The sequence below is a fragment of the Flavobacterium sp. P1_E4 genome (assembly GCF_056405915.1).
The window spans coordinates 230,686-346,028 of sequence record NZ_JBFUBE010000001.1; the positions used below are offsets into that span (position 1 = coordinate 230,686).

Annotated in this window: 86 protein-coding genes (2 of these 86 only partly in view); 41 read left to right on the forward strand and 45 right to left on the reverse strand. The window is 33.4% G+C overall.

Features of this window, described 5'->3' with window-relative positions; all coding sequences use genetic code 11:
* From gltB to lysA, 3 genes are all read left to right on the forward strand, one after another.
* Nucleotides 1–306 carry the 3' portion of a glutamate synthase large subunit gene (gene gltB / locus AC1DY0_RS01015; RefSeq protein ID WP_477186826.1) on the forward strand. 4,212 nt of this gene lie to the left of the window's left edge, so 306 of the gene's 4,518 nt are visible here — the last part of the coding sequence; its start codon lies off the left edge, out of view; it ends in the stop codon at nt 304–306.
* 2 nt (nt 307–308) lie between these two features.
* Nucleotides 309–1,763: a glutamate synthase subunit beta gene (locus AC1DY0_RS01020; protein WP_477186827.1), complete on the forward strand. Its 1,455-nt coding sequence runs from the start codon at nt 309–311 to the stop codon at nt 1,761–1,763.
* Nucleotides 1,764–2,084: 321 nt separating this feature from the next.
* Nucleotides 2,085–3,308 (forward strand): diaminopimelate decarboxylase, encoded by a 1,224-nt coding sequence (lysA, locus tag AC1DY0_RS01025; protein ID WP_477186828.1) that lies wholly within the window; start codon nt 2,085–2,087, stop codon nt 3,306–3,308.
* Between the two features lie 54 nt (nt 3,309–3,362).
* Here the strand turns inward: lysA and AC1DY0_RS01030 are convergent, their stop codons facing one another.
* Nucleotides 3,363–4,331, reverse strand: coding sequence for a c-type cytochrome (locus tag AC1DY0_RS01030; protein WP_477186829.1), 969 nt, complete (start codon nt 4,329–4,331; stop codon nt 3,363–3,365).
* Nucleotides 4,332–4,464: 133 nt separating this feature from the next.
* Complete coding sequence (pafA, locus tag AC1DY0_RS01035; RefSeq protein WP_477186830.1) at nt 4,465–6,081, reverse strand: alkaline phosphatase PafA; 1,617 nt, start codon at nt 6,079–6,081, stop codon at nt 4,465–4,467.
* A gap of 334 nt (nt 6,082–6,415) precedes the next feature.
* Between pafA and AC1DY0_RS01040 the strand changes: the two genes are divergently transcribed.
* Nucleotides 6,416–7,195 (forward strand): methyltransferase domain-containing protein, encoded by a 780-nt coding sequence (locus tag AC1DY0_RS01040; protein ID WP_477186831.1) that lies wholly within the window; start codon nt 6,416–6,418, stop codon nt 7,193–7,195.
* Nucleotides 7,196–7,243: 48 nt separating this feature from the next.
* On the opposite strand, the gene AC1DY0_RS01045 is transcribed toward AC1DY0_RS01040, so the two are convergent.
* The 5 genes from AC1DY0_RS01045 to AC1DY0_RS01065 form a co-directional block, all read right to left on the reverse strand.
* On the reverse strand, nt 7,244–7,666 hold the full coding sequence (locus AC1DY0_RS01045; RefSeq protein ID WP_477186832.1) for a hypothetical protein: 423 nt from the start codon (nt 7,664–7,666) through the stop codon (nt 7,244–7,246).
* A 36-nt stretch (nt 7,667–7,702) separates the two neighbouring features.
* Nucleotides 7,703–8,647, reverse strand: a complete 945-nt coding sequence (locus AC1DY0_RS01050; RefSeq protein WP_477186833.1) for an NAD(P)H-dependent flavin oxidoreductase — start codon at nt 8,645–8,647, stop codon at nt 7,703–7,705.
* 13 nt (nt 8,648–8,660) lie between these two features.
* Nucleotides 8,661–10,274: a S8 family serine peptidase gene (locus AC1DY0_RS01055; protein WP_477186834.1), complete on the reverse strand. Its 1,614-nt coding sequence runs from the start codon at nt 10,272–10,274 to the stop codon at nt 8,661–8,663.
* Between the two features lie 26 nt (nt 10,275–10,300).
* Nucleotides 10,301–11,488 (reverse strand): tRNA 2-thiouridine(34) synthase MnmA, encoded by a 1,188-nt coding sequence (gene mnmA, locus AC1DY0_RS01060; protein WP_477186835.1) that lies wholly within the window; start codon nt 11,486–11,488, stop codon nt 10,301–10,303.
* Between the two features lie 324 nt (nt 11,489–11,812).
* Nucleotides 11,813–12,529 carry a toxin-antitoxin system YwqK family antitoxin gene (locus AC1DY0_RS01065; protein ID WP_477186836.1) on the reverse strand — a complete coding sequence of 239 codons (717 nt, stop codon included), beginning with the start codon at nt 12,527–12,529 and terminating at the stop codon, nt 11,813–11,815.
* Between the two features lie 459 nt (nt 12,530–12,988).
* Here AC1DY0_RS01065 and AC1DY0_RS01070 point away from each other — a divergent pair, with 459 nt between their 5' ends.
* Nucleotides 12,989–13,954 carry a fasciclin domain-containing protein gene (locus tag AC1DY0_RS01070; protein WP_477186837.1) on the forward strand — a complete coding sequence of 322 codons (966 nt, stop codon included), beginning with the start codon at nt 12,989–12,991 and terminating at the stop codon, nt 13,952–13,954.
* Between the two features lie 95 nt (nt 13,955–14,049).
* Here the strand turns inward: AC1DY0_RS01070 and yidC are convergent, their stop codons facing one another.
* From yidC to guaA, 7 genes are all read right to left on the reverse strand, one after another.
* The gene (yidC, locus tag AC1DY0_RS01075; protein WP_477186838.1) at nt 14,050–15,942 is read right to left on the reverse strand and encodes a membrane protein insertase YidC; all 1,893 of its coding nucleotides are present in this window, start codon (nt 15,940–15,942) and stop codon (nt 14,050–14,052) included.
* Nucleotides 15,943–16,068: 126 nt separating this feature from the next.
* The gene (locus tag AC1DY0_RS01080; RefSeq protein WP_477186839.1) at nt 16,069–17,682 is read right to left on the reverse strand and encodes a CTP synthase; all 1,614 of its coding nucleotides are present in this window, start codon (nt 17,680–17,682) and stop codon (nt 16,069–16,071) included.
* A 167-nt stretch (nt 17,683–17,849) separates the two neighbouring features.
* Nucleotides 17,850–18,080 carry a DUF3820 family protein gene (locus AC1DY0_RS01085; RefSeq protein ID WP_116795759.1) on the reverse strand — a complete coding sequence of 77 codons (231 nt, stop codon included), beginning with the start codon at nt 18,078–18,080 and terminating at the stop codon, nt 17,850–17,852.
* A gap of 55 nt (nt 18,081–18,135) precedes the next feature.
* Nucleotides 18,136–18,537 (reverse strand): OsmC family protein, encoded by a 402-nt coding sequence (locus AC1DY0_RS01090; RefSeq protein ID WP_477186840.1) that lies wholly within the window; start codon nt 18,535–18,537, stop codon nt 18,136–18,138.
* A 42-nt stretch (nt 18,538–18,579) separates the two neighbouring features.
* Complete coding sequence (locus tag AC1DY0_RS01095) at nt 18,580–20,523, reverse strand: LysM peptidoglycan-binding domain-containing protein (RefSeq protein ID WP_477186841.1); 1,944 nt, start codon at nt 20,521–20,523, stop codon at nt 18,580–18,582.
* A 79-nt stretch (nt 20,524–20,602) separates the two neighbouring features.
* Entirely contained in the window at nt 20,603–22,504 is a 1,902-nt protein-coding gene (locus AC1DY0_RS01100; RefSeq protein ID WP_477186842.1) for a LysM peptidoglycan-binding domain-containing protein, read from the reverse strand.
* A 61-nt stretch (nt 22,505–22,565) separates the two neighbouring features.
* Complete coding sequence (guaA, locus tag AC1DY0_RS01105) at nt 22,566–24,095, reverse strand: glutamine-hydrolyzing GMP synthase (protein WP_477186843.1); 1,530 nt, start codon at nt 24,093–24,095, stop codon at nt 22,566–22,568.
* A 204-nt stretch (nt 24,096–24,299) separates the two neighbouring features.
* Between guaA and AC1DY0_RS01110 the strand changes: the two genes are divergently transcribed.
* Together AC1DY0_RS01110 and AC1DY0_RS01115 are read left to right on the forward strand one after the other, a co-directional pair.
* The gene (locus AC1DY0_RS01110; protein WP_477186844.1) at nt 24,300–25,442 is read left to right on the forward strand and encodes a DUF3179 domain-containing (seleno)protein; all 1,143 of its coding nucleotides are present in this window, start codon (nt 24,300–24,302) and stop codon (nt 25,440–25,442) included.
* A 119-nt stretch (nt 25,443–25,561) separates the two neighbouring features.
* The gene (locus AC1DY0_RS01115) at nt 25,562–26,092 is read left to right on the forward strand and encodes a hypothetical protein (RefSeq protein ID WP_477186845.1); all 531 of its coding nucleotides are present in this window, start codon (nt 25,562–25,564) and stop codon (nt 26,090–26,092) included.
* Nucleotides 26,093–26,119: 27 nt separating this feature from the next.
* Here the strand turns inward: AC1DY0_RS01115 and AC1DY0_RS01120 are convergent, their stop codons facing one another.
* Entirely contained in the window at nt 26,120–26,788 is a 669-nt protein-coding gene (locus AC1DY0_RS01120) for a hypothetical protein (RefSeq protein WP_477186846.1), read from the reverse strand.
* A gap of 250 nt (nt 26,789–27,038) precedes the next feature.
* On the opposite strand from AC1DY0_RS01120, the gene AC1DY0_RS01125 reads away from it, so the two are divergent.
* The 7 genes from AC1DY0_RS01125 to AC1DY0_RS01155 all read left to right on the forward strand — a co-directional run bounded on the left by AC1DY0_RS01125 (nt 27,039) and on the right by AC1DY0_RS01155 (nt 33,474).
* On the forward strand, nt 27,039–27,614 hold the full coding sequence (locus tag AC1DY0_RS01125; RefSeq protein ID WP_477186847.1) for a hypothetical protein: 576 nt from the start codon (nt 27,039–27,041) through the stop codon (nt 27,612–27,614).
* Between the two features lie 180 nt (nt 27,615–27,794).
* Nucleotides 27,795–28,181, forward strand: a complete 387-nt coding sequence (locus AC1DY0_RS01130; protein ID WP_326400956.1) for a RidA family protein — start codon at nt 27,795–27,797, stop codon at nt 28,179–28,181.
* Nucleotides 28,182–28,247: 66 nt separating this feature from the next.
* The gene (locus AC1DY0_RS01135) at nt 28,248–29,504 is read left to right on the forward strand and encodes a voltage-gated chloride channel family protein (RefSeq protein WP_477186848.1); all 1,257 of its coding nucleotides are present in this window, start codon (nt 28,248–28,250) and stop codon (nt 29,502–29,504) included.
* Nucleotides 29,505–29,571: 67 nt separating this feature from the next.
* Nucleotides 29,572–30,576 carry a DHH family phosphoesterase gene (locus AC1DY0_RS01140; RefSeq protein ID WP_477186849.1) on the forward strand — a complete coding sequence of 335 codons (1,005 nt, stop codon included), beginning with the start codon at nt 29,572–29,574 and terminating at the stop codon, nt 30,574–30,576.
* Nucleotides 30,577–30,582: 6 nt separating this feature from the next.
* Entirely contained in the window at nt 30,583–31,230 is a 648-nt protein-coding gene (gene gldI, locus AC1DY0_RS01145) for a gliding motility-associated peptidyl-prolyl isomerase GldI (RefSeq protein ID WP_477186850.1), read from the forward strand.
* 10 nt (nt 31,231–31,240) lie between these two features.
* Nucleotides 31,241–32,365, forward strand: a complete 1,125-nt coding sequence (locus tag AC1DY0_RS01150; protein WP_477186851.1) for a peptidylprolyl isomerase — start codon at nt 31,241–31,243, stop codon at nt 32,363–32,365.
* Nucleotides 32,366–32,397: 32 nt separating this feature from the next.
* Nucleotides 32,398–33,474, forward strand: a complete 1,077-nt coding sequence (locus AC1DY0_RS01155; RefSeq protein ID WP_477186852.1) for a peptidylprolyl isomerase — start codon at nt 32,398–32,400, stop codon at nt 33,472–33,474.
* 79 nt (nt 33,475–33,553) lie between these two features.
* Here the strand turns inward: AC1DY0_RS01155 and AC1DY0_RS01160 are convergent, their stop codons facing one another.
* Nucleotides 33,554–33,991: a hypothetical protein gene (locus AC1DY0_RS01160; protein WP_477186853.1), complete on the reverse strand. Its 438-nt coding sequence runs from the start codon at nt 33,989–33,991 to the stop codon at nt 33,554–33,556.
* A 467-nt stretch (nt 33,992–34,458) separates the two neighbouring features.
* On the opposite strand from AC1DY0_RS01160, the gene AC1DY0_RS01165 reads away from it, so the two are divergent.
* Genes AC1DY0_RS01165 through AC1DY0_RS01180 form a run of 4 tightly spaced genes read left to right on the forward strand, consistent with a single transcriptional unit; the run spans nt 34,459 to nt 41,477 of the window.
* Nucleotides 34,459–37,167 carry a tetratricopeptide repeat protein gene (locus tag AC1DY0_RS01165; protein WP_477186854.1) on the forward strand — a complete coding sequence of 903 codons (2,709 nt, stop codon included), beginning with the start codon at nt 34,459–34,461 and terminating at the stop codon, nt 37,165–37,167.
* Between the two features lie 20 nt (nt 37,168–37,187).
* Entirely contained in the window at nt 37,188–39,095 is a 1,908-nt protein-coding gene (locus AC1DY0_RS01170) for a tetratricopeptide repeat-containing sensor histidine kinase (protein WP_477186855.1), read from the forward strand.
* A gap of 34 nt (nt 39,096–39,129) precedes the next feature.
* Entirely contained in the window at nt 39,130–41,052 is a 1,923-nt protein-coding gene (locus AC1DY0_RS01175) for a tetratricopeptide repeat-containing sensor histidine kinase (RefSeq protein WP_477186856.1), read from the forward strand.
* Between the two features lie 29 nt (nt 41,053–41,081).
* Nucleotides 41,082–41,477, forward strand: a complete 396-nt coding sequence (locus AC1DY0_RS01180; RefSeq protein ID WP_477186857.1) for a hypothetical protein — start codon at nt 41,082–41,084, stop codon at nt 41,475–41,477.
* Here AC1DY0_RS01180 and AC1DY0_RS01185 read toward each other — a convergent pair.
* The 5 genes from AC1DY0_RS01185 to AC1DY0_RS01205 form a co-directional block, all read right to left on the reverse strand.
* The gene (locus tag AC1DY0_RS01185) at nt 41,469–42,071 is read right to left on the reverse strand and encodes a GNAT family N-acetyltransferase (RefSeq protein WP_477186858.1); all 603 of its coding nucleotides are present in this window, start codon (nt 42,069–42,071) and stop codon (nt 41,469–41,471) included. The two genes, AC1DY0_RS01180 and AC1DY0_RS01185, sit on opposite strands and share 9 nt — an antisense overlap.
* A gap of 246 nt (nt 42,072–42,317) precedes the next feature.
* Nucleotides 42,318–42,674: a hypothetical protein gene (locus AC1DY0_RS01190; protein WP_477186859.1), complete on the reverse strand. Its 357-nt coding sequence runs from the start codon at nt 42,672–42,674 to the stop codon at nt 42,318–42,320.
* A 23-nt stretch (nt 42,675–42,697) separates the two neighbouring features.
* On the reverse strand, nt 42,698–43,876 hold the full coding sequence (locus AC1DY0_RS01195) for an AIR synthase related protein (protein ID WP_477186860.1): 1,179 nt from the start codon (nt 43,874–43,876) through the stop codon (nt 42,698–42,700).
* Between the two features lie 148 nt (nt 43,877–44,024).
* Nucleotides 44,025–44,909 (reverse strand): OmpA family protein, encoded by an 885-nt coding sequence (locus tag AC1DY0_RS01200; protein WP_477186861.1) that lies wholly within the window; start codon nt 44,907–44,909, stop codon nt 44,025–44,027.
* Between the two features lie 78 nt (nt 44,910–44,987).
* Nucleotides 44,988–46,112 carry an SDR family oxidoreductase gene (locus tag AC1DY0_RS01205; protein ID WP_477186862.1) on the reverse strand — a complete coding sequence of 375 codons (1,125 nt, stop codon included), beginning with the start codon at nt 46,110–46,112 and terminating at the stop codon, nt 44,988–44,990.
* A gap of 1,130 nt (nt 46,113–47,242) precedes the next feature.
* Here AC1DY0_RS01205 and AC1DY0_RS01210 point away from each other — a divergent pair.
* A complete protein-coding gene (locus tag AC1DY0_RS01210) occupies nt 47,243–53,212 on the forward strand; it encodes a hypothetical protein (protein ID WP_477186863.1) in 5,970 nt (1,989 codons plus the stop codon).
* Between the two features lie 571 nt (nt 53,213–53,783).
* Here the strand turns inward: AC1DY0_RS01210 and AC1DY0_RS01215 are convergent.
* Nucleotides 53,784–55,973 (reverse strand): glutamine synthetase III family protein, encoded by a 2,190-nt coding sequence (locus tag AC1DY0_RS01215; protein WP_477186864.1) that lies wholly within the window; start codon nt 55,971–55,973, stop codon nt 53,784–53,786.
* Nucleotides 55,974–56,351: 378 nt separating this feature from the next.
* Here AC1DY0_RS01215 and AC1DY0_RS01220 point away from each other — a divergent pair, with 378 nt between their 5' ends.
* Both AC1DY0_RS01220 and AC1DY0_RS01225 read left to right on the forward strand, forming a co-directional pair.
* A complete protein-coding gene (locus tag AC1DY0_RS01220; protein ID WP_477186865.1) occupies nt 56,352–57,365 on the forward strand; it encodes a glutamine synthetase beta-grasp domain-containing protein in 1,014 nt (337 codons plus the stop codon).
* A gap of 148 nt (nt 57,366–57,513) precedes the next feature.
* Nucleotides 57,514–58,488, forward strand: a complete 975-nt coding sequence (locus AC1DY0_RS01225; RefSeq protein ID WP_477186866.1) for a TerC family protein — start codon at nt 57,514–57,516, stop codon at nt 58,486–58,488.
* Nucleotides 58,489–58,590: 102 nt separating this feature from the next.
* Here AC1DY0_RS01225 and AC1DY0_RS01230 read toward each other — a convergent pair whose 3' ends face one another.
* The 3 genes from AC1DY0_RS01230 to AC1DY0_RS01240 all read right to left on the reverse strand — a co-directional run bounded on the left by AC1DY0_RS01230 (nt 58,591) and on the right by AC1DY0_RS01240 (nt 61,293).
* Entirely contained in the window at nt 58,591–59,133 is a 543-nt protein-coding gene (locus AC1DY0_RS01230) for a hypothetical protein (protein WP_477186867.1), read from the reverse strand.
* 250 nt (nt 59,134–59,383) lie between these two features.
* Entirely contained in the window at nt 59,384–60,250 is an 867-nt protein-coding gene (locus AC1DY0_RS01235) for an alpha/beta hydrolase (protein WP_477186868.1), read from the reverse strand.
* A 170-nt stretch (nt 60,251–60,420) separates the two neighbouring features.
* Complete coding sequence (locus AC1DY0_RS01240; protein ID WP_477186869.1) at nt 60,421–61,293, reverse strand: AraC family transcriptional regulator; 873 nt, start codon at nt 61,291–61,293, stop codon at nt 60,421–60,423.
* 183 nt (nt 61,294–61,476) lie between these two features.
* On the opposite strand from AC1DY0_RS01240, the gene AC1DY0_RS01245 reads away from it, so the two are divergent.
* Nucleotides 61,477–61,881 (forward strand): secretion protein, encoded by a 405-nt coding sequence (locus AC1DY0_RS01245; RefSeq protein ID WP_477186870.1) that lies wholly within the window; start codon nt 61,477–61,479, stop codon nt 61,879–61,881.
* Nucleotides 61,882–61,974: 93 nt separating this feature from the next.
* Here the strand turns inward: AC1DY0_RS01245 and AC1DY0_RS01250 are convergent, their stop codons facing one another.
* Together AC1DY0_RS01250 and AC1DY0_RS01255 are read right to left on the reverse strand one after the other, a co-directional pair.
* The gene (locus tag AC1DY0_RS01250; RefSeq protein WP_477186871.1) at nt 61,975–63,180 is read right to left on the reverse strand and encodes an alpha/beta hydrolase; all 1,206 of its coding nucleotides are present in this window, start codon (nt 63,178–63,180) and stop codon (nt 61,975–61,977) included.
* Between the two features lie 112 nt (nt 63,181–63,292).
* The gene (locus tag AC1DY0_RS01255) at nt 63,293–66,745 is read right to left on the reverse strand and encodes a methylmalonyl-CoA mutase family protein (protein ID WP_477186872.1); all 3,453 of its coding nucleotides are present in this window, start codon (nt 66,743–66,745) and stop codon (nt 63,293–63,295) included.
* 317 nt (nt 66,746–67,062) lie between these two features.
* Here AC1DY0_RS01255 and purU point away from each other — a divergent pair, with 317 nt between their 5' ends.
* Nucleotides 67,063–67,917 (forward strand): formyltetrahydrofolate deformylase, encoded by an 855-nt coding sequence (gene purU / locus AC1DY0_RS01260; protein WP_477186873.1) that lies wholly within the window; start codon nt 67,063–67,065, stop codon nt 67,915–67,917.
* Between the two features lie 32 nt (nt 67,918–67,949).
* Here the strand turns inward: purU and AC1DY0_RS01265 are convergent, their stop codons facing one another.
* A complete protein-coding gene (locus AC1DY0_RS01265; protein WP_477186874.1) occupies nt 67,950–68,993 on the reverse strand; it encodes a methyltransferase in 1,044 nt (347 codons plus the stop codon).
* 42 nt (nt 68,994–69,035) lie between these two features.
* Nucleotides 69,036–69,692, reverse strand: coding sequence for a VOC family protein (locus AC1DY0_RS01270; RefSeq protein WP_477186875.1), 657 nt, complete (start codon nt 69,690–69,692; stop codon nt 69,036–69,038).
* Nucleotides 69,693–69,881: 189 nt separating this feature from the next.
* Between AC1DY0_RS01270 and AC1DY0_RS01275 the strand changes: the two genes are divergently transcribed.
* The gene (locus AC1DY0_RS01275) at nt 69,882–70,604 is read left to right on the forward strand and encodes a DUF4197 domain-containing protein (protein WP_477186876.1); all 723 of its coding nucleotides are present in this window, start codon (nt 69,882–69,884) and stop codon (nt 70,602–70,604) included.
* 460 nt (nt 70,605–71,064) lie between these two features.
* On the opposite strand, the gene AC1DY0_RS01280 is transcribed toward AC1DY0_RS01275, so the two are convergent.
* The 14 genes from AC1DY0_RS01280 to AC1DY0_RS01345 form a co-directional block, all read right to left on the reverse strand.
* Nucleotides 71,065–71,856 carry a TerC family protein gene (locus AC1DY0_RS01280; protein ID WP_477186877.1) on the reverse strand — a complete coding sequence of 264 codons (792 nt, stop codon included), beginning with the start codon at nt 71,854–71,856 and terminating at the stop codon, nt 71,065–71,067.
* 226 nt (nt 71,857–72,082) lie between these two features.
* Nucleotides 72,083–73,162 (reverse strand): cyanophycinase, encoded by a 1,080-nt coding sequence (locus AC1DY0_RS01285; protein ID WP_477186878.1) that lies wholly within the window; start codon nt 73,160–73,162, stop codon nt 72,083–72,085.
* An 11-nt stretch (nt 73,163–73,173) separates the two neighbouring features.
* Nucleotides 73,174–74,562, reverse strand: a complete 1,389-nt coding sequence (locus tag AC1DY0_RS01290) for a YfcC family protein (protein ID WP_477186879.1) — start codon at nt 74,560–74,562, stop codon at nt 73,174–73,176.
* A gap of 3 nt (nt 74,563–74,565) precedes the next feature.
* Nucleotides 74,566–75,459: a cyanophycinase gene (locus AC1DY0_RS01295; RefSeq protein WP_477186880.1), complete on the reverse strand. Its 894-nt coding sequence runs from the start codon at nt 75,457–75,459 to the stop codon at nt 74,566–74,568.
* 90 nt (nt 75,460–75,549) lie between these two features.
* Nucleotides 75,550–76,500: an isoaspartyl peptidase/L-asparaginase family protein gene (locus AC1DY0_RS01300; RefSeq protein WP_477186881.1), complete on the reverse strand. Its 951-nt coding sequence runs from the start codon at nt 76,498–76,500 to the stop codon at nt 75,550–75,552.
* Between the two features lie 83 nt (nt 76,501–76,583).
* Nucleotides 76,584–77,933: a RagB/SusD family nutrient uptake outer membrane protein gene (locus tag AC1DY0_RS01305; protein ID WP_477186882.1), complete on the reverse strand. Its 1,350-nt coding sequence runs from the start codon at nt 77,931–77,933 to the stop codon at nt 76,584–76,586.
* A 12-nt stretch (nt 77,934–77,945) separates the two neighbouring features.
* A complete protein-coding gene (locus AC1DY0_RS01310) occupies nt 77,946–80,942 on the reverse strand; it encodes a SusC/RagA family TonB-linked outer membrane protein (RefSeq protein ID WP_477186883.1) in 2,997 nt (998 codons plus the stop codon).
* Between the two features lie 390 nt (nt 80,943–81,332).
* The gene (locus AC1DY0_RS01315; RefSeq protein ID WP_477186884.1) at nt 81,333–83,099 is read right to left on the reverse strand and encodes a GEVED domain-containing protein; all 1,767 of its coding nucleotides are present in this window, start codon (nt 83,097–83,099) and stop codon (nt 81,333–81,335) included.
* 658 nt (nt 83,100–83,757) lie between these two features.
* A complete protein-coding gene (locus AC1DY0_RS01320) occupies nt 83,758–84,543 on the reverse strand; it encodes an alpha/beta fold hydrolase (protein ID WP_477186885.1) in 786 nt (261 codons plus the stop codon).
* Between the two features lie 86 nt (nt 84,544–84,629).
* Nucleotides 84,630–85,424 (reverse strand): ABC transporter substrate-binding protein, encoded by a 795-nt coding sequence (locus tag AC1DY0_RS01325; RefSeq protein WP_477186886.1) that lies wholly within the window; start codon nt 85,422–85,424, stop codon nt 84,630–84,632.
* Between the two features lie 109 nt (nt 85,425–85,533).
* Nucleotides 85,534–86,352 (reverse strand): orotidine-5'-phosphate decarboxylase, encoded by an 819-nt coding sequence (gene pyrF / locus AC1DY0_RS01330; RefSeq protein WP_477186887.1) that lies wholly within the window; start codon nt 86,350–86,352, stop codon nt 85,534–85,536.
* 111 nt (nt 86,353–86,463) lie between these two features.
* A complete protein-coding gene (locus AC1DY0_RS01335; RefSeq protein WP_477186888.1) occupies nt 86,464–88,665 on the reverse strand; it encodes a DUF5723 family protein in 2,202 nt (733 codons plus the stop codon).
* A gap of 136 nt (nt 88,666–88,801) precedes the next feature.
* Nucleotides 88,802–89,878 (reverse strand): peptide chain release factor 1, encoded by a 1,077-nt coding sequence (prfA, locus tag AC1DY0_RS01340; protein WP_116795805.1) that lies wholly within the window; start codon nt 89,876–89,878, stop codon nt 88,802–88,804.
* 957 nt (nt 89,879–90,835) lie between these two features.
* The gene (locus AC1DY0_RS01345) at nt 90,836–92,617 is read right to left on the reverse strand and encodes an ELWxxDGT repeat protein (protein WP_477186889.1); all 1,782 of its coding nucleotides are present in this window, start codon (nt 92,615–92,617) and stop codon (nt 90,836–90,838) included.
* Nucleotides 92,618–93,079: 462 nt separating this feature from the next.
* Between AC1DY0_RS01345 and AC1DY0_RS01350 the strand changes: the two genes are divergently transcribed.
* The 10 genes from AC1DY0_RS01350 to AC1DY0_RS01395 all read left to right on the forward strand — a co-directional run bounded on the left by AC1DY0_RS01350 (nt 93,080) and on the right by AC1DY0_RS01395 (nt 105,973).
* Complete coding sequence (locus tag AC1DY0_RS01350; protein ID WP_477186890.1) at nt 93,080–93,403, forward strand: ArsR/SmtB family transcription factor; 324 nt, start codon at nt 93,080–93,082, stop codon at nt 93,401–93,403.
* A gap of 6 nt (nt 93,404–93,409) precedes the next feature.
* Entirely contained in the window at nt 93,410–93,874 is a 465-nt protein-coding gene (locus tag AC1DY0_RS01355) for an SRPBCC family protein (RefSeq protein ID WP_477186891.1), read from the forward strand.
* Between the two features lie 7 nt (nt 93,875–93,881).
* Nucleotides 93,882–94,262: a DoxX family protein gene (locus AC1DY0_RS01360; protein ID WP_477186892.1), complete on the forward strand. Its 381-nt coding sequence runs from the start codon at nt 93,882–93,884 to the stop codon at nt 94,260–94,262.
* A gap of 233 nt (nt 94,263–94,495) precedes the next feature.
* Nucleotides 94,496–96,796: a DNA topoisomerase 3 gene (locus AC1DY0_RS01365; protein ID WP_477186893.1), complete on the forward strand. Its 2,301-nt coding sequence runs from the start codon at nt 94,496–94,498 to the stop codon at nt 96,794–96,796.
* Between the two features lie 313 nt (nt 96,797–97,109).
* Nucleotides 97,110–97,598: a DUF6265 family protein gene (locus AC1DY0_RS01370; protein WP_477186894.1), complete on the forward strand. Its 489-nt coding sequence runs from the start codon at nt 97,110–97,112 to the stop codon at nt 97,596–97,598.
* A 206-nt stretch (nt 97,599–97,804) separates the two neighbouring features.
* Nucleotides 97,805–100,237 carry a TonB-dependent receptor domain-containing protein gene (locus AC1DY0_RS01375; RefSeq protein WP_477186895.1) on the forward strand — a complete coding sequence of 811 codons (2,433 nt, stop codon included), beginning with the start codon at nt 97,805–97,807 and terminating at the stop codon, nt 100,235–100,237.
* Nucleotides 100,238–100,297: 60 nt separating this feature from the next.
* Nucleotides 100,298–101,434, forward strand: a complete 1,137-nt coding sequence (locus tag AC1DY0_RS01380) for a PepSY-associated TM helix domain-containing protein (protein WP_477186896.1) — start codon at nt 100,298–100,300, stop codon at nt 101,432–101,434.
* A gap of 197 nt (nt 101,435–101,631) precedes the next feature.
* On the forward strand, nt 101,632–103,866 hold the full coding sequence (locus AC1DY0_RS01385) for a TonB-dependent siderophore receptor (protein WP_477186897.1): 2,235 nt from the start codon (nt 101,632–101,634) through the stop codon (nt 103,864–103,866).
* 90 nt (nt 103,867–103,956) lie between these two features.
* On the forward strand, nt 103,957–104,505 hold the full coding sequence (locus AC1DY0_RS01390) for a PepSY-associated TM helix domain-containing protein (RefSeq protein WP_477186898.1): 549 nt from the start codon (nt 103,957–103,959) through the stop codon (nt 104,503–104,505).
* Between the two features lie 142 nt (nt 104,506–104,647).
* Nucleotides 104,648–105,973, forward strand: coding sequence for an APC family permease (locus AC1DY0_RS01395; protein WP_477186899.1), 1,326 nt, complete (start codon nt 104,648–104,650; stop codon nt 105,971–105,973).
* A 74-nt stretch (nt 105,974–106,047) separates the two neighbouring features.
* Here AC1DY0_RS01395 and AC1DY0_RS01400 read toward each other — a convergent pair whose 3' ends face one another.
* Entirely contained in the window at nt 106,048–108,681 is a 2,634-nt protein-coding gene (locus AC1DY0_RS01400; RefSeq protein WP_477186900.1) for a valine--tRNA ligase, read from the reverse strand.
* A gap of 251 nt (nt 108,682–108,932) precedes the next feature.
* On the opposite strand from AC1DY0_RS01400, the gene AC1DY0_RS01405 reads away from it, so the two are divergent.
* Complete coding sequence (locus AC1DY0_RS01405; RefSeq protein WP_477186901.1) at nt 108,933–109,322, forward strand: DUF1573 domain-containing protein; 390 nt, start codon at nt 108,933–108,935, stop codon at nt 109,320–109,322.
* Nucleotides 109,323–109,367: 45 nt separating this feature from the next.
* Here AC1DY0_RS01405 and AC1DY0_RS01410 read toward each other — a convergent pair whose 3' ends face one another.
* A complete protein-coding gene (locus AC1DY0_RS01410; protein ID WP_477186902.1) occupies nt 109,368–110,699 on the reverse strand; it encodes a PDZ domain-containing protein in 1,332 nt (443 codons plus the stop codon).
* A gap of 126 nt (nt 110,700–110,825) precedes the next feature.
* On the opposite strand from AC1DY0_RS01410, the gene AC1DY0_RS01415 reads away from it, so the two are divergent.
* The 6 genes from AC1DY0_RS01415 to lgt form a co-directional block, all read left to right on the forward strand.
* On the forward strand, nt 110,826–112,022 hold the full coding sequence (locus tag AC1DY0_RS01415; protein WP_477186903.1) for a pyridoxal phosphate-dependent aminotransferase: 1,197 nt from the start codon (nt 110,826–110,828) through the stop codon (nt 112,020–112,022).
* 188 nt (nt 112,023–112,210) lie between these two features.
* A complete protein-coding gene (gene folE / locus AC1DY0_RS01420) occupies nt 112,211–112,882 on the forward strand; it encodes a GTP cyclohydrolase I FolE (protein WP_477186904.1) in 672 nt (223 codons plus the stop codon).
* A 47-nt stretch (nt 112,883–112,929) separates the two neighbouring features.
* Nucleotides 112,930–113,325 carry a four helix bundle protein gene (locus tag AC1DY0_RS01425; RefSeq protein WP_477186905.1) on the forward strand — a complete coding sequence of 132 codons (396 nt, stop codon included), beginning with the start codon at nt 112,930–112,932 and terminating at the stop codon, nt 113,323–113,325.
* A 48-nt stretch (nt 113,326–113,373) separates the two neighbouring features.
* Nucleotides 113,374–114,852, forward strand: a complete 1,479-nt coding sequence (gene cysS, locus AC1DY0_RS01430) for a cysteine--tRNA ligase (protein ID WP_477186906.1) — start codon at nt 113,374–113,376, stop codon at nt 114,850–114,852.
* A 49-nt stretch (nt 114,853–114,901) separates the two neighbouring features.
* On the forward strand, nt 114,902–115,150 hold the full coding sequence (gene yidD / locus AC1DY0_RS01435) for a membrane protein insertion efficiency factor YidD (protein WP_477186907.1): 249 nt from the start codon (nt 114,902–114,904) through the stop codon (nt 115,148–115,150).
* A 76-nt stretch (nt 115,151–115,226) separates the two neighbouring features.
* A protein-coding gene (gene lgt / locus AC1DY0_RS01440; RefSeq protein WP_477186908.1) for a prolipoprotein diacylglyceryl transferase crosses the window boundary here: on the forward strand, nt 115,227–115,343 show its 5' end (the start). Its footprint extends 813 nt past the window's final position; 117 of the gene's 930 nt are visible here — the first part of the coding sequence; its start codon is at nt 115,227–115,229; its stop codon lies beyond the right edge, outside the window.

Sequence of the window (115,343 nt, forward strand, 5' to 3'; positions counted from 1 at the left end):
AGAAACTTCGCAGCTGGTATGAGCGGTGGTGTTGCTTATGTTTATGATGCCAAAAAGAAATTTGAAGATGGATTGTGCAATATGGAAATGGTTGCCTTAGAAACATTAGAAGAAGAAGATTTAGCTAAATTGAAACGCTTAATCAAAAATCATTCGATGTATACCAATAGCCCTTTAGCAAAACGCCTTTTAGCAGATTGGGAAAACGAAAGCAAACATTTCATTAAAGTAATGCCAACAGATTACAAAAAAGCATTACAAAGATTGGCAGAAGAAAAGCAAATTGAAGAATTAATAGCACAATAGTCATGGGGAAAATAGGTGGATTTAAAGAATATAATAGAGCCGACGAAAGTAACGTTGCTGTTCTAGAAAGAGTTACAAATTATAATGAGTTTACAATTCCATTATCAAAAGAAAAAATTAAAGAGCAAGGTTCCAGATGTATGGATTGCGGAATTCCTTTTTGTCACAGCTCCTGTCCATTAGGAAATTTAATTCCTGATTTTAATGATATGGTGCACCAAGAAGAATGGGAAAGTGCATTGCAGATTTTACAATCTACAAATAACTTCCCTGAATTCACAGGTCGTTTATGTCCTGCTCCATGTGAGAAATCATGTGTACTGGGAATAATCAAAGAACCGGTTGCAATCGAAAATATTGAAAAAAACATAATCGAAAGAGGTTTTGCCGAAGGTTGGATCAAACCTCAAACACCAGAAGTAAGAACAGGAAAAACTGTTGCTGTGATTGGATCTGGTCCTGCTGGATTGGCTGCTGCACAACAATTGAATCGTGCAGGTCATACTGTTACCGTTTTCGAAAGAGACAATGCAATTGGTGGTTTATTACGTTACGGAATACCAAATTTTAAATTAGAAAAAGGTATTATCGATAGACGTGTAAAAGTATTGGAAGCCGAAGGAATTGTTTTCAAAACAAATGTAAACGTAGGAGTTAACTTTAGCGTAGAAGAATTAGAAGCTTTTGATTCTATCGTATTATGCGGTGGAGCAACCGAAAGAAGAGGATTGCCTACTAAAGGTGCTGATAGCAAAGGTGTTGTTCAAGCTATGGATTTCTTGACTCAACAAACCAAAGTATTGTACGGAGAAAAAATTGAAGATCAAGTATTGGCAACTGGAAAAGATGTAATCGTTATTGGTGGTGGAGACACAGGATCAGATTGTGTTGGAACATCAAACAGACACGGTGCAAAATCAGTGACTAATTTTGAAATCATGCCAAAACCTCCAGTAGGAAGAAGCGAAACTACACCATGGCCATTTTGGCCGTTGCAATTAAAAACATCTTCCTCACATGAAGAAGGTTGTAACAGAAACTGGTTGATTAATACTAAAGAATTCCTTGCTAATGAAAAAGGAGAACTAGTGGGATTAAAAACCGTTGAAGTACAATGGAAAATAACACCAGGTCAAAGACCTGAACTAATAGAAAAAGAAGGTTCAGAAAAAATTTGGCCTTGTGATTTAGCTTTGTTAGCTCTTGGATTTACAGGTCCAGAAAAAACATTAGCTGAGCAATTAGGTATAGAAATTGATATTAGAACTAACTATAAAGCAACAAACTATAGAACTAATGTGCCACATATCTTCACAGCTGGTGATATGAGAAGAGGTCAATCTCTAATTGTATGGGCTATCTCTGAAGGTCGTGAAGCTGCTAGAGAAGTTGATTTATACTTAATGGGATTCACCAATTTACCAACAAAAGGAAATGGCGATTTACCCGCTTTATAGTATTTGAAATAAAAAGTTTAAAATCCCTTGATATCATTTTTGTCAAGGGATTTATTTTTTAAAACGCATCAGAATTCAAACTTCGTTAAAAATTTAATTATTCAACAAAATAAATGTTAACAGAATACTGTTTTATCATTACAAAGACACATTCACCAAATTTTGAAAATAAAATCAATATTTTAGAATAAAGTTAAAAAAAACCACAAACAGGAACTATTTGTTGTAATTTAAACAATTTGTTATAATTTGTTAAATAACCTCAAATTGTTTGGTCGTAATACCAAAGAATAATAAATTTGTCAAAAAATAATAAGCAAGATGCAAGCAAACGATTTACTACACTTAGCAGAACAATTTGGAAGTCCACTTTATGTGTATGATGCCGAAAAAATACAATCCCAGTATAATCGATTAACGAAGGCTTTTTCTAAGGTTCCTAATTTACGCATCAATTATGCAATGAAAGCATTGTCTAATGTCGCTATTCTCCAATTATTGAGAGATATGGGATCTGGATTGGACACTGTTTCTATTCAAGAAGTACAGTTAGGTTTACATGCTGGTTATGCACCAGAAAAAATATTTTACACTCCAAATGGCGTTTCTTTAGAAGAAATTGAAGAAGTACATGCATTGGGAGTTCAAATCAACATTGACAATTTATCTATATTAGAACAATTCGGTGCAAAACATCCTCATGTTCCAGTTTGTATTCGTATCAATCCACACGTAATGGCAGGTGGAAATGCTAATATTTCGGTAGGTCATATCGATAGTAAATTTGGTATTTCTGTACATCAATTGCCGCACTTAGTTCGTATCGTTGAGAATACAAATATGAACATCGTAGGTATTCACATGCATACAGGTTCTGATATATTAGATATTGAAGTATTTTTATATGCTGCCGAAATTTTATTTGATGCCGCCAAAAACTTCAAAAATCTAGAATTTTTAGATTTCGGAAGTGGATTCAAAGTTCCTTACAAAAAAGATGATATTGCTACTGACATTGATGAACTAGGTAAAAAATTATCAAAAAGATTCAATGCTTTTTGTACTGAATACGGAAAAGATTTGACTTTGATTTTCGAACCAGGTAAATTTTTAGTAAGTGAAGCTGGATTCTTTTTGGCTAAAGTAAATGTAGTAAAACAAACAACTTCTACTGTATTTGCAGGTATAGACAGTGGTTTCAATCACTTGATTCGACCAATGCTTTATGGTTCACAACATTTTATTGAAAACATCTCAAATCCAAAAGGAAAAGAGCGTTTTTACTCAGTTGTAGGATATATTTGTGAAACAGATACATTTGCAACCAACAGAAGAATTTCAGAAATTAAAGAAGGAGATATTTTATCTTTCCGTAATGCTGGAGCTTATTGCTTCTCAATGTCTTCTAATTATAATTCAAGATACAAACCTGCAGAGGTTTTATGGATGAACGGACAAGGGTATTTAATCCGAGCTCACGAAAAATTTGAAGACTTACTTCAAAATCAAATTCCGTTGCCTGTAGCTGCTGCAGAAACAGTTTAATATAAAAAATCCCGAAACCATTAAGTTTCGGGATTTTTTTTAATCTATATACCATTAAGGATTAGTGAACTTCTCAACACTATTATGTATTGGTTTTATGGTTTTCAAATAGGAATATATAGCTTTTAAATCTTTTTCTTCCATCCCACCATACATTGTCCATGGCATAACCGTATTAAAATTCCCTTTCGAAACTTTAGCGGAAACATAAGTACTATCTGTATAGGACTTAAATCTGTTTACAAAATCAGCTTCGGTCCATTTTCCAATTCCGGTTGCTTTATCTTGTGTGATATTGGCCGAAAGAGCAATACCTCCAGTCACCATTGGAAACTCAAAACCGCCTGCCAATTCCATGCCTTCAATTGGTTTTCCTTTTTCCTGTTTCGAATGGCATTCCGAGCAAGAAGCAGCATTGAATAAATAACCTCCGTAAGCAACAGTGTCACTTTCATTAGGTTTATTGGAAAAATGAGGCTCATCCGGAATTGTATTAATTATAAAGTTCATAGGAAAATCAGCTTTCGATTCTGGAACTATATTTTTAATAGGCTTCAATGTTCTTAAATACACAATAATAGACTCCAAATCTTCTTTATCCATTTGCCCAAAATGAGGATGTGGCATTATCGGAAACAAGGCTCTACCATTTTTAGAAACACCACTTGAAATCGCTCTTAAAACTTCTCCATCCGTCCAATCTCCAATACCGGAAGGTGTAATATTTTTAGAATAAAAACTACCTGGAAAGCCAAATCTTTGATCGAAAACTTCTCCTCCTTTACCTAAAGTCCCTTCTATCAATGGCCCAGAAAATTCATTCCAATTTCGTGTGGAATGACAATCAACACAAACACAAACATGGGTCGCCAGATACTTTCCGCGTTCCATTCGGCTTACCGTTGGCTTAATACTAAGATATTCAATCTTCCCCACATTTGGCAAAGCCAGTTTTACATATAATAAAATTGTCATCACCATAATGACAAGCAATAGCAAAATTACTTTGATAATTTTCTTCATAATTAAATATTAATTAAACAAAACTATCCAAATTTAACAGTTTCCTTTAAAATACAACATCAACAATAAGAAAATCAATAAAAAAATCCCATTCATCTAGATGAATGGGATTTAAGGCACTATTAAAAATAGACTATTTTTTTTCAAATAATTCTTCTAAAACTTGCCCTTCTGTACCATTTGGAGAAGTAATTTTAAGCATTTTAGAAAGCGTAGGAGCAATTTCTGTAATGTATTCCTTTTTATTTGATTCCCCTTTTGGAACGTGCCATCCGTAAAAAAGCAAAGGTACATTCGTATCATAACTATTAGGTGTTCCGTGTGTAGTTCCTGTCTCAATGCTTTCTAAATACCCAGCCCCTTCAAGAATTACAAGATCACCACTTTGTTTTGGGTCGTATCCTTTAAAAATAAAATTCAAATAATAATCTTGAGCAGAACCCGCCAAAATATCTTCTTGAGTATATACTCTTTTTATATACACTTGCGTCATTAAAAAATCTTTAAAACTTTGTTTAACTTTAGCCAATTCAAGACCTTTTTCCTTTATAAGATCCCTGTTCAAGAAAATATTAAAGTTAGAATAATTTAAAACTAAATTTACTCCAAAAGTATCCATAGAAAACTTATTTAACGAAGCAAAAATATCTTTTGAAGGAATATTAGTCACATTTAATTTATGATCTTTTAAATAAATTGGATTTTCAGCAACAGCATGATCCGCAGTCAAGAAAACTAAGTAATTATCCTTACCGACTGTTTTATCCAAATAATCCAAAAACGCGGCAATAGTAAGATCTAAACGCAAATAAGTGTCTTGAATTTCCATAGATCTAGGACCAAAAGTATGTCCAACATAATCAGTTGAAGAAAAACTTACTGCCAAAAAATCAGTAATATTATCTTTCCCCAATTCTTCTTTATCTATTGCTCTCATGGCTAATTCAGCCAAAAAATCATTTCCGAATGGAGTACTTTTCAAAATTTCCATTCCAGTCTCTTTATAAATTTTACTCAAATCATAAGGAAATACCGGAGGCAAAGTTTTGTCTAATCTTCCTTCATAAGGATTATTATCAGGTAAACTTTCGTTATAAGTATCAATCGGCTTCAACAAACTCCAACCTTTATCAATATATTTCATATAATTCTTTTCACCATTGAATTGAGTTACCCAATCCGGCATTTTATCACCATAAAAACTACTTGAAATAAACGCTCCAGATTTAGTACACCAAAAAGCCCAATTCGCAAAATGACCTGCAGGTAAAATAGCTCCACGATCCTTAATACTCAAACCAATTACTTTTCCGTTAAAGTTTGTTGCCATTCTTAATTCATCAGTAATTGTAGTGCTCAAAAGATTTTTTGGAGACATAGCCCCTTCTTTTTCAGTACCTTCTACTAGTGTTTTCACACCAGCATCATCGGTGCAATACATAGTTTTTCCAGCAGAACGAATGTACCAATCATTTCCTATGATTCCATGTGTAGCAGGCGTTGTACCTGTATAAATAGATGCATGCCCAGGAGCAGTAAATGTGGGCACATAATTATAATTCATGTTATAAAAAGTAAACCCTTCATCCATCAGTCTTTTAAAACCTTTAGTTGAAAAATCATCAGAAAATCGATACAAATACTCCATTTTCATTTGATCTACAACGATTCCAACAACCAATTTAGGGCGCTGTTGTGCTTGACTACTAATAGAAAAAACACATACTAAAAACAAAACAATTTTTCTCATAATATTTTTTTAATGGTAAACAAAAATACACTTTATCTTGTAAAAAAGCCTAAACCAAAATAACTAATCCAATAAAATAGCACATTAATAATCAAAAATTAGTAAATCATCAAAATCGTCTGGGCGTGACCCCATTATGGAAAGAGGCCTACTTTACTTTGCGAGTATTCCGCCCCTTTCCATAATGCGGTCGGGCTATCCATGCTACTTCGGTAGCTTATTTCTATCCCTCACGCTCACAGCCATGAAGAACTTTTATAGAAATTAAGAACTTTCATTTTTACAATATAAAAACAAAAAAATAATATTAAATTTGACTATCAAACCATTGACCATGAACATGTACGACAACGAAAATACCGTCCAAAAATCATTTAACGACCAGTATTTATCTGAAGATTTATTACAAGCCCAATGGGCCGAATTTACGGAACTCAAAAAAGGAATCTCCGAAGTATATCTAAAAAAAGGAAGTCCACTTACCCTTTTGGATATTGGGATAGGAAGCGCGAGAATAGCCAGACACCTAAGTGCCATACCTGAAATGTGGAAAATGATTGAAAACTATGAAGGTACCGATAATGCCGAAGCATGTATAAAACTATCCCAAGCAACAGCTAAAGAACTGAATATTGAAGACAAACTAAAAGTACATCTACTCGATGCTGTTAATTTAAACCAACTACAAAAAAAATACGATTTAATCATCTGTACTTGGTTTACTCCTGGCAATTTTTATCCCGATAATTTTCCTTTCAATGAGTATAATGATTCCCATAAAAGATTGGATTTATCCAAGAATGAAAAATTTACGGCTATTTTTTCAAATGCCTATTCTTTGCTAAAAACAAATGGAGAAATAATCCTTGGTGCCTGCTACATTGACAATGACAACACAAGAAAAAAACAAGAGCAATCCTATCAAAAAATGGGGATGAAAATAATCACGAATTCTAGCGATAGCTTTACTGCTACCAAAGAGCAGTTTTGGTCACAAAGATTTACTCAGGAAAAAATCAAAGCTTATTTACCTTTTGTAAATCCCAAAAATATTCTATTCACACCTCTCGACCCTTATGATTATGCGATGCAAATCAGAATTAGAAAAACTTAAAAAACAATGATAGTTTTAAGTTTTGCTGACTTAAAAAAAATGCCAACACTATTTTTTTTCCTCAACAACATCAATATTATAAGCCAATACCCTGTCTTCGTATTTAACATAAAGTTGTTTTCTGTTATCTTGATTTTTTCGAGTAATAAAAGAAAGAGTACAGTCTTCCCCATTGTTATCTTTACAAACGAATGGGTAAATAAGATCATTTACACCTTCTTCGGCAGGAAGATATTCGACAATTTCAAATAACTGAATTGCTTCCGAATATATCACAATTCTATTTTTGTTGGTATCCAAATTGACTACTATACTCACTGGTTTCAATTCGCTCCAATTACCAAATTTACCGTTACTTTCTTTCACAGAAACGCTTAATCCCGTTGTTTTGAATTTATAGTTTTGACTAAATCCATGATTCAATCCAAAAAAAAGAAACAGTAATAGAAAACCTGTTTTTAACTTACCCATTATCTTAAAATTTCTATGGAAACAAATATAACACTTTTAAAAACCAAATGAAACTACTTCTAGCTTTGCTTGTTCAAATTCGGTAATCATTTCATTTACAATATCTTTTGCTGGCAATATTTCTTTGATTAATCCCGCTATTTGACCAATTTCCAATTCACCTTCTGTTAAATCCCCTTCAAACATTCCTCGTTTGGCCCTAGCTCTTCCAAGTAAAGTAACCAACTCTTCTTTACTAGGACATTTTTCATATAATTCCTGTACGTCTTTATAAAATTTATTTTTAATCAAACGAACTGGAGCAAGTTCTTTCAGGGTCAACTGTGTATCACCTTCTTGAACCCCAATAATGGTTTCCTTAAAATTTTGATGCGAGGAAGATTCAAGTGAAGCGGCAAACCTACTCCCTACTTGCACTCCATCTGCCCCTAGAGTCATAGCAGCAAGCATTCCTCTACCAGTGGCAATTCCCCCAGCAGCAATTAACGGGATTGAAATTTTATCTTTTACCATCGGAATCAAAGTGAAGGTTGTCGTTTCTTCTCTTCCATTATGTCCTCCAGCTTCAAATCCCTCGGCAACAACAGCATCAACACCTGCATCTTGTGCTTTTAGAGCAAAAACAGAACTGCTCACTACATGCACTACCGTTATTCCGTTTTCTTTCAAAAAAGGAGTCCACGTTTTAGGATTTCCCGCTGATGTAAAAACGATTCTCACTCCTTCATCGACAATAATTTTCATTATTTCTTCAATGTTAGGATACAACATGGGAACATTGACACCAAATGGTTTATCCGTTGCTTTTTTACACTTTTGAATATGTTCTCTCAATACTTCTGGATACATAGAACCAGCACCTATCAAGCCCAATCCTCCTGCATTACTCACTGCGCTAGCTAATTTATAACCACTGTTCCAAATCATTCCTGCTTGAATAATAGGATATTTAATATTGAAAAGGCTTGTAATTTTGTTCATATAAAAAACTGCTTTATTGTTTGATTAATTTTCCGGTAGTCACATTACCATCACAAACAATTTCATAAATATAGATTCCTGTCTGTAATGTTTTAAACGAAATAGTTGGTGAAGTTTTTGAAATAATCTGTTCTCCCAATTTTTGCCCTAATATAGAATAAACACGAAATATTCCTGAGTCAAAATTCTCCGAAAGTGAAACTGTACTTATATCGCTTGTTGGATTGGGATACAAAAAAATATCTCTAACAGATAAATCATTAATTCCTAACCCATTGGATAAAGCCAAACTAAAATCTGGAATTCCATATCCGTATTGATTATCTGGAACTGTATATTTATCGGCTGATTTTACGATTAAATCTCTAATTTCGGCATTGGTTTTATTAGGAAACGCTTGCCACAAACAAGCCACCATTCCTGCCGTAATTGGACTTGAAAAAGAAGTTCCGTTGGCTGTCACAATATTCCCTGCTGAATCAGATAAAACCACCGATTGTCCCTGTGCCATAACATCTGGCTTTACCCTTCCGTCAAACGAAGGACCAATGGAACTAAAACTGGTAACGGTCTTAGTAGCAGTTACTGCTCCAACTGTAAGTACTGAAATACCATCTGCAGGAACAGCAATATGGGGATTTGTCGTAGCACCTTCATTCCCAGCGGAGACCACCACTATCATACCACGAGAAAAAGCAATTTCGGCACCGCGAGTCATAAAGGCAGTTTTACCATCCATATCACTATAAATATGATTGTATGCAGCATTATCAAAATCAAAATAACCTAATGAAGTATTGATAACATCCACTCCCAAACTATCAGCTTTCTCCGCTGCCTCAACCCAATAGGATTCCTCTACAGGGTTTTCGGTTAGTGCATCTTCTGTTCTAAATAAATAATAAGAAGCATCTGGAGCAGTTCCCACTAGAGCATTATCTTTATATCCTCCCATACTAGAAAGAACCATCGCACCGTGTGAATCTCCAGAGTAAAAATTGACATCCTTATTTACAAAATCATAACCTCCCAGTATTTGATTATTATCTCGAAGTCTTTGGAATGGTTGTGCTGTATTAACCCCAGGAAAACCAGCGTCCATAACCGCTATTATTTTTCCGGAACCTGTATAATTCTGCTGATGCAATTTGTCACCATGAAGCATTTGGATTTGGTTTGATGAACTACCATAAGCAAAATCCACAAGCTTTTCCAACCCTTTATTAACAGCTTTCATTTTGTTTACAGTAGCTTTTTTTCCAGTAGTATTGAGTGATTTATTGGCAAAATCAATTTTATCCACAAACGAAAAAGATTTCAAAGAATTAATATCAATTTGAGTTCCTCGAATATGCAAAGCATTTAGCCACTTGGATTTCGCCATAACGGTAATTCCTGAAACTGCTTTTATTTGGCTAATAAAACTAGCATCAATAGGAATATCTTTAGAATCTAAAGGAATATTTTGCTTAGTTCTACGATCTATGGCTCTTTGCGAAAGCATCAGCAAAGGATTGTCATAATAATTTTGAGAAATATTTTTGACATTAAAATATACCCAAGCATCTTCTTGGGAGAATCCCACAAAACAGGAAAATAACAAAATAGTAAACAGTATTTTTTTCATGTTTTGCGACTAGCTATTTACTTAACTTATGAAATAACTCCTGAACCAATCAACTCATCATTTAGATACCAGGCGGCAAATTGTCCTTCTGTAATTGCAGATTGTGGTTCTTCAAAAGAAATATACATACCATTCTCAAATTGATGTAAAGTAGCTTTTTGCAAAGGCTGTCTGTATCGTATGCGCGCCATAACTTCCATAGATTCTCCATTGGACAAAGCCAAATCTTCACGAATCCAATGTACTTCTGATTTTTCAATAAACAAAGCTTTCTTGAACAATCCTGGGTGCATACTTGACAAACCAGTATAAATAGTATTGGTTTCCACATCTGTAGCTATAACAAACAAAGGGTCTGTTGTTCCACCTACATTCAAACCTTTTCTTTGACCTATCGTAAAATAATGGGCTCCTTGATGTTTTCCCATGATTTTACCCATTTTTTCTGTATAAGGCAATTTTCTAGAAGCAAAAAGCAATTGCTCTTCAATAGCTAAATCATCTTGGATTTCATAAGAATACACAGGATCGTTTTTATCAATTTGAATAATTGTTCCTTCTTTTGTCTGTAATTTTTGCTGTAAAAATTCTGGCAAACGTACTTTTCCAATAAAGCATAATCCTTGAGAATCTTTCTTTTCGGCCGTTACCAATTCCATTTGGGCAGCAATTTCCCTTACTTCTGGTTTTGTTAATTCACCAATTGGAAACAAAGCTTTTGATAATTGTTCTTGGGATAATTGGCATAAAAAATAAGATTGGTCTTTATTATTATCAACACCTGCTAGAAGTTGGTACACTTTTTCATCATTGACTTCAATTTCACTTTTTCGACAATAATGTCCTGTAGCCACATAATCAGCACCAAGACTTAAGGCGATTTTCATAAAAACGTCAAATTTTATTTCGCGATTACAAAGTACATCTGGATTTGGAGTTCTCCCTTTTTCGTACTCACTAAACATATAATCAACAATTTTTTCTTGATATTGTTCGCTTAAATCAACCGTTTGAAAAGGAATACCTAATTTTTCGGCAACTAATAAAGCATCGTTACTATCTTCCAACCAAGGACATTCATTTGAAATTGTCACTGAATCATCGTGCCAATTCTTCATAAAAAGACCTATTACCTCATATCCTTGTTCTTGCAACAAATATGCTGCTACACTTGAATCTACACCACCAGAAAGACCTACAACTACACGTTTCATTTGTTGATTTTTATTTTTTTTATTGGTCAAATGTAATTCGCATATCAACATTGGCATTAGATACCAAATTAAAAATTATGCTCATTTCATTATTAGTAATTTAATTTAATCTTTTGCAAAAGTACAAATAATATGACTAGTTAAGACTATTTGAGATTGATGAAAACAATACTGTAATAGTCCGAATTAATACTATTTTTATCTTTAATTCAATACAAAAGGGCAAAACGAAATAAAAATTCAATTTGTTCTTATTTTCTAACAAACAAAAAAAGCATAAATAAAATTTAAGAACAAAAAACTGGACTTATAATTTCTAAACTCTTAATCTATTTTTACTTTGTCTCTTTTGAGTTGTGGCTTTTTAGGTTTATCCATATTCTCCTCACTTTCCAATTTCCCATTGATAAAAAACTGCCACTTCCCAACTTTTTTCCCATTTTTAAACTTTCCTTTAGCAATTACAAGATCATTTGGGTCTTTATAAATGGCCTCGCCTTCATATTCATCATTTTTAAAAAAGCTTTTCTCCAAAACAATTCCTTTCTCAGAATATTTTTTATAAACACCTTCCTTTAATCCATTTTTATAAATGGTTTCATCAACAATTTTACCGCTTGGATAATATACAGTTCGGACTCCATCGAGTTTTCCGCTTTTATAATTCTCCAAAGTCATGATTGTTTTTGAAGCCTTATGATAGTATTTCCAAGGGCCTTCTCGCAATTTATTTACCTCTTTACCTTCACTTACAATATTTTTATTCTGGTCATAAAAAATCGTATAGCAAGAGTTATCCTTAGTATTAAAAGTTCTTGTTGCAATAATTGACTTTGCTTTTGTATCGTCAAAAAAATTAAAAACACCAACTTCTTTACCGTGTTCAAAAGTACCTTCATATCTCTGTCTGCCGGATTCTTCATAAAATCCTTTCCAAACACCATGCTTTTTTCCATTCTCATCAACCGGATTGGAATCCGTTTGTGAAAAAACAACTTGGCAACACAAAAAAAGAGCCAAAATTCTAAAAATATAAAACATACAATTTTAATTAAATTATCTAATAACCAATAGCATAACCTTAAAAATTAACTATTATTATGAAGTAAAAATATTTTATAAAAGTACATAAAACTTAATAATCCAAAAATTATAAAAGGCTTAATAATTAGTTATAATATAAACAGAAAATACTAAAAAAAGATGTGAGAAAAAAATTGCTCATAAAAGAAAACCTCCAAACGAAAAAATTATATTTTGTTTACTATTTTTAAATAAATATGAATCAAAAAAAGCAAAAACAAAAACACAAGAATACCAATATTTAAAAGTGTTAAATTGAAAAATAAAACGAAAAAAGAGATTAAACAAAATATAAGGAAAACATAAATTTTCATATTTTGTTTAATTATTATTAAAAAATATTAAACAAAATAAATAATTATAATTAGTTTTGCTAAGAAATAAACACCTAATAATCAACACTTAACAATTAGTATTATGAAAAATCTATTGAAATTCAAAAAAGTAATAGCTATAGCGCTTTTAATCATTGGTACCTCATGCAACAATGATGACGACACAACTACAGCGCCAGTTGCAGATAATACTATTACAGGAATTGCTTCAAGTAATGCCGATTTCTCAATATTAGTTGAAGCATTAACCAAAGCAGATTTAGCAACAACCCTAAAAGGAGTTGGGCCTTATACCGTATTTGCACCAACAAATGCTGCATTTACCGCTTTTCTCAAAACCACCCCATATGCAGCTATTAAAGACGTGCCAAAAGAAGCTTTGACACAAATATTACTCAATCACGTAGTAAGTGGTACAGTAAAATCAACAGATTTAACAACGGGTTACATAAAAACTCTTGCAAAAGGAGGAGCATCAACAACTAACACATTAAGTATGTTTGTCAATACTTCATCTGGAGTAAAACTAAATGGAGTAGCGAAAGTTGTTACTGCTGATGTAATGGCAACAAATGGAGTTCTACATGTTGTGGACGCAGTTATAGGGCTTCCTACGATTGTAGACCATGCGATTGCTAATCCAAACTTTACCACATTAGTAGCTGCACTAACCTATAACCCATCCTCAGGATTTGTCGGAATATTATCTGGAACAACAAGTTCTCCTTTCACTGTTTTCGCTCCAACAAATGATGCATTTGGAGCTTTCTTAACAGAAACTGGCTATTCTGGATTACCCGCAATTCCAGCCAATGTACTAGAGAAAACATTAAAATATCATGTAGTTGCTGGCGCCAATGTACAATCAAGTCAATTGACAAATGATCAAGTTGTAACTACTTTTTCCGGACAAAATGTTACCGTAAAATTTACTCCAACCCGTTTACTGGATGTTAGCGGCAGAAATTGTAATATAACAGCAACAGACGTACAATGTTCTAATGGAATCATTCACGTTTTAGACAAAGTTTTATTGCCAACTTTTTAAAAAATAAAATTAATTGATTGTTAATTGTAATTTGTTAAAAACGAAAAAGCTCCTATTTGATAAGGAGCTTTTCTATTTATATTCGGTTTATTTTTTTATTTCTTTTTTGCTTTTTGAGCTTCAGCTTGTTCCATAGCCTCTTGCAATTTTTGTTGAAACTTACCTGGCTTTTTTGGTTCCTTCAACTTGTTCTCTTGAATTTGAGCATGAATTTTATCTGGATTTACAATATGATTTTTAATCACAAACATAATTCCAATAGTAATTAAATTCGACATAAAGTTATACAAACTCAATCCTGCACCGTAACCATTAAAGAAAATCAACATCATAAGCGGTGAAATATAAATCATATATTTCATCATCTTAGCCATATCCGGCATTCCTTCTTGTTGAGGAGCTGCCATTTGTTGATCGCCAGAAGTCATTTTCATATAAAAGAAAATCGCAATGGCTGCCATCAATGGGAATAAACCAATATGATCTCCATATAATGGAATATGGAATGGTAATTTATAAATAGAGTCAAATGAAGACAAGTCATCAGCCCAAAGAAAACCTTTCTGTCTCAATTCAAATGCTGACGGAAAAAACTGAAAAGAAGCATACATAAATGGTATTTGAATCAAGGCCGGAATACAACCCGCCATAGGATTCACACCTGCTTTATTGTACAATTTCATTGTTTCTTGTTGTTTTTTCATTGGATCTTTTTTGAATTTCTCACCCAATTCAGTAATCTCTGGTCGCAATACTTTCATTTTGGCCTGAGATAAAAATGACTTATAAGTAATAGGCGACATCGCTATTTTTATGATAATCGTAAAAATAATAATCGCTATTCCATAAGAAATATTACTACTTAAAAATCCAAATAATGGGATAAAAATAAATTTATTAATCCATCCGAAAATTCCCCAACCTAGTGGTACAATTTTCTCCATATCCTTATCATAAGCTTTCAGAGTAGCGTAATCTGTTGGTCCAAAATACCAATCCATTTTATAATCTACTTCACCATTTTGAAATGCCAATGGCACTGTAGCATTAAATTGTTTTGTAAAAATAGTGTCTTTTGACTCATCCAATACCAAATTATTCGATTTCAAACTTGCTTTTTCAAATGAAGTATTAGTCAACAGAATAGAGCTAAAAAAATGTTGTTTGAAAGCTATATAATCCACTTTCTCTGGAGTTTCTTCCTTGTCTTTCCCTGCACCTACATAATCATGCTTTCCATCTTTATACTGAAAACGCAATTCAGAAAATCTATTTTCATAAGAAATACTTTTCTCTGTTCTAAACGATTTTAAATTCCATTGTAAATCCAATGGCTTTGCAGTATTCAAAACTTTATTCAATCCTTGGGAATGAACATCAAAACCAACCATATAATCGTTTGGTTTCAAAATGTATTTGTATTCCAAGAACTCATTTGGACCTGATTTCAATTTCATAGAAAGAATTTGATCAGCACCAACTTTAGTTAATGTAGGCTCAAAATACAAGTCTTTTGTATTCAAAACTCTGTTATCACTAGTTTGCAATTGAATATTTAAATCAGCATTGTTATCTTTAATCAAAGAAACCAACTGACCCGAATTCTTCTTGAATTTTTCGAAATTCTTCAAAGTAGCTTCTACAATGTAACCTCCTTTGTTTGCGATTTTTAATAATACAAAATCATTTTCGATTGTTGTAACATCATTTTTCGCTGAAGGTAAAGTCGCAGAATAAGCAAAACCACCCAACGTTTTTTGCAATTGAGCCAATTGAGTAGAATCTCCGGCTACAACAGCTGTTGGAGTTACAACTGACTTTACGGCTGCAGCTTTAGCTTGTGCTTCTTTTGCAACCAATTCTTTTTTAGCCTTTTCTGCAGCAAGAGTTGCCTCCGAAGGTTTGTTTTGGTACATCATCCAAAGAAAAATACCAATAATCAATACAATACCTATAACCGAGTTAAGGTCTAATTTTTTTTCTTCCATTTTCTTTATTATTGTTTTCGTCTTCCTAATTTTAAATAAATTAGAAACTGATTCCATTAGTCATCAAAACGTATCGTTGTTACACATTTTGACAACTATTATGCCAAATAATCTAATTCTAAAATTTTATTTCTTTTTTGCTTTAACGGCAGCAGCAACAAAACTCACAAAAATAGGATGTGGGTTCGCTACAGTACTCTTATATTCCGGGTGGTATTGTACACCAATAAAGAAAGGATGATCTGCCAATTCGACAATCTCTACCAGACCAGTGTCAGGATTTACACCAGAAGATATCAATCCCGCTTTTTGCAATTGGTCAACATATTGGCTATTGTACTCGTAACGGTGACGGTGACGTTCTGAAATAGATGTTTTTCCGTAAATTTTGTGTGCCAATGAATCTGGTGTAATATCACATTTCCAAGCTCCAAGACGCATTGTACCACCTTTATCTGTAATCGTTTTTTGATCTTCCATCAAATTCACTACAGGATGTTGAGTTTTGTCATTCATTTCAGTAGAGTTTGCATCTGCCAATCCTACTACATTTCTTGAATATTCGATAATTGACATTTGCATTCCCAAACAAATTCCGAAAAATGGAATCTTATTTTCACGAGCATAACGAATAGCTTCTATTTTACCTTCGATTCCTCTTTCCCCAAAACCTGGAGCTACAAGAATTCCATCTAATCCAGATAATTTTTCTTTAATATTCTCAGCATCTATAAATTCTGAATGTATCGAAATTACATTTACTTTAGTTTCATTAGTAGCACCTGCATGAATAAAAGCCTCAAGAATTGATTTATAACAATCTTGCATTTCAACATATTTTCCAATCAAACCGATATTAACGGTATGTTTTGGAAATTTCAATCTGCGCAAGAACGTATTCCAGTTTTTCAAATCTGGAGCTGCTTTTTTAGGTAAATCCAATTTTTTTAAAGCAACAACATCCAATCCTTCTTCCAACATTAAATTTGGAACTTCATAAATTGTAGAAGCATCGATAGATTGAATAACTGCTTCTCTTTTTACATTACAGAACAAAGCTAATTTGTTACGAATTTCATCTGAAATTTCATGCTCTGTTCTACAAACTAAAATATCAGCTTTGATCCCACTTTCCATCAAGGTTTTCACTGAATGCTGAGTTGGTTTAGTTTTTAATTCACCCGCAGCAGCCAAATAAGGAACCAATGTTAAATGGATAACAATCGCGTTATTTTCACCTAAATCCCACACCAACTGACGAACAGATTCGATGTAAGGTAAAGATTCAATATCCCCGACCGTACCACCAATTTCGGTAATAACAATATCATAATCGCCAGATTTACCCAGCAATTGCATTCTTTCCTTAATTTCATTAGTGATATGAGGAACAACCTGAACCGTTTTACCCAAGAATTCTCCTCTACGTTCTTTTTCTATTACCGATAGATAAATTCTACCAGTAGTTACATTGTTCGCTTGAGAAGTTGGTACATTCAAGAAACGCTCGTAGTGTCCTAAATCCAAATCTGTTTCCGCACCATCATCAGTTACATAACATTCTCCGTGTTCGTAAGGGTTTAAAGTTCCAGGATCGACATTGATATAAGGGTCAAATTTTTGAATAGTAGTTCTGTACCCTCTTGCTTGTAACAATTTTGCCAAAGATGCCGCAATAATTCCTTTTCCTAAAGAAGAAGTCACACCACCTGTAACAAAAATATATTTCGTTTGATTCATTCTGTTGTTGTTTGTATTGTAGTTATGTAAAAAACGTGGCAAAAGTACAAATTTAATTGGAATAGTAGACTGTCCAATTATTAGAATTTTAGACTTATTAGATTATTGGCTAATTAGCAAACAACTTTAATTTAACCATCTAAAATTCTAATAAATTAACATACCAATTAAGGTTTTGGATACTTCTTTTTTATGTTTCGAATTAATTCTTCGAGTCCGTTGAGTTTTAGCTCATAAATTAATTTCAATTGATCGCCAAGTTCTCCTTTTGGAAAACCTTTATTGCTATACCACACAATGTAATACTCAGGAATATCAATAAGAAACCAACCTTCGTATTTACCAAAAGGCATTTTGGTGTGGGCTAGTTTTATGAGCTGTTTTTGGTTTTGGTCCAAAATAAGGAGTTATGAATTATTATTTATGAGTTTTCAGAAAATTGAACACTGCATTCTAACTCCAATTAAAAGTAATTCGCTTATCAATATCAGTATTCAAACTCAAGAAAACTGGACAGGTCATTGCAGCTCTTTCCAGAATTGTTTTGTCTTTTTGTTCTGAAACACCTTGCATCTCAAAAACAATTTCGATAGCGCCAATTTTTCTAGGCTCAGCATTCATGATTTTAGTAACAGAGGCTGTTGAACCTTTAAAATCAACATTCATATCTCTTGCCTTTATACCCATAATCGTCATCATACAAGTAGCCAAAGCATTGGCAACTGAATCTGTTGGAGAAAAAGCTTCACCTTTTCCGTTATTATCTACTGGAGCATCTGACAAGATTTCAGTCCCAGATTGTACGTGTATAGAGGAAGTTCGTAAATCTCCTAAATAAGTTACTTTTGAAGTCATTTTTTTTGAATTTTCTGTTTTCTATTTTCTGCTATCTGAAGACTATTTCGCTTCTTTAATAGTTAAATCAGTATCGTAATAAAGGATATAAACTCCTTTATTAGCATATCCTCCTTCTTCTTTTTTGTGATATTCAAACTTGTTTTCAACTTGTTCGGTTATCATTGTTTCTGCAGTTTCCTGATAAGTTTTATCTTGTGACAAACGCATCATAGTATCAAAAGTAATATCAAAACCACGAATTGCGTAAGTGCTTGGATTTACTTTATTCTTTTTTCTATAACTCTGCATGAACATCTGAGCTTCTGGAGTATTATTTTCGCGAGTTGCTGATGGATACATTAAATGCAACTTGGTTAAATTCTCAAAACTGATTTCATCCGTATCTAAAGTTTCATTAGGTTCCAAAATAATCAATTGCACCTGATAATTAGCCATAGCGCCAAGCATGGTATTCATAGTATATTTAATCATTCCTGTATTGGCAGTTTCCAAAATAACATAATTCATCTTGTCTTTTACCAATAATTTTTTAAAATTCTCTACATCCAAACCACCTGTAGCAGTTAATGGTGCTATTTTAATTTCTTTTTGATTTTCTAAAATGTATTTCCTAATGGTTTCTTTTTTCTTATCAATTACCGCAATCACATTTCCTTGTTTAGCAGTTAAAAAATCAAACATGGCTGTTTTTAAAACAGATGTCGATACAATAGATTGATATAAATTTGGCATTGGATTACCAGCATCTTTAGATAATGGCGAAATTACAGGTACATTGTTTTGAGCAAATAAACTAGACGTTCTTTCCACATTACTTTGGTAAAATGGTCCCACTACCGCATCTGCATTGGCAAGATTGTTATCACTAAAAATAGAAGTAATATTTGAAGTAGTTTTGGTTTCATTAGAATCAAAAATTTTCACATCCATAGAAACGCCAACTTGTTTTGCTGAATCTATTGCCATCATCGCACCCGAATAAAAATCTAAAGTCATGTTTAGAAATTTATCATTATTCAATCTATTGACAGTAGAACTAATAGTGTCACCACCATTTTTAGCAATATTGAAAGGCAATAACAACACTAAAGTCTTTTTGTCCTGACTACTTTTTTGGGTCAAAACCACTTTCTGTTTGGTAGAATTAGCAGCAATTTGATTAGATTTTGAAGGTACTTTCAAAACCATTCCTTCTTGAACACCAGCTGACAAAATTGGATTCAATTCAATCAATTGCTGTTGTGTCAATCCAAACATTTTAGACAAACTATAAAATGTTTCTTTTGGTTTTACTGTGTAATCAACATAGCTTATGGCTTCAGGAACACTAACAGCTATGTGCTTTTCACTCGCAACTTTTGCTTCAGCAGGAATAACTTTTGTTACTGGTTTAGGTCCGTTTCCTTTTATTAACAATTCATATCCAACAGTTAGATTGGCTACAATCTCAGGATTTTTTCGTTCCAATTCTTCAATAGTGATATCATATTGCTTGGCTATTGAATATTTAGTTTCTTTTGCCAATACCGTATGATAAATCGCTACATTCTTAGCAGCCACAGTAGTTTTTGAAATATTTTTAGAAGGAATATTCAAAATTTGACCTACTTGTAAACCATATTTTTCAAGATCTGGATTTACTTTTTTCAAAGCTTCATCGGTTACGTCATATTTATTTTCGATTCCAAATAAAGTTTCCTTAGCAATCACAACATGAGTTTTAGGCAATTGTTTTGTTGCTTTTGCCGGAGTCACATTGTTTTTTCCATTACTTTTTGGAATCAACAAGACACTATTTGGTTTTAATCCGTTTTGTGCATCTGGATTAAGTTTATAAATTTCGTAAGGAGTAATTTTAAATTTTTGAGCAATTTGGTTTACCGTTTCTCCTTTAACAACAACATATTTATCTATTTTTTCTTGCGAAAAACTCGAAGTAACTGAAAATAAAATAGTACAAAATACTACTGAAAAATAGTTCATATTAGCGGGGTTCATGTGTGTTTTTAATTTCAGTAAAAATACTGTGTTTATGGCAAATATTCTTTTTATGGCTGTTAATTTATTCCTTAATTGAATTATCCGAAACTACATTTGCAATAAATGATTTTCCAAAAAGTGGCTTTCCTTCTTTTTGAATACACTCGTATTGCGCTTCTTCTTTGGTAGTAGCCATTTTTGAAAAAACATAATACGAAAGTATGTTCATATTATAGAAAAAATTAGCATCCAAAGAGCCGGAATCAGTTAACTTTCTAATTAAAGCATCTCGTCCAGCTGCGTCTTGGAAGTTACCTACCACAACATAATACCCAGATTTTAAATCTTTTATACCCTCAACCTTTTCAACTTTAATTGCTTTAACTTTAGCTGGTTGTTTAGCCAATTCTTTTTTAATTTGATCTAAAGTAAGTGACTTAGACACCACTCCTGTTTTAGCTTTAGTTTGAGACTCGTGCGCTTTATTCTGATAACTTTGATTCTTCAATTTAGCCAAATTATCATCAAATAATCGAGCTTGTTTACTATAAAAAGTAGCCTTACTGATGTGCAATTTTAATTCTGATTTACTCTCATTATTTAAGGAATCTAGTTTTGTAATCAACTTCATGTTATTCAAATCACGCGTTTTTTGCTCCATTTCCATGTTTTTCAAATCAACCGGAGTAAATTTCACAGTCTTTTGATCAGCCTTTGCTTTACTATTTTCTCTGATACTTTTCTTGTATTCCTGATTCTCTTCTACAACAATTCGCTCTGCTTTATCCATCAAACCAGAATATACTTTTCTGTTTTCTGCCAATTGCTTTTTAAGCTGTTGTGACAATTCATTCGTCTTTTGGATATTCTCATTGGATATTTTTTGCAAACGAATGGATTCGTCAAGATCGACCAATTCTGTTTTTTTCAATTCATTCAAATCTTTACCCATCGTTTTCACTAATGAATCCAATTTGACCAAAAGAATTTCTTGAATATTTTTATTAGCTTCCAAAACCAATTTAAGTTTTTCAGCTGAGCCTTCTTTTGTGTTTTCAATTTCTTTTAGATTCACCAAAAGACCATTAACATTAATCACCTTTTGATTAATTTCTTCTTGCAATACGAGTTTTTGTTTAAGGCTATTAATTTCTTTGGCATTAGCCTTGGATTTTTCAACCACAACTTGCTTTTCGGCCAATGCAAGCATCAATTCTTCATTTTCATTGGTTGGCTTAACTTCTTTTACATTGATAGCCAATTTATTTCCTTCAGTTAATCCGTTTACAATTTCAGGATTTTGAGATTCCAATTGCTCCACAGTTATTCCGAATTGTTTTGCTATAGAATACTTGGTTTCTTTTGCTTTTACTACATAGAAGACTGTTTCAGCATTGATAACTCTTACTCTACCGTCAAGTGTTTTCTTTTTGTTTGGAATTTTAATTTCTTGCCCTACTTGTAATCCGTCTTTTAAAATAACAGAATTGGCTTTATCTAAATCTTCAACAGATACATTATAAAGTCTGGCTATACTGAATAATGATTCTTTAGGCTGAACCAAATGAGTATTTTTTGCTACACCAGTTTCTGTTTTCTGAGTGTTATCCTGTGGAATAACTAATTGCTGTCCAACTTGCAATCCATTAGCCAAAGCAACAGCATTTGCACTTTGAATGGCTTCAACTTTGACATTATATTTAGTTGCCAACCCAAACAAAGTTTCTTTTGGAGCAACCGTATGAGTAATTGTATTATTGGATTGAGGAAGTAATTCTGGAACGGAAAGAATTTGGTTTTCTGATATTCCGTTTTGGGCTTCTGGATTAAGTCTGTAAATTTCAGAAGGAGTAGTGTTATAATTTTGAGCGATTTGGGGGATTGTTTCGCCTTTTAAAACAGTGTGTTTTGTTGCAGATTGCTGTCCAAAAGAGACATTTGAAACAAAACCGATAAATAATAAAACTCTTAAAAGTCCTTTCATAAATATAATTTTAAAAATTAAGTCGTTACAAATGTAACGACTTAATGTTAAAAAAATTATATTATTCCCACTCAATTGTTGCTGGTGGTTTTGAACTTATATCGTAAACTACACGATTAACACCTTTTACTTTATTGATAATATCATTAGAAACTTTCATCAAGAAATCATAAGGAAGGTGTACCCAGTCTGCTGTCATTCCGTCTGTTGATTCAACAGCTCTCAAGGCAACAACTTTTTCATAAGTTCGCTCATCACCCATTACTCCAACGCTATTTACAGGCAATAAAATAGCTCCTGCCTGCCAAACTTTATCGTATAATCCCCAAGATTTCAATCCGTCGATAAAAACTTTATCCACATCCTGCAAAATTTGCACTTTCTCTAAGGTAATATCTCCTAAAATACGAATTGACAATCCAGGTCCAGGGAAAGGATGTCTTCCTAATAATTCTGGATCAATTCCTAAACTTGCTCCTACTCTACGTACTTCATCTTTGAAAAGCATACGCAAAGGTTCAACAATTTTAAGTTTCATATAATCTGGCAAACCGCCTACATTATGATGTGATTTGATAGTGGCCGATGGTCCTTTTACAGAAACCGATTCGATTACGTCAGGATATATAGTTCCTTGTGCTAACCAAGTAACATCTTCAATAAGATGTGATTCAGCATCGAAAACTTCGATAAAGGCATTACCAATTGCTTTTCTTTTTAATTCTGGATCACTTATCCCAGCCAAGGCATCGTAAAAACGTTGAGAAGCATCTACTCCTTTCACGTTCAACCCCATTCCTTCGTATTGATCTAAAACGCTTTGAAATTCATTCTTACGAAGCAATCCGTTATTTACAAAAATACAATACAGATTTTTCCCAATAGCTTTATTTAATAAAACCGCTGCTACTGTTGAATCCACACCTCCTGAAAGACCTAAAACAACTTTGTCGTTTCCGATTTTTTCTTTCATTTCAGCTACGATTTCTTCAACGAAAGCGTTTGGTGTAAAATTTTGAGGAACCTCGGCAATTTTCACCAAGAAATTCTCCAACATTTTTGATCCATCTGTAGAGTGAAAAACTTCTGGATGATATTGAATAGCATAAGTAGTTTCTCCTTCAATTTTGTAAGCAGCAAATTCCACATCGTGAGTACTTGCTAGTTTCACTCCATTAGTTGGTAATGCTTTAATACTATCACTGTGGCTCATCCAAACTTGACTATTTTCAGAAACACCTTCGAAGAAAATTTCATCTTCTTTAATATAAGATAAATTGGCTCTACCATATTCTCTTGTATTAGAAGCTGCTACTTCGCCTCCACTAAAATGAGATAAATACTGTGCTCCGTAACATACGGCCAGCATAGGAAGCTTACCTCTAATTTGTGACAAATCTGGATGTGGTGCGTCTTCTCCTCTAACAGAAAAAGGGCTTCCTCCAAGAATTACGGCTTTATAACTTGATAAATCACTCGGAAAATGATTGTAAGGAAAAATTTCGCAGAATATATTTAATTCGCGAACTCTACGCGCAATAAGCTGTGTATATTGCGATCCGAAATCTAAAATAAGTACGTTGTGTTGCATGCGCAAAAATACTTTATATATTCGGATTTGAAAAATTGTATTTTGAAAAATTTTTATTTTATTTTTATCGAATAACTTTTCTTTATTTTAAGCAAAAGAGTTAAAAAAATTCAAGAAAAAGCAACAAAAAACAAAAATTATCCAATTTATAACTATTAATAAAAAACCGAAACCTACTATTATTTGAAACCAAATCTACACACCATGGCAAAAAAAATCTATTATTTCGGCATACTTGGGTTATTATTATTTGAGATTGCAAATGTTTATTTTATTATGCCAATGCCTGGAAGTCAAGAAATGAACAGTATTGATTTTGCCTATTTTCTATATTCTTGGAGATGGTTTTTTAGAATAGTTTTTATACTAATGTTACTTTATGGTTTTAAAGCTGCTTTTCAAAAGTCAAAAATTTTCTCCCTTATATTTTTAGTTATCGCTATTGGAATTGGATATGCCACAAATTATGTCATGGCAGCAGACTCCATGTTTCATCAAACCAATAATCTAAAAATGAGTGATGCTTCAAAAAGCAAAGTCGACACAAGCAGAATTGTAATTGGCATCACTTACAAAGGAGAGTCCAGAGCTTATCCAATACAATTTTTAGGATACCATCACCAAGTGTTTGACACTATTTCCCAACATCCAATACTTGTAACTTATTGTACCGTTTGCAGATCTGGCCGTGTTTTTGAACCAATCGTAAATGACAAAAAAGAAACTTTTAGATTAGTGGGAATGGATCATTTTAATGCTATGTTTGAAGACAAAACAACCAAAAGTTGGTGGAGACAAGCAACCGGAGAAGCAATTGCAGGGACATTAAAAGGGCAATCTTTACCGGAATTACAAAGCACCCAAATGTCTTTAAATAAATGGCTCGCCTTAAACCCAAAAAGTTTAATCATGCAAGTTGACAAAAATTTCAAAACGGAGTACGACAGCTTGAGCAATTATGAATCCGGAAGAAGAAAAGGAAATCTAACAAGAAGAGATACACTTTCATGGAAAGACAAATCATGGGTTGTCGGCATTACCTTTGACAATCAAAGTAAAGCTTATGACTGGAATGACTTTGTAAAGAAACGAATCATTTATGATGTAATCAATAACAAACCAATCGTTTTGGTTTTAGCCAATGACAAAAAGAGTTTTATAGTATTAGAAAGAAATAACAAAGAACAAAAATTCACCCTTGAAGGGAATCTATTAAACGATAGACAAAACAGCTATACATTTCTTGGAAATTCAACAAACCCTCAAATTAATGGACTTAAATCCATAAAAGCGTATCAAGAATATTGGCATAGTTGGAGAACTTTCCATCCGTTGACATTGAAATAATTTCTAATTTTAACTCCTTTCATTATAATAATTTAAGAGCTAAATCGTTCAAAGATGAGATTGTATATCTATTAGATTACATTTGCAAAAAACTCCAAATCATAACTTTTTACCTAAAAATGAAAACAAAGAAATTTACAATTCTAGCTATTTTAGTCTTAATTATTACAGCTTCATGTAGTGAAGTTGACAAATTATTGACTTTTACTATTTCCGATCAAACTACATTTAAAATAAATAGTGGATTACCTTTTAACTCCCCTTTTGAAGTGGCTACGCCAGATGTAACAACCAATTCTACCTCAGAATTTAGCAACAACAACACAAATGTGGATTTAGTAAAAGATGTAAAACTGGATGAATTAAAATTAAGTATCACAAGTCCTGCCGATAAAACATTTAGCTTTCTAAAATCGGTTCACATGTACATTTCTACAACCGCCGATGATGAAATAGAGTTGGCTTTTCTGGATAATATCAGCTCAACCACAAATACGATCAATCTTACTTGTACTTCTCAAAAGTTAGACAAATACATTAAGGCTTCAAGCTACAAAATACGTACTTCTGTAACAACAAAAGAAACCTTAACTCAAGAGACTACAGTAAAAGCGGATATGAAATTTAAAGTTACTGCTGATCCTTTTTAGTCGAAGTACCCAAGAAAATCTACGCCACTATTCTTTAACAATAATAATAGAGGCTTTAAAACCTGTCCCAAGATTCCATTCACTAGCCGAAACTAGATTTTTTTTATCGTCATAAACTCTGAATTCGGCTGTATTGGGACCAGAGTCTCCTTGGTTTAATGCTTCAAATTCAATTTTATTGAATCCTTTTTGTAATGCAACTTCAAAACCTTTAAAATTACTATCCAAATACACTTGAGATTGGATTACCTGACCGTTCAAATACACTCTAATTAAATCTCCATCAACATATTGAGCATCTCTATACATTACTTTGGCAGATTCAGAAGTGGTTTTATAAGTACCTAAATCCTGATTATGACGATACGCAGCTCCTTCTTGACGGTCGGTTTTTTTATTCAGTCTGTCTTTTACTTCATCTCCAGGATTGATAAATTCATTACTTGGAATCATAGAAATTTGACTCTTAATCGGTAGTTTGTAATCAGAAACAGGGTTCGGTGGAGATTGTACATTCGGGTTTTTATAAACATTTGGAGGAATGATCCCTGATGTGTCTATTTTTTGCGGAGGCGCCTTCTTTTCCTTAGGCTTTATATTAACTGGAGGAATTCCTTTGAACTTTGCACTAGACTCAAATTGAGCATATGTACAAGTCGAAAAACCTATCAGAAAAATAAATAAAATTTGTTTCATAGTATTAAAAAAGTAGGTTTTATATCTAAAAACATTTTTCCAAAAATAAAAAAACAGCGATTATAAAATCACAAAACTAACATAATTTATTTCTCGTGACCTGTTAAGATATTCTAAAATTCAAAAAAAAACACCTAATCAAAATCATAGAAGATAAATCCTTAACAATTTAATACCTTTTTAATCATACTGTCTTTTTCCTATTATTTAAATTAAAATATAGTTTTGAAAAAAATAAACAAAATTAAAAATGAAGACTTTTTTATTTAGTATTTACGCATTATTCCTTTTCATCAACACAAATGGACAAACCAAAAATGAAGTATTTTTTCAAGCAAAAATAGAAAATAGAAATTGGGACCATCTCTACATCAAGGACACCGATTACAACACAGTACAAATAATAGACATTGATGGCAATGGTGTTTTCAAAGCTAACTTATCCATACAGGACGGCTTGTATTTACTCTTTGATGGCACTGAATATTTTAAAATTTATCTCAAAAAAGGATATGATTTACAAATCACAATGGATGCCAATAATTTTAGAGAAACACTTAGATATACAGGAACTGGAGCTGACATCAATAATTTTCTATCAAAAGAATCGTCTTATGAAGTAGATTACGATTATGGAAAACTGTCCCGCTCTAAAACAAGCAAAAAAATCGAAAAGCTGATTGCCGAAAAGGAAAAAACGTCTATAGAAAGGCTAACTGCAAATCCAACTTTTGACAAGCAATTTGTAAACATCGAACTAGGCGCTTATAAATCACATTCAGACGAGTTGAGAAAATACTATGGCGAACTCCGAGAAATAAATTAATCAACAAAAATTAAAACATCTTGATAATTTTGTTATAAAAGACAAAAAACAACCTCAATAAGACCTCTCATTTGAAAGAGGTCTTTTTTTTAATTCTAATTTTTATAAATTGCGCGCTTTAAAGGAAACCTAGGACTTAGCTACCTTTAAACAGCAATTAACAAAACTAAAAACTAAATAATGAAAAGAGAAAACATTTTAACTGGATCACCATGGGAAGACAAAATGGGATATTGTCGTGCGGTTCGTATAGGAAACATCATTGAAGTATCTGGAACTGTTGCAATAGTTGACGGCGAAAAAGTAAAAGCTGATGATGCCTACGCGCAAACTTTAAATATATTGGAAAGAGTTGAAAAAGTATTGGAAGATCTTAAAGTAGGAATGAAAGACGTAATCCGTACCCGAATTTTCACTACCGATGTTTCTACTTTTGAAGAAGTTGCTAAGGCTCATGCTACTTTTTTCAAAGATGTAAAGCCTACTACAGGTTTTTATGGAATCAACCAATTGGTAGCACCAGAATACTTGGTTGAAATAGAATTTACCGCAATTGCATCAGAATAATTCAAAAAATAGTATGAATTGTAATACTTTAGCATAAATTTTTATTCTAAAAAAGTATTGCGCTTCATGAATTTTGAAAAAATAAAACAAATAATGCTTATCACACTCAAATGGGTTTTCATTTGTTGTTTGATAGGCATTTTTTCTGGTTCCGCATCTGCTTTTTTCTTGGTTTCATTAGAGTATGTAACCCAAATAAGAAACCAACATAATTGGATTATTTGGTTTCTACCCATTGGAGGCTTACTTATTGGGTATTTCTACTTTTATTTTGATTCCAAAATTGCAAAAGGGAACAATCTACTACTAGAAGAATACAACAAACCCGAAAAGAAGATTCCTTTTATGATGGCTCCGTTGGTTCTTTTGAGTACATTAATTACACATCTTTTTGGAGGATCTGCGGGTAGAGAAGGAACTGCAGTGCAAATGGGTGGTGCAATTGCCGATTTATGTACCAATATTTTCAAACTAAATCATTCCGAAAGAAGAACCTTAATTATACTGGGAATCAGTGCAGGTTTTGCTTCAGTTTTTGGAACGCCATTAGCGGGCGCAATATTCGCCTTGGAAGTTATTTTTTTTAGCAAAATTACTTTCAGGAGTATTGTCTTTTCATTTCTTGTGGCCTACATTGCTTATTTCACGGTTGAATTCTGGGAAATAAAACACACTCATTATAGTATTCCTGAAGTTCCCCAAATGAATTTCACCGCTATATTTTGGATACTTATCGTGAGTATTCTGTTTGGATTGGCAGCACTACTTTTTGCAAGAAGCACTCATTTTTGGGGTAAATTATTTTCCAAGAACATAAAACATCCACCGTTGAGACCTTTTATAGGCGGAATAATTCTGGCCATATCAATTTATTTAATTGGCACCACAAAATATATTGGATTGGGAGTTCCTATGATTGTTGATGCCTTTTCCATTCATAATACTCCTTATGATTTTCTTTTAAAAATCCTTTTTACTGGTTTTACACTTGGAGCTGGATTTAAGGGAGGCGAAGTAACACCACTCTTTTTTGTTGGTGCGACATTAGGTAGTGCTTTATCAGTCGTTATTCCTTTACCAATTGCTCTATTGGCCGGAATGGGATTTGTGGCAGTGTTTTCGGGTGCAACCCATACTCCTATCGCCTGTACAGTTATGGGAATGGAACTTTTTGGTATGGAAAGCGGTGTTTACATTGGAATTGCCTGCATCATTGCTTACTTTTTTTCAGGTTCTATCGGAATTTACAAATCTCAGATTGTGAAAGGTCCCAAATCTATTTTATACCAAAGTATTAGAAAAAAAGGATTGAAATACCTCTAGTCTTGTTTTCGTTATAATTTCCTAAAAGCTTTTAACTTTTAGTTTAAAAAATGTAATTTCGCAAACTATGAATATACAAGACATACAAGCGATACAGTTGTTATTATCAACTCCAAAAAAAATTGCAATAATTCCACATAGAGGACCAGACGGAGACGCCATGGGCTCAACATTAGCATTATATCACTTTTTGCTAAAAAACAATCACTATCCAACGGTGATTTCTCCCAATGATTTTCCCGATTTTCTAGCTTGGATACCAGGCTCTGAAACTGTAAGAATATACGAAAAAGACAAAGAAGCTTGCACTAAAATCCTAGAAGAAGCAGAACTAGTTTTCACTTTGGATTTTAACGCTCTTCATAGAGTTGGTGAAATGGAACAAGTTTTAGAAAAACTTACTGCCCCTTTTATTATGATTGACCACCATCAAAAGCCGGACGATTATGCTACACATACTTATTCGGATGTTGCTTTTGGTTCTACTTGTGAAATGGTTTATAATTTCATTTCTTTTTTGGACAAAAAACAAGATTTAGACAAAACTATTGCTACTTGCATTTACACAGGAATCTTGACAGATTCCGGCTCGTTCCGATTCCCAAAAACCACAGGGACAACCCACAGGATTATTGCCGAATTAATTGACCTTGGTGTAGAAAACACTTTAATCCCTACATTATTATTTGACAATAGCTCTTATAATCGTTTACAACTATTGGGTCGTGCTTTACAAAACATGAAAGTGATGATAGATCACAAAACATCTTATACTTCTCTGACTCAAGAAGAATTAAATAGTTTTGATTATGTAAAAGGCGACACAGAGGGAATTGTTAATTATGGTTTAAGCATAAAAGGAATTGTTTTTACCGCTATTTTTATCGAAAACAAGGAAGAAGGAATCATCAAAATCTCTTTCCGTTCACAAGGTGATTTTGACGTAAATCAATTTGCCAGAGATTATTTTCAAGGAGGTGGACATAGTAATGCAGCTGGAGGAAAATCAGAAGTTTCGATGGAAGAAACGATTCACAAATTTGAAAGTTTAGTTCAAAAATTAAAAATATAATAGCCCATGAAATATTTTAAAGTATTACTAATTACTTTTTTTGCTGCCATTTTATTCACTAGCTGCAAACAACATCAAGAAGCCAGAAGACCTGTTTCACAATCATCTGGAAGCTTTATGAAACAATCTATTGCTCGAAATAAAAAAATGATTGCTGGAGAAGAAGACCAGATCGAAGCAGTAATAAAGAGTGATCCTACGAAAAAATACATAGCTTCCAAAAAAGGATATTGGTATTATTACGAAACCAGAAACCTGACTGACAGTCTTACTCCAAAAAAAGGAGATATTGCTTTTTTTGATTATGAACTAAAAGATTTGAAAGGGAATATTATCTATTCTCAAGCAGAATTAGAACCTCAGATCTATAAAGTAGACAAGCAAGAAATCATGATGGGATTGAGAGACGGAATAAAACTAATGCGAAAAACAGAAAAAGTACACTTCCTTTTTACTTCGCATATGGGATATGGGTACCACGGTGACAATAACAAAATAGGTACTAATCAACCTTTATTTTGTACCGTTACACTTCGTGATTTTATGCCTGAATCTAAGTATAATGCGCAAATTCAACCAAATACCGTTGCAAAAGCCACCACACCTATGCCTATTAAACCCAAATCAACCATAAAAGACACGTTAACAAATTAAAAAAAGCAGAATGAAAAAAAATATTTTATTTGCACTACTCTTCATTACAACTTTAATTTCTTGCAACAAAGAACACAACAATTTACCCGATGGTTTATATGCTGAAATAGAAACCAACAAAGGAAGTATTCTATTAGAATTAGATTATAAAAAAGCTCCTGTAACAGTTGCCAACTTCATTACATTGGCAGAAGGTGAAAATGAGTTTGTTGTCAATGATACTTTAAAAGGAAAACCATTCTACAACGGATTAAAATTCCACAGAGTTATCAAAGATTTCATGATACAAACTGGTGATCCATTAGGAACAGGGTCTGGAGATACAGGCTACAAATTCAAAGATGAATTTAGCGGTTTGAAATTTGACAAAGGTGGAATTTTGGCAATGGCCAATAATGGACCAGGAACCAATAGTAGTCAATTTTTCATTACCCATTTAGAAACTCCCTGGTTAGACGGAAAACACACTATTTTTGGACATGTAGTAGACTACAATCTTGAAGTGGTGAATAAAATAGAGCAAGATGATTTTATAAAAAGTGTAACTATCATCAGAAATGGTGAAGATGCCAAAAAGTTTGATGCCAAAAAGACTTTTTATGATTATTTCAAAATAGAATCAGAAAGTCAAAAACAAAAAGTAGCCGCAGAAGCCGCTGCAAAAAAAGAATATGAAGCCAAATACAAAGCCGTTTGTGATCAAAAAGTAGTTTCTTTTACAGAATTAAAAAGTAAAGCAACCAAAACAGCAACCGGACTTCAATATGTAATCACTAAAAAAAGTGGAGGCAAAAAACCAGCAATGGGTTCAACTGTTTACATTCATTATGCAGGATTTTTGGAAAATGGCACTTTATTTGACACCAGTATTGAAGATGTATCCAAAACTTTTGGAAAATTTGACCCAGCAAGAGCTGCAGCAAATCAATATATACCGATTCCATTTCAAGCCGGAAGAAAAGATGGTTTAATTCCTGGCTTTATCGAAGGAATAGAAAAAATGGCTATTGGTGACAAAGCGGTTCTTTTTATTCCATCACATCTTGCTTATGGAGAAGCTGGTGCAGGTGACGTAATTCCACCAAATACCAATATCATTTTTGAGATTGAGTTAATGGAAAAAATGCCTAATTAATTTTAAAATAGTTGACACTAAAATTTTATACGATGAAATCTAAAATCACATTATTACTCTTTCTAGGGTTATTCAATTTACACGCACAAAGCACAAAAAAACCAGTTGCTACAAAAAAACCAGGAACAACAACTGCAAAAGCTCCTGCTGCAGTTACTCCCGAAGGTATTTACGCCACTATCGCAACCAACAAAGGGAATATCACTGTTGAATTATTTTACAAAAAAACGCCTATTACAGTAGCTAACTTTATAAGCTTGGCTGAAGGAAAAAATCCATTTGTAACCGTTGAAAGATTAAAGGGAAAACCTTTTTTTGATGGTCTAAAATTTCATAGAGTGATCAAAGATTTCATGATTCAAGGTGGTGATCCTGATGGCAATGGTTCTGGCGGACCTGGTTATGCTTTCAAGGATGAGTTTACCGATTCAAAATTTGACAAAGCAGGAATTCTTGCTATGGCAAATTCTGGTCCAGCTACCAATGGAAGTCAATTTTTCATCACGCACAAAGATACTCCTTGGTTAAACGGAAAACACACTATTTATGGTCAAGTAACACAAGGAATGTCTGTAGTAAATGCTATTGCACAAGATGATGTAATCACAAAGATTACTATTTCCAGAAAAGGAGATGCAGCCAAAAAATTTGATGCTGCAAAAGTATTCACTGACTATTACGGAAATAAAGCSGTWGAAGAAAAATTAAAARYKGAGAAAGARGAAARWGAAAGAGCTRCMGCAAATGMAATWGCTTTAAAAGAATTCGCTAAYGGACAAACTACTGCAAGTGGTTTAAAATATATTGTTTTAAAAGAAGGTACAGGTCCAACACCTACAGCAAACAGTAATGTAAAAGCACATTACACAGGAAGTTTTGTCAATGGCACTGTATTTGACAGTAGTGTTAAACGCGGAGAACCAATTGATTTTAATTTAAATCAGGTAATTAAAGGTTGGACAGAAGGACTTCAATTGATGAAGGAAGGTGCAAAATATAAATTTTACATACCTTATACTTTAGCTTATGGAGAAAGAGGATACCCTGGGGCTATTCCTCCAAAAAGTGATTTAATCTTTGAAGTAGAATTGATTAAGATAAATCAATAAATATTTAAATAATTATAAATAAAACCCAACAGATTTAAAGAAACTGTTGGGTTTTATTATTTATATAAAATGAAATAAACTACTTTTTAAACTTCCAGTCAAATTCATCTTTATTATTAATTATTGCTCCAATTTCGAATTTAACTACTTCATCAAATTCGGTTTGAAGAATAATCCAATTTTCTTCATTGAAGTAATTTTCGAAAGTATCGAATTCCTCCTGAGTAAATTTGATTATTCCTTTTTGTGCCAAATCCTTTTTTACGTCCGATATTTTCCTATTGATTATTTTATTACCAAGCAACTCCAAACTTGGGCTTGAAGCCACTAAATATCCTAGTTTTAAATCTTCTTCTTCATAAAAAGTCAAACGGATTTTAAGCTCGTTATAAACAAAAATCACATTATCATCTTCGTCTTTATAATTTTTATTGGGCTTACCGTAAATAGCAATAACATCATTTTGCTTCATTCCGAAAATGAGTTTATCAATTCCGTTTTTTGGATTTATTTTCATATGTAGATAATATTTTTTATTTTTTGTAAGAGCTTACAAAGGTATTCTTTTTTAAGGGGAATTAAATTTTTAGGATAGAAAAACAGAACTTGATTAATTATTGTATTGACTTTTTTTTTACGATCAAACTATTTTTTTATCAAAAAATCTTATAAAGAAAAATCTATTCTTTAGAAGAGATGAAATAAATATTTATTGGTAAATACAAATTTGTAATTTTATAATAAAAACATTTTTTATTCAAATAATTGCTTAAAAAATTATTATCCCAAAATCATAATAGCAATCAGAAATACAATAAAATCATTTGCTAAAAAAATAGCTTAAAATAAGCTTAACACTACAAAATAACACATATTATGCATTTTATCGATCAAAAAACAATTCACAACTATATGTTTGTTAATTTTGGTACGATTCTTGAATAACAGCAATACATTATTTCTGTTTTAACAAAAAAAGCTACAATGAATATTCTTCATAAAATAAATAAATGGATAATATGCCTAATCGCAATAGGTAACTTTGCTTATAGTCAAGATCAAAATTCAGAGTCAGTAGCTATCTTAAAAATAAAACTTCAGAAAACTACCGTTGACACAGTAAAAATCAACGTTCTAAACGAAATTGCCGCAACTTACAGATATTCCAATCCACAAGAAGGATTGAAATATGGTAAGAATGCATTATCGATATCCGAAAATTTAAATTGGAAAAAAGGGATAGCTGAAGCAAATGAAAATCTGGGAATTTGCTACCAAACGACATCTAATTACACCGAAGCCATAAATCATTTGCAGAAAGCATTACGATTATACAAGCAAATGCCAAATCAATCGGCTGTTTCTGTTACGCTCAAAAATATTGCTCTCGTTTATTTGACACAAAAAAAATACACGGAAGCACTTTCGTATTTTGAAAAAGCATTAAAAATCAACCAGCTCAATAACAATAAATTATTAATAGTTTATAGTTTAAATGATATTGCCGATGTTTATTTCAAACAAAATAACAATTCAAAAGCGCTTGAACACTACAAACAATCCATTAAATTAAATCAAGAAATAAAGGACAATAATGGCCTAGCTTATTGCTACACCCGCATTGGTGAGATTTATTCTAATGAGAAAAACTATTCAGAAGCAGTAAGCTATTTATCAATGGCTTTAAAGAAATACGATCAAAATCAAACCGAAAACATCGACAATGCACTTAAGCAATTGAGCGAAACTTATCTTTTGATGTCTAAGTCGGATACTATAAATAAAAGCAAATATATTGCTCTTTCAAAGAGGACTTTGGAACAAACGTCATCAAAACAACAACAATATTCACAATCTATAAGTTCTTTAAAAGAATCACTCGAAAAAGCAACCGCAGACACTACAAGAATCAATATTCTAAACAGATTAGCCAGCAGTTATTTTTACACCAATCCAAAAGAAGGAATACCTTATGGAGAGAGAGCTCTTAAACTGGCCACAAAAATAAACTGGAAAAAAGGAATTGCTTTATCATATAATCATCTTGGGGTATGCCAATGGGTATTAACTGACTATAGTAAGGCCATCAACTATTTTTACCTGTCATTATCATCATATGAAAAACTAAAAGATCAAAATGGTATTTCGGAAGCTTATAACAATTTAGGATTGGTATACGTTGAAATAAAAAAACACGATCAAGCATTTAAATACTTTAATAAGGCATTTGAAATAAATAAAAGAACAGGCAACAAAATATCAATGGTTTATAACTTGAATAATATTGCCGTAGCCTATTACAATCAAAAAAAATATGAAAAAGCTCTTGAATATTATAATAAATCAAAAGACCTAAATCTTTCTATGTATGATTTAAATGGTTTAGGGTATTGTTATTCCAAAATTGGAAAAATATATTCGGACCAAAAAAATTACGCAAAAAGCTTGGACTATTTCGAAAAAGCTCTAAATAGTTACGATAAAAGTCAAACTTATAATATTGGGAATAACTATATAGAAATGGGGGTTGCCTATTATAAAATGGCTTTAGAAAATTCAAACAACAAAAAACAATTATTGGCACAATCTGTTCAATATCTTAATAATGCTGTGCATTTATTTTCAGAAACAGGTATATTAGATCGATTAAGCATTTGTTATTTTGAACTTTATAAAACCAAAAAAGAACAAGGTAGTTTCATCGAGGCTTTAAATTCTTTTGAAAAACACAACGCTATAAAAGATTCATTATTTTCAAATGAAAGCCAAAACAAACTAACAAATCTCCAATCCAAACGGGAAATTGATCTAAGAGATAAGCAAATTGAAATCCAAAAACTTAAAATAAATAGTGATTCTAGAAAAGTATACCTTTTAGTAACTATTACAATCTCAATTGCAATACTTTTTATTTTATTTTTCTGGCTGTATATATCCAAAAGAAGTACAAACGAATTACTATTAAACAAAAACGAAGAAATATCAAGCATCAATAAACAAAAGGATAAATTCTTCTCCATCATTGCTCATGATTTGAGGGGACCTTTCAATGGGTTCCTAGGACTGACGGAACTATTGGCTGAAGAAATTGATGATATGGATAAAGAAGAAATCCAATTTGCTGCGATCAACATGAGAAGTTCCGCTAACAATTTGAATCGCCTTTTGGAAAATTTATTGGAATGGTCTAGAATGGAGCAGGGATTAATTCCATTTTCTCCACAAGAAAGTAATTTGGGTGAAGTTATAAAAGAATGTGTAGCACCACTTCAAGATGCTGCCAACAAAAAAGTCATAACAATTGAAACTATAATAGACCAAAACCTTAAAGTTTTTGCAGATCATCACATTTTGCAATCCGTTATCCGAAACATTTTATCTAATGCCTTAAAATTCACCCCAAAAAAGGGATTGGTAAAAATACATGCCCTAGAAGATCAAAAAAACACTATTATTTCAATAGTGGATTCTGGAATAGGAATGAATACCAAAATGATAGAAAACATATTCCAACTTGATGTCAAAACTAATAGAAAAGGAACCGATGACGAGCCAAGCGCTGGATTAGGACTTATCCTATGCAAGGAATTTGTGGAGAAACACAGTGGGAAAATTTGGGTCGAAAGTGAAGAAGGAAAAGGTTCTACTTTTAATTTTAGTTTTCCAAAAAATCATACGATCAATGCCATTTAAGGCGACTTAAAACAACCAAAATGAAAAAAAATATCATTTTAATTTGTCTACTTTTTATCGGCATTAAATCATTTTCTCAAAAAAGCCAAGAACAGAAAATTGATTCTTTAAAAACAGTACTAAATCAAACAACAATAGATACCATWAAAATAAAAGCTCTTAATGGCATATCTACATTGTTGTATTATAAAGATTCTCAAAAAAGTCTACAATATGCTAAATCTGCATATGAGCTTTCAAAGAGAACAAATTATAAAAAAGGGATTGCCATTTCATACAGCAATTTTGCTGTTTATTATTGGTTAAAAGCAGATTTCCCAAAAGCATTGGACTATAATTATAAAGCACTTCATTTATTTGAAAATCTAAACGATAAAAAAGGTATTTCCAAAACAAATAATGGGCTTGGAACTATTTACGTTGAATTTAAAAATTATAAACAGGCCCTCTCCTGCTATAAAAAAGCATTAAAAGAAAGTCAAGAAATAAAGGATAAAAAAGCAATCGCTACATTTTTAAATAATATCGGAGATGTCTATTTAAGAATGAAAGATTACCAAAATGCATTAAATTATTTTGACAAAGCAATTAAAATGAATGCCTATGAAAAGGCCAGTTTTGAATCTGGGTTAAACTATACTAATATTGGAATCACATTAAACTTTCTTAAACAGTATAAAAAATCAATTGAAGCCTGTAATAAGTCTATTGCTATTTATGAAAATGATTCTAGTTTATTCAATGCATATAATAAAATAGAATTAGGAAAGTCCTATTATTATCTTGCTTTAGAAGAAAAAAATAAAGTAAATCGTGTTCAACTTTTACAAAAATCCCTCGACCACATAAATGAATCCTTGAAAATTTTTAGAAGAGAGGAATCATTAATAGATATCCGAGATTCCTATTCTTATTTATCTAAAATATACAAAACTCAAGAAAAACCAGAACTAGCTCTTTTATTTTTTGAAAAAAGTTCAAATCTTAATGATTCCATTTTTTCAAATGAAAATAAAATACAAATAGAATTTCTAAAATCGCAAAGAGAAATTGATCTTAGAGATAAAAAAATTGAAATTCAAAATCTTAAAATCAAAAACGAGGCTCGTAAAGTCTATTTATTATATACCATAACTATTGCGGTTATAATCCTTTTAGCATTGTTTTTTTGGTTGTACTTATCAAAAAGAAAAACGAACTTACAATTAGAAGAGAAAAACAAAGTAATATCAAACATCAACAAACAAAAGGATAAATTCTTTTCCATAATTGCACATGACCTTAGAGGTCCATTTAATGGCTTTCTTGGGTTAACAGAGTTATTGGCTCAAGATATTGATAATATGGACAAAGAAGAAATCCAGTTTGCTGCAGTAAACATGAGAAGCTCTGCTGTCAATTTGAATCGATTATTGGAAAATTTACTAGAATGGTCGAGAATGGAACAAGGCTTAATTCCTTTTTCCCCTCAAAAAAGTAAATTTCTTCCTTTGGTAAATGAAAGTATTAGCGCACTACAAGACGAAGCAAATAAAAAAAGAATTAAAATTCAAACAACAATATCAGAAGACATAACTATTTATGCTGATTATCATATTCTGCAATCGGTTATTCGAAATTTACTATCCAATGCAGTGAAGTTTACTCAAAGAGATGGAACCATAAAAATTGAAGCACAAGAAGATTCGAAAAACACTGTCATTTCAATAACTGATACCGGAATCGGAATGGATGCCAAAATACTCAATAATTTATTTAAACTTGATGTTAGAACCAATAGAAATGGAACCGAAAACGAGCCCAGTACTGGATTGGGTTTAATATTGTGTAAAGAATTTGTGGAGAAGCATAATGGAAAAATTTGGGTAGAAAGTGAAGTAAATAAAGGCACCACTTTTTATTTTAGTTTTCCACATGCCATTACATAAATTAGTGTATTTTTGAAAAAAATACCACCCCTAAATGATTCAAAAAACTACTCTATTATTACTTTTTTTTATCTTTTCCATAGCCCCAATACAAGCTCAGAATCCTATTTATAAGACCATTGACTCGTTAAAAACAGCTTTAAATCAAACAAAAAGTGACTCGGATAAAACAGTTTTACTAACAAAACTTTCCTCATACTCAGAATATATTGGACCCGATGAAGCAATAAACTATGCCAAAAAAGCACTTTTTTATGCTCAAAAAACAAAAAATGAAAAACAAATTGGTGATACCTATGGAAATTTGGGCACCGCCTATGAAATAAAATCAGACTTTGCCCATGCTTTGAAAAACCTTTATAAAGCACTTGCAATCTATGAAAATTTAAATGATGTTAAAAGCCTAACTACAGCTTACAATAATATTGGATTGATCTATATTGATCTCAAGAATTATAAACAAGGGCTTATTTTTTACAATAAAGCGCTACTATTAAGCTATCAATCCAAGAAAGAAAGAAATGTCTCTTTACTTTTAAACAATATTGGAGATGTCTATTTACAAAAAAAAGAATATCAAAAAGCTTTAACCTATTTTTACAAAGCATTAATAATCAACAAAAAACTTGACGACACAGAAGGAATTGGTTTAAATCTTTCCAATATAGGTATTTGCTATATCAACCTAAAAAATTATGAAAAAGGTGTTCAAATTTTAAATAAGTCAATCGCAACTTATCATGATTATTCAAACCTCTACAATAATTATAACACTTATGATCTAGCAAGAGCTTGTTACTTAATGTCACAAGATGAAAAATATAAAAAGGATAAAAAAACACTTATAGATAAATCTAACTATTTATTCCAAAATGCTTTAAAAATTTTTGAGAAATATAAATCTTTAAAAGACATACAAGAAACCTATTTCTATCTTTCCAAAGTCAATAAATCAAAAGGTAATTATGAAATAGCTTTAGACTGTTTTGAAAAATATTCTCGCATCAAGGACTCTATTTTTTCGAAAGAAAGTGAGAAAAAATTAGCCAATCTTGAATTTCAAAGAGAAATAGATTTAAGGGATAAACAAATAGAAATTCAGACCCTTAGAATAAATACTGATTCACGAAAAGTCTATTTTCTAATTACTGTATCTACTGCAGTTGCCGCCTTATTGTGCTTATTCTTGTTCCTATATGATTCGAAAAGAAGAAATAACCTATTACTCAAAGAAAAAAACATATTAATTTCGAATATAAATTCTCAAAAAGACAAATTTTATTCCATTATAGCACATGATTTAAGAGGCCCGTTTAATGGTTTTTTAGGCTTAACTGAATTAATGGCTGAAGACATAGACCTGATGTCCACTGAGGATATAAAATTTGCAGCTGTTAATATGCGAAGTTCTGCCAAAAATCTTTTTGCACTTTTGGAGAATTTATTGGAATGGTCACGTATGGAGCAAGATTTAATCCCATTTGTCACAAAAGAATATCCTTTAAAATCAGTTCTATTGGATAGCATTATCACATTACAAGATATTGCGGATAAAAAAGAAATAAGTATAACTACATCAATTTCAAATTCTGCAACCCTTTTTGCAGACAAAAATATGTTCCAAGCTATAATTCGTAATATTGTTTTAAACGCTATAAAATTTACACAAAAAAAAGGATCAATCCATATTCAAGATAAAGAAGACTTATACAATACTGTCATTATAGTTAAAGATACAGGAATTGGGATGGACCAAAAAATGGTGCAAGACCTATTCAAGTTGGATGTACGAAACAATCGAATTGGAACTGAGGATGAACCTAGTACAGGATTGGGTTTGATTTTATGTAAAGAATTCATCGAAAAACACAAAGGCAAAATATGGGTTGAAAGTGAGGAAGGGAAAGGAAGTACGTTTTACATTAGCTTCCCTAATAAAAACTCTGGCCTTATTTAAACATTAACCTTATACAAAGTCCTAAAATCATGTTCAAAAAAACAATTTCAATACTGACACTTTTTATATTCCTATCATCATGTACTTCAAAAACAGAAACTTCAATTCCAAATATAAGCGGATTATGGACTGATGTAAATTCTGGTAATTTTAAAAATTGCTATGTAATAATTGCCCAAGACGGAAATAAAATCATCATGAACCATTATCTGGAATTTAAAGGCACCAAAATGGTCGAATATGGTATTGGAGAAATAAAGGACACTACTGTTTCCTATGATGTTGTTGTTACAAAAGCAATCCCAGGCTGGGCAACCAAAGGAAAACATATCCTTACACTAAACAAACAAGGAGATACTTTGAGAGGAATCTATAAGGATGAAATAGGAAAAAATGGCCCAATTGTATTCGCTAAATTAAAATAATTTTGATTTTAAATTTTCTTTAACCTCATTAAACCATTCGCTTTTAAGGATACTCAATACAATACTGTCTCTGCGAACATCACTACCCGCCGTTGGCATATGACTACGCATAACTCCTTCAACTTTGCACCCAATGCTTTTCATGGCAGCTATGCTTCTTTGATTATTGTTGTCAGCGCGGAATTCTACTCGCTCCATTCCCAGTGTTTCAAATGCGAATTGCAGTAAAAGATACTTGCAGTGTTTATTGAGTCCAGTACCTCTAAAATCTTTCCCATACCAAGTGTACCCCAATTGCACCGTTTTGAATCCCATATTGATGTCGTAAAAACGTGTACTGCCAGCATATTTTCCAGTTTTTTTATCCAAAACTATAAAAGGAAATTCGGTTTGATTTTCTCTGGCTTTGAGAGCAATTTGAATATAATTTTCTAGGTTTTCTTTTCCATTGGCGCGAACTAAAGAATACTCCCAAGTTTCGGGTTCATTGATTGATATATCCAATAGATTTTCGATATCCGTTGCTTCAAGTGGACGAAGCAAAACCATTTCGTCTTCGAGTACTATATTTTGGGGGAATTGAGAAATAGGCATTATTCTTTTTTTTTACTAATTTATAAAAAAAAGACAAATCACTGCTGTTTCATAAATAAATACTGATGTCATAGCCCAGATTGCTTCGCCAGTTCGCTGTCGCTCGTGTGAAGTGGAAAGCCCCCATTATAAAACACTAATTTTTCTTGTTGTAAAAGAGCGACCAAAGGAAGCTCCTTTTATGACTTATAAAAATGGTGTTTTATAATGGGGACTTGTAACGGATAGCTGGATTAGCTCCTTAAATTATTCACTCATTTCATCATAACGCTCAGGAACTTGAGGGTCATAAAGTGGGCATTTGAATTCAGCCATAGTATCTACTAGTAAATTCATTGTCTTGCCTTCGGTGCCGTAACAATCTAATTTTATGCTTTGTGGGGTTGTTTTTATTTGAAAAGCGCCTTTCCCATTAGGGTTTTTCCAGCTACTTTCATCTACTTTTTCCCAATTTGAAAAAACGGTATGAAATCTATTTAGGATTACAGTAATAGGAAGTGTTTCCAAACCTTCTACTTCTTGCTGCTCATCAATGGCTTCATACACTTCGTGATGATTTAAATAAACACCTTCCAAGTATTTCCAGAATAGTAATTCGTACATAATTTACAGCTTTTTAGTTGAAATTAATACTCAAAAGTACCGTATTCACTAGTGATTGTTAGTTTTTTGGAATCAGAGGCTTCTACTCTACCCACAATTTGGGCATCAACATTGAATGATTTTGATATAGCGATAATATCCTGTGCTATGGCTTCTGGCACATATATTTCCATACGATGCCCGCAATTGAAAACTTGATACATTTCTTTCCAATCAGTTTTGGATTGCTCTTGTATCAATTGAAACAATGGTGGCACAGGGAATAAATTGTCTTTTATGATGTGTAGATTTTGAACAAAATGTAAAATCTTTGTCTGTGCTCCTCCACTGCAATGCACCATTCCGTGAACATCAGCAGAAGTATATTTGTCTAAAATTTTCTTGATAATAGGTGCATAGGTTCTTGTTGGCGAAAGTACTAGTTGACCTGCATCTATAGGTGAATTATCAACTGCATCGGTCAATTTTACCTGTCCTGAATAAATCAATTCATTTGGTACAGCTGCATCAAAACTTTCTGGATATTTGTTGGCCAAATAGTTGCCGAAAACATCGTGACGAGCAGAAGTAAGTCCGTTACTTCCCATTCCTCCGTTATAACCTTTTTCATAAGTGGCTTGACCAAAAGAAGCTAATCCAACGATGACATCACCTGCTTTTATATTGGCATTATCAATTACTTTGGAACGTTTCATTCTAGCCGTTACTGTAGAATCTACGATAATTGTTCTTACTAAATCTCCAACATCTGCAGTTTCTCCTCCAGTTGAGTGGATAGTAACTCCAAACGAATCCAATTCTTTTATAAGTTCTTCGGTTCCATTGATAATGGCAGATAAAACTTCACCAGGAATTACGTTTTTGTTTCTTCCAATGGTAGATGAAAGTAAAATATTATCTGTTGCTCCTACACACAATAAGTCATCAATGTTCATGATTAAGGCATCTTGAGCGATCCCTTTCCAAACCGAAATATCTCCTGTTTCTTTCCAATACATATAGGCCAATGATGATTTTGTCCCTGCACCGTCAGCATGCATTATAAGGCAATAATCTTCGTCTTGTGTTAAATAATCAGGAACAATTTTACAAAATGCTTGAGGAAATAAACCTTTGTCAATATTTTTAATGGCGTTATGCACATCTTCCTTGGATGCCGAAACACCACGTTGTGCATATCTTTTTGAAGTATCTGAACTCATTTTTTTAGTTGTGTGTATGTTGGGCAAAGATAATTTTAATGTAACAATTATACAATTAAATTTCAATGCCAATATTAACAGTAATTTCAATCTTCAAATTCCAAAAAACTAAATTATAAAATCTGGAATCTGAAACCTAAAAGTCGTCCTAATTGGCAACAATTTCAATTTCCACACGACGATTTGCCTCTCGCTCAGCCTCTGTCTTCTCGGGTAAAGCATATAATGGTTTGGAACTTCCGAATCCAATAAAAGTCATTCTGCTTTTCTCAATACCATTATATTCCAAAAATTTGCAAATTGCTTTAGCTCTTTGGGTACTTAGATCCCGAAAATCCTTCTTAACACAACAGATATGACCTTGAATTTGTATTTTTAAATCTGGACAACTTCGCATAACTGTCAGCAATTCAAACATTACCGATCTAGATTGTGGCATTATCGCAAAAGTATCGACAAAAAAGTTCATACTTTCCAGTTTTAGCTTCTCCCCTATATTGGCAAGGCTAACTTTTTTCATGAAGACGGTATCAATTTTAATATTAACTGTAGAACCATCTGGATTTTCATAAACATAAATTTCCGGAAATTTAACTTTTGGCTTTTCCTTTTCTAATATAACTACTTGTTTTTTTGCTATTATTTTCTCTTCATTTGCAAAATCTTTTGGCAAAATATAATACAAAGTAACTTTTCTGTTTTCAGCTTTAATAAAGGACGAAGTATGCAATTCCCCAAAATTTCTTGTTTTGAAATCTTCTCTAATTTTTACTTTATTTTTTATGATATTAAAAACGTAATCGATTCGCTTTTTGGCCAAAGTATCGTTATAGCCAACGGTTCCTACTTCATCACAAAAACCATAGACTCCCACTACTTTTACATCTTTATTCGTAGTTAACCATTTATTCAGTTTTAATTGTTCTTCCTTCTGCAAAACAAACTTATTGCTTTCAAAAAAAAACGAAACTTGTTCTTGAGCAAAAACACAAGAAACCATAAAACTAAATAATAGGGTGGCAAAAAACTTCATAATTCGGGGATTAATTCCTCAAATTTACAATAAACTTAATCGATTAACCAGCGATTTAAAATAATTTAAGTAACCAAATTAAACGTTGATATCTTTGAAGTTGTTAAGTTTGGCGAATCGAATCATTTGAGTAAATGTTTCATCGTCCAATATTGGAATTTCCAGAATAGAGTTCAGTAAAGTAGTATTATATTGTTTAGCACTTGATACAAGATAAGGCTTTAGGTGCTTACCTATGCTTTCATAATACAATTTTTCAGTGGTGTTTTGATACTCAAAGTGAGGTGTATTTTCGACTATCGTATAATTGGAATACCCTACTTCATCCATAATTAGCTTTAATCCTTTCACTAAATTTAAGCTATCATGGCTTACAATATTGAGTTGCTGAATATCATCTCTTCTAAAAACGGAAACAATCACTTTGGCAACATAATCGACTGGAATAATATTGAGGCCCGTTTTTTTATTGATTGTAAAACGTACATTTTCCTGTTCCGTTTTTCGTTGGGCAGCAAAGTAAAAAAATTTGGCCAATAGATAAAAAACCATGTACTTGCTGATGAAATATCTATTTTCGTCTCCTAACATTTTTCCACAAATGACACTTGGACGCAGAATTTGAAAAGGCAATCCCATAGCTTTACATCGTTGTGCAACAAAGTTTTCGGAATGAAATTTTGCATTTTCGTATGCATTACGATGCTTTGGAACAAAATCCAGATTATGAAAATCGTTATCAACAATTCCCGAACGTTCTCCAGAAGAAAATGCTGTACCGATATAAATGAATTTTTTTATGTAATCATTAAAATTATTCAAAATAACTTTGGTAATCTTGGTATTTTCATCAAAAATCTTTTCGCGATGTTCCTCATCTGTTGATAAATTGACATATCCAGCCGAATGAATAAAATAGGCGCCATCAATCTTATCTGAAAAGTTTTTCGGTACCGAATCTAAATCAGTATCGACAATCTCAATATATTCATCTAATTTTTCAAGTCCTATATCTTTTAGAAATTGAGGTGCATAACTACTCGAAAGCAACTCATTTATCCGGTCTAAGGCGGTTCTTTTTTTCTTGCTTCTGGAAATCAAGATAAGCTTACCATCAATTGACTCTTTTATGAATAGCTCAAGAATTTCATACATAATTTGAGAGCCTAAAACGCCTGTTGCACCTGTCAGTATTATTTTCATCTGAATTGTAATTTTAATTGAAGACTAAATTCGATTAATTAACTAAGTCAAAAAGATGTGAAAAAGGCGAAGAGTACTTAAATATCTGTAGTTCAATTATATAAAAACATAGTCTTCACTATAAGAGTATGGTAAAGTTAAGTTATTTTTTTATTTTAATAAATGATTGGTGACTTAAATTAGGTACAAATGTTTATAAATTTTGTATAAAAAAAAATTAAATAAAATATTTTAACAACCATTTACTTATACAATTTCAATTTAAAATTTATCCTTTAAAAAAAACGTTTTTAACTTAAAAAAATGTCTCTTATTTGAAAAAATGCTTTTCAAAATGATGATACCTAAATTATTTGATATTTTACGATTAATTGATAAAAAAATTAACATGTAATTAATTGAAAATTAGTAAGTTATGTTAATTTTTATAATTTGAAATAGGCTGTTTTTTTATGTATTCATATTCCTATATAAATTGTAATTTGTCGTTTATATCTGATTTTTATCGGTGTTTAATGTATTTTTTAAGCATTTGCTTTTTAATTTAAGTAATTTTACATCATCACTTTTAAAGTGATTTTGACTGTCCAAAGCGATGGCAAAAGGTTAATAAATGGATTGGTTGCTGTTCTTTAATAAAATACTTTTTTTGATGATGCTAAAGATTACCTTAAAATAAAATTAACGGGATTCTCGAAATATTTTTGTTCTTTCTTAAGAATAAAAAACAAGTCAAATCAAAATAAAAATATTTAAGAATAAGATCTTGGACTTCAGTTTTTTTTGAAGTTGATCATTTTGCTGTAAGTTACATTTTCTCTAAAGGTGGACTTTCAGTTTTTAATCTAGTTTGCATTAATTTATTTTTTTGAAGCATTTTTTGAAATTAAAATTTCAGCTTTTAAGCAAATTTGTTAGAAAAAGAATTTAATTATTGTCCCCACAATAGAATGTCTTTTTGATGCTTGAGTACTTTGTAAATCTATTTATGAAGATGGTGTCTATTCCCCTATTTTTTAATAATTATTTAATAAAATTCTCTCTATGCAACAACACTCATTGGTTTCCCGAAACCCTAATTTCTACTGATCTTCCCCTATTAATGCTATGGTCTAAAAAACCACATTAATATGAAAAAAATTATCCATTTTAAGATAAAAAGTGTTCAAGAATATTGTTACGCTTTTTCCTGTTATCTCAAAACAGGCTTCTCAAATTTAAATTTGACGACTCCTTTAAATCGAGTTTTAGAACTTTGGTTTACCTATTGGCGTCAGAGTCTAGCTTTACCAGTAATTCTTTTAGGAATTTTCATGACTGGTTACACAACGGTTAGCGCCCAAAATATCAAAGGAATAGTACCGGTTGCAACTCCACTATCTGGAGAAGGAATTGATGGAGACGGATGGGCACATGAGCCTATAGGCACAATTTACGAAGATGTTGGAGATTTGTTTGACAGACTTTATTATACTCAATCTTCTCCAGACCCTGCAAATCATGGAGTCCTTGATTTTACCAACGGTAATCTTCTTTACCCAGGTTATACCTTTTTTCTACAGGATCCATACATTAGTGATCCAACAATATTTACCTCATCCAATAAAATAAATGATAACCCTAGTACTTATACTTGGGGAGCTGGAACTTCACCTAACAAAAACGAGATTCAAAATTGTGGAGCTCATTTTAGTTATGGTAGTGCTGCTGTAATAGGAGGTGAAAGTGTAAATGGCACATCATTTGTTAGCGGAACCAGCAGACCTGGAGACCCAAACGATTTATGGTGTATTTTCGCAGGTGACCGTCAGGTTACAAACGGAAGTAGCTATATTGATTTCGAATTTTTACAAAAACCATTAAACATAACAGGCGCAACTTATGGCCCATTCGACCCCACTAAAGGCGTTATGCCAATTACCGGTGGTAGTGGTGGATTTACTACTCAAGGTCTCGATGGCGGCCGTACAGTAGGAGATGTATTAATCACTATTGAATTTACCCAAGGTGGTGGAGACGCCACTGTTGTAATTAGAGTTTGGAAACCAAAAGCAGGAGGCGGATTTGAATATGTCGTTGTTCCTAATAACACTTTTCCAGGTAATGTCTTTTGTACCAACAACAGCGTAACTACTACTGTTCCATTTGATGTATATGGAAGTGGTGCTGCAGGTGGTACTTATGAACCTAATCAATGGGCTGAAGGAGCTATCAATTTATCAGAAGTTTTTAGAAACACAAGCCCTCACGATCCATGCTTTAATATCAGTACACTATTTATTAGAACAAGATCTTCAGGAAATTCTGCTCAATCAGAGTTAAAAGATTTCCCTGGAGCTCCTATTCAATTAGGCTTAAATTTAATCCCACTTGCAGTTGCGGGAGAAGACTTTACAAAAACATGTCTTAGTAACCCTGATGGTAAAGAAATAGGAGAGGCACCTGAAGCAGGATTTACCTATTCATGGTCTCCAGCTACAGGACTAAGCGCAACAAATATTGCTAATCCTATTGCTAACCCTACAGAAACTACTACCTATACTGTAACAAAAACAAAAACTGGTACAGTATGTAGCGATACCGATGAGGTTACCGTGACAGTTGACAAACCGACAGTAGTGGCAGTGGCTGGAGATGACTTTACCAAAAATTGTTTGATCAATACTTCAGGCGGTACTATTGGTGAAGTAGGAACAGTAGGTTACACTTACTCCTGGACTTCTATTCCAGCAGGATTTACTTCAAGTGCGGCAAATCCATCCGTTAATCCAAGCGTGACCACTATCTACACTGTTACCAAAACACATACCACTTCTGGTTGTAGCGATACCGACGAGGTGACTGTAACGGTTAACAAACCTGAGGTAATAGCAAACGCGGGAACTGACTTTACCATAAATTGTTTGATTAATTTATCAGGCGGTCCTATTGGTGAAGCGGCTGTGGCAGGATATACTTACTCTTGGACTTCTAATCCGGTAGGATTTACTTCAAGTGCAGCAAATCCATCTGTTAATCCAAGCGTGACTACTACTTATACTGTTACCAAAACTCATACCGCTTCCGGCTGTAGCGATACCGACGAGGTGACTGTAACGGTTAACAAACCAACAGTAGTGGCAGTGGCTGGAGATGACTTTACCAAAAATTGTTTGATTAATACTTCAGGCGGTACTATTGGTGAAGCGGCTGTGGCAGGATATACTTACTCCTGGACTTCCAATCCGGCAGGATTTACTTCAAGCGCAGCAAATCCATCTGTTAATCCAAGTGTAACTACTACCTATACTGTTACCAAAACTCACACCGCTTCTGGTTGTAGCGATACCGACGAGGTGACTGTAACGGTTAACAAACCTGAGGTAATAGCCAATGCAGGAACTGATTTCACCATAAATTGTTTGATTAATTTATCAGGCGGAACTATTGGTGAAGCGGCTGTGGCAGGATATACTTACTCTTGGACTTCTAATCCGGCAGGATTTACTTCAAGTGCGGCAAATCCATCTGTTAATCCAAGCGTGACTACTACTTACACTGTTACCAAAACTCATACCGATTCTGGTTGTAGCGATACCGACGAGGTGACAGTAACAGTTAACAAACCAACTGTAGTGGCAGTAGCTGGAGATGACTTTACCAAAACATGTACTTCAAATGCAAGTGGCGGTACTATTGGTGAAGCGGCTGCGGCAGGATATACATATTCTTGGACTTCCAATCCGGCAGGATTTACTTCAAGCGCGGCAAATCCATCTGTTAATCCAAGCGTGACCACTACCTATACTGTTACCAAAACTCATACCACTTCTGGTTGTAGCGATACCGACGAGGTGACTGTAACGGTTAACAAACCTGAGGTAATTGCAAACGCGGGAACTGACTTTACCATAAATTGTTTGATTAATTTATCAGGCGGTACTATAGGTGAAGCGGCAGCAGCTGGTTATACCTACTCTTGGACTTCCAATCCAGCAGGATTTACTTCAAGCGCAGCAAATCCATCTGTTAATCCAAGCGTGACCACCACCTATACTGTTACCAAAACCCATACCGCTTCTGGTTGTAGCGATACCGACGAGGTGACTGTAACGGTTAACAAACCAACAGTAGTGGCTGTGGCCGGAGATGACTTTACCAAAAATTGTTTGATTAACATATCAGGCGGTACTATAGGTGAAGCGGCTGTGGCAGGTTACACTTACTCCTGGACTTCCAATCCGGCAGGATTTACTTCAAGCGCAGCAAATCCATCTGTTAATCCAAGCGTAACTACTACCTATACTGTTACCAAAACACATACCGATTCTGGTTGTAGCGATACCGATGAGGTGACTGTAACGGTTAACAAACCTGAGGTAACAGCAAACGCGGGAACTGATTTCACCAAAAATTGTTTGATTAACATATCAGGCGGAACTATTGGTGAAGCGGCTGTGGCAGGTTACACTTACTCCTGGACTTCCAATCCGGCAGGATTTACTTCAAGTGCAGCAAATCCATCCGTTAATCCAAGCGTGACTACTACTTACACTGTTACCAAAACTCATACAGCTTCCGGTTGTATCGATACCGACGAAGTGACTGTAACGGTTAACAAACCAACAGTAGTGGCTGTGGCTGGAGATGACTTTACCAAAAATTGTTTGATTAACATATCAGGCGGAACTATTGGTGAAGCGGCTGTAGCAGGTTACACTTACTCTTGGACTTCCAATCCGGCAGGATTTACTTCAAGCGCGGCAAATCCATCCGTTAATCCAAGCGTGACCACTACCTATACTGTTACCAAAACACATACCGATTCTGGTTGTAGCGATACCGATGAGGTGACTGTAACGGTTAACAAACCTGAGGTAACAGCAAACGCGGGAACTGATTTCACCAAAAATTGTTTGATCAATATATCAGGCGGTACAATTGGTGAAGCGGCTGTGGCTGGTTACACTTACTCCTGGACTTCCAATCCGGCAGGATTTACTTCAAGTGCGGCAAATCCATCCGTTAATCCAAGCGTGACTACTACCTATACTGTTACCAAAACCCATACCGCTTCTGGTTGTAGCGATACCGACGAGGTGACTGTAACGGTTAACAAACCAACAGTAGTGGCAGTGGCTGGAGATGACTTTACCAAAAATTGTTTGATTAACATATCAGGCGGTACTATAGGTGAAGCGGCTGTTGCAGGTTATACTTACTCATGGACTTCCAATCCGGCAGGATTTACTTCAAGTGCGGCAAATCCATCTGTTAATCCAAGCGTGACTACTACCTATACTGTTACCAAAACACATACCGATTCTGGTTGTAGCGATACCGATGAGGTTACTGTAACGGTTAACAAACCTGAGGTAATAGCAAGCGCAGGAACTGATTTCACCATAAATTGTTTGATTAATTTATCAGGCGGTACAATTGGTGAAGCAGCTGTGGCAGGATATACTTACTCTTGGACTTCTAATCCGGCAGGATTTACTTCAAGTGCAGCAAATCCATCTGTTAATCCAAGTGTGACTACTACCTATACTGTTACCAAAACCCATACCGCTTCTGGTTGTAGCGATACCGACGAGGTGACTGTAACGGTTAACAAACCAACAGTAGTGGCAGTGGCTGGAGATGACTTTATTAAAACTTGTGTATTGAATCCGAATGGAAAACAAATTGGTGAAGCTGCAGTAGCAGGCTACACTTATTCTTGGACTTCTAATCCGGCTGGATTTACTTCAACAGATGCAAATCCATTTGTAAATCCAAGTGTAAACACTACATATACTGTTACAAAAACTCATACAGCTTCCGGTTGTAGCGATACCGATGAGGTGATTGCGAGTTTAAACATTGCGGTGCCAACACAATTTACATTCCGTAATATAGAAGTTTGTTTCCCATTGCCAATAAATTTACGTGAGGCAATAATTGAAGCATTACCTGATCCGCTTGTAGAACTTATATCTTTCTATAGAGACCAAGCGATGACAGATGAAATTACAGGAACTGACATTTCAAATTACACTGTGACACCTGGTACTTACACCATTTATTTGAAAGCAACACTTCTTGCATCAGGCTGTCCAACAGCTCAACAATTCTCTGTAAATGTTAAATCTTGTAACGTTGCTTTATGTACATATACCCAAGGATACTACGGTAATCCTGGTGGTATGTCATGCGCAGAAGGCCAACAATATTCAACAGCAGGACTTATTGCAAAAGCATTGGCTTCCTATGGAGGTACTATGATTGTAGGTTCTGGTGGAAATACTGTTTCGATGAAAGCTCCTGATGACATAGATGATATCATCAGAGTGATGCCTGGAGGCGGTCCAAGTAAAGTACTTAGTGGTGCTTATTGGATAAATTCATTACCTAGCAATTATTTAAAAAATGGTAAAATCAATAATAGTTTATTGGCGCAAACCATTGCTTTAGGACTTAACATAGGTATTAATGGCGCACTTGGCGACTTCGAATTGAAACCAGGAAGTTTTGCAATTGCTGAACCAGAAGGAGGTTGTGGTTCGAATGTACCAAAAACTAGACAATGTTCTCCAGGAGGATACTTACCAGTAATCAATGAATATAAATATTATTCAATTCCGACAAATGTCATCAATGCAATTTCACCTAAAACTGTACAAGGATTGTATGCTTTGGCAAATCAAGCTTTGGGCGGTGGAAGCACAAATGGTTTGACTCTAAGCCAAATCGCAAGTGCTGTTGATGTAATCAATAATGCTTTTGACGGATGTAGAATATCTCTAGGTTACGGTATTCAACCACTTGCTTGTGCGACTCCAATTGACACCTTTAGTAGTACTACTGCAAGAGTAAGTGACACTAGTTCTTTTATAGCAACTCCAGTTCCTTTCAGAGACCAACTTACAGTAAGTTATGATTTTAAATTTGTTACAGATGTAAAAATTGAGGTATTCAATACAAAAGGGCTTGTGGTAGCGAAAAACTACGACACTAATGGTTACTTGAACAAATCAGTTTCATTAAACATTCCTAATACAGGTCAAGAGGAAGTTTATGTAATAAAACTAACTACCAACAGAGGAAGCAGTACCAAAAAAGTAATTTCTTCCAGATAATTTAACTAATTTAAAACTAAAAAGCATCCGCCACAAACGGGTGCTTTTTTTTTGCTTTAACCCAAAATCAGCATGAGACCTAAATTTAAAATTTCAGGTGTTGAAAATGAAATACAGATTTAAGAGATTTTATTTTCACTTCTTTTGAACAATTAAAGATGCCATAATAATATTAGGGCGTTCCTCCGATTTTTGTAAGCGTCACCTTCTTTTTCGCTAGGCACCTCTATCTTTTTAATAGGCGATCCTATCGATTTTATAGGTATAACATTTGGTTTTGATAGGCGAACCTTTCAATTTTATAGGCATTAGCTTTGCTTTTTAAAGGTGTGCCTATTGATTCTTTAGGTGACCCATAATTTTAGATAGGCTTGCCTATGATTTTGATAGGAGCTCCTATGATTCTAACAGGAGCACCTATCGGTTTGGCAGGACCTCCTATGGTTTTGGGAAGTACTCCTCCAGTCTCCTTTAATTTCTAAGAAATCTTTATAAAAACCAATAATTTTAATGCAACAAAAAAAGGCTTTTCAATATAGAAAAGCCTTTTCAAATTTATAAACAACAAAAATTACTTCGTCAAAAGCAATTCCCTGTATTTTGTCAAAGTCCATAATTCATTATCAACCAGTAACTCTAACTTATCACAGTGATTTCTAATGATTTCAAAATAGGGTTTTACATTATTGCAATACGCTTCAGCCATTGCATGTGCATCAGTCAGATTATTGGCTTTCTTTCTTTCTTCAGTCATATCTTCCACTTTAGAATTGATGCCTTCAATATGACCTGAAATCTCTTTAATCAATATAATTTGCTCTTTGGCAATGGATTCAAATTCAGATCCAAAAATATCTTTCAATCCTTTCACATTTTCAATCAAAGTATTTTGATATTTAATAGCCGTTGGAATTACATGGTTCTTTGAAATATCACCAAGTACTCTACCTTCAATCTGTATTTTTTTGGTGTATTCCTCCAATTCAATTTCGTAACGTGCTTCCACCTCAATCTGATTCATAATCCCCATTTCTGCAAACAAATCAATCGCTTGTTTTGAAGCTCTTGCTTTCAATGCTTCCGGAGTGGTTTTAAAATTGCTCAATCCTCTTTTTGCTGCTTCATTTTGCCAAGCCTCGCTATAACCATCACCTTCAAAAAGGATTTTTTTGGATTGTTTGATGTATTCTCTCAATACATTGAAAATCGCATCATCTTTCTTCATGTCTTTTGATTCGATCAAATCATCAACAGCAATTTTAAAATCTTTAAGCTGTTTTGCCACAATGGTATTCAAAGTAGTCATTGCATTCGAACAGTTTGCTGAAGAGCCAACCGCCCTGAACTCAAATTTATTTCCTGTGAAAGCAAATGGTGAAGTTCTATTTCTATCGGTATTATCTAAAAGAACATCTGGAATTTTACCAACAACATTTAGCTTCAAATCAGTTTTTTCTTCTGGAGACAATTTCCCTGTTGATACTCCTTCTAATTCGGCCAACACCTTGGTTAATTGCTCACCAATAAAAACTGATATAATTGCTGGTGGCGCTTCATTGGCCCCCAATCTATGATCATTACTTGCTGTAGCAATTGAGCCTCTCAATAAAGCCTCATAATCATTAACTGCTTTAATAGTATTGATAAAGAAAGTCAAAAACTGCAAATTGGTCATTGGCGTTTTGCTAGGACTCAATAAGTTTACTCCAGTATCTGTAGCTAATGACCAGTTATTGTGTTTTCCAGATCCATTTACTCCTTTAAAAGGTTTTTCATGAAGCAATACTTTCAAATCATGGCGCTCTGCAACTTTTTGCATAACATCCATCAATAAACAGTTATGATCAACTGCCAAATTTGTTTCTTCAAAAATAGGAGCAAATTCAAATTGATTCGGAGCAACTTCATTATGACGTGTTTTAACTGGTATTCCCAACAACATACATTCTTGTTCCAAATCTCTCATGTATGTTAAAGCACGAGTTGGAATGGACCCAAAATAATGATCATCCAACTGTTGTCCTTTCGCAGAAGTATGTCCTAACAAAGTTCTTCCTGTCATAATAAGGTCTGGACGAGAATTGGCCAATGATCTGTCAATCAAGAAATATTCTTGTTCCCAGCCTAAAGTAGCTGTTACTTTCTTAACGTTTTTATCAAAATATTTACAAACTTCTGTCGCAGCTTCATCCATAGCCGACAATGCTCTTAATAATGGAATCTTATTATCCAACGCTTCTCCTGTATAGGAAATAAAAATAGTTGGAATACATAATGTCGTACCAAAAATAAATGCTGGCGAAGTAGGATCCCAAGCAGTATAACCTCTTGCTTCAAACGTGTTTCTTATTCCCCCATGAGGAAAACTGGACGCATCTGGCTCTTGTTGAACCAATTGAGCACCACCAAATTTTTCTAATGGATCACTTCCGTCATAAGAAGTTTCAAAAAAAGCATCATGTTTTTCTGCTGTTGTTCCAGTTAAAGGCTGAAACCAGTGCGTATAATGGGTTACACCTTTAGACAAAGCCCATTCTTTCATTCCCATGGCAATATAGTCCGCCAATTTTCTGTCGATTTTAGTTCCATGTTGAACCGCACCTTGTACTCCTTTAAAAGCATCTGAAGTCAAATATTGCTTCATAGCTTTATCATTGAATACATTAGCTCCAAAGAGAACTGATTTTCTTCCTGTCTCCTGAAACTCTACTAACTTTCTATTTGAAGCTTCTTTTAAAGCTTGAAAACGAATTGATGACATATGATAAAACTTAAATTAATAATCATTAATAAACGTATACAAATATAAATTATTCTGCTAAACAAATAATTAAAGAACTTATTAATAAATGGCATTCAAATGAGCTAGATGTAATATCAAAAAAAATGTACCAACAGCTTGATTTTTAAATTATAGTAATAAAAATCTTAACTTACAATTAATATTAAAAATCAAGTAATTACGAATTTAATTATTATACCCCTATAAAATTGCAAATTTTTAATTATACCCCTCCTAAAATGCAGTAATGTCAAAAATTAAAACCACCCAAATAAAAACTACCCCCTAATTTTACGACATAAACAAATTATTTTATATTTGCATCAGAAAAAAAATCAAAAAACAATTTATAATATTATGGCTAAAATAAAATTAGAATATCTTTGGTTAGATGGTTACGAACCAACACAAAATTTAAGAAGTAAAACTAAAGTTGAAGAGCACGAAAATTTTCAAGGAACTTTAGAAGAAATCGGAAACTGGTCTTTTGATGGTTCATCTACAAGACAAGCTGAAGGTGGTTCATCTGACTGTTTATTAGTACCAGTTGCTATTTATCCAGATCCAACTCGTATCAATGGTTACCTAGTAATGACTGAAGTTATGTTTGCTGATGGAGCTCCACACCCATCAAATGGTAGATCTACTATTGATGATGATGGTGATTTCTGGTTTGGTTTCGAACAAGAATATTTCATCATGGATACTAAAACTTTATTGCCTTTAGGATTCCCTATTGGTGGTTACCCTGCCCCACAAGGAATGTACTACTGTTCTGTAGGTGGAAAAAACACACACGGAAGAAAATTAGTTGAAGAGCATGCAGATTTATGTATTGCTGCTGGACTTAACTTTGAAGGAATCAATCAAGAAGTTGCTTGTGGACAATGGGAATTCCAATTGTTTGCAAAAGGAGCTAAAAAAGCAGGTGATGAAATCTGGGTTGCTAGATACTTACTAGATCGTTTGACTGAAAAATACGGTTATTATATTGAATATCACCCAAAACCACTAGGAGATACAGACTGGAATGGTTCTGGAATGCATGCTAACTTCTCTAACGAAGTTTTAAGAACTTGTGGAGACAAAGCAATTTACGACAAAATATGTGAAGCTTTCCGTCCAGTAGTTGAAGAACATATCGCGGTTTACGGAGCTTATAACGAACAACGTTTGACAGGTAAACACGAAACTGCTTCTATCCATGATTTCTCTTATGGAGTATCTGACAGAGGAGCTTCAATTAGAATTCCATTATATACTGTTCAACATGGTTGGAAAGGATATTTAGAAGACAGAAGACCAGCTTCTAACGGTGATCCATACAAAATTGCTGCAAGAATTATCAAAACTGTAAAATCAGCATTGTAATCATAAGCAATATCAAAACTAAAAAGTGCCTTCGTAATTGAAGGCACTTTTTTTATTTAAGCAAATAGCAGTACCTTTAAAAATTAATAACGAGGAATTAAAAAAATCAAATTTTCGATTTGAGGATATTAAAAAAACAGATACCATTATGATAGTTTGGATATTATTTATTGCACTGATTTTTATAATACTGGCTCTAGATTTGGGTGTATTCAATAGAACTCCCCACATTATCAGCACTAAAGAAGCCAGCAAATGGACAGCTATATGGTTTACATTATCTATGCTTTTCTCTGGAGTGGTTTATTGGTTATACTCTACCGATTATGTATTAAATCCAGATAAATTGAAGCCTTCTGTCGCTGCAATGAAATTCATAACAGGTTATTTAATTGAACTATCGTTAAGCATCGACAATATCTTTGTAATCGCTTTGATTTTTGCTTCATTCAAAATACAAAAAAAACACCAACATCGAGTTTTATTTTGGGGCATATTAGGAGCAATTGTTTTTAGAGGTTTAATGATTTACTTTGGTGTTTTGTTGATTAATAGATTCGCCTGGACCTCTTATGTTTTTGGTGCATTCCTTTTATTCACTGCAATGAAAATGCTTTTCACCTCCGAAGATGAAGAAGAATTTAATCCTAAAAAATCTTTAATTTATAAAATTTTAGGAAAAATAATACCAATCTCTACTCACACTGATAAAGAGCATTTTTTTATAAAAACCGAAAAAGGCAATGCTGCCACACCTCTATTTGTAGCATTAATAGTTATCGAAGTAATGGATGTCGTTTTTGCAGTAGATAGTGTACCAGCTATTTTAGCTATTACCTCCGATCCTTTTTTAGTATTTAGTTCTAATATTTTTGCAATATTAGGATTGCGCTCCCTTTACTTTTTCCTTGCTAATATGTTAGAGAAATTTAGTCATTTGGAATACAGTCTAATTGCAATTTTGAGCTTTGTGGGATTAAAAATGTTGCTTCATGATTACATAGAAGTTCCAGAATGGGCATCCTTAGGATTTATTGCTTTGACACTTATTATTGGTGTGATTGTCTCATTACAAATAAGCAAAAAGGAAACCATTAAAAAAGCAAAACAACAAAAGCACTAACACATTTTTCATTATTTGTTCATCCAGAAATAAGAATTAACAACTAAGCATAAAAAAAGGGAATCGTAAGATTCCCTTTTTTTATATAAATTTCAAAGTTCATTATTGTATATCAATTTTCTGAATTTGACTTTCACTTATATTCAAGGCACTTATTACCGCTTTATAATCTTTTTTATCAATAGAACTAATCAAATCTGATGGTGAAACTACAATACGAAAAGTTTGATTMTTTAAATACTCAGGAGTCAATGCTAAATCATAAGTTCCTCCAGCAAAAATTGTAAAAGCCTGTATGCTAAAATTAAAATCGTAATCCAATTCTTCTGAACCTAAAAATAATGTTCTAGGTATTAATTGCCAAACTTTTGAACCAGAATTAGTCACTCCCTCTAATCTGTATATTAAAACAGTTTCACTATCATATAAATCCCCACCTAAATACGGCTGAAAAGGCTCAGAAATTATATACCCATCAACAGCATCTTTAAAAAAACTTTTTGTTATTTCAAATGCTGTAGGAAGCTGTGCATCTCGTCCGTCTTGTCCGTCTTGTCCGGGCATACCAGGAGGTCCTTCAGGTCCAGTACATCCCTGAAAACCAAACATTCCTATAACAGCCAAAAGTGTAATTATTTTTTTCATTTTTTTTATGTTTTAAAGTTCTATAAAGGTATTTCAAAAATCAAGCCAAAAAAATTATTTTTTGCAATTTCATTCCAAATAATTCAATCATTTTTTGTTTATCAAAACAATAAAGAGTCAAAATCCAAAATTCATTATTAAAAACACATTTTTTACTCTACATATTTTCTTTGTATCAAATTAAAAATAAAGCCTTTAGAAATAAAAAGCAAAAAAAAGGACTTCTCTGACCCAAAAAAAATTTTTATATTTAATTTATTAAAACTCCATTATTTTTTAATATTTTACTAAAAAATAATATCTGATAGGGTAATGAATTCTCCCAATATTCCCAAGTATGTGCTCCTGGACGTTCAGTATAGTCATGAGAAACTTTAGCGTATACTAATCTTCTATGCAATTCCCTATTTGGTTCGATAAGAAAATCATCAACACCACAATCTATAATTAACGGTAGTTTATTGGTTTTAATTTTATCAACCATTCCTATTACTGCATTTTGCGCATATAAATCAGGATTACTGCTTTGATCGCCAAAAACTGGCTGCATTAATTTTATAACTTGATCATTTGGTTCCCTTCCTAACATTGTTCCCATATCTACAGCTCCACTCATACTTCCAGCTGCACAAAATAATTCAGGATGCTTTGCTGAAAGATATAAAGCACCATGACCTCCCATAGAAAGACCAGCAATGACACGTCCTTTTTTATCATTTACCGTTCGATATGTTTTATCAATCTTTTGGATTACTTCTTCAGTTATATAAGTTTCGAACTGACTTCCCTTATTCACAGGACTATTGAGATAAAAACTAAAAGTTTCTCCTTCAGGCATCACGATTATAATATTATATTGATCTGCTAAATTCTTTACTGTATTTTTATTGGGAGTACTTGACAACCAATCCGAAAAATGTCCATAAGCTCCATGTAAAAGATAAAGCACCGGATAAACTGCTTTCCCTTTTGCGTACGAATTAGGCAATACTACAGCTGCTTTGTAGGTTTTACTCATTGCAACACTAGGAACTTGCAAAGTATCAACAGTTGAAGCGAAAGATAAAATGGTATTGCTAAATAAAAATGCAATACATAGTATTCGTATTTTTTTCATATTATTCTTTTTTTTGATGAAATGTAAATATACAATTTCCAAAAACAAAATCAGAATACTCTCTATTTGATTAGAGAAGATAAAAACACAAAATACTTATCTATAACCTCTTAAAATTAAGTTGATTTGTTTTTGTAGTATAAAAATAAATAAGTCATGAGCTTTAAAAATCACTCCATAAAAGACTTCAATTCATGTCTGTATTGCGAAGCACTTTTCCCCGTGAACGCTTTAAATGACTTATTAAAATGACTAAAATTATTAAATCCGCTTTCATAGCAAATTTCGGTAATACTCTTTGTGTTCTCCGACAAGAGTTTTGAAGCGTGAACCAAACGATAATCATTTACGAAAGCAGTAAAGGTCTTATTGGTGATTTTTTTAAAATACCTGCAAAATGAAGGAGTTGTCATGCTTACCATGCTCGAAACGGTATCCAGTTGAATAGGTTCCTGAAAATGGTCTTTTACATGATTAAAAACCACATTAATTCTATCATTATCTTGAACATGCAATTCCAACGAAAAACCATCGGCATTCAAAATAGTATATTCATTATTTGTTTCCAAAGTATTCAGAATACTAATCATGCTCAATAATCGATCAAAATTAGATTGATTTTCCATCTCCTCAATTTTACACGCAATTATTTTCTTGGTTTCTGAACCAAAAGCAATACCACCTTTTGCTTTATGTAAAAGATGCTGAATATTTTTCAACTCTGGAATTTCCAGAAAATCGTTACCCAAAAAATCTGGACGCATCTGGATTACCGTTTCATTCTTATTACCAGTTTGCTCGTTTGTAAATCCACAATGAGGCAAATTGCTTCCTATAAGAACTAGATCACCATCTGAATAATATGATATATGACTCCCTATTTGTCTTTTCCCCGAACCTCCATTAACAAAAACCAATTCGATTTCGGGATGGTAGTGCCAGAGATCCGATTTACAATTAGCGTTCTCAACATATCTGGAAAAAGTAAAAGAACTCCCAAAAGATGGGGTGATAATTTCAAGTGTTGGACTCATTTTTTTCATAGACCCATTTTTAAAACTATTCAAATTTAACACAAAACAATCCTATATTATCAAATTTTAACATACATCGTTTTCGTAAGGTTAAAATAACACACAAATAAGAAAAAACAGTTGCGTAATCAAATAGATTATCGTTCTAATTTAGCTATAGAAATTTAATTACTAATTTAAAACAACAGTATTATGAAAACGATTTTAAAATTAAGTCTGGTAGTTTTAGTGGCAATGACTACAATGAGTAGTTATGCAATCGATGGTGATTTTTTACTAAATGTAAAAAAAGGAACTGGTAAAGAAATTAGTTTTTCTGTAAATGAAATTCCAAAAGCGAATGTGACCATCTATGATAAAGACCATACAGTAATCTATTCTGAGGTTGCAACTGGGAAAGGTGGTATTTTAAGAACATACAGCCTTGAAGAATTTCCTGATGGTGTTTACTTTTTGGAAGTTGAAACCAATTTGAAAAAAGTAACACATGAGATTGTTATTTCAAAAGAAGCTTCAACCTTATCTAGAAGATCAGTCGCTGAAGTGTACAAAGGGGAATTGAAAATGAAAAATCAAAATGTGGCTACAACTAATTAATTGGGTTAGTTGAATTAAGAAAAAATACTTCGAATTTTATAGAAACAGCTCTTTTTGGGGCTGTTTTCTTTTTATATTGAAAACCTTACCTCATTACTTTTTATCATACAATTGAATCACTTTTTCCAATTCCTTACAATATAGCAATTTATCATTTTGAAAGTTTCTTTTAGTTTCTTGGGCTGTTTCATAAACCAATGCCTTTGTCATAAATTGTATTCTATCGACCATACTTTTAATTGCAATATCCTTGCTCTTTGTTTTTCTGTCTTCTAGCTTTTTAAATTCAGTCTTCCAAAATTTAAAATCATTATCACTTTTGGCAACTTTCAATTCTTTGTCAAATTGACTCAAAATGGAATTGGTAATTTCATTTTCTAAAACTGATATTTCATCTCTTTTCGAAATTTGACTCTTATATTCTTTGGATTTTTTTATTGACTCAATTGTCGCTTTTATTTTTTCATCCTTATTATCATAAATAGCGTTGCATCTATCATATTCAGCAATAGACGAAATCATCTCATTATTTCCTTTTAAACTATCGGCTATTTTTAAATTCTCATCATAGATTCTTTTAATGGTGGTTTCGTTGGATTTTCTAATACTATTTTTAAAAGCCTGTATTTCTAACCAATCAAAAGCACGAAGCATTTCTTTTTGCGATGGCCAAGTATGAGTTTGATGACTAACAAACAAAGTGTTTTTTACCATCATTTTGTTCAACCATTCTTCATTTCGAATCATTTCTTGATAATTCATATCCTTATCTCCAACCATACCTACATATGAGAAACTAGCATCTTGCAAAGCGAACTTATCCATTTCATTAAAAGAAGCTCCACAAGCAATTACACCCTGGAAAGCAACCGAAGAAACTGCTATACTACCCGCTAACCTTGCACCTCCTGAAAAGCCTGAAATATAAAGCTCTGAAGGATTTAAATTATATTCCGTTGATACGCTTTCAAACAGACGATTTGCGATTTCTAAATTTACATCGGTTGGTCCGTTTTTTGAATTATTGGAACACACCAAAATATATTTATAGGTTTCTGCAGCCAAAACAAAAGGCTCAATCCCAACTTTCCCTCTTCCTCCTGGATCAAAAATAAAAACAATTGCAGAAGGCACCTCCTTCCTATATTGGTTTGGCAAATAAACAGCATAGGATTCATTATCAGTATTTACTATTTTAACCGAATCAACAATTACTCCTTTTGGCAATAATTGTTTTTCTTGCGAATAGCTACAAATGCTAATGAGAAGTATAAAAAGATTTAAAAAAGTTTTTTTCATAATACTAATTTATAAAAATAAAATCAAAAAGACCCTTTAATGCTAAAGGGTCTTTTTTAACTTGTAATTTAAAATATAACACATTTTCTAAAATCAGAAACAAATGCTTTTTTTACATATTTCTTCTATATTGTCCTCCCACTTCAAACAAAGCTTCAGTGATTTGTCCCAAAGAACAAACTTTTGTCGCTTCCATCAAATGTCCGAATAAATTTTCGCCTTTGATCGCAGCTTCTTGAAGCGTATTCAAATGCTCTTTTACCAAAACTGCATGACACTGATGCAAATTATCTAGCATGGTAATTTGATATTGTTTTTCTTCTTCAGTTGCACGAATTACTTCAGCCGGAATTACAGTTGGAGAACCTTTGGAACTCAAGAAAGTGTTTACTCCCACAATTGGGAATTCACCTGTGTGTTTCAAAGTTTCATAATACAAACTTTCCTCTTGAATTTTAGAACGTTGGTACATTGTTTCCATAGCGCCTAGCACACCGCCACGTTCTGTAATTCTGTCAAATTCCTGTAAAACGGCAGCTTCCACTAAATCCGTTAATTCTTCAATAATGAATGAACCTTGAATTGGATTCTCGTTTTTAGCAAGACCTAATTCTTTATTGATAATCAACTGAATTGCCATTGCTCTACGAACTGATTCTTCGGTTGGAGTTGTAATTGCCTCATCATAAGCATTGGTATGCAATGAATTACAATTATCATAAATAGCATACAAGGCTTGCAAAGTTGTACGAATATCGTTGAAATCAATTTCCTGTGCGTGTAATGAACGTCCCGAAGTTTGAATATGGTATTTCAACATTTGAGCTCTTTCATTGGCACCGTATTTATTTTTCATGGCTTTCGCCCAAATTTTACGCGCCACACGACCAATTACTGCATATTCTGGATCGACGCCATTCGAGAAAAAGAACGATAAATTTGGTCCAAAATCATTGATGTCCATTCCGCGGCTTAAATAATATTCCACGTAAGTAAAACCGTTTGAAAGTGTGAATGCTAATTGCGTGATTGGATTGGCCCCTGCCTCTGCAATATGATATCCCGAAATAGAAACCGAATAAAAGTTTCTAACGTTTTTGGCTATAAAATATTCCTGAACATCCCCCATCAATCGCAAAGCGAATTCAGTCGAGAAAATACAAGTGTTTTGGGCTTGATCTTCTTTTAGAATATCAGCTTGGACTGTCCCACGAACTTGCGAAAGTGTTTTTTCTTTAATTTCATTATATACTTCCAGTGGCAACACCTGATCACCGGTTACTCCCAAAAGGAATAATCCCAAACCATTATTTCCTTCAGGTAAATCACCTTGATAATGTGGACGCTCAACTCCCTTTTGTTTGTAGATTTCGTTGATTTTATCAGCAACCTCATCTTCAAGATTATTTTCTTTTATATAATACTCACATTGCTGATCGATAGCAGCATTCATAAAGAATCCAAGCAACATAGGAGCTGGACCATTGATCGTCATACTTACCGAAGTCATGGCGTGCACCAAATCAAAACCAGAGTATAGTTTTTTAGCATCATCCAAACAACAAATAGAAACTCCTGCATTTCCAATTTTTCCGTAAATATCAGGACGAATGTGAGGATCGTTTCCGTATAAAGTCACACTGTCAAAAGCTGTAGAAAGCCTTTTTGCTGGCAATCCCGCACTCACATAATGGAAACGTTTATTGGTTCTTTCCGGCCCACCTTCACCAGCAAACATTCTTGAAGGATCTTCTCCTTCACGTTTAAACGGATACAATCCAGAGGTAAAAGGAAATTCTCCAGGAACATTCTCCTGCAAGCACCAACGCAAAATATCTCCCCAAGCTTGATACTTTGGCATCGCTACTTTTGGGATTTGTGTATGCGAAAGTGACTCCGTATGCGTAGCCATTTTTATCTCTTTGTGACGTACTTTAAACGTGTAAACTGGGTCTTTATATTTATTTACTTTTTCATCCCAATGCAAAATCAATTTCCAATTGTGTGGATCTAAATCCATTTTTACCTTATCAAATTGATTCAGTAAAAGATTTAAAAAGATTTTATTCTCTGCAACACCTGGTTTTTCAGATTCTAAAGCACTTGGCAATACCGAATCTTCATCAATTCCTGCTTTATTGATCACTGGAATTTTCCCAGAAACACTTTCTATAGTTTTGAAAACTCCATATAGTTTTTGAGCCACTTGTTCTTGACTCAAAGCTGTTACATCATACTTTCTGTTGTTTTCGGCAATTTCAGATAAGTAACGAGTTCTATGTGGCGGAATTACAAAAATCTTTTCGCTCATTTCGCGGGTGATTTGGAAAGTCGATTTCAAATCGGAATCCGTTTTCTCAACGATTTTATCCATAATGGATTTGTACAATGTATTCATCCCCGGGTCATTGAACTGGGAAGCAATAGTTCCATAAACTGGCATTTCATCTGGATTTACATCCCACAGATTATGATTGCGTTGGTATTGCTTTTTCACATCGCGAATGGCATCCAAAGCACCGCGTTTGTCGAATTTATTTAAAGCCACTAAATCAGCAAAATCAAGCATATCGATTTTTTCCAATTGAGTTGCTGCACCAAATTCTGGTGTCATTACATATAATGAAACATCCGAATGATCCATAATCTCCGTATCGGATTGACCAATACCTGAAGTTTCAAGGATTATGATATCGTATTTTGCAGCTTTTAAAACCTCAATGGCTTCAGCTACGTATTTTGATAATGCCAAATTCGATTGACGAGTAGCCAACGAACGCATATAAACTCTAGAGTTGTTAATGGCATTCATACGAATTCTGTCTCCCAATAACGCTCCACCTGTTTTTCTTTTTGATGGATCCACAGAAATCAATCCGATGGTTTTTTCTGGAAAATCAATTAAGAATCGGCGCACTAATTCGTCTACCAATGATGATTTTCCTGCTCCACCTGTTCCTGTGATTCCAAGAACAGGAATCTTTGAAGATTCATTCTTAGTATGAATTTTATCAAAAAATGGTTTGGCTATTTCTGGAAAATTCTCGGCAGCCGAAATTAAACGGGCAATAGCTGTAGGTGTTTTATTTTCTATTAAATCGAGTTCATTCGTTAATTTATCTCCGATAGGAAAATCAGAACGTTGAACTAGATCATTGATCATTCCTTGCAATCCCATCGCACGTCCATCATCTGGAGCATAAATTCGGGTAATGCCGTAGGCTTGTAATTCGGCTATTTCCGAAGGCAAGATTACACCTCCACCTCCACCGAAGATTTTGATATGACCTGCTCCTTTTTCCTGAAGCAAATCATACATATATTTAAAGTATTCGTTGTGTCCACCTTGATAGGAAGTCATGGCAATAGCATTAGCATCTTCTTGAATCGCAGTATTCACCACTTCCTCTACACTTCTATCATGTCCCAAATGAATTACCTCAACTCCTGTGGACTGAATAATTCTTCTCATTATATTAATTGCAGCATCGTGACCATCAAAAAGTGATGCGGCAGTTACAATTCGGACTTTATTTACGGGTACATACGGTTTAAGTAATTCCATTTTGTGAATATGATAATTTAAGGGTGCAATTTACATAAATTTTAAAATAAAAATCATTAAAAATAACATAAAACACAAAATATGATAACATTGTTTTTTATTAAGAAAACGGAGCTTAGTTTTCGGAAAAAATTGGTATTTTCGAGGTCTAGCCCCGATGGAAACGAAAAGCCCGGAATGGATGAAACTAGTTTTTCTTGCTCCAAAAAAGCGACTGAAAGAAGCTCTTTTGGAGCTTAGAAAAACAGTTTTATCAATGAGGACTTGCAGTGTACAGCGGGATTAGCTCCTAATTATTTTTAGAAAATTTTAAACAAATGCAAAAAATTACCATACTTATCCATTGCGAAGACAAAAAGGCGATTATTGCCTCGGTGACAAATTATATCGCTTCGATTGATGGAAATATCACTTACCTGGACCAGCATGTTGATGCCGATGAAAATGTGTTTTTTATGCGATTGGAATGTGAATTTAGCAGAGACACTTGGAATATTGAAACTATCAAAAGCCATTTTCAAACAAATCTTGCCACGCCTTTCAATATGACTTGGGCAATGTATCCTCAGGATGAAAAACCAAAAATGGCATTGTTTATTTCCAAATACGACCACTGTTTATACGATATTTTGGGGCGTTTTTGCGCTGGTGAATTACCGTTGGAAATTCCTTTAATTATTAGTAATCACGAAGATTTGAAACCGGTTGCCGAGCGTTTTAATATTCCATTTTTTCATGTTCCGTTTACCAAAGAAAATAAGGAAGAGGGCGAAAAAGCACAAATCGAATTATTGAAAAAATTTGATATTGATTTCATAGTTTTGGCACGCTATATGCAAATTATAACCCCAAATTTGATTGCGCTTTACAAAAACAAAATAATCAATATTCACCACTCTTTTTTACCTGCATTTCCGGGAGCCAAGCCATATCATTCAGCTTTCAAACGGGGAGTAAAAATTATTGGGGCCACGAGTCATTACGTTACCGAGGAACTGGATGAAGGGCCAATTATTGAGCAAGATATTTCGAGAGTTTCCCACAGCCATTCAATCGAGGATTTTATTATGAAAGGTCGCGATTTGGAGCGTATGGTACTTGCCAGGGCTGTCACCCTGCATGCCGAGCGAAAAACGATGGTATACAATAACAAAACGGTTGTGTTTTCTTAGGAAGCACAACCGTTTTGGTTTTTCACAACAATCTACTTATAAGCAATTGCCGCACTTGCAGGTCCTGTCAGCGGAACAATCGAAGTTGATTTGAATCCCACGCTTTTTGTCCATTTATTGAAACTCGAGAAAGTATAGTCAAAACCGGTTCCGGTTTCAATTAGCATATTCAGGCTCATCATCATTCCGAAAACATTTTTGGTTCGTTCATCATCAATAACGTTCTCTATGGCCACGAACGCACCTCCTTCTGGAAGGGCATCGTATGCTTTTTGGAGAAGAACCAGTTTCTTTGGTTCATCCCAATCATGGAGTATATTTCCCATTACGACAACATCAGCTTTTGGAAAAGGATCTGCAAAAAAATCTCCGCTTGCTGTTACAACCCTATCCGAAAAAGGGGTTTTTGCTATTTTTTCTTTTGCAATGGGCTCCACAACCGGAAGGTCAAAACTGGTGCACTTCATATGGGGCTGGTGCTTGGCCACCGTTGTAGACAATGCCGCGCCACATCCCCCAACGTCTGTCAAGGTTTTGTATTTTGAAAAATCAAACTGCTGGGCAAAGGCATTAAAATTACCAATTTGGATACTTCCCATCGCATTGATAAACTCCAATAATCTTTCGGGGGATTTATAGAGTTCGTCAAACAAATTGTCATCTCCTGCCTTAATTTCATTTTGCGGCAAACCTGTAAGCAAACCTTCCTCTAAATTTCCCCAAAATTGGTACAAACGATTATTCAGCATATCGAGCATTCCACCTATATAAGCCGGTTTATCAACAACCAAAAAAGCATCTGCATTTACGCTATTGGAATAAACGGCCGATTCCAAAATCCCTTTCCTGTTGAGAAATCCAAATCCCGCCAAAGCATCTAAAAAATCAAACAAATGAATATCAGTACACTTCAGATTCAACATCGTCTTTATTTCCTGTGCCGACATTGATTGCTTTTCGGCAAGCTTCGTAAATAATTGAAATTTTACTGCGGCCAGCAATAATTTTGATGCCCAAAACCCAGATCCAATTTGCATAATACTAGCCGATGATGGCTGATTGTCTTGACTTTCCATTTTTCTAACAGTTTAAATTCTACATTCGTTATTTAATTTTATTTATTCTAAAACTTCCAATATTTTAATTTCTCCTTCGTGATTAAAAACCACTTTTGTCCAAAATGATTTCGATTTCTTATCCGTTGGATACCAATCTCTATTTTCTTCCACAAGAATAAAAAGTCCCGTTACGGTTCCCAAAACAATAAATTTGGGCAATTTTGGTTGTTTTGAATACGGTGTTAATCCATATTTATAAAAAAACTCATCGCATAGTACAGCTACATTTTTGGAAACCAATCCAATCTCACTTACTGACAGAATTGAATTGCCATCAAATGGATTTTGTGAGGCGTTATCCAAATCGTTTCTCGCAATGAACTCCAGAATATTTCCGTTATTGTCATAAAAATAAAAGGACTTCGCATTCCAGTTGTAGAAATCGGCAATTTTATCGGGCGGAATTACATACATGATTTCGGTTTTGCTTTCAATCCAAGAAAAAGCATCCAACAACTTATTATTGGGTACATCAAAAGCAAAATGATAGACTGGTTTTACATTTTGGGAAGAATGAAAAGTCAGTTTCGTAGCACCTGTATTGAATGAAACACTGGAATGATCCCTATATAAAGTATCCAAACCTAAAACTTGGTTATAAAAAGCTTCTGTTTTTGGAATATCATCAGAGAGTAATTCCAATTCCTGTATTTTCATTTTTAAAAATTACAATTATTTCAATCTTAAAAACACACAAATATCTATTTTTCAATACATTACAAATATAACAAATAAAATAAAGCAATTATTACAAACAAAGCAGATCATTTTTTTTAGCATTTCATTAGGAAATTGCTCTTCATTAGTAAATATTGTTTGTCTACTTTTGAAAAAAATTAAAACAAAATGAAAAAAGCCCTACTCCTACTCCTTCTCTTACCTGCAATCAGTAATGCACAATTCAAAGGCATATTTGCAAAAGCAGCCGAAAAAATTAACGCAGTAACAAAATCAAATAATACCCTAGATATCGCAGCCGGTCTAAAAGAAGCCCTTAACAAAGGCGTTACCGAACAAGTATCAAAACTTACTGCTACCGATGGTTTTTATAAAAATGAAGCTGTTAAGATTCTAATGCCCGAAGAATTAGCTAAACTAGACAAAACGTTACGAAAAATGGGGATGTCAAAATTGGCTGATGAAGGAATATTAGTCATGAATAGAGCTGCTGAAGATGCAGTAAAAGAAGCAACACCTATATTTGTTTCGGCTATCAAAAACATCACTATAACCGATGCCAAAAGCATTTTACTTGGTAAAGAAAACGCAGCAACAGTTTATTTACAATCAACAACTGAAACACCGCTCTATTCAAAGTTTAGTCCAGTAGTTCAACAATCGATTGGCAAGGTTGGAGCAGATGTGATTTGGGCGAATATAATTAAGCAATACAACACCATACCATTTGTTACCAAAGTAAATCCAGATCTTACAGATTACATAACCAAAAAAGCATTGGATGGTGTATTTAAAATGATCACTGTTGAAGAAAAAAACATCAGAACCGATTTGAATGCCAGAACTTCAGATGTTTTGAAAAAGGTTTTTGCTTTGCAGGACAAAAAGTAAAATTCAATGACAATTTTATGCAATAGCAATGGTAATTTTACGACTTTCAAAAATTTAAAAATGTCAATTTCACACAAAACAAAACAACTCTGATAATCAATTAATTAATTTTTAAAAAAGTCAGAATATTAATATGTTAAAATTAAATTGAAAAACTTAACTTTTTAAGAAAAAGTAATAACAATTCCTTAACAACAAAACTTAAACATTATGCTGATCTTTGCAATGTAATAAACTGGTTATTTATTACTTTGGTTTTGGTTAGTTATAAAATTGCCTGCATCTATATGGTGCAGGCATTTTTTGTTTAGATAAATAACACTAATTCAAAAGATAAATCTAAACGATTAAATGTCTTAAAAACAAATTAGTCTAAACTTTCAGGAAACCGATACTATATTACATTTAGTAAAAAATTTAAAATCTGATTTCTCTATACATCTTTATATTCAGACAATTTCTAAGAATTTAATTTCTTTTGAGGAAAACAAAAAAGCAGTGAAGTTAAAATCGGCACAAAGAAAATAGCAACTGTTAAAACAGAGATGCCAATATCAGCAGTATGACTTCCTAAAAATACACTTATTGCACTTTCCGGATAAAAATGTTCCCATAAGGAAAAAGTTAATTTGAGTCCTAATAGTGCAATTACAACAAATGCTGCCGTTTCAAGAAAGCTATATTTTCCCATAAGTATAACAAACCATTGCGCAATGAATCGCATGGCTAAAATCCCGATAAATACGCCTATGCAGACTAAAATTATGTTTGGGGTAAATGCAACTGCTGCAAATACATTATCTATAGAAAAGGCCATGTCCATTAATTCGATTAAAGCTACAGTGGCCCAAAATGTTCCCAGAGAACCAACTGTTACTCTATAGAGCCAATTACTGTTTTTATCTAATGTGTCGTTATCAAAAGCTTCAGCATGTTTGCTTTTCCAATAATCATATGCCAGATAAAGTAAATAAATTCCACCGATAGGTTTTAGCCACCATATTTTAATTAAAAATGCTGCAAAAAGCATTGCTATGCCTCTAAATAAGTAGGCTCCAAATATTCCGTATTTTAAAGCTTTATCCCGTTGTTCACTTGGTAAATCCATGACCATTGTTGCTAATATTGCTGCATTATCTACAGAAAGCAAGCTTTCAATAATAATTAAATTTCCAATTATTGCTAATGAGGCTCCTGGATGAAGAATAATATCCTGCCAAAGAACACCCCATTGATTTAAAATTATTTCCATTGTAAATTTGTTAAATATTTGATTATTCATAAAAAAATGCCATTCTACTTCCTCTCATCAATTATCCTTCTAATCTGAGAAAAAACCAATTAAAAAATATCTCCAACAATAAACTGATATTTCTTTTAGAGTTGCTAAGATATCTTAAAGGTTTACACTCAAAAAATAAAAAAATGCCTTTAGCATCCACAAATCAGATAATTTATAGAGAAGTTCATCATACATATTAAAGAGCAATTAGCTCTGCTAATGTGCCATTTTCTATATACCAGTTTTTCCAAATTCCTCCATTCCCTTCTGTCCAATTGTTTAGATTAAAAGTGTTTTTACCGTCATTAGTTCCTTTAACTTCATACACAGTAATAGCTTTTTTATCGAGATTCCATTCTAAAGCTTTGTTAGGACTACACAATTCAGGTTTATTATTTGGAATATCTGTGTTTGGTTTTATAAAATAGGCTACATCCTCTTTTGCGGGATAGCTTCCAAATATTCTTGCAATTCCTTTTTCATCAATACAAACAGATGTATATTCATCACAGGCAATCCCTTTGGCTGAGATACCATAGTCCGTTATAATACGCGCTATAAATGCTATATGTCGGCCTTTTCTATTAGGATTATCATAATGAGTATCTGTTATCACATTTTTTAAAATAGAATTATCAAGAAAAGGTTCGTTCGAAACCGTTAGTTTTGAATCAAAAGGATTCTGTAATGCTTCTGAAGACGTTATTGTTCCCTTTTGAGCAGAAAAATAAAAACCTCCTTGAATTGCCATTCCTGCACTTGTACCTCCAATAACAATGTTATTTTGTGCAATTGCATCGTTTATAGCTTTTGAAATCGGACTATTTCTCCAATAGGAAATATAGTCCCATTGGTCACCACCAGCAAACCAAATAGCTTCAGCATTTTTTATTTTAACAAGAATATCACTATCTGAACTGGCGGCACTATTTTTAAAAAGAATAGTTTCAACAGAATTTACTTTTACTCCTAATGATGAGTACAAATAAGAATTATAGCCATCAGTACCCGAAGTTCTTAGAACTAAAACATCACCTCCATTTGCTCTTTTCAGGAACCATTTCATCGCTTCATCATTCTCTGTAGCACCTCCCATCAGACAAATTCCTCCAAGTGCCTTATTTTTACTGTCGGTTTTATTTCCAATAAAATAAGATGTATAGTTTTTAACTGTAGGCACTACTGCTTCAGGCAACGTTGACTCAGGCACTTTTGAATCGTTGTCTGAAGCGCATGAACATAATGCCAGTAAACTAATACATACAATTGTTTTCATCCTTTTTGTTTTTACCATTTAAATAAATATAATGGAGGAAGTAACAACAACATCGACGCTATTAAAAACACTAGCATTCTTGGCAACATCCATTTAAACCATTTACTATATGGTATTTTGGCGAGTGTAAGAGCTCCCATCGTAACACCACTTGTTGGAATTATGAGATTGGTAAGACCATCACCTAGCTGAAAAGTTAATACTGCCATCTGTCTGCTGATACCTGATACATCGCAAATTGGGATAATGATAGGCATAGTTAATGACGCTTGTCCAGAACCTGACGGAATAAAAAAGTTTAAAAAGGATTGAAAAAAGAAGATACATACAGCAGAAATTACTGGCGCCGTATTTTGGGTAATGGTTACAATTGAATTTAGAATTGTATCTATTATTTTCCCGTCTTGTGAAATAATTAAAAGTCCCTTGGCCAAACCAATTACCAAAGCGGCTGTCATCATATCCTTGGCTCCATCCACAAAAGCATCTACAGCCTTAGATATAGGCATTCTATAAATAATGGAAACAAAAATAGCCAATGCTAAAAATAAACCCGCAATTTCATTAATGTACCAAGCATAATTGCTTACTCCATAAATAAGGATAACAATAGAAGCCAAAAGAGCCAACAAAACGACCTTTCTTGAACTATTTAAATCAAAATCTGATGTATCAATATTACTTTTTTCATTCTCACTGTTAATACCAAACAATAAGCTTTTCTCGGGATTTTTTTCGATTTTCGATGCATACTGAGTTATTACTGCACAAGCAATACTGGTCAAAACAAACCATACAAAAATTCGGTATTCCATTCCGCTAAAAATTGGGATTTGTGCTATACCTTGTGCTATACCAATGGTAAATGGGTTACTGAATGCACCACCAAAACCAACACCAGTTCCTACTATTGGTATGGCTGCTCCAACTATTGCATCATATCCCATTGCTTTTGCCATAGGAACAGTAATCAAAATGAAAATTAAAATTTCTTCACTCATCCCAAAAGTAGCTCCTGCAAATGAAAATAATATTATTAAAAAAGGAAGAACTAAAATTTTGTATTTGGGCCTTTTTTGACTGTATTGAATTACATTAAATAAACCAGCATTTATAGCTCCGGTAGTGTTTATAATGGCAAAAGCACCTCCAACCAAAAAAACAAAAGCAATAATTTGTGCTGCCGAAATAAATCCTTTGATGGGAGCAAGTAAAAATGCTTCGATACCCTGAGGAATCGCTCCTACATGCTTATAAGAGCCTGCAATAATTTTTTCGGTGTTGTTAACAATAGTCCTGTCAAATTCTCCCGCTGGAATTATCCATGTTAAGCCAATAAATAGAACAGTTATCGCTAAAATTATAGTGATTGTGTCTGGGAATTTTTCTAATATTTTCATCTTTTATATTTTAAATTTTTCTCCTGGAAGAAGGATTTCTAACTTGATATTTTTACCTCCTAATAATCCGCTTTTTGTGTGAATACTTTTCTTTTCATTGTTCTGAATTAAAATTACCTGCGAATCGCCACAAACCGTTGCAGAGTCGCCATCTACTATAATAGCAGTAGATTCATCAATTCCAATTGCTATTTGATCTGGATTTTCCAGTGCTACAGCTAATAAACGATTCATCCTCATCCGACGAATAAAATGCTGATCAACAATAGCGTTTGGGAGTAAACCCAATCCTGTTTTTATCTCAAAGTTTTGAGCTTCAATGGCACGAAAATCTCCAGTATATTTTGGATGTTTCAGTTCATTTCCCGATATCATTTTTTTGCTCATCACAGCTGCGCCAGCACTTGTTCCTGCAATGGTTGTTCCATTTTGATAAGCAGTAGAAATAGCATCATAAGCTGAAGTATTCAAAACAGATTTCATAAACAAGTTCTGATCACCACCCGTAATATAAATTAAACTTGCGGTTTTAAGAGAATCGATTTGCCCCTTTGTTTGATTCTTTGGATTAAGATTAAAAGATTTTATCTTCTCTGGACGAACACCTAAGGAAATAAACTGCTTTGCAGTATAATAAACCGCCGAATCAGGTTCTTCACTAGCCATTGGGAGGATTATCATGAAATTTTCTTGTTCGAGTTTGCTTAAAGTGATCAATTTCGAAATCAAATCATCTGACTTTTTTCCCCCTCCAATAATAAATAATTTCCCGAGAGCTTTATTTTTAGATTGCTTCTCTAATTCAGAAATCGGTTGTTTTTTACCAGATTCGCTCTTAGACTGGCAAGAAATTTGAAAAAGCGAAAACGCTAAAATAAAAATTTGAATAATTTTCATATCTATACTTTTTTTGGACTATGGAAATACATAGCCGCTATTGATGTTTTCAACCAAATCACGGCCATGCTCATTTTAGATTGATAAAGGTTATATTTCTTCGTTATCCCAAATATAGATTTTCTTCTCATTCGTTTTCTCACTAACATATCCACGATACATTCCTTGAGAATTAAAGGAAAAGTTCACATTTCCTTCGTTATCAATTGCAATTAATCCGCCTTCGCCTCCCAATTGAGTCAGATGTTCCTTAATTGTTATTTCTGTTGCCTGCTCTAGTGTTTTGTCTCCATATTCCATTAAGTTAGAGACCATCGAAGCAACCGTTGCCCTAATAAAATATTCACCAACACCAGTACAGGATACACCACATGTTTTATTGTTGGCATATGTGCCCGCACCAATAATAGCTGTATCACCAATACGTCCATCTAATTTATTTGTCATTCCACCTGTAGAAGTTGCTGCAGCAATGTTACCTTGCTTATCAATAGCAACGGCTCCAACAGTTCCCATTTTTAGATTCGTGTGATCTAAATAAGTCCCTGTTTCTGAAATTTTTTGAGCTTCAATAAGTTGTTCTTTTCTAAAATCAGTATCAAAATAAGTATTTTCAACCATTTCGTGATTGGTTTCTTCCGCTAATTTATCTGCACCTTTACCCGAAAGTAATACTATATTTTCGTCTGCTAATAGACTTTTTGCAAATAAAACAGGATTTTTAATTCTCCTGCTATTAGCAACTGCTCCTGCCTTAAAAGTGGCACCGTCCATTATGGATGCTTCAAGTAAATGTTTTCCAGTTCTAGTATAAACAGCTCCTTTTCCAGCATTAAAATGAATACTATTTTCTAATGCTACTACGGCTGCTGCAACTGCATCTATAGCGCTTCCCCCTTTTGCTAAAATTTCTTCACCTGAATTCAAGGCAAGCATTAAATCAGCATTTATTAATTTTTTATCGGCTTCCGAAAGATTTTCGGGAGTTATTACGCCTGCACCTCCATGAATACATAATGCGAATGGTGTATGTTTTGTCATTTTTTTTTTTTGAAAGAAAGAAGGAACTAATCGGAATCCATTTAATTAAATAAATTCCGAATTAGTAACTTCTTTTGGTTTTTTTAATAGCCTGGGTTTTGTTCTAAAACACCTTTAGCGATAGTAATTTCATTTTGAGGTATTGGATAAACCGTTCTAAACGCAGGAATATTCAATAACGATGTGGCACGTCCTAAACGGACAACACTAAACCATCTATGCCCTTCAAAGCCTAATTCTCTAGCACTTTCATCTAATAAAATAGTAATAAAACTACTTAAATTGGGTGCATCAGCCATCGTATAAGGATTTGATGGCAAAGCTCTTTCCCTAACTATATTCAAGTCAGCCAAAGCTAATGTTAAGTCATTTGGATTTTTCTTTGCCAACGCCTCTGCTCTAATTAGATACATCTCAGACAACTTGATAATGATACTATTACCATCAATTTGGTTTTTATTAGTACCGTACTTATCTACATAAACCACTTTACCATCATCATAATATCGGTAACTTCTTGGATCATTATCAGAATCCATCGGTTCGAAAAAATTATCATAATTAGCTGAAACCTCAGGAGGTGAAACCGATAAAATTCCAGTAAAACCACTTCCATCTGTACCTAAAAACTGTAATTCAAATATGGCTTCATTAGAACCTTCAACATCATAAATATCATTGTATTTGGTATTCAATTTATAAGTAGTATTATCAATAACTTTACTAGCATAAACAATAGCATTATCATTATCACCTTGATACAAATACACTCGTGCAAGTAATGCCTCTGCAGCTGCTTTAGTAATAGAAAATCGGTTGCTATCATATTTCAATAATCCAATTGCTCCATTCAAATCAGCAATAATTTGTTGATAAGAGGCTGCAACAGTTGATCTCGAAATTGTTAATGCCGATTTTGAATCTAAATATTCCGTAGAAATTGGGATACCAAATTTTGAGTTCATATCTGTAAATTGTCCAAATTGTCTCAAAGCATCAAAATGTCCCAATGCCCGACAAAAAAGTGCCGTTCCTTTTGAAGTATCATCATCCAGTTTCAATTCATCCATTTTAGACAAAATTAAATTACTGGCATTTACCAAATTATAAACATTAACCCAACTACTTTGAATATAGGCGTTAGATGGAGGTACTATGGCTTTATCTAACTGTGCAAAACGCTCTTGAAAACCAGTAGCATCAGCAATACCACCCGACAAATCCTGAGCCAATACAAATTCACCTCCGTAATACGTTCCGCTTTGCATTATATCGTAAAGTCCAACCGCTGCAGATTTTAAAGAAATACCATCTGTTATAGCTGTTTCTACTGGAACTTCATCATCGAGTTTAGTATCTAATACATCTTCACAACCTAAAAAAGTAAAGGCAAGTAACATACATAAACATGCATATATATTTATTTTTTTCATGATTTTATTTTTTTAAAATGTTGTACTTAATCCAATTGTAATCGTTCTTGCCTGACCCAAAGTTCCAAAATCTTCACCTTGCAAAATATTCAGATCTTCTTGAGAAGAGGTGTTTGTAGATACTTCCGGATCAAAACCTAAATAATCAGTTAATGTAAATAAGTTCTGAGCCTGTACATATAAAGAAAGATTGTTTAAACCAATTTTCTTAATAACATCTGTTGGCAATTTGTACGCTAGATTTAAAGTTTTTAATCGAATATAATCGCCATCTTCTAAATACTGAGTACTAAAACGTTGCATTTGTCCACCTTCTGTAGACGGCCTTGGTATGTCGGTAATTTGACCTGGAGTCCTCCAATAGTTATCATAGACTCTTTCGCTAATATTAGAGTATGGAATACCACTTTTAGTAAAACCATAATTTTCATATACATGTCTACTTTGATTGAATATTTTATTTCCTCCTGAGAATAAAAAGTTAGCTGTTAATGTAAAACGCTTGTAACTAAAATTATTTGTCCAACCTCCATAATAAGTAGGTATAGCTCCACCAACAATTTGCCTGTCTGAAAAATCAATAATTCCGTCTTTGTTCACATCATCAAACTTCGCGTCTCCTGTTTGCGGATCGACACCTAAAAACTTAATTAAGTATAACGTACTAACAGCTTCACCTTCTTTTAAGATATGATTTCTCCCAATTTCTTCTCCATTGTTATTTAATTTTGTAATCTTATTGTCCAATAAAGTAAGATTTACTCCTGTATTCCATTTGAATTGTTCTCCATCAATAACAGCTGCGTTAATTGCAAATTCAAATCCTTTATTTTCAATCGCACCAACGTTTTGAAAAACGGAATTAAAACCAGTCAAACCAGAAACTTTAGATTGCAACAACAAGTCGTCTGTTTGTTTGTCAAAATAATCAAATGTTAAATTAACTCTGTTTTTAAACAACCCAAGGTCCAAACCAAGGTCCAATTGGGTCGTTGTTTCCCAACCCAAATCCGGGTTCCCCAAACGACTTGGTGCAATACCTGGAACACCATTATAATTAGCATTTAATGAATAAGTTCCTCTCCAATTAGAGCTAATTTCCTGATTTCCTGTAAGTCCGTAACTAGCACGGATTTTAAAATCAGAGATAGTTTTTATATTAAAAAATTCTTCTTTATTTACTCTCCATGCCAAGGAACCAGAAGGAAAATAACCATAACGATTATTCTCTCCAAAACGAGATGAACCATCAGCTCTTACTGTAAATGAAGCAATGTATTTATCATTATAAACATAGTTTGCTCTTCCAAAGAAAGATTGTAATCCATATTGATTTTTACCCGAAGTACTAGAAGTAATAGTACTTGCCGCAGAAATACTAGCTGTAGAATTGGTTGCGTAACCCACACCCGATTGATCGGAAAATAAAGACTCATTCCCTTGTAATGTCCAACCTAAAATAGCTCCAAAATCGTGTTTTTCTTGAAATTTTTTGGTGTAGTTTAAAGTGTTTTCTACAAGCCAGTTTGTTTCTTCATAAGTGGCGTAAATACCCTCTCCTGTTTTAGATTTATTAGTTCCAGAAGGCACATAAGAAGTCTCAACTAAATTTGAATATTCTAAAGACAAAGCGGTTTTAAATTTTAAATCTGGAATAATTTTCCATTCMAAATAAGTAGACCCTTGAACACGTGTAGATTGAGAAGTGTTTTTATATTCATTAGCAATCTGAACAGGATTTTCTAGTGGCCACCAAGTATTATATTTGAATGGATTTGTGTATTTACCATTCTCATCATATATTGGTTCTGTAGGATCCCATCCTTGAGCATTAATAACTACACCATATTCGTCGTTTTCACCTATCGTTCTTTGGTGATTGCTTCGGGTAATAAAAAAAGTACTACCCACTTTAAATTGATCATCAATAGTGTGGTCTAAATTTACACGACCACTTAATCTTCTAAAACCTTGCCCAATCTGAATACCATCTTGATTAAAATAATTTCCACTTACATAGAAACTAGTTTTTTCATTACCGCCTTTCAAACTTAGATCTAAATTTTGAGCGATACCAATTCTAAAAATTTCATCATAAATATTGGTATTAACACCTTTGGAAGTATCAATCCAATCAAAATAATCGGTACCTAAACCATCAAATTCGGCAGCAGTGTTAAAGAAACTTTTAAATTTATTACTGTCAACTAATTTTGGATATTTTGTGATTTCGGAAATAGCTGTATAATAATTTACATTAACCGAACTCGCACCAGTTTTACCTCTTTTCGTAGTAATCAATATCACTCCATTAGCTCCTCTAGAACCATAAATAGCAGCTGCTGCAGCATCTTTTAGAATAGAGAAAGATTCGATATCACTAGGATTTAAATCCGCCAAAGGGTTTGTTGGCTGAATATTAGCATTTAATGCAGAATTATTTCTTGATACCAAAGGAACCCCATCTATAATATACAAGGGCTGACTACTTGCAGATATCGAAGATACTCCACGGATGTTTACACTTACAGCACTACCGGGGGTTGCCGATGATGAACTTATATTAACACCCGCAGTTTGCCCTTGCAAAGAATTTTCGAAGCTAGAAGAAGTACCTGGAGGTAAATCTTTAGTTTTAATTGAAGAAACACTTGCGCTTACGTCTTTTTTGGAAACTGTCCCGTAACCAATAATTACAACTTCATTTAAGTCTTGGCCCGAGCTCATGTAAACATTGTAATTAGTGCTTCCATCTATTGCTACTTTTTTGTTTTGGTAACCAATATAAGAAAACTCTATTGAGGCAACATTATCAGGTAATTCTAATTGAAATTTCCCGTCAAATCCTGATATAGCTCCTGTTTTTGAATTGGAAGAAACTATATTAACTCCTGCCATTGGCTGATTTGTTTGTTTGTCTATAACAGTTCCTGTTATTCTTTTTTGTGCGTAGGTTGAAATACATGCCAACAACACAACAAACAGTATTAAATTACTATTGAATTTCATTTTTTTAATATTTTAAATTTAATAAAATTGATAATAGATACCCTAACTACTCATCAAAAGGAAAGTTTGGGTATTGAAATCTGTAAACTGTGAAGAACAAGTTTTCTAACAATTGAATATTGGTTGCAAGCCTTTTAGAGAAAGAGATTTGCAATCAATACATACGTGGAATAGATTGATAAGATTCATGTGGTTTTGGTTAGGGAAATAAAAAAACAATAACTATATATCACTAAACTCAAGAAGAGTTTTTTGAAGACATATAAATCAACAATTGAAGATAGGTTGAAGGCCTCTTAAAGTAAGAGATTTAGTTTTTATCATGGTATTTGTGTTTATTAAAATCAAAATGGATTACTTTAACTTTCAAGCTTTAAATCCCAAATGGCTTTATTTTGAAATTATTAGTTTCGAGATCACTTTATCTTCTCCTTTATTAATACTTATAATATATTGACCAGATTGCAATTCAGATAAATCAATCTCCATATTATTAATACCGGCAGAAACATTTGTAATTACACTTTTTACTATTGAACCACCAAGATTATAAATTAAAATTTGTGCTTCTTGTTTTTGTTCTGATAGAAAGTTAATTCTAACTAAATCTTTAGCCGGATTTGGATACAAAGCAACCGTAGTATTATCAAATTCTGCTTCTTTATTTTTAGATATTTTTGCAGTTCCACTAATAACATTTAATGTATAATCTTCTGTCTCACCATAATTATAAGCACCACATGGAGAATTTATTGAATTATAACTTACTATAATTCGCATTCTAATATTTCCCACAGAAGCAGAAGTTGGAATGGTAATTTTTGGCGTTAAAGTTTGATTACTAAAAATAGAATATACTTCCTCACCTGAGTCTGTAAAAAGACCATTATTATTTAAATCTATAAATACTTTCCAATATAAATTTCTTGTTGCACTGAAACCTGGAGTTAAAGTTAAAGTAGTTGCCACTCCTTTAGTTATATTACTAACCTGAGAAGAAAAGTCAGCATAACCTCCATTTGAATTGCTTAAATTGCTAATTGTACCAATTGCAACTTTCTTTATCCATTCCCTACTAGAATCACCTCCTTGTGAAGTACAATAAGAAACTGTTCCTCCTCCAGATGACGAAGTTTCTGTTAACGCCCCATTTATTACTTTTATAACACCATAAACTACTTTACTTCCATTTACTATTGACCAATTGTTCAAATCTATTGTCGTAGAACCCGAGGTATCACCTTCAATTTTAATAATTTTCACCCCTTTCCCACTATTGTTCCATGTTAATGGAGAACCAGAAACTAATGTTTCAGGAGTAGAAGAGGTATCAAATTGATAAAAGTAAGCGTAATTACCCGTTGCTGGTGCAAAAACTTTAGCAATGCCATTTTGGTCAATACAAACGGCTGTTTTTTCATAAACGCCAATACCTTTTGCATTTAATCCAGCACCTAAATCTTTCCACATTCTGGCAATAAAAGCAGTTTGTCTTCCTCTACGATCTGGGTTATTGTAATGTGTATCTGCAATGACATTTGATAAAATTGGATTGTTTATAAAATCATTAGCCCCAATAGTCATATCTGTGTTATACGGATTTGCTAATGCCTGAGCAGATGTAACACTAGAATTTGCAGCACTATAATAGTATTTGCCCTGTATGGCACATCCAGCACTAGTACCACCAACAGGAACTTTTTTTGTGTTTATCAAATAATTTATGGCATCTTCTACCGGTGTGTCTTTCCAATACGAAACATACGTGGATTGGTCTCCTCCTGCTATGAATAAAGCTTCAGCATTTCTAATTTTGGTTGCAATCTCAGCAATACTTGCTTTGGCTCTGGTATCAATCAGAATTGTTTCTACAGAATTTACTGTTCCCAGACCATAGATATAATCATTATAACCCTGAGTTCCAGCAGAGCGAATAACTACAAAATCACCACCTCCTGATTTTTGTATCATCCATTTTATGGCGTCATCGTTATCTGTTCCGCCACCCATCAGGCAGGCACCACCTGTAGCAGTTGTTGTAACATCTGCAGTACTTCCGGTAATCCAGCTTGTGTAGGTTTGTGAATATGCAGGGCTTATTACTGAAATAAAAAGGAAAATAATGATTTGATTTATTTTTAAAATATTGTTTTTCATGATTTAAAATTTGCTAAATGTTAATAATCGGAAATTAACAATGCAACTCATCAGAAATATTATTTATTTAAATTTGGAATAACAATAATTATTTCCAACAAATAGCTTTAAATTACTATTGAATCGCACTTTTTAATCTTTTAAAATGGAATATAAATAATCATAGTTGCCCAATAGAAAGACATTTAAGCACTACAATCGTTAAATCTGGAAGAGAATTTTTAACAATTAAATATTGGTTGCAATCCTTTTAGAGAAAAAGATTTACAATCAATACATACTAGTATTAATTTAATAAAATTCATGGTGTCTTGGTTAAGAAGAAAAAAAACAATAACTAAATAGGAAGTAAAACTCAAGGGATAGAGTTTTTTGAACCAATTTTAAATCAGCAATTAAATACAGGCTGAAGTCCTCTTAAACAAAGAGATTTAGTATTTATAACTATATTTATTTTTCTTAAAATCAAAATAAGGTCTTTTTATTTTTTGATAAAAGTATAAAAAAAAAAGCACCAACAAAATAAATTTATACTTTTTATTAGATTTTCTTTATAGGTTTTCCTTTAACACTGCGTTTTACATAGAAAAATAACATTTTTTTTAAACAAATAAAAAAAATATTATTGGTTCTTTTTTCGAAAAAAGCTCAATATGATTTACTGAGCAGTATGAATAAAAGACAAAACAGCTGAATTAAAAGCATTAGGCTGTTCTACATTGACAACATGTCCACAATTTTCAATTACGAATAACTTGGATGATTTATAATGGCTTTCGACAACTTTACGAACTGACGGCAAAAACATATAATCTTCTTCTCCCATAACATAAAGCGTAGGGATATTCAATTCTACCTGTCTGAACCACTTCAACACAGGATTTATCTCAGCTGTTAATTTAAACCACTTGATAAATTCCTTTTGATATAATTTCTTGGCTTCATTTATGAAAAGTGATCTAGATTGCTTGTGACTCTTTTTGGGCATTATCACAAAAGCGAAAAACTTATATAAAACCAAATATGGCAATACATACTTAAAAGTGTTCCCCAAACGCATTAATATCTGAGAACGGAAATTCATTTTTAAGATGGCTCCACCAAGAATCATACTTTGTACTCTATCTGGATACATTTCAGCCAATTGTCTGATGAGGATTGTTCCTAATGAAATTCCAACAAAATGTGATTTTTCGATTTTAAGATAATCCAAAACCTCCAGAATATCATTGGCCAAAGCCGAAAAAGTATATTTTTGTTTGAAGGCCGTTTTCAAAGTCGTTTTGGATTCTCCATGACCTCTCAAGTCTAACAACAAAATATTGTAGCTTTTTTTGAAATCCCTGATTTGTTTGAACCAAATGGATGAACTTCCTCCAGCACCATGCACAAATGTAACCCACTGATCGCTGTTCTCGTTCTTATATACTGTATAATTAATCACTTACTTATTTTTTTGTTTAGCAAATATAGTTCTTTTTTGGCCTTTTGGATTGTTGGATTATTCGACTTGTTAATTTTTGAATTCTTTTAAATACTATTATGCAGATATTTAAAATAGTCAAAAGCTTTAAGCAATCTGCTTCCATGCCAGGAAAACATTTCTCCATCAACCAAAATCGCTTGGGCATTATGGGTCGATTTCGTTAATTCATAACCGTCTTCCGCTTTAAACGGAAAAGGTTCTGAAGAGAGTAAAACCAAATCCAAATCACCTTCCTCTTCCATTTTTTCAAGTTCAATTTCAGGATACCGCTCTTTCGTGGAAAAGTGATTTTGAAAATGATTCAGCTTTAATAACTCATCTATAAAAGTCCCCGAACCAGCTACCATATAAGGATTTTTCCAAATAAAATAAGCCACTTTCCTAACCGGAATATCATTGATAAAATTTTTAAAATCGCTCAAGGCAAAAGCCAATTTTTCATTCCATTTTCTGGCTTCTGTTCTCTTATCAAATATCTGACCAAAGTCGGTTATCATTTGAAAATTATCCTCCAATGTAGCAATATTGGTTACCCAAACTGTACAAGTTTTGCGCAACTCATCTACCATTTCTTGGGTATTTTCCTCTTTGTTGCAAATGATAATATCCGGTTCCAATAAACGAATTTTATCATAACTCACTTTTTTGGTACCTCCCACTATTTTTTTGGTTGATTTAAAATGATAGGGATGCACACAAAACTTGGTGATTCCAACTATGCTGTCTTCCAAACCCAAATCATATAACAATTCGGTTTGAGAAGGCACAAGAGAAACGATTCGCTTGGGAGAAAACTCAAAAGTGTGAGAAGTGCCAAGTTGATCGATTAGTACTTTCATAGTTTTATTTCGCAAAGATTCACGAAGAAGACACAAAGCTTCGCAAAGTTTTTTTAGCCATAGATTTTCACAGATTGATTTGTGAAAATCTGTTTCTAAAAAAATTATATTATTTCGTGCTTAATATTTCTTCCATCTCCTGTTGCATTTTCAAAGCTTCCGCTCTGGCTACATCAGCAAAATCGGTTCCATTGGAAGCATAAATAATAGCTCGAGAAGAATTGATTAGCAATCCAACATTGTCATTCATTCCGTATTTACACACCTCAGAAAGACTTCCTCCTTGTGCACCAACACCTGGAACAAGCAAAAAGCTATCCGGCACAATTTTACGAACTTCAGTAAAATATTCAGCTTTGGTAGCACCAACCACATACATCAGATTTTTAGAATTCTTCCATGTTTTGGATGTTTCCAAGACCTGTTTGTACAATTCTTTTCCATTAACCTGCAATGTCTGAAAATCAAAAGCACCTTCATTAGATGTCAATGCCAACATAATGGCATGTTTGTTTTCAAAAGCAAGAAAAGGCTCAACTGAATCTTTTCCCATATAAGGAGCAACAGTTACACTGTCAAAATTTAAATCTTCAAAAAAAGCTTTGGCATACATCGATGAAGTATTACCGATGTCACCTCTTTTGGCATCTGCGATTGTAAAAATATCAGGATGTTTTTCGTTGATATAGTTAATTGTCTTTTGCAATGACATCCATCCTTTTATTCCGTAAGCTTCAAAGAAAGCAATATTCGGTTTATAGGCCACTGCCAAATCATGGGTCGCATCAATAATGGCTTTGTTAAATTCAAAAATAGGATCTTCAGTCTCCAATAAATGTTTTGGAATCTTATTTAAATCCACATCTAAACCTACGCATAGAAATGATTTTTTAATTTTAATTTGTTGGATTAATTCTTGTGTCGTCATCTCTATTTTTTTTTAATCACTATTAATTTATGAGAAATAATTTTCTTCTCAGCGGCATGCAAAAATAAAAAAAGCCATTCAATTAAGAACGGCTTTTTTTAGAATTAAAAATTATAATTTCCCTTCGTATATACTCCCTACGTGTATCACTTCAGTTCTTCTGTTTTCGGCTCTTCCTTTTGCCGTTTTATTACTGGCAACAGGTTTCGTAGCTCCAAATCCTTTATACGTTAAATTTTCTGGATTAACACCTTTTGCAATTAAAGCATCCATAACCACTTTGGCTCTAGCCTCAGAAAGTTTTTGATTCGCTTTAGGATTACCTACATTATCCGTATGCCCTTCAATAGAGAATTTAGCATTTGGATAGTTTTTGATAATTTCTTTAATTGCATCCAATCTTCCATCAGTTTGCCCTTTATCAGCGTTTTGCAAAACCGCTTTCCCAGTTACAAAAAACACTGCTCTTGCTTGAACTTTAAGTTCTTTTAGCGCTTCTTGGGTTACTTCAGGACAACCTTTATTACTTGCTGGTCCAGCAACAGTAGGACAAGCATCCTCTTTATCTGTCACACCATCTTTATCTGCATCAAGCTCAGGACAACCTCCATTGGCAACCAATCCTTTTTCGTTTGGACATTTATCCTCTTTATCCAACACTGAATCTCCATCAGTATCTGGCCAAGGGCAACCTTTGTTTTCAATAGGACCTGCAACAGTTGGACAAGTGTCAACATTATCCAAAACTGTATCTTTATCTTCATCTCCCCATGGACAACCTTTGTTTTCTACTGGACCTGCAACCGTAGGGCATTTATCATCTTTATCAACCACAGTATCCGCATCAGTGTCTGGCCATGGACAACCTTTATTTTCAACAGGGCCCGCAACAGTTGGACAAGAATCATCTTTATCTAAGATTCCATCCTCATCTGTGTCTTTAAATTTCTTTTCATATACCGGTATTTTGAAACCAAAATAAACATCCGCAGCTTTTGATTCTTTAGAAAATACATTAGTAATTAAAGAACTAGAACCAACAAACAGAGGTCCAAAACGTAATCCAGTACCAACTTGCATTCCACTATATTCCATATAATTTATAGGTAGAGAGAATGTAAACCATCTTGTTTCATAACGTGGTGTCAAAATCCAAGTATTTGCTGAACTCGTTTTCCCTAGAGCTGACTTATCTACTAAACTAAGATTTCCATTTAAGTTCAAATAGAATTTCTTATACATATTCCAATCGGCATCAACATGCATTACCGTAGGCAAATTGGCTTTTTTGGAAAAATATCTTGTTGTAGGCGTTCCATAATGAGTTTCCAGAAAATCACCAAAGTCTTCGGCATCATCAATATCCTGTTGAGTAACCACACCATTAATATTATAGAAATCCTCTCTTAAATTATTGTATTTAATAGATCCGATATCTGTAATAGATAATCCAAAACGCAATTTATATTTATTCAAGTCTCTAAAGTTATTATCAGCTGCTTTGGCTTTGTCCAAATCATAAGACTCATAATCTGGTCTCCACTCATAAATCAAACCAAAATCAGCACCATATCCTCTTGAATTAGGGTCAAATTTAAAATCCTCATCTCCAGTAATAAAATCTGGATTACTTCCAATAGTAAGGGTCCCTGTAGTTATCAAGCTACTTGTTGTAGGATCGTTAGTCTGGATAAAAACAGCTGTGGCATTTTCTCCATTAATATAAGAATTTGCACCTCCAATTAAATATTTGGCTGTAAAACCACCTTTTAGAAAATGTTGTTTACTTTGCCATAAAACAGCAGCGTAAGATGCCCCTACTTCCCCCCAAGTATGTCCCACTACATTTGGATTTCCAACATTAATATTAAAACTGGATGCATCATCCAAACCATCTTTCAATTGATCGTATAATGTTCCATTTATATCATTGGCATTTATGACAGCTCTGGCTCTAGTATAAATAGCTATCGCATGTTTTGGAGCTATATTAAACATAAATGAAGGTCCCATTACATCAGAATATACAATTCCGCCATTATTTTTAGTTGGTGTTCTTTTCCCTTCCTTATTTACATCATAAGAACTTTTCGATAAATCAAATAAACTTAGACCGTAGTAATCATTGTTTAAAGAGCTACTGGTCGAAAATATATTAACATCTGTTTTAAAACGAGAGTCAACAATAGAGGCTGGATTAAAAAGTACTCCCTGCACACCTGCATAATTATCCGGGAAATATCCCATATAAGACTGAGCATTTGCTTGTGCAATCGAAAATAGAACAACTAAAAGTAGTAATGATTTTTTCATCAAATTGGTTTAAGGTTAATAATAATATTATGATTGTTTTAATAAGATTTTAATTCATTTAAACTGGGAACAACACAAAAAAAACACTTAATTAGTTCTATCCAATTAAGTGTTTGTAAAACAAACATGGTGAGTTTTAGAAAACTTCGCTTGCTTCTTTTAGTTTTTCCATATTGTTAACTAATGCTAGCTCGTCTACAATTTTCTGGATGTCACCATTCATGATGTTACCCAAATCATATAATGTCAACCCAACACGGTGATCAGTCACACGCCCTTGAGCATAATTGTAAGTACGAATCTTAGCCGAACGGTCACCAGAACTTACTTGGGATGTACGTTTGGTAGCATCTTCAGCTTGTTTTTTGGCTAATTCCATTTCGTATAAACGAGAACGCAAAACCGTCAAAGCTTTATCTTTATTCTTGTGTTGTGATTTTTGATCTTGACATTGTGCCACCAATCCAGTTGGAATGTGCGTCAAACGTACTGCAGATTTCGTAGTATTTACCGATTGTCCTCCAGGTCCTGACGAACAGAAGAAATCCACACGAACATCATTCATATCGATTTGAACGTCAAATTCCTCCGCTTCCGGAAGCACCATAACCGTTGCTGCCGATGTATGCACGCGTCCTTGAGTTTCCGTTTGTGGAACACGCTGCACACGGTGGACTCCAGCCTCAAACTTCAAAGTTCCATAAACATCCTCTCCAGTAACCTCAAAAATCACCTCTTTGAAACCACCCGAAGTACCTTCGTTCATATCCACAACCGATGTTCTCCATCCTTGCCCTTCACAGTATTTAGTGTACATACGGAACAAATCACCTGCAAAAATACTGGCTTCGTCCCCACCTGTACCAGCACGAATCTCTACCATTACATTTTTCGCATCTTCTGGATCTTTTGGAATTAGCATAAATTTAATCTCATCTTCCAGTTGCGGTAATCTTTCTTTTGCTTCGTCAAGTTGCATTTTGGCCATTTCCACCATATCGGCATCACTACCGTCGGCAATAATTTCGTTGGCTTCCTCTATATTGGCCAATACCAAAATATATTCTTCACGCTTTTCAACCAAGTTTTTTATACTTTTGTATTCTTGGTTAAGCAGCACATACCGTTTTTGATCAGCAATTACATCCGGTTGAATAATCAAATCCGAAATCTCATCAAATCGCTGTTTTACATATTGAAGTCTATCTAACATCTGTATATTTCTTTATTTCTTGTCTATTTATTTTTGCCAAAAGGCTAATCGAACCTAAGATATCCACTTTTTATTTTCTAAAAAACATTCTTTCAGTTCGGAGTGCAAAAGTACAAAAAAAGTATTCAGTTTACAATTTACAGCAATCAGAATATGATTAAGATAATTTAGAGGCAATTTTCATTTTTCAGGAGCTTATTCCTGCTATCCGCTATATCTTTTTATCTCGTCCCAAAAGCCGAGATAAAAAGGATGTCACTTTTATCAGGGCTAGGAATTTTGTGCTAAAAAACAGCAATTACTGTTTCCCGTAAAATGGTTGCATAAAAAGAATTTACTTTTGAAAATACAAAACCCCAAAACATTATTAGATCCATTTGGTATATAGGTTATGTTTTTGAAGAATTAACTAAATAATATTTTTTTATACTTGGCTACTCAAAAATGGGTGGCCTTGTTTAATTTTTATCGCCTCATTCAACAAAGTATTATTTGAAAGTGTGAAATGCCCCGAAAAGTCTCCCTACTTTTTCTGTGAATATTTTTAGAATCATATACCCACTCCGCAAAGTCTCCCGCCTTTGCGTTTTTTTTTTGAAAGTCATTAAATATCGTAAACATCTTAAAAGTCTCCCGACTTTTTTCGTAACTATTGTAAGGTTATTGAGAAACTTTCAAAAAAAAACATTGAATTCATAAGATAGTCACGAAAAAAATCAGGAGCCTTTTGGTAGATTTACGTTYTAAAACAACTCTTAAAAAGAGTTCGAAGTCGATAGACTTCGAGGAGCGGGGATTAATGCAATGATGTACTAGATGTAATGTCCCTTCGTTGAACAAAGTGTCATCCCTTGCTTTTATTTATATGTTAGAACTATTAAGGACTTTATAACAATAAAAGATGTAAGGAATGAGACTTGTCTGAACTAGATCAACTTAAAAGAAATAAGAACTCTGTTATTGAATAATAATTTTTTGGTTGTAGTATTTTGTTCCGTCATATATCTTTAAGAAATAGACTCCTCTAGACAATTGTGAGAGATCAATTTTGTTTTGTTGATTAACATTGGAAGCACTATACATTTTTTCACCAAGCATATTGTATACTTCTACAGTTCCTTTTTCCACTTGAATATTATCGAATTGTAATTCTAAAATTCCATTAGATGGATTTGGAAAAGCAAACACATGCTCTTTTAAACTATCAAAATGATTTACTGCCAGATTACTCCCTCCAAGGCGATATAAATTTCTGCCATTATTATGATAATCAGCACTGAAATAAATTATTCCGTTGGTTACTTTTATAGGAGTAGCATAACTAACTGTAGATCCGGAATCTCCCAATTGACTGCTAAAATTGGTTGCATCTACAGGTTCAATAATTTTAGTACCAACTTCTGTCCCATCGGTTTCAAAAAGATGAAAATCATTAAAGCCAGTGCGGGCAGTAAAATAAACTTTACCATCTAGTTCTGTAAAGTTATTAACATAACTACCATATCTACCACTATAAATATTTTTAATCATAGTGGTTCCTTCAGCTGTGCCATCGGAAACCCAGGGTTGAGTTTCATTGGTTCCATCCTGGGCAGTAAAATAAATTTTATTGTTACAAAATGCAAAGTCACCAGGTGAACTATTGCTCGTCCCTGGATAAATATCTTTTATCATTACAGTACCTTCGGGTGTACCATCTGACTGCCAAAGTTCATACCCATTTGCATCATCTCTACCAGAAAAATAAATTTTATCGTTGGCAATAACATAGTTTGGAGCTGATTCAATATTTGTTAAACCTACAACAGTTACATTCAAGTTTGTGGCCCCTTCCACTGTACCATCAGAAATGTATAAATTGGTACAACATCCAGTACCTGTGGTATATCCTGCAAAACAAAGTTTGTCTTTGAAAAGGAAAAACTGCTCAGGAAAAAAGCTATTCTCACCTACAACAAATTCCAGCATTTTTGTTCCTGCAATAGTACCATCCGTTACAAACAGTTCATCTCCTTCATTGCCATTTTTAAAATTAAAATACACCTTATTGTTATAAGAAATCATTTTCGATGCATTTTGAGACTTATAATACAGTGGGTTAAACTGCTCTGTCAAATTTGTTGCACTATTTTCATCACTAATAAAAACGAAAACATCTTCATTGTTTATTAAGCGGGAAAAAACAATTGAATTACCTAGAGTACATACTTGTTTAAATCCTGGATCATTGAGCTCACCACTTGTAGGTGCTGTAGTATTTGTATTAGTAGTTAAATGTGTACCTTCCGTTGTTCCGTCTGAAACCCACCATTCTCTGCCGTTTATAGGATCATATGCCGTAAAATAGAGATTAGTTCCAGCTACCGTAAACCCCCTTGGGTTCGAATCACCAGAAGGATTGATATCTTTCAACATTTTTGTACCTGCTTCTGTACCATCAGTACTCCATAATTCCGTTCCATTTGTCCCATCATTTATTGTAAAATATAGTCTTTCTTTATATTCACCAACAAAAAAAGGATAAGGAGTATAAGCAGAACTGATATTTCCCAATGTATGAGTACCATTAGTAGTTCCGTCGGTAACCCAAATTACATCTCTATCAGAAACAAAAAAAGTTTGATTCTTAAACGAGGTAAACTGTGCAGGATTAGGCACTTCTTTTACAAGTTCAGGCGTTTGTGCCAAACAAGAAAAACCAATTATTGAAATAATGAGAAGAGTAAAGTTTTTTTTCATTTATATATCTGTTTTAAGTTAAAAAAAATCAAATGGACAACAGTTTAAAACAAGGTATGGCTCTTTAAAAATATTCTGAATTCTTAAATATCAATCACAATAAATAAACTGTTTCAATACTTTAAATTTGATATTAACACATTTTTGACAAAAATAAAAAAATATTTTAGAGGTTAAATTTTAATTGCATATAATTTATTTGCGTGTAATATTTTCAAATTTAACCAGTTCTGTGACGTCTCCAATCTCTACCACACTCGCTGAGAAAGTAAAACCATTCCACAATCAAAGTTCTTGCTGAACACGAAGCACCCGAGCAAAGACTAGCCAAGGTAGATTAAAAATAGACCACACGATTTTTAAATTAACACCTTGTATTGCACATTATTTTTTTTACAAAAAAGTTAAAATAATTGCGTAGTCAAATAACTACATGTATATTTGAAGTCAAATAACTACACAATGAATTTAAGAAGAGATGTTTTCCAGGCCATAGCAGATCCAACAAGAAGATCCATTTTATTATTGGTTACTGCTCAATCAATGACAGCAGGCGCAATAGCCTCAAACTTCGACACAGCAAGACCTACTGTTTCAAAGCACTTGCAAATACTTACCGAGTGTGAATTATTGAAACAAGAACAAAAAGGCAGAGAAATTTATTATCATATTAATCCCCAAAAAATGAAAGAAGTCGATGTATTCATTGAACCCTTTCGAAAACTGTGGGACGATCGATTCAATAAATTAGAGGCAATCATGAAAGAATACAAATCAAAAAAATAAAATAAAATGGAAGCAAAAACTAAAGTCACTGCCGAAGAAGGTAAACAGGACTTAACGATAACAAGGGAGTTTGATTTACCGTTGGAGTTGCTTTTCAAAGCCTATTCTGAACCCGAACTTGTTGAACAATGGATGGGAACAAATGTGCTTAAGTATGATAATCAAAAACACGGCAGCTACCAATTTGAAACAAAACATCAGGGAAATGTGGTGTTTCGTGCCAATGGTACAATTCATGAGTTTATTCAAAATCAAAGAATCACGCGAACCTTTGAAATGGAAACCGCTTCTTTTGGAGTACAGCTCGAAATTCATCAATTTGAAAAAATCACTGACAACACCAGTAAAATAATCATTCACACCATTTTTGAAAGTGTTGCAGTCCGAGACCAATTATTGAAATTGCCATTTTCGCAAGGCATCAATATGGCACATAACCGTTTACAAGAAATAGTAAATAACTTAAAATAGCATAAAAATGAAAAACACAAACAAAATAATTTATTGGATTTCCACAGCCCTTTTGTCTTTTGGAATGTTAGGAAGCGGCATATCTCAACTTTTTCATGTAAAAGAAATGGATGAATTAATTACACATGTTGGTTATCCCTTATATTTCATGTACATCATTGGCGTATGGAAAATTCTTGGTGTTATAGCCATTTTAATTCCTAACTTCAAATTATTAAAAGAATGGGCTTATGCGGGTTTCTTTTTTTTGATGACTGGTGCGCTACTATCACATCTATTTATGGGTGATGCCGGAAAAGCAATATTCGGGCCACTTTTTCAGACCATTTTCATAATTCTTTCTTGGTATTTCAGACCTGCGGACAGAAAGTTAATTTCTACGAATTAACAAACGAACGCTACCCTCATAAATATCTCTAAGTTAAATAATATTTTTTCACACAAAGAAACAGACACGCAAAGTCCAGAACCAATTTCTTTGCGTCTCTGCGCCTTTGCTAGATTAAAAAGCTTAGAATCATAGAGCCTCAGTTACTTAGCAACTAAACCCACAATCTTAAAATTTCATTTCAATACCAATTTCTAAATTCCTAATTTGCGCCTTCAAATCAGTAGTAGAAAATGAAGGTCTGTATTGCCGAAAAACCAAGTGTAGCACGCGAAATCGCATCCGTTTTGGGAGCCAATACCAAGCACGATGGATATTTCGAAGGTAATGGCTATCAGGTTACTTATACCTTTGGACATTTATGTACCTTAAAAGAACCTAACGATTACAAACCCAATTGGAAAAGTTGGGATTTGAACAACCTGCCTATGCTTCCCGAAAAATTTGAGACCAAAGTGGTCCAAAATTCGGGAATTCAAAAACAATTTAGAATTGTAAAAGGTCTATTTGACAAAGCAGAATTGGTCATAAACTGCGGGGATGCTGGACAAGAAGGGGAACTCATTCAGCGTTGGGTAATGAATGAAGCCAATTATAAAGGTGAAGTACAACGCTTATGGATTTCGTCCCTAACCACCGAAGCCATCAAAGAGGGTTTTGAAAACCTGAAACCATCCGCTAACTACGATAATTTATATTATGCCGGATTTTCCAGAGCCATTGGCGACTGGTTACTCGGTATGAATGCCACCCGTTTGTATACCGTAAAACACGGTGGGTACAAACAAGTTTTGTCTATTGGAAGAGTACAAACCCCAACACTGGCAATGGTAGTTGACCGATTCAAAGAAATTGAGAATTTCAAACCTCAACCCTATTGGGAATTGCAGACTTTATACAGAGAAACGCTTTTCAGCTATGAGGAAGGGCGCTTCTTGAAAAAAGAAGATGGGGAAATTTTGGCCAATAAAGTCAAGGAAAGCGAGTTTGAAATTGTTTCCGTTGATAAAAAGAATGGCAATGAATATGCTCCTAAACTATTTGATTTAACAGGTTTACAAGTCTATTGTAATACAAAATTTGGATTTTCAGCAGATGAAACGCTTAAAATTGTTCAAACTTTATACGAACAAAAAGTAGTGACTTACCCGAGAGTAGACACCACATTTTTGCCAAACGATATCTACCCAAAAGTGCCTGGAATTTTGCAAAAACTAACCAATTATTTTGAGCTGACACAACCTCTTTTAGAAAAAAAGATTAAAAAATCACCCAAGGTTTTCAACGATAAAAAAGTAACCGATCACCACGCGATCATTCCTACGGGAGTGCAAAGCAATTTGCAATACAATCAGCAACAAGTGTATGATATAATTGTAAAACGTTTTATTGCCGTGTTCTATGACGATTGTTTGGTAGCCAATACCACAGTCATCGGAAAAGCGGCTGATGTACTATTCAAAACCACAGGAAAAGAAATCTTAAAAAAAGGATTTCGCGTAGTTTTTGAAGACCCAAATGCCAAAGAAAAAGAAGCCGATATATTGCCAAGTTTTGTCGTAGGCGAAAAAGGCACGCACGTACCTTCCTTTTTAGAAAAAGAAACCAAACCGCCCAATCAGTTTACGGAAGCTACCTTATTGCGCGCTATGGAAACCGCAGGCAAGCAAGTCGATGATGAAGATTTACGAGAATTGATGAAAGAAAACGGTATTGGGCGTCCGTCAACACGAGCCAATATTATTGAAACGCTTTTCAAACGCCAATACATCGTTCGAAACAAAAAACAGGTATTACCAACACCAACGGGAATTCAACTGATTGACACCATTCAAAATGAATTAATAAAGTCGGCTGAACTCACGGGGTCTTGGGAAAAGCAATTGAAAGACATTGAAAAAGGGACTTATACTGCCGGTGCGTTTATCATCAATATGAAACGCATGGTAGAAGCTTTGGTCTATGAAGTCCGAAGCGAAACCAGGCGTGCCAATATTTCGCATGCTGGAAGTATTCAAAAACAAGAAGTTGCGGTTGAAAAAAAGAAAGCGGCAGGAATTTTAGCAGAAGTCTGTCCGAAATGCAAAAAAGCAACGCTCGTAAAAGGAAAATCCGCTTATGGATGCGCCGACTATAAAGCGGGCTGTCATTTTGTATTGCCTTATACTTTTGCGGAGAAAAAAATATCAGAGAATCAATATTTACGATTGCTTCAAAAAGGCTCAACCGTAAATTTGAAAGACTTTAAAACCGATTCTGGAGCTGTGGAAGGTTTACTCCGCTTCGATGAAAATTTCAAACTGATATTAGAACCAAAGAAAACAATCGAGAAAGCGGAAAAACCAGCGTCGGATTCATTGGCCTGTCCGAAATGTAAAAAAGGAACAGTCTTGAAAGGAAAAACCGCCTACGGTTGTGGTGATTATAAATTAGGTTGTGATTTTAAAGTGACATTTGATGTGGTTAGGGAAAAACTTAAAGATCAAAAGCCTACCAAAGAACTGGTTTATTCTATTTTGAATGAAAGCGTTTGATAGCAACTGGACAGCTATAAAAATGTAAGCACCAAATACACAAAATTTATTTTTTTTAAAATCATTTTTCCAGAATCTAAATCCGCAATATTGTCATCCCGAGGTACGAGGGAACCCCACAAGTAACTCGTCAATCCAAATCAAAAAATGATTCACTCTACAAATAAGAATTTTCAAAACATAATAGTTAATAAGGAATTATTATAGTGGAGATCCTTCCTTCGTCAGGATGACAATATTGTGGACATCCTTTGTGCGAACTCTATTTTTTCATAAATTAGCTCATTCAAAATAACACCAAATATTTACGCAAATGTTTCAAAAAACAACTCTTTTACTGCTTTTGTTAGCTATAGTTTCCTGTAAAAACTCTGAAGCAACCGAGAAAGACCAAATAAAAACGGCCAACTGGTTACTGGGAAAATGGAGTACTAAAACAGCTGATGGTGATCTTTCCGAGAATTGGAAGCAACTAAACGACAGTACTTTTCAAGCCGAATCCTTTTTCATCAAGGGCAAGGACACTTTGCATTTTGAATCCATAGTATTACAGCAAAAAGGAGAAGACTTATTCTATAACGCCACCGTAAAAGGACAAAACGAGAACAAAGCTGTTGCATTTAAACTCACAACTAAAACCCAAAAACAATTGGTTTTTGAAAACCCAAAACATGACTATCCACAAAAAATAACCTATACACTAATTAACAAAGACAGCCTTGTCACATCTATTTCTGGAGTCCAATTGGGAAAACCAAGCTCCGAAAAATTCGGAATGAAAAAAGATTCAATAGTAAAATAACAACTTTTATCTTACTAAAAACCAACCTTGCTATAAAACAGCAAGGTTTTTTTATGCTCTAAAACCTACTATATCATTGACTTAAAATATTTATTTATAATTAATCTAAATAAATACTATTAAATTAAGTATAATTTTTACATTTGCTTTATTCTTATTTATTCTAAATAAGGATAATAAATTTTAAAAACTTTATATCTTAATCTATGAAATATTTGAATCAACAATTACCCCTATTTAAATTGCTCTTATGTCTATTTATCCTTTCCACAGCTACCACTTTTGCCCAAAGTGCAGGAAGCCTAAAAGGAACCGTTCAAACCAATGACAATAAACCTGCAGAAGGAGTTTCAGTTACTGTAAAAGAATTAAACAGGACAACCATCGCCGACAATAACGGTGTTTTTACAATCAAAAGCATACCAGCTGGTAGCTATACAATAATAGTAACACTAGTTGGTAACAATGATGTCCAACAAAACGTAACAATTGTGGATGGTGAAACTGCAACCTTAGATATCAATCTTTCTTTATCAAATAATGAATTGAACCAAGTGGTTGTTTTAAGTAACAAAAGTGTTTTTAAAACCAACCGTGTTTCTTCTTCACTTCGTTTGCAATCTCCTATTATAGAAATCCCGCAGAACATACAAGTTGTAACAGGAAAACTAATTCAAGATCAACAAATTAACAACATGCTTGAAGGTGTAACCCGTAACGTGAGTGGAGCTACACGTGTAGAGCATTGGGATAATTATGCCAATATTACGATGAGAGGTAGCCAAGTTGCTGCTTTCAGAAATGGTATGAACGTGAGTACAACTTGGGGTCCGTTAACGGAAGACATGAGTATGGTAGAGCGAATCGAATTTGTAAAAGGTCCAGCAGGATTTATGCTATCAAACGGAAACCCAAGTGGTTTTTATAATGTGGTAACTAAAAAACCAAGTGGAAGAAACAAAGGAGAAGCAAGTTTGTCGTTGGGTAGTTATGGAATGTATAGAGGTACAGTCGATTTTGACGGTAAATTAACTAAAAACGGAAAACTCTTGTACCGTTTCAATGCGATGGGAGAAACCAAAGATAGATATCGTGATTTTGATTTTAATGACCGCTATACTTTTGCACCTGTATTAAAATATTTATTTACAGACAAAACTTCTGTAACACTTGAATATACACAACAATTTTCTAAAGTAAACGCAATTGGTAGTAACTATGTTTATGCCAAACACGGTTACGAAGAATTACCAAGAAGCTTTACTACATCAGAGAAAGAATTAGATCCTACACAAATGCTGGAAAGAAGTCTTTTAGGAATTTTTGAACATAGCATAAATGACAAATGGAAAATTACCGCCCAAGGTTCATACTTAAATTACGAACAAGAAGGAATGTCTTTGTGGCCAGCTGGTTTTGATCCTAACAATGATGCAATCCTTAAAAGAGCTGGTGGAAACTGGGATATTTTAGGAAAAATATATGTTGGACAAGCTTATGTAAATGGTCAGGCTCAAACTGGAACTGTTTCACACAAAATATTAGCAGGATTTGACACAAGTGATAAAACCTATTATCATGACTGGTCACAATATTTTGCGTTACCCGATTTAGACATTTATAATCCTGTGCATGGTATACCAGCTTCTCCAAAATTTGACAGAAGCAAAGACATGGAAGACAGAGGCGTAAAATATTATAATAACTATAAAGGATTTTATGCCCAAGATGAATTAGGATTCTTAGACAATACACTTCGTTTAACATGGGCAGGACGATATACTATACTAAAAGCTGGAGATGTATATTCAGGAAGCTCAACAAATAAAAAATTCACGCCTCGTGTTGGTTTGAGTTATTCATTTGACAAAAACACATCTGCATATTCTGTACGAGATGAATCTTTTACAGAAAATTACGGAAGTGATTGGCAAGGAAAAAGCTTTAGTCCTCAAACAGGAACAAACGAGGAATTAGGTTTCAAAAGAGACTGGTTAAACGGAAAATGGAATTCTACGTTCGCAGTCTATCAAATCACTACAAACAATGTACTTACATTAGATGCTGAACATTCTACAAAGCCTAATCCGATTGACCCAAATGACCCAAATAGTCCTATTGATCCAGATCTTCCAATTGGTCCAGGCAAGCAATATAGCAAAGAAGGCGGCCAGCAAAAAGTAAAAGGTTTTGAAGTTGACATTAGAGGAGAAATCTTTAAAAACTTAGATGTTGTTGTAAATTATGCTTTCACAGAAGGAAAAACAACCAAAGATACCGACCCAAATATGGTAGGGAATCAAATTCCAGGAAGTACAAAGCATATTCAAAATACTTGGTTAAATTACAAAATAGATAATGGCTTATTTAACGGATTGGGTCTTTCATTAGGATACCAATATCAGGTAGGAAGAGCTCCTTGGTATATTTCACCTGATAACACAACTTCACTACCTGATTATTTCCGTTTGGATGGTGGTGTAACATATCAAATCAAGAAAGTATACATAAACCTTATTGTTAACAACATACTTAACAAATACTTGTATTCTGGAGGATATTACAGCTATACCGATATGTATTACTGGCAAGCTGAGGCAGGTACCAATGCAAGAGTAACTGTAAGTTATAAATTTTAAATTATTTATATTGCTTTTAACTAAACTCCTCATTAAGGTGGGGAGTTTTATCCTTTTTTAATGAAAAAAAATAGCTTAAAAAAACTGATTGGGCAACTACATTTATGGCTCGGATTATCTTCGGGGATTATTGTATTTATAATTGCCATTACGGGTTGTTTGTATGCTTTTCAGGAAGAAATACAAAATATTACCGAGGAATACCGTTTTGTAGAAAAAGAAAACAAACCCTTCCTCCCTCCTTCTCAATTGGAAGAAATTGCCAAAAAAGAACTTCCAGGCAAGGCCTTACACGCCATCAAATACAATGGAACCGAAAAATCGGCAGAAGCTATATTTTTCCATTACGAACCCACTTATTATTATATCGTTTACCTAAATCCCTATTCGGGCAAAGTACTGGAAACGGCTAATATGGAAGACGGATTTTTCAGATTTATTTTGGATGGGCATTTCTATCTTTGGCTGCCGCCCGAAATCGGACAGCCAGTTGTTGCTTCGTTCACATTAGTGTTTCTGACACTCCTGCTTTCTGGACTATATCTTTGGTATCCTCGAAACAAAAATGCGACTAAACAACGCTTTAGTTTCAAATGGAAAGAAACTACAAAGTGGAAACGCAAAAACTATGATTTGCATAATATCACTGGATTTTATATCCTTCTGATTGCGCTTATTTTTGCGATTACTGGTTTAGTTTGGGGTTTCCAATGGTTTGCTTACTCTTATTACACTGTAACTGGCGGAGAAAAATCATTGATATATGAAGATCCTATTTCAAAAAAATCTAATATGACTATAGAAAAGCATGTGGATAAAATTTGGGTCCTAATGCAAAAAGAATATCCAACGGCAAAGTCTATTGAAGTACATCCTCCAGAGAATGACAGCACAGCTATTGCAGCCAATGCCAATCCAGAAGAAGGAACTTTTTGGAAAACTGATTATCGTTATTTTGACCAATATACTTTGGAAGAAAAAGAGGTAAAACACATTTTCGGTAAATATGGAAATGCAAACACAGCCGATAAATTAATGCGCATGAATTATGATCTCCACACCGGAGCGGTTTTCGGACTTGCTGGAAAAATATTTGCTTTTTTAATCAGCTTACTCATTGCGACTCTTCCTATATCTGGATTTTATATTTGGTGGGGACGAAATAAGAAAGCCAAAAAAAATCCATTAATCAATTAAGAAGTTCTATAAAAAAAATCGTTTCCTATTAATGATTTTGCTCTAAAAAAGCAAGATTTCTTTATGCAAAATACTGACATTCAAGATTGTTAAAATTATTTTAAAATATTATTCATATTTAGTCTAAATAAGTTTGTCGAATCGAAAATGTGTATTTATATTTGCATCGTTATTTTTAATTATTCCAAATAAACAACATGAAATATATTTTACTTCCTTTAACTTTTATATTATTCTGTTTCAACAGTCAAGCTCAAGAAATAGCAAGCAATACTAACAATAATGATTTATATTATTTTTCTTCTGATTCAATAAAATCTACCACCGATACTGTTAAAAACAGAAAAGGACAAGTACTGAAAGAAGTTATTGTAACAGCTAATCAAAGAAAAAATCCGGTTAGTGTTGGAAAGTCTGGAATCAAACCAATGGACTTACCACAAAGCGTACAAGTAATCACTCAGAAAACATTAGAAAACCAACAAATCACTACCATGTCTGATTTGTTAAAAAACACCAACGGAGTTTATATCATGGGAAATTCCGGTGGTTATCAAGAAGAAATTGCTTCTCGAGGATATGCAATGGGGAGTTCTAATACATTCAAAAATGGTGTTCGTTATTTTAATGGAATGCCGACCGAAATGAGTGGAATTGAAAAAGCAGAATTCTTGAAAGGAAGTGCGGCAATATTATTTGGAAACGTTACTGCGGGTGGGGTTTTGAATTTGGTTACCAAAAAACCGAAATTCGATTTTGGTGCTGATGTATCTGTAGGAATCGGAAGTTTCGACTTATATAAAACCACTTTTGACGTTTTTGGGCCAATAGGAAATAGTAAAAAAGTAGCGTTCCGTATGAATGGTGCCAACACCCAAGCCAATAGCTTTAGAATTGGGGTAAGCTCAGAAACTAAATATGTAAATCCTTCATTTTTAGTAAATTTCAATGATAAAACTTCTCTTTTGGTAGAAGCAGACTATATAAAAGACATTAGAACTCCCGATTTTGGAGCAGGAATTATCAACTATGAATTGGTTGATTTACCAAGAAGCCGTTTTGTTGGAGTTTTATGGGGTAAAATCCAATCAGAACAAGCTTCTTTGACCGCTACATTGAGACACCAATTGTCTGAAAATTGGGACTTATCATTTATTAATTCCAATAGATTTTACGAAACCGATTTGTTTGCCAATACAAGACCAAACTCCCCAATTACTTCAATGAAAGATAACGGAGATTGGACAATGGGCTTGCAACGCTCGGAGGCAAAGGACAACTACTGGTTGCAAGAGCTGAATGCAAAAGGAAAATTCCAAACTTGGAACATCAATCATCAAGTACTTTTTGGTGCAGACCAAGACAAATACAAAACAGAAACCTTGGCTTCAACATATAAAAATCCTTTGAAATCATATAAAAACGAATACGATACCATAAATATTTTTACTACCGATTTATCGACAGCAAGAAATGACATTCCAACAATGGATAAAGTTACATTAACCAAAGCTCCAGTTCAGCGAATTGGCATATTTGCTCAAGATTTAATTAGTATCAACAAATATGTCAAAGCACTGGCAGGATTACGATACAGTTATCAGGAAACAACAAGTGATGTTTATACTTATCCTGTTGTAAACCCAAAACCAGTCGCTGAAAAAAGAATAATTTCAAAACAAATTGACGATGCTTTTTCTCCACGTTTAGGCTTAATTTTACAACCTAATAAGGACCATTCAATTTTTGCCAGCTATTCCACTTCATTTGTACCAAATGCAGGATTGGATTATTTCACCAAAGAAGCTTTGGCTCCATCAACAATCAAACAATATGAAGTTGGTATAAAAAATGAGTTTTGGGATGGACGCCTATTTGCAAATGCAACTGTTTACCAAATTGAGAATAACAACTTAGCCCAAACCTCATTGATTGATGCTACTTACAAAGAATTGGCTGGTGGTACAAAAAGTCAAGGAGTAGAAATTGATTTGGTTGCGAATCCTGTAAAGGGATTATCTATACTAGGTGGTTATAGTTTTAACGAAATAAAATACACCGATAGCAATATTTATATCGTGGGAAGTCAAATTTTATACATGCCTAAAAATACGGCCAACTTGAATTTCAATTATCATTTTGAAGACGGAAAACTAAAAGGATTAAATTTAGGATTGATCAATTCTTACGTTGGTGTTCGATATGCAGGGCGTTCTACAAATCTTACTACACCAACAGATCCAAGAAAACCGGTAAAATTACCAGAGTATTTCCAATCGGATGCGACAGTTGGATACCAATTCAAGCAAATCACAATTAGAGCTAAATTGAGTAATATCTTTAATGCTTTGAGCTATAATGTTCACGATGATAATAGCGTAAATCCAATTGCCCCTAGAAATTATGCTGTAACTTTAAATTATGCATTTTAAAAATTAAACCTTTTGCTATAGAAAGCGTCTAACTTTTACAAATACAGCTTTAATTTGTATATTCCATTTAAAAACAAATTTTGAATTCTTATGAAGAAAATTAATTTCAGAAACTTACACCGTGATTTAGGCTATTTTTATATTGGTCTTATTGTATCTTTCGCCTTTTCAGGTTTAATGATGAACCACCGAGAATCTTGGCATCCAGAAAAATACAGTACCGAAACAAAAGCCATTGAAGTAAAACTCCCAGCTGAAAGTAAAATCAACGATGACTTTGCTGAAGATTTAGGAAAAAAATTAGGTATTGATGATAAGTTTAGACGTCAAATGACCAAAAAAGGAACCTTCAAAATGTCATTTGAAAATCACGATGTAGAAATTGACATGAAAACCGGTAAAGGCGAAATTGTTTCTTTTATCAAAACCCCAATCATTAGTCAAGCGATGAAATTACATAAAAACAATTCTAATTTTTGGATTTACTATTCTGATATTTTTGCTTTGAGTTTAATCACTATTGCCTTAACAGGAACTATTATGATTAAAGCAGGGAAATTTAGCTGGAAAAATCGTGGCTGGAAACTGGCAGTGGCTGGAGTTGTATTCCCATTATTATTCTTAATTTTGTTCGGATAGAAATTCCACTTATAATAAACTTACAAACCTCGTTTAGAAATAGACGGGGTTTTTTGTTTTGTAAAAAGGAAGTCTATTTTAACTACATTTGATAATATCTCATTAATTATAACCTATCAATCCCTAATGTAACGACAAAAGCATGACAGACACCAAGAAGAACCAATTAAAAAAAAGTCTCGGATTAAGTTTTAATATTGCTGTTTTAATTGGTGGTACAATTGGCGTAGGTATTCTACGCACTCCGGGTGCTATTGCAGGGATGCTGAATAATTATTGGCTTATAATTACCTGTTGGATTTTTGGAGGAATATATATTTTAATTGGCGCCAATTCCTATGCCGAACTAGCAACAATGTTACCAAAAGCAGGTGGTTCATACAATTATATCAAAAGAGCTTTTGGAGATTATGCAGGTTTTATATCGGGTTGGTTTGATTATATAACCAATGTGGTTCCACCCGCATTTTATTGTATTGTAATTAGTGAATACATTGTTATTTTATTTCCCAATTTGGAAAGTTACTCAACAATAATTGCTATTGCCCTTTTAATTGGATTTGCCCTTATACATATCAGTGGGGTAAAAAATGGGAGTCTGATTCAGCAAATAACCAGTTTAATTAAAGTCATTTGTTTTGTGATATTAATTGTGGCTTGCTTCATGTATTCGGGAGTAAAATTAAATCCCATCGAAAAAAACAGTACTTTTTTTGAGATAGGAATTTTGTTTGGCTTTTTCAAATCACTTCAACTCATAATCGGTACTTATGACGGTTGGTATGCTGTTTGCTTTTTTGCCGAAGAAGATAAAAACCCAAGTAAAAATATTCCTAAATCATTATATACTGGATCCATACTCGTGATACTAATTTATGTATTAATCAATATTGCTTTTTTTCATGTCTTACCAGTTGCATCATTGGCCAATTCACATTTGGCAGCTGCAGATGTATCCAAAGTAGTTTTTGGTGATAAAGGAGCCATTATAGTAACCGTTATCGCCATATTATCTTTGATCAGTATTCTAAATGCCTATATGATGATACCTGCAAGAATATTGTATGGTTTGAGCCGAGATGGCTTTTTCTTTCAAAAAGGAACAACTATCAACAAAGGTGGCACTCCAATAATAGCACTTTTAATTTCTTCCCTATTTAGTTTGCTACTAATTATCATCGGTTCATTTGAGGTATTATTTTCATTTGGAACATTCATGTCCGTTATTGTTTGGGGATTAGCTTATTGCTCGCTAATAAAATTAAGGACTAAAGAACCCAATTTACTCAGACCATATCGCTCTAGGTGGTATCCTTGGTCAACTATAATCGCTATTACGGCAACATTCGGATTATTGATTGGCTTCGTTTATAGTGACACCAAAAACTTTGTAATTATAGTAATCATCACGATAATTTCCTATCCACTTTTTTTAATATTAAATCATAGAAATAAAAAGAATAAATAGCAAATCCATAAAACTAAAAAATCCCAATACTGAAATTTCAGGATTGGGATTTTTATATTTTAGAAAAAAAGTTATTATTTCAAACTAACTAAACTCTGCTCAATCGTAGCAATTTTAGAAAGTGCATCAGCTTCTTTTTGTCTTTCGTTTGCCAAAACTTTTTCTGGAGCACCATTCACAAATTTCTCATTCGAAAGTTTACTTTGAACCGATTTCAAGAATCCTTGCGTATACACCAACTCTGCAGTAAGTTTCGCTATTTCTTCCTCAACATTGATGTTTCCAGTAATCGGAATAAAATATTCATTCGATTTTACACGGAAAGACAATGCTCCATCCACTTTATCCGAAACGTATTCCAATGAAGTGATGTTCCCTAATTTGGTCACAACCGAATCAAAATAAGTTGAAGCTTTATCATTGTTTACCACTTTTAATTCGATAGTATCTTTAAATGGAATATTCTTGTCCTTACGAATTGTTCTAATTCCGGAAATCACATCGATAGTATTTTCAAAATCAGTTATTAATTGTGCATTAAAAGGTTTCATTTCTGGCCAAGTCGAAACAATTAATGCTTCCTCAGCTGTTCTTTCTGCCAATATTTGCCAAATTTCCTCTGTCAAGAAAGGCATAAATGGATGCAATAATTTCATGTTATTTTCCAACATTTCTATCGCTTTCGCAAAAGTTATGCTGTCAATTGGCTGTTGGTAAGCAGGTTTGATCATTTCCAAGAACCAAGAACAGAAATCGTCCCAAACCAATTTATAAATCCCCATCAAGGCATCTGAAATTCTGTATTTCCCAAAGTTATCCTCGATTTCCAAAAGTGTTTGTTGCAACTTAGCTTCGTACCATTCAATTGCTACTTTTGAAGATTCAGGCTGTAGAATTGCATCAGATACTTCCCAACCTTTAATCAATTTGAAAGCATTCCATATTTTGTTAGAAAATGCTTTTCCTTGATTGCATAATTCTTCGTCAAACATAATGTCGTTACCCGCAGAAGCACTCAAAAGCAATCCCACACGAACTCCATCAGCACCAAACTTTTCAATTAACTCTAAAGGCTCAGGCGAATTTCCCAAAGATTTAGACATTTTACGTCTCTGTTTATCACGAACTAATCCCGTTAAATACACATTAGTAAAAGGTTTTTTTCCTGTATATTCATAACCGGCAATAATCATTCTCGCAACCCAGAAAAATAAAATGTCTGGTCCCGTTACTAAATCATTGGTTGGATAATAGTATTTAAAATCTTCACTTTCCGGATCCATAATTCCACCAAAAACCGACATTGGCCACAACCAAGAAGAAAACCAAGTATCAAGTGCATCAACATCTTGTTTAAGGTCGTTGGTCGTAAGTTGTTGGTTATTGGTTCTTTCTTTAGCCAAAACTAAAGCTTCTTCAATGTTTTCAGCAACTACAAAATCTTCTTTTCCGTCTCCATAATAATAAGCTGGAATTTGTTGTCCCCACCACAATTGACGAGAAATGTTCCAATCACGAATATTGTTTAACCAATGTGCGTAAGTGTTATCAAAACGCTTTGGGTGTAATTTAATGTCGCCATCTTCTAAAACAGATTTGATTGCTGGTTTTACCAAATCTTCCATTTTCAAGAACCATTGGTCAGACAAACGAGGTTCAATCACCGCTTTGGTTCTTTCAGAAGTTCCTACTTTATTAAGATGTGTTTCAGTTTTAGCCAAATCACCATTCGATTCTAATTCTTTTACAATTTCGGAACGAACAACAAAACGATCTTTCCCTTGATAATGCAATCCAAAACTATTTAGCGTAGCATCATCATTGAAAATATCAATAATTTCCAAGTTATGTTTCTCTCCTAACGTTTTATCATTCATATCGTGAGCCGGAGTAACTTTCAAACAACCCGTTCCAAACTCAACATCTACATATTCATCTTCGATAATCGGAATCACTCTGCCACAAATAGGAACAATCGCTTTTTTACCTTTCAAATGAGTAAAACGTTCATCATTTGGATTGATACAAATAGCTGTATCCCCAAAAATAGTTTCTGGACGTGTAGTTGCAACTGTTAAGAAATCTTCACTCCCTTCAATTTTATATTTTAGGAAATATAATTTCCCTTGTTGTTCTTCGTATATAACTTCTTCATCAGACAAAGTCGTTTTAGCTTCAGGATCCCAATTCACCATTCTATAACCACGATAAATCAAACCTTTGTTGTATAAATCCACAAAAGATCGAATTACAGATGCAGACATATCCGGATCCATTGTAAACTTAGTACGTTCCCAATCACAAGAACAACCCAACTGTTTCAATTGGTCAAGAATAACCCCTCCATATTTATCAGTCCATTCCCAAGCATGTTTCAAGAACTCTTCGCGTGTTAAATCATTTTTATTGATTCCTTCCGCTTTCAATTTGGCAACTACCTTAGCTTCTGTAGCAATCGAGGCGTGATCCGTTCCAGGAACCCAACAAGCATTGAAACCTTTTAAACGTGCTCTTCTAATCAATACATCCTGAATTGTATTATTGAGCATGTGTCCCATGTGCAACACTCCGGTTACATTAGGAGGAGGAATTACAATGGAGTAAGGTGTCCTATGGTCTGGCTCCGAATGAAAATAATTATTTTTCATCCAATACGCATACCATTTATTCTCGATAGTTTTAGCGTCAAATTGTGCTGGAATTGTCATTTTATTGTGGATTCGTTGAATTGTTTATTCGTTTAAGTGTTTATTCGTTGATTTGTTTATTGGATTGTTTATCATAATTAAATAAACGAATAAACACTTAAACGAATAAACCTTTTCACTTTGGTTTGATTTTTGATATTCATATAAAAAGCAAAAGTAAATAATTAAGCACAGTATAAAAAGAGAAATAAAAAATTGTGCATTAATTAAAACATACTATATTTACTATGCCTACTAAAACAACTAAGAATATGAAAAATATTACAGCTTTTATCGTTTTGCTTTTTTTTAGCAACATTGGCTTTACACAAAGTGGTCCAAAAATCAACATTCTTCAAGCAGAAAACACGGTTGATTATGGAAAAGTGTACAAATCAAGTGACAATGGTGTTCGAAGTTTTACATTTACCAATACAGGTGACGCACCTTTAAATGTAACTGGAATACAATCTACGGCAAGTTGTACAATATTATACAAACCTAGCCAGGCAATTGCTCCAGGAAAATCAGACCGAATTGAAATAAAATACAACATGGTTCCCGGTCCAATCCGTAAAACCATTACTTTAGAGACCAATGCAGTAAACTACGAAGAAGGTCGAGTACCATTAAAAATTAAAGGAGAAGTACTCACAAACTAAAATAATTTCATTAAAAAACGCTTTTAAAACAAAAGCGTTTTTTTTTTATAAAATATCATGTAATTGGAAGGCAAATTTCAATATTTGATTGTTTCGTTCTACTTCCAAATAAATCCATTTATCCTCATCCGATTTAAACATTTCATTTAATTTTTGTAATGAATATCGATATGCTGGTGATTTATTAATTGAAATAATAATGTCTCCTACCTGCAAGCCAGAATCTGCTGCAGGTGATTTTTTCCGGATGTTAGCAATCTCATATATTGGTTTGAGTTGAAACTTATATTTAAAATCATTAGTTATATTTTTCCCGCTACTATCAAATGTAATTGCCCCTGACAAAGGAACAGTCTCCAACTTTACAGTTTCTTGAACCCATTGCAAACCATTGTGTTTTATTTCAATACCACTCTTATTATAGGTAAATGGCTCATTGAAATTGGAGTTTTTCTTCAAATACAGTTTCTCATTTTTATAATCAAAAATTACCGAAAAACGTTTTAAAATTTCACCACCAACGGACCCAACTCGGTTTTGAACCATGCGAACACTTTTTATGGAACTGGAATCTGGAAATGCAACAATCGGAGATTTAAAGTCATATTTATCAAATGAAAACTCAGAGATTCTAGCTCTTTTCCCTTCAATATCACCACTAAATCCCTTCCCTAAAAAATCTTCAAAATTTTTAGCTGGCACTTTAATTTGTTCAGACAAGTTTTGAAAAAGCCAAATCGAATCACTGTTTCCTATATCAATCAATAATTTGACGTCCACAGCTGACTTATCCATAATAACATTACCTATCAAATAAGGTTTAAATTTCTCAATTGTAATTGGAACTGCGCTAAATTTTTTTTCAATATTCTGTCTTTTTTCCTCCTCATTCTTATAAATCGTTATCTTTTTACTAGCATAATCAACACGAATCAAATTATCTTTGAAGAATTGGTATCCAATAATACCGTTTACTGGAATTCCAATTTGAGAAGACAGATTAAAACTCTGATCCAAAATAACATAAATAAGTTGGTGATGAGATCTCAAGCCATTTAATTCCAGAATATTATTGGTGGTTTTCAAACCTTCAATAGCGTCTTCACTACCCAAACCCTTCAAAGTTATTTTTTCAGTATTATAAAAATTGACATCCGGATTATCCTCCAAGCTAAAAAGAATAGTTTCCTCAACACCTGTATCCAAAAGAAAATTCAACTCTACCCCGTTTACTTTTATAGGAATAAGAACTAAATTATTAATTAAGACTATTGGTACGGTTACTTTTTCGATTCCTTTGTCAAACACAAAACTATCCTGAGCAAAAACAGGCATTATTGATATTAATAAAAGAAAAAATATACATTTTTTTTCCATTTAGTTATATTTCTATATTATTACCCAATTATACGATAATAATCAACTAAAAACAACAAAATAGACGCATTGTTTACAGTGATTTTGGAAAATAAATTGCAAATTTGCACCTCAAATTTTACAATCATGCCTGAAATTTCAATCAGAGGTCGAAGAATGCCGGAATCGCCAATCCGAAAATTGGCTCCATATGCAGATATAGCTAAAAAAAAGGGACATAAGGTATATCATTTAAACATTGGACAACCCGATATAAAAAGTCCCGAAATTGCCATCCAAGCGATAAAAAACATTGATTTAACTATCATCGAATATGGCCCTTCTGCTGGATATGAAAGTTACCGAAAAAAACTAGCTCAATTTTACACCAAACAAGATGTGAAAGTAGGCTACGAAGATATAATGATAACTACAGGAGGTTCTGAAGCACTTTTGTTTGCTCTTGGAAGTATCATGGATCCAGGAGATGAAGTCATCATTCCTGAACCTTTTTATGCTAATTATAGTGCTTTTTCAGAAGAATCAAGTGCAAAAGTAGTACCTGTAATTTCTAATATTGAAAGTGGATTTACATTACCAACAATTGAAGAATTTGAAAAAGCAATTACGCCAAAAACAAAAGCTATCTTAATTTGTAACCCAAATAATCCAACAGGCTATTTATATTCAGAATCTGAAATTAAACAACTGGGAGAATTGGTTAAAAAACATGATTTGTTTTTAATAGCAGACGAAGTATATCGTGAGTTCATATATGACGAAAGAGACCATCACTTTTCTGTAATGAATCTACAAGGAATCGAACAAAACGTAATCATGATTGATTCGGTTTCTAAAAGATATAGCATGTGTGGCGCACGTATTGGCTGTATGGTAACAAAAAATAGAGAAGTTATTGCTGCCGCAATGAAATTTGCACAAGCTCGTTTATGCCCACCAACAATCGAACAAATTGCTTGTGAAGCTGCAATTGACACACCTCAAAGTTATTTTGACGAAGTAATAGTTGAATACAAAGAACGAAGAGATATTTTAATTAGCGAATTGAACAAAATAGATGGTGTAATCGTAAAGACTCCAAAAGCTTCTTTTTATTGCATCGCTCAATTGCCTATTGATAATGCAGATGTTTTTGCGCAATGGCTTTTAGAAAAATATGAATTAAATGGTGAAACAGTAATGATAGCTCCTGCTGCAGGATTCTATTCGACTCCGGGTGTCGGTTTAAACCAGGTTCGTATTGCTTATGTTTTGAAAAAAGAAGATTTAATCAGTGCCGTTCATATTTTAAAAGAAGCAATTAGCGTTTATAATTCAAAATAAAATTACCTTATAATTTCAAAAAGGCAATAGCATTCAAATGGTATTGCCTTTTTTGCTTTAATATCGAATTAATCAATCTTTTCATCAATTTTTGCTATAATTAAAACCCGAAACGATAGAAAATGTTTGCTTTTTATTAATTATCTTTACCCCTTAAAAATAGACACTCATAATAATAGTACCTTTTAATGATAAACAACGAAGAATTTCAAGACGAAATAGGAAACAATCATATTAGTACCAATGCCAAAAATCCAGTAAGAGAGGACGCATTTGCCATTACAGATGAAGAAAAGATTGAAAAAATAAAAAAAGATGTTGAAAACATTCTATTGACATTGGGAATGGATTTGACGGATGATAGCATGAAAGGAACTCCTAATCGTGTAGCCAAAATGTTTGTAAAAGAAATATTTGGCGGATTAAATCCTGACAAAAAACCAAAAGCCTCCACTTTTGAAAACAATTATAGATATGGAGAAATGCTAGTTGAAAAAAACATTACACTCTACTCTACCTGCGAACACCATTTATTACCTATCATCGGAAGAGCGCATGTTGCTTACATTTCTAGTGGAAGAGTTATTGGTCTTTCAAAAATGAATCGTATCGTAGAACATTACGCCAAAAGACCTCAAGTACAAGAACGCTTAACGATGCAAATTGTTCAAGAACTTCAACAAGCTCTTGGTACAGAAGATGTCGCTTGTGTAATTGACGCTAAACACCTTTGCGTGAATTCAAGAGGAATTAAAGATATCGAAAGCAGTACTGTAACTTCTGAATTTGGTGGAAAATTCAAAGATCCACAAACTAAAAGAGAGTTTTTGGACTATATCAAATTGGATACTAGTTTTTAAATTATTGTTTAATCGTTAATTAGTTTAATTGTTAAATCGAAATAAATATGTATGTTTTTTCATTCGAAAAACTTGACGTTTGGCAAAATTCTAGAGAATTTGTTTTAGCAATATATAAACTGACTAATAATTTTCCATCAAGTGAAATTTATGGCATTACTTCCCAAATAAAAAGAAGTTCATCATCTATTGCTACAAATATAGCGGAAGGAACTTCTAGAAATACAAATAAAGACAAAGCTCATTTCCTTACTATTTCATATTCTTCGGCAACAGAAACATTAAATCATCTAATAATTTCAAAAGACCTTGATTATATTACTGAAGAAGAATATTTACTTTGTAGAGAAAAACTTGAAAAAATTTGTAATCAAATTAATAGTTTAAAAAAATATTATCTTTCACAAGAATCAACATCAACCAGTAAAGCGTTAAATCAATAAACCAACACGGATAAACGATTAAACAAATTAACGATTAAACAAAACTTCATGTCCTTATATAAAAGTCAGACCTTAAAAATATACAATTCTCTTTCTGGAGAAAAAGAAACATTTACACCAATTAACGAAGGAAATGTGGGGATGTATGTATGTGGACCAACGGTTTACAGCAATGTGCATCTGGGAAATGTGAGAACTTTTATGTCTTTTGATGTAATATTTAGATACTTATTGCATTTGGATTATAAAGTCCGTTATGTTCGTAACATTACGGATGTGGGACATATTGTGGACGATGTGGATGAAGGTGAAGATAAAATTGCCAAAAAAGCGCGTTTGGAACAACTCGAACCAATGGAAGTTGTACAACGCTATACGGTCGATTTCCATGATATTTTGAATGCATTTAACTTTTTGCCTCCTAGCATTGAACCAACGGCAACGGGACATATTATTGAGCAAATTGAAATCATAAAAACCATTATTGACAAAGGAATTGGTTACGAAGCCAATGGATCTGTTTATTTTGATGTGGTTAAATTCAATGAAACCAATAATTACGGTGTATTAAGCGGTCGTAATATTGAAGATATGCTAGCCAATACCCGTGATCTTGACGGACAATCGGACAAAAGAAATCCACAGGATTTTGCGCTTTGGAAGAAAGCCGAACCGCAACATATTATGCGTTGGCCTTCACCGTGGAGCGATGGATTTCCGGGTTGGCACTTAGAATGTACCGCGATGAGCACTAAATATTTGGGCAATCATTTTGATATTCACGGTGGCGGAATGGATTTGAAATTCCCACATCATGAATGTGAAATTGCACAAAATGAAGCTTGTACTGGACACACTCCCGTAAACTACTGGATGCATGCCAATATGCTTACTTTGAACGGTAAAAAAATGGCCAAATCTACTGGAAACAATATTTTACCCGGAGAGATTTTAACTGGAGATAATGCTTTTTTGAGCAAAGCTTTTTCGGCATCAGTAGCACGTTTTTTCATGTTACAGGCGCACTACAGAAGCATTCTTGATTTCTCTGACGAAGCCATCATTGCTGCCGAAAAAGGATATAAAAGATTGATGGAAGCAATGGAATCTTTAAAAAGTATTTCTGCAAGCGCAACCAGTTCAATAGATATTGCCAGTTGGAAACAATTGTGTTATGATGCTATGAATGACGATTTCAATTCGCCAATTCTTATTGCGCAATTATTTGAAGGAGTTCGTTTTATTAATTTATTAAAAGACGAAAAAGAGACTTTAAATACAGCCGATTTGAAATTATTCATAACAACCATGCAAGCTTTTGTGTTTGATGTTTTGGGATTGGAAGAAGAAAAAGCCAATGGTAATACTGATAAATTAGAGGGCGTTGTAAATATGCTTATCGGCATGCGTAAACAAGCAAGAGATAATAAAGATTTTGCATTATCTGATCAAATTCGTGACCAATTAATAGCTTTGGGTATTCAATTAAAAGACGGAAAAGAAGGCACGAGTTTTAGTATTCAATAAGCAGACAGTAAATTAGCGGGCATTCAGAATTTAGATAATTACATCTCAAATGTTTTCAAAAATAATAGTTTATCCCTTTATTTTACTCGTTCGATTTTATCAGGGAGCCATCTCTCCTTTTACTCCCGCTGCTTGCCGATTTGAGCCGACTTGTTCAAGCTATATGATTAAGGCTTTACAAATTCACGGATTGTTTTATGGAGGATATTTAGGAATAAAAAGAATTTTGAGTTGTCATCCTTGGGGTAGAAAAGGCTATGATCCAGTCCCTGATAAAAAATGCAATCACACTCGCTAAAAAAGAAATTTTCTTACCTTTTAATTAACACAGTCAATCAAATCAAAATAGTATTTTCACAAAAAATAAAAAATAAATGATACACGCTTTAAACATTGTATGGAATCCTTCCGAAGGAATTGATTTAGGTTTTTTCATTATTCGCTTTTACAGTTTAATGTTTGTAATCGCTTTTGGACTGGGCTGGTACATC

Excerpts from the sequence above, each read along its gene's own strand:
- AC1DY0_RS01080 (WP_477186839.1), bottom strand. The coding sequence starts at position 17,682 with ATGAATCAAACGAAATATATTTTTGTTACAGGTGGTGTGACTTCTTCT.
- cysS (WP_477186906.1), top strand. The coding sequence starts at position 113,374 with ATGTCCTTATATAAAAGTCAGACCTTAAAAATATACAATTCTCTTTCT.
- AC1DY0_RS01360 (WP_477186892.1), top strand. The coding sequence starts at position 93,882 with ATGAAAAACACAAACAAAATAATTTATTGGATTTCCACAGCCCTTTTG.
- AC1DY0_RS01370 (WP_477186894.1), top strand. The coding sequence starts at position 97,110 with ATGTTTCAAAAAACAACTCTTTTACTGCTTTTGTTAGCTATAGTTTCC.
- AC1DY0_RS01390 (WP_477186898.1), top strand. The coding sequence starts at position 103,957 with ATGAAGAAAATTAATTTCAGAAACTTACACCGTGATTTAGGCTATTTT.
- AC1DY0_RS01290 (WP_477186879.1), bottom strand. The coding sequence starts at position 74,562 with ATGAAAATATTAGAAAAATTCCCAGACACAATCACTATAATTTTAGCG.
- AC1DY0_RS01030 (WP_477186829.1), bottom strand. The coding sequence starts at position 4,331 with ATGAAGAAAATTATCAAAGTAATTTTGCTATTGCTTGTCATTATGGTG.
- AC1DY0_RS01040 (WP_477186831.1), top strand. The coding sequence starts at position 6,416 with ATGAACATGTACGACAACGAAAATACCGTCCAAAAATCATTTAACGAC.
- AC1DY0_RS01135 (WP_477186848.1), top strand. The coding sequence starts at position 28,248 with ATGAATTTTGAAAAAATAAAACAAATAATGCTTATCACACTCAAATGG.
- AC1DY0_RS01400 (WP_477186900.1), bottom strand. The coding sequence starts at position 108,681 with ATGACAATTCCAGCACAATTTGACGCTAAAACTATCGAGAATAAATGG.
- AC1DY0_RS01270 (WP_477186875.1), bottom strand. The coding sequence starts at position 69,692 with ATGAAAATACAGGAATTGGAATTACTCTCTGATGATATTCCAAAAACA.
- AC1DY0_RS01325 (WP_477186886.1), bottom strand. The coding sequence starts at position 85,424 with ATGAAAGTACTAATCGATCAACTTGGCACTTCTCACACTTTTGAGTTT.
- prfA (WP_116795805.1), bottom strand. The coding sequence starts at position 89,878 with ATGTTAGATAGACTTCAATATGTAAAACAGCGATTTGATGAGATTTCG.
- AC1DY0_RS01160 (WP_477186853.1), bottom strand. The coding sequence starts at position 33,991 with ATGAAAATAAATCCAAAAAACGGAATTGATAAACTCATTTTCGGAATG.
- AC1DY0_RS01130 (WP_326400956.1), top strand. The coding sequence starts at position 27,795 with ATGAAAAGAGAAAACATTTTAACTGGATCACCATGGGAAGACAAAATG.
- AC1DY0_RS01280 (WP_477186877.1), bottom strand. The coding sequence starts at position 71,856 with ATGGAAATAATTTTAAATCAATGGGGTGTTCTTTGGCAGGATATTATT.
- AC1DY0_RS01190 (WP_477186859.1), bottom strand. The coding sequence starts at position 42,674 with ATGTACGAATTACTATTCTGGAAATACTTGGAAGGTGTTTATTTAAAT.
- AC1DY0_RS01150 (WP_477186851.1), top strand. The coding sequence starts at position 31,241 with ATGAAAAAAAATATTTTATTTGCACTACTCTTCATTACAACTTTAATT.
- AC1DY0_RS01365 (WP_477186893.1), top strand. The coding sequence starts at position 94,496 with ATGAAGGTCTGTATTGCCGAAAAACCAAGTGTAGCACGCGAAATCGCA.
- AC1DY0_RS01070 (WP_477186837.1), top strand. The coding sequence starts at position 12,989 with ATGAAAAATCTATTGAAATTCAAAAAAGTAATAGCTATAGCGCTTTTA.
- AC1DY0_RS01045 (WP_477186832.1), bottom strand. The coding sequence starts at position 7,666 with ATGGGTAAGTTAAAAACAGGTTTTCTATTACTGTTTCTTTTTTTTGGA.
- AC1DY0_RS01020 (WP_477186827.1), top strand. The coding sequence starts at position 309 with ATGGGGAAAATAGGTGGATTTAAAGAATATAATAGAGCCGACGAAAGT.
- AC1DY0_RS01405 (WP_477186901.1), top strand. The coding sequence starts at position 108,933 with ATGAAAAATATTACAGCTTTTATCGTTTTGCTTTTTTTTAGCAACATT.
- AC1DY0_RS01175 (WP_477186856.1), top strand. The coding sequence starts at position 39,130 with ATGATTCAAAAAACTACTCTATTATTACTTTTTTTTATCTTTTCCATA.
- guaA (WP_477186843.1), bottom strand. The coding sequence starts at position 24,095 with ATGCAACACAACGTACTTATTTTAGATTTCGGATCGCAATATACACAG.
- AC1DY0_RS01305 (WP_477186882.1), bottom strand. The coding sequence starts at position 77,933 with ATGAAAAAAATAAATATATATGCATGTTTATGTATGTTACTTGCCTTT.
- AC1DY0_RS01095 (WP_477186841.1), bottom strand. The coding sequence starts at position 20,523 with ATGAACTATTTTTCAGTAGTATTTTGTACTATTTTATTTTCAGTTACT.
- AC1DY0_RS01355 (WP_477186891.1), top strand. The coding sequence starts at position 93,410 with ATGGAAGCAAAAACTAAAGTCACTGCCGAAGAAGGTAAACAGGACTTA.
- AC1DY0_RS01375 (WP_477186895.1), top strand. The coding sequence starts at position 97,805 with ATGAAATATTTGAATCAACAATTACCCCTATTTAAATTGCTCTTATGT.
- lysA (WP_477186828.1), top strand. The coding sequence starts at position 2,085 with ATGCAAGCAAACGATTTACTACACTTAGCAGAACAATTTGGAAGTCCA.
- AC1DY0_RS01215 (WP_477186864.1), bottom strand. The coding sequence starts at position 55,973 with ATGTCATCAATTCGTTTTCAAGCTTTAAAAGAAGCTTCAAATAGAAAG.
- folE (WP_477186904.1), top strand. The coding sequence starts at position 112,211 with ATGATAAACAACGAAGAATTTCAAGACGAAATAGGAAACAATCATATT.
- AC1DY0_RS01065 (WP_477186836.1), bottom strand. The coding sequence starts at position 12,529 with ATGTTTTATATTTTTAGAATTTTGGCTCTTTTTTTGTGTTGCCAAGTT.
- yidD (WP_477186907.1), top strand. The coding sequence starts at position 114,902 with ATGTTTTCAAAAATAATAGTTTATCCCTTTATTTTACTCGTTCGATTT.
- AC1DY0_RS01050 (WP_477186833.1), bottom strand. The coding sequence starts at position 8,647 with ATGAACAAAATTACAAGCCTTTTCAATATTAAATATCCTATTATTCAA.
- AC1DY0_RS01425 (WP_477186905.1), top strand. The coding sequence starts at position 112,930 with ATGTATGTTTTTTCATTCGAAAAACTTGACGTTTGGCAAAATTCTAGA.
- AC1DY0_RS01240 (WP_477186869.1), bottom strand. The coding sequence starts at position 61,293 with ATGAAAAAAATGAGTCCAACACTTGAAATTATCACCCCATCTTTTGGG.
- AC1DY0_RS01415 (WP_477186903.1), top strand. The coding sequence starts at position 110,826 with ATGCCTGAAATTTCAATCAGAGGTCGAAGAATGCCGGAATCGCCAATC.
- AC1DY0_RS01205 (WP_477186862.1), bottom strand. The coding sequence starts at position 46,112 with ATGAAAATAATACTGACAGGTGCAACAGGCGTTTTAGGCTCTCAAATT.
- AC1DY0_RS01225 (WP_477186866.1), top strand. The coding sequence starts at position 57,514 with ATGATAGTTTGGATATTATTTATTGCACTGATTTTTATAATACTGGCT.
- pyrF (WP_477186887.1), bottom strand. The coding sequence starts at position 86,352 with ATGACGACACAAGAATTAATCCAACAAATTAAAATTAAAAAATCATTT.
- AC1DY0_RS01345 (WP_477186889.1), bottom strand. The coding sequence starts at position 92,617 with ATGAAAAAAAACTTTACTCTTCTCATTATTTCAATAATTGGTTTTTCT.
- AC1DY0_RS01195 (WP_477186860.1), bottom strand. The coding sequence starts at position 43,876 with ATGAGTTCAGATACTTCAAAAAGATATGCACAACGTGGTGTTTCGGCA.
- AC1DY0_RS01250 (WP_477186871.1), bottom strand. The coding sequence starts at position 63,180 with ATGAAAAAAACTTTTTTAAATCTTTTTATACTTCTCATTAGCATTTGT.
- AC1DY0_RS01110 (WP_477186844.1), top strand. The coding sequence starts at position 24,300 with ATGGCAAAAAAAATCTATTATTTCGGCATACTTGGGTTATTATTATTT.
- AC1DY0_RS01245 (WP_477186870.1), top strand. The coding sequence starts at position 61,477 with ATGAAAACGATTTTAAAATTAAGTCTGGTAGTTTTAGTGGCAATGACT.
- AC1DY0_RS01140 (WP_477186849.1), top strand. The coding sequence starts at position 29,572 with ATGAATATACAAGACATACAAGCGATACAGTTGTTATTATCAACTCCA.
- AC1DY0_RS01315 (WP_477186884.1), bottom strand. The coding sequence starts at position 83,099 with ATGAAAAACAATATTTTAAAAATAAATCAAATCATTATTTTCCTTTTT.
- gldI (WP_477186850.1), top strand. The coding sequence starts at position 30,583 with ATGAAATATTTTAAAGTATTACTAATTACTTTTTTTGCTGCCATTTTA.
- AC1DY0_RS01055 (WP_477186834.1), bottom strand. The coding sequence starts at position 10,274 with ATGAAAAAAATACTGTTTACTATTTTGTTATTTTCCTGTTTTGTGGGA.
- AC1DY0_RS01385 (WP_477186897.1), top strand. The coding sequence starts at position 101,632 with ATGAAATATATTTTACTTCCTTTAACTTTTATATTATTCTGTTTCAAC.
- AC1DY0_RS01235 (WP_477186868.1), bottom strand. The coding sequence starts at position 60,250 with ATGAAAAAAATACGAATACTATGTATTGCATTTTTATTTAGCAATACC.
- AC1DY0_RS01380 (WP_477186896.1), top strand. The coding sequence starts at position 100,298 with ATGAAAAAAAATAGCTTAAAAAAACTGATTGGGCAACTACATTTATGG.
- AC1DY0_RS01275 (WP_477186876.1), top strand. The coding sequence starts at position 69,882 with ATGAAAAAAGCCCTACTCCTACTCCTTCTCTTACCTGCAATCAGTAAT.
- AC1DY0_RS01100 (WP_477186842.1), bottom strand. The coding sequence starts at position 22,504 with ATGAAAGGACTTTTAAGAGTTTTATTATTTATCGGTTTTGTTTCAAAT.
- AC1DY0_RS01335 (WP_477186888.1), bottom strand. The coding sequence starts at position 88,665 with ATGAAAAAATCATTACTACTTTTAGTTGTTCTATTTTCGATTGCACAA.
- AC1DY0_RS01410 (WP_477186902.1), bottom strand. The coding sequence starts at position 110,699 with ATGGAAAAAAAATGTATATTTTTTCTTTTATTAATATCAATAATGCCT.
- AC1DY0_RS01125 (WP_477186847.1), top strand. The coding sequence starts at position 27,039 with ATGAAGACTTTTTTATTTAGTATTTACGCATTATTCCTTTTCATCAAC.
- AC1DY0_RS01165 (WP_477186854.1), top strand. The coding sequence starts at position 34,459 with ATGAATATTCTTCATAAAATAAATAAATGGATAATATGCCTAATCGCA.
- mnmA (WP_477186835.1), bottom strand. The coding sequence starts at position 11,488 with ATGAAACGTGTAGTTGTAGGTCTTTCTGGTGGTGTAGATTCAAGTGTA.
- purU (WP_477186873.1), top strand. The coding sequence starts at position 67,063 with ATGCAAAAAATTACCATACTTATCCATTGCGAAGACAAAAAGGCGATT.
- AC1DY0_RS01180 (WP_477186857.1), top strand. The coding sequence starts at position 41,082 with ATGTTCAAAAAAACAATTTCAATACTGACACTTTTTATATTCCTATCA.
- AC1DY0_RS01350 (WP_477186890.1), top strand. The coding sequence starts at position 93,080 with ATGAATTTAAGAAGAGATGTTTTCCAGGCCATAGCAGATCCAACAAGA.
- AC1DY0_RS01295 (WP_477186880.1), bottom strand. The coding sequence starts at position 75,459 with ATGAAAATTATTCAAATTTTTATTTTAGCGTTTTCGCTTTTTCAAATT.
- AC1DY0_RS01255 (WP_477186872.1), bottom strand. The coding sequence starts at position 66,745 with ATGGAATTACTTAAACCGTATGTACCCGTAAATAAAGTCCGAATTGTA.
- AC1DY0_RS01210 (WP_477186863.1), top strand. The coding sequence starts at position 47,243 with ATGAAAAAAATTATCCATTTTAAGATAAAAAGTGTTCAAGAATATTGT.
- yidC (WP_477186838.1), bottom strand. The coding sequence starts at position 15,942 with ATGGAAGAAAAAAAATTAGACCTTAACTCGGTTATAGGTATTGTATTG.
- AC1DY0_RS01220 (WP_477186865.1), top strand. The coding sequence starts at position 56,352 with ATGGCTAAAATAAAATTAGAATATCTTTGGTTAGATGGTTACGAACCA.
- pafA (WP_477186830.1), bottom strand. The coding sequence starts at position 6,081 with ATGAGAAAAATTGTTTTGTTTTTAGTATGTGTTTTTTCTATTAGTAGT.
- AC1DY0_RS01115 (WP_477186845.1), top strand. The coding sequence starts at position 25,562 with ATGAAAACAAAGAAATTTACAATTCTAGCTATTTTAGTCTTAATTATT.
- AC1DY0_RS01200 (WP_477186861.1), bottom strand. The coding sequence starts at position 44,909 with ATGAAGTTTTTTGCCACCCTATTATTTAGTTTTATGGTTTCTTGTGTT.
- AC1DY0_RS01090 (WP_477186840.1), bottom strand. The coding sequence starts at position 18,537 with ATGACTTCAAAAGTAACTTATTTAGGAGATTTACGAACTTCCTCTATA.
- AC1DY0_RS01285 (WP_477186878.1), bottom strand. The coding sequence starts at position 73,162 with ATGAAAACAATTGTATGTATTAGTTTACTGGCATTATGTTCATGCGCT.
- AC1DY0_RS01395 (WP_477186899.1), top strand. The coding sequence starts at position 104,648 with ATGACAGACACCAAGAAGAACCAATTAAAAAAAAGTCTCGGATTAAGT.
- AC1DY0_RS01120 (WP_477186846.1), bottom strand. The coding sequence starts at position 26,788 with ATGAAACAAATTTTATTTATTTTTCTGATAGGTTTTTCGACTTGTACA.
- AC1DY0_RS01300 (WP_477186881.1), bottom strand. The coding sequence starts at position 76,500 with ATGACAAAACATACACCATTCGCATTATGTATTCATGGAGGTGCAGGC.
- AC1DY0_RS01265 (WP_477186874.1), bottom strand. The coding sequence starts at position 68,993 with ATGGAAAGTCAAGACAATCAGCCATCATCGGCTAGTATTATGCAAATT.
- AC1DY0_RS01185 (WP_477186858.1), bottom strand. The coding sequence starts at position 42,071 with ATGCCTATTTCTCAATTCCCCCAAAATATAGTACTCGAAGACGAAATG.